This is a genomic window from Collimonas sp. GW821-FHT02H07 (assembly GCF_059421505.1).
Genome location: NZ_JBWKVC010000012.1, coordinates 57672 through 171905, shown reverse-complemented (window position 1 = coordinate 171905; position 114234 = coordinate 57672). Strand labels below are relative to the sequence as shown.

Here is a 114234-nt window from a genome sequence, read left to right as displayed (position 1 = left end):
GTACAGTACCCCAGGTGCAAAGCCGGCTTCCATCGCCCCGACCAAAAATCGCAGCCCGTAGAACTGCCACTCGGTACTGACAAATATCATCGCTGCGGTGGCCAGGCCCCAAGAAATCATGATGCGGGCAATCCAGCGACGCGCACCGACTTTGTAAAGAAACATATTGCTCGGCACTTCGAACAACACATAGCCGACGACGAACAAGCTGGCGCCGAGACCGTACGCAGTATCGCTCAAACCCAGGTCACCCTGAAGCTGAAATTTGGCGAAACTGATATTGATGCGGTCAAAGAAGGCGAACAGATAGCAAATCATGATCAACGGCATGACATGCCAAGCCACTTTCTTGCAGATGCTTAGTTCGGTCGGCACGGTCTCGATCATCTGATTCATGGCTGGTTGGATCGTTTTCATTTTGTCTCCTTGTCATCTTTCAAAAATTCAAACTCACTGCGCAACAGCCGGTCCGGTATAACGGGCACTACGTTTGCCGGCCTTGATGATCTGACCTGGTACGTCGTGACCAACCAGTGCGGGCAGATCCCTGGCGATACCCAACAGCAGGTCAAGATCGATACCGGTGGCTAGTCCGCAACTGTCAAGCATGTGAGCGAGGTCTTCAGTACAAACATTACCGCTTGCTCCTGGTGCAAAAGGACAGCCTCCGAGCCCACCCAATGCGGCGTCGAAGCGGTTGGCACCTGCACCCAATGCCGCAAGGATGTTGGCTAGACCCATGCCGCGGGTATTATGAAAATGCAGCGTCAGTGGCATGTCAGGAAAGGTGCGCCGGAAAAGATCGGTGATTTCTCCTACCTGACGTGGATCTGCCATGCCGGTGGTGTCGGCTAGCGTCATACTATGCATACCCATATCCTGATAAGCGTGTCCGATCGCCAGAATTTTCTGTATCGACTGCTCTCCTTCGAAAGGGCAGCCGAATGCCGTTGCAAGCGTGCCATTGACTTTCATGTGGGTTCCGCGCAGCAGCTCCATTACCGCGGCAAAACGTTCCAACGACTGCATCGGCGTCATCCGCATATTGGCCAGGTTATGCGTTTCACTAACCGAAAGCACCAGGTTGATTTCGTCCAACTCGCATTCTAGTGCGCGCTCACACCCGCGTTCATTAGGCACCAATGCGACATAAACCACGTTAGGTACCCGTTTGATGCCTAGTGCAACCTCTTTGGCGTCGCGCAGGTTGGGTATGGCCTTCGGCGATACAAAGGAGGTAATCTCTATCTTGGCCAGACCGGTAGCAGAGAGACGATCTATCAGCCGGATCTTGTCATCGGTTAGAATGAAAGAAGGTTCAATCTGAAAACCGTCGCGCACGGCGACTTCCTGCAGATAAACACGTTTGGGAAAAGTACTGAACAACATGGCGGCTCCGATAGGCAATGGATGGAATCAGATATCAGATAACAGCGGCGGCGCGCAGTCCGGCAATCTGCTCAGCCGTAATGCCGAGCGACTGTAGAATCTCATCGGTATGTTCGCCAAGCGCCGGCCCTAGTGTCTGCGTTGCACCAGGCGTTGCACTCAGTTTCGGCACAATGCCGGGCAAATCCACTTCACTACCGTCGGGCAGCGTGTGTCTTTCGAGCATGCCGCGCGCCTGGTACTGGGGATCGTCAAATATATCCGCTGCCGTGTAGACTTTCCCGGAGGGGACCGCAGCTAATGCCAGTGTTGCCAGCACCGCTTCCAAATCATGGCGACCGGTCCAGGCGCTGATTGCGTCGTCAAGCATCGCGTTATGCTCGACTCGGCCGTCATTGCGTGCGAGACGATCGTCTTCGGCCAGATCGGGACGGTCGATAGCATTCATGAGCCGCTTGAAAATCGCATCGCCGTTGCCAGCGATAATCACATAATTCCCATCGCGGCAGAGGTAGGTGCTCGACGGCGAAATGCCGGGCAGGCTGGCGCCGGTCCGCTCACGAATATGTTTGAACATCGAATATTCCGGCACCAGGCTTTCCATGACGGCGAACACCGACTCGTAGAGCGCGACGTCGATATACTGTCCCTTGCCGCCATTGACGTTCAAATGGTGCATCGCCATCATCGCGCCAATGACACCATACAACGAAGCAAGCGTATCGCCGATGCTAACTCCCGAACGTACCGGCGGACGATCTGGATAGCCCGACACATAACGCAAACCGCCCATCGATTCGGCAATCGCGGCAAAACCGGGGCGTTCACTATATGGACCAGTCTGGCCATAACCGGAGATACGTACCATAATCAGGCCGGGATTGATCTGCGATAAAACATCCCAGCCCAAGCCCCATTTTTCTAGTGTGCCGGGGCGGAAATTCTCGACTACGATGTGTGCGTCCTTGATCAGGTCGCGCACAATTTGCTGACCACGCTCCGATTTCAGATTGATCGTAATCGACTTCTTGTTGCGGCTTTGCGTATACCACCAGAGCGAGGTGCCTTCATGCAGTTTTCGCCATTTGCGCAAAGGATCGCCGTCGCCGGGCGCCTCGACTTTGATCACTTCAGCGCCAAACTGTGCAAATAGGCCGCAGGCATATGGCCCCGCGATAAGAGTGCCGAGTTCGATTACTTTGATCCCCTTGAGCGGCGGGTTGTCAGTTTGATTGGAAATCACGATAAAGCTCCTATTAATCACGCCGGAGCGGCGACGAAGCGCCGATGCTCGAGCGGAAACAGAGTTGGGGAAATGTAGTGCTTACTTACGATCTTGGCCGGCGTGTCGCGACCGAGGCGTAAAGCAATCTGGCGATGAGGGTAGTCATATTTGTCTCCAAACGAGGCGTTTTGCCTTCTATGAGCTCATACTAGTAAACTCCTCACCTACCGCAAAACAGTATTTCGCGAGGCTACCATCGCGAAATGCGATGGCATAATGAAGATCGCCCAGCCGGCTTCTACCCTATCCTCCTTATTTTTTTGGGAGCCCCTGCCATGAATCTCGATCCAGTTACGTTGAAACTGTTTATTGCAGTAATGGAAGAAGGAACGATCGCAGATGCCGCTGCACGTGAACACCTGGCAGCATCGGCGGTAAGTAAGCGGCTGAGCGAACTTGAGAGTGCGCTGAATACCGAACTTTTCATACGCAGCAACAAAGGTGTAGAAGCAACCGCCGCAGCTTTCGCATTGCTTAATCTCGCGCGCGAAGTGCTAAACAATCTCGACGATATCGTTGCCCAAATGAGCGAATATTCAGCTGGAATACGTGGTTACGTGAGGGTATTTGCCAACATTTCGGCAATCACGCAGTTTCTGCCCGGCGAGATCAAATCCTTCATGGTTGACAATCCTCTTGTACAAGTCCATCTTCAGGAACGAATTAGTTCGGTGATAGCCAAAGCGGTGGCTGAAAATGCTGCAGATATCGGCATTCTCAATGCAGGAAATTACGGTGAAAACCTGACGCTCTTACCGTATCACGAAGATGAACTGGTTGTAGTCGTACCGCAAGGACACGCACTTGCGCGAAAAAAGGCGGTGACGCTCGTGGACGCACTGGATTTCGACTTCGTCGGCGCGCATCCTGGCAGCGCGATCAACAACCTGCTGACAAAGGCTGCCAGCGAAGTCAGCAAACCCTTGAAGCTACGCATTCAAGTGACCGGATTTGATGCGCTTTGCCTGATGGTCGCGGCCGGAATGGGAATCGGCGTCATGCCGCGCGGAAGTGCACAACTATATCTGCGGGGGTTAGGAATCAAATCGATTTCACTAGCCGAACCGTGGGCGAAGCGGCAGCTAGTCATCTGCGTGCGATCGTACAGCGCCCTGCCTATCGCATCACAGCTTTTGGTTGATCATTTGCGTAAACTCTCAAGCTGACCTGGCATGCAACGGACCAGCGTATACGGTCTTGCTCATTACGCAACGCGTAGAAATTTTCGTCGATGCCGGTCGACGCGCAGAGAACTGGAATCTTAGTCATCATCGTTAAGGGCTGCTTTCAATCGGCGCGGACCGGTATGTGCTTGCAAAATTCGCTCCATATACTCGCGCGGGGTGCAGCCAAGCTCGCGCTTGAACACTGCATACATATACTGGATCGATGTGAAGCCGCAACGAACCGCGATATTTGCTAGATTGCCCGGTTCGCGTGTCAGAATCGTCTTGGCGACGTCAAGTTTAAAGTGCAGGATTTCGTCGTGTACGCTGTTTCCAAGCTCGTGGCGGAAATGCGATTCGAGCGAGGAGCGAGATATGCCGACATAATCGGCAACCTGTTCGGTTTTTATGCCCTGGCACGCGTACTGCCGGATGAAATGCCTCGCTTGCATCACATGAGGATGATGAAACATTTCATGCTGGCTGGATGCGAGCACATTGATACCAACCGGCGGCACCAGGATGCGAGTACCCGACAGGCGCGCGCCATTCAGGATCTGATGCAGAAGATGGGCTGCGGTGCGCCCCATTTCCTCTGATCCCTGTATCACAGAACTTAAGGGGATTCGCATCAGCAGACGGGCCAGCGGATCATTGTCGATACCGATCAGCGCGACTTGCTCCGGCACTGCAATACCGGCGGTCATGCAGGCCTGCAGCAATTGTCGAGCGTGCGCATCACAGGGTGTAATCGTGCTTTTGGTGCGGATTGATACGCTGCACCAGAAGCACGATTACCCCAGGAGGCAGGGATCGAGGCGTTCTGACGCCTGAGGTCCGTCCGGATCGCCGAAATTGAGGCCGCGGCCTGAAAAATGAGCCGGGAAACAGTCGCGCTCACGCATTGCCACATACAGTTCTAACCTTTAGCGCGCTGGCAACGGCGAAATCGTCGGTTATTCGAGGTGCCCTACAGCCAAGCATTGTTATTTTAATCATGCATTAATAGATTCCTCATGTTTTCTTCATGTATTTCCTTAATAAAAAGGTATTGTTGTCTATCTTGATATTTATTTTGGTTCCTTGATGAAAAATTCTTTTCTAGCCATTCTCGTTACTGCTTATTTTCTCAGTAGTTGTACCGTCCTCACGCCCTGCTTGACAAAATGGAACGGTTGTCCGGGAATTAATGTGCACCCTTAGGCAAAGTTGTGATTTTCTTGCATGATCTCGCGCCGCTCCTGAGGTCCGAGCCTCCGTTTTTGCACGTTCGAGGCGGTTTGGCTAACGGCGTAAAATGTGTCGATGTTCTGCACTAGTCGTTATAGTCCTGGACGCATAGAATGCGCGACTCAAGAAGCTGGTGACTGAGCGAGATTTTGAATCGAAATTCTAATGCGATGCTAATATAGTGCACATGCAGGTTCGCCTGGTCGGTCTGTCACGTGGTGGCGCAGGTAGACGAGTTGACATCGGGCTTGTGCATTCCTAAATGCAGTCAGCCTAACCTGATTTGGTTTGAAGATGCCGAGCAGGAACGCGCCGGTGATGGCTGCGACGCGCACGCTATCGGACCAGTACTGCCGCTCCGGATTGTGTCGCGTCCGGGCGACGTTAGGGCATTCCAGTCCGGACACCGGCAACTGACACAACCATTCCGAAAATGTCGTGCATGCGACACTGCGCCTTTATCGGCCCCACCTGCGCTTGCCCCGTAACTGCACAGTGATCTATCAGAACATCGTCGAACGGTTCGGCTTCACCGGTTACTATAATAGTGCCAATTCCCCATCGGTCGCCGGATGAAGTGTGAGTCATAATGTTGTGAGCTGCAGAAATTCCCCCGGGCGAGAAGGCTCAGGTCAACTGTGGTGACGGTACCCTGACGTAATTGCTCAGAAGTGACCACTGCTGGCAACGACGGTTCATTATGCGCCATCGCTACTCAATATGCAGCTTCCGGCGCACGGTCTGCAACTCATTGATGAAGACCTGGGCGTAGCTGTGCGAGCAAGTCGTCCATTATTTCAGCGGAATCACGGCCTGCCGGGGTGCAGCACAGCACAGCTCAGATATGGACAGTTCCTGCCCACAGACTTTGCAGGAGAACGTGCGCGTCCACAAATCCGTCCAGATCTTGACTAAAGGTCTATCGACTGCGACTCTAGCCGAGATCGCCCCCGCTCCAGACCGCATCCGATCTGGAACAACTTTATCCGTTGAGCGTGGCCGGTGAAGACTACACCGATCTGCTCACGGGCGCGCAGGTGAACGGCGCCTGTCCGTCATCCACACAACGCCTGACACCTTCATTGTGTAGGCGAAGGATCTTCCCTTCTTCCTTTACACATTCTGGCCGATCCGGCAGGATGCACTCGATTGGCCCATGCGTTTGATGGCCCGACGTTGCCAGCAAGGCGGCCTGATAAGCGTATTTCACTTGTCGACGACGATTGGTGCATAAATCTCAAACTGCAGCACGGCGGGTGCATCGGCCCGCCTCCTCGAATTCATCATCGCCGAGGTCGAATGACAAAAAGCCCTAATCGTCAACAGCCTGGGGACGAGCAAGAGCCACACCACCAATGCAATTGCCTACTTGCCCCCTATGCAGGAGCGTTAGTGCGTAACCTGGATGTCCTGTCCGGCATTCATTCAAAGGCGATGCCGAGCAGGCAATAACGATGCGCCTTGATCAGTAATCCCACCATTTTTAGAGTGCGCTAAAAGTAGAGGTTAAGCGGCTAAGGCCAGCTTCTGTTTTGGCGTGATGCCGCCAAGAGCCATGTTTGGCCGGTCGTGATTGTAGGTCCATAGCCAGCGTGTTGCAAATTCTTGAATTTCATCAAGCGTTTCAAACAGATGATGGGCCAACCAATCGTAGCGAACCGTCCGGTTGTAGCGTTCGACGTAGGCATTTTGCTGCGGCTGGCCAGGCTGGATGAACTCGATCCGAATGCCGCGCTTTGCAGCCCAGGCCAGCGTCACGGCACTGATATATTCAGGCCCGTTGTCGCACCGGATCACGTTTGGTTTGTCCCGCCATTCAATGATCCTATCCAAGGAACGGATGACCCGTTCCGACGGTAGCGAGAAATCGACGTCAATCCCAAGCCCTTCACGGTTGTAGTCGTCGATCACGTTGAACAGACGAATGCTGCGACCATCGGCAAGCTGATCATGCATGAAGTCCATCGACCAGGTTTCGTTGATCTGCGCGGGCACAGCCAGCGGCAGCGGCTTCTCCCGCACTAGGCGGTGACGCGGTTTTATCCGCAGGTTCAGTTCAAGTGCGCGATATATTCTGTAGACGCGTTTGTGGTTCCATTTGAAGCCCTTCACGTTGCGTAAATACAGGAAGCACAGGCCGAAACCCCAGTTGCGCTGATTGTTCGTCAGTCGCACCAGCCAGTCGGCAACGACGCCATTTTCCGCATCGAGCTTGGCGCGATAGCGATAGCAGGTTTGGCTGATGCCAAATGCCTGGCACGCCAATTCAATGGTGGCTGAACGCTGGGCTACAGCCCACTGCGCCATCTCTCGCCGTTGAGATGGCGCTACCATTTTTTTGTGAGAGCCTCGGCGACGATCTCGGCCTTGAGCCGTTCTTCGGCATACATCTTCTTCAGGCGCCGGTTTTCGTCTTCCAGTTCTTTCATGCGGGCCATCAGCGACGCATCCATACCACCGAACTTTGAACGCCATTTGTAAAACGTGGCATTGCTGATGCCGTGTTCACGGCACAGCTCCGGGACGGGTGAGCCACCCTCGGCTTGCTTGAGGATGGCGATGATTTGGCTGTCGGTAAAACGGGAAGTCTTCATGCAGAACTTTCAAAAATCTCAGTTTAGAAAATTCTACTTTTAAACGCGATCATTTGGTGGGGGGATTACCGATCGACGCCGACCAGTCGGTAATGGATGACCAGTCAGTCGCACTCCGCGTCGATGGCAACACGATGGCAGCGACTATTCTGGACCAGTTGGTGTGTTGCGTATGCATCCTCGATTTCGTCGGGAAGAACTATCGACTCAAGGAAGCTGCGTCACGCCTAGCATGATTGACGCTGCCGGACGCAATAGAGGATTAACCAGCCCATTGGCGAAAATATGTCCTACAATCCTGACTGTCCAGTCTGTTGGAATTTAACCTAGTTGGGGGCGATTCGCATCTTGCTGACAGGCAGCAAAAATTCCATCTTAGTTCATTTTTTCTTTAAACGCCTAAGTGTCTATATATTTCTGATTTATGAGTGATTTCAGGTTTTTCCGATCAGTTACTCCTCCTTTTAAGCGAAATACTGTGCATTTCCCTGCGTTACGTGGTGTGTGTATGTATCTTGGCTGCTTGCTGGTGAGCCTGGCGCATGCCAGCGCCGTATCCGTAGCCACCGCGGCCGTTTCGGACGGCGTTAAAAGTGCAACCGAAAGTCCTACGCCCCGGCCGCACATCGGCCTTGTCCTGTCCGGCGGTGGCGCTCGCGGCTACGCTCACCTGGGGGTGCTGCAAGCGTTGGAGAAAATGCATATCCCGATTGACTACGTCGCCGCCACTAGCATGGGTGCAGTGGTGGGCGGGCTGTATGCGAGCGGTCTGTCGGTCGATGAACTGAATCGCATCTTGTCGAGTACCAATCTTAGCGATATCGCCTTCGACCGCAACGAGCGGGCCGACTTACCACAATTGCAGCGCGAAGACGACTATCAATATCCGATCGGCCTGTCAGCAGGCTACGGCGACGGCAAGCTGAAACTGCCGAAGGGCCTGGTGCAAGGGAATAATCTGCTGACGCTGTTGCAGAACTGGACCCCGCAACTGCCGGCCAATATTTCCTTTGATAAGCTGCCAACGCCGTTCCGCGCAGTGGCGACCGATCTCGGCAGCGGTCAGGAAGTGATTCTGAGCCAGGGTTCCTTGCCGCGCGCAATCCGCGCCAGCATGGCAGTGCCCGGCTTGTTCGCGCCGCTCAAGCTGGATGGCCGGGTTCTTGTGGATGGCGGCCTGGTGCGCAATTTGCCGGTGGACCAGGCGCGTGCGATGGGCGCGGACATCATCATTGCAGTCAATATCGCTGCCGATCTGCAAGATCCAGCCACGCTTGAATCGCCCACCTCGGTGGCGAAGCAGATGGTGACCATCCTGATGCGCCAGAACGTCAAGCGGCAAATCGATTCGCTCAAGAAGGACGACATATTGATCGAGCCGGACATGGGCGATCTGGGTTTCGCCGATTTTTCGCGCGGTAAAGATGGCGTCAAGGCCGGCTATGACGCCACCGAACAGCAGCGTGCCAAACTATTGGCGCTGGCATTGCCTCCGCAGCAGTGGGGAGCCTACCTCGCCGCGCGCGGCAGCGGGCCGGTGCTGGCTCAGAACACGCGCATCGACGCCATAGAAATCAACAGCAATGGGCGGGTGCCGGCAGCGGTGGTGCGGCGTTCGCTGAATATCAAGGAAGGCGATTTGTACAACCCGATCGCACTCAACAAGGATATGGCGAGCTTGTCGACCAATGGCGATTTCAAAAGTGTCAGGCAGGAACTGATCACCGAAAATGGCCACAATGTGCTCAAGGTCGACGCCGATGAAAAATCCTGGGGGCCGAATTTTCTGTTGTTCGGCCTCGGTGTTTCCAATAGTTTCAACGGCCGCGGTGATTTCAACCTGCAAGTGGGGCATCGCCTACCCTGGATTACCGACAACGGCTTGGAGTGGCGCAACGACGTTGTGCTGGGCAGCAAGCAAGCAAGCTTGCATACCGAATTGCGGCAACCTATCTGGAACACCGTAGGACCATATGTAGCGCCTTATGCCGAGTACGGGCGCCGGCATATCGACCTGTATTCTGACGAGGGGGCGCTAACTTCCGGCACCGTACCGCAGACTGCCTATCGGATAGACACCACCAAGGTAGGGATTGATCTCGGCATGCCACTCGGTCGGGTCGGGGAGTTGCGCGCAGGTGCCTACTACCAGTGGCTGCTGGCAAAACCTACTTACAATTTGCCAATGAATTTAACCGCTTTTGCACCGGAACAGGTCTTCGACAGCTTCCGAGTCAAACAGCCGGTATTGCGTACGCAACTCACCGTGGACCAGCTTGACGATTCATTGTTTCCACGCAAGGGTTATTATCTATCTGCAGTCAGCAATGTGGCTTTGGGCGGCGCTGATAATAGTTACAGCGACGCTCAGGGCAAGGTATTGTGGGCCATCAGTCGCGGGAGCAATACGCTCAACCTTGCGCTGGAAGCGGCGGGTACTTACGGCAATGAGGAGAATGGGGTGAACGGCAACGGCGGTTTGGGATTCACGTTGGGAGGGTTTCAGCATTTGTCGGCCTACGCTCCCGACCAGTTTTCCGGCAACTACTTGCTGTATGGCCGTCTGACCTATTTGCGGGATTTGCCGGACATGAGCTTGCCAGGCCTGCGTAGCACGGTATTTGGCAGCAGTCTGGAAGTTGGTGATGTCTGGCAGATGCGCGAGAGCTTTGGCAGAGGTGCCTACAAGAAGAGCGCGAGCGTGTTTTTGGGCGGGAATAGTGTCATTGGTCCTCTCTACTTTGGCCTGGCTGTTGCGCCGCGCGGAGTCTGGAACCTCTACCTGCAACTGGGGCGAGTCTTTTAAGGCGTTGGTGCATCGTAAGCGTCGTCTCACCCTTTCGATTACCCACAATTTTCTTGTTTACTTTCGAAAGTTCTGTTAACTTTTCCGCATGAGGAAGTTGATCGCAATCAGATGACAAGAAGGGGGACGCCAAGCGATTCCCTACCTCGTCATCCGATGTCCTCGGAAGACGAGCCGACGTGGATGGACAAAGAGAATGCCGCCTGCAATTTCCGAGACGAGCGGCTCAAGAAACGCTTTCGGCTGTTGCTTAAACGGTTCTGGACTAGCATGGGTCAGAGCATTCCATTTGCCTGTCAGGGCGCGCACCAACGACCCGCCGCCTGGGAACACGGTCATGTGGAGAGGCATGCGCCGGTTGGCAGATATGCAGCTTGGCTTCAATCTCGCATCAGAAAGATATGGGTAATCGAAAGCCTTTCTGAGCCGTCTTGACAGCATGACTTGTGGCGGTGTCAACGGCAACTTAGAACTGACCCACTCAATCGCTGGGCAGCAACTTAGAGTTGACCCACCCCGACATTTTCTTCAGGGGTATTTCTGGATTTAATAATTTCTGCTTTGCGTTTGTCTTTTAATCGGTAGCTTTCTCCTTTGATGGATATTAAATGGCGCTCGGCATTTCGCTAACTGAACAGGGAAAAAATCCTACGGATCGAATTTGGACGATGAACTGCGGAAGATTGCCGAAGGCGCGGTGAGGGGGCTAATATGCGATCGAGGTTAATGGGACCGGACATTCTGCTAGTCTCGAATACGGCGTAGCCGATGAACAGACTCCGCTGCAGCGTCAGCATGAGCAACTAGGCCAGCAACAGACGGCACACCAGACCAGTGCCGTATCATTTTCGCACGCTGCATGCCGGTGCCTGCTGATCTATCACGAAGCCAACTCCGCGCACGGTGCGGATATAGCCGTCCCCGATCTTGCGGCGTAAATTGGCCATATGCACGTCCAGGGTATTACTTGCATTGCCCTGCCCGCCGGGCAACGCCAGATCTTCCAAGGTGTGGCGCGTCACTACGCGGTCGGCGCGTATCAATAAAGTGCTGAGCAAGGAGTATTCGGTTGCGGTTAGTGCCGCCGGCCGGCCCTGCACGCTGACACGGCGGGTTGGCACATGCAGCGACAGGCCGCGCAATTCCAGGGTTCCGTCGTCGAAACCGTAGCTACGCCGGGCCAAGGCACGCACGCGCGACACCAGTTCGGTCAGCACGAAAGGTTTGACCAGGTAATCGTCGGCGCCACTGTCAAGGCAAAGCAGGCGATCGTTGAGTGCATCGCGGGCACTCAGGATAATAATTGGCAAGCTGCTTTTTTCGCGGCGCAAGCGCGTCAGCAGGTCCAGGCCATCGCCGTCCGGCAAACCGAGATCCAGCAGTGCCAAATCGCAGTTGTCGGACTCCAGTGCATGCAGCGCATTCCCCAGCTGGCGCACCCATACCACATCCATGCCTTGATCGGACAGTGCAATTCGTGCACCGTTGCCCAGGTCCAGGTCGTCTTCAACAAGCAATATTTTCATAACCTCGTATTTACCCATCCAACAGCTGAAGACGTACTCCACCGAGCACCATTTCCGTCATCAAACCTCAATGATTGGCTCATGCATTCCTGATTACGAGACACTGTTGATATAGCTTTTTTTGCGTGAATAAATTCATCGTCAAATAGATGATGATTCCGCCACTCGACGACGACCCGGGTGGATGTAGCTGACCATTTCTCAGACATCCATCACGGGTATTCAACATCAAAGGTGACTGAATCTCCCGCTGGCTGGACATTATTAATTTTTATCCCTAATAATGAAGCGCTCTCACCAGCGCCCAGGGTTTCATTAGTCAATAAATCAAAATTAGGATTTTTTGTTTTCCTCAAAGCTATATCTCTCGCATTAGTCAGATCAGGTGGATTCGGCGGAATAAAAGTGACACTTTGACCGGGGCCTTTCATCTTCATTAATTCAAAAACCAATGCTTGCCGTTTGGGATAATCCGTGCGAAAAATCTCATAGTCTTTGCCATCTATATCTTTGGAGTTGTAATAGGAAATCCATAATTCAATTTTGTTTTTACTATTCGGCAACTCAATAGCCACAGCCTGGTAGCCGGGGATTGACGGTGCAAAGCTGGAAGTCAGCCTGACCGTTTGTTTTTTGGGGTTGCTTCCTGAGGGAGCCTTAAGGCGGGTAACATCGCCCTGTTCTTCAGAAATGAAACCCGCACCGAACCGTGTGCCGGCCGTCCAACCATAAGTATAGCGATCAGGATCCCCAGAACCGACGGCGTCAAATGGATGGTTCCAGCGCCGAAACCCCGTGTTATCCGTCGTGTCATACGTCAACACCGGTAGATTGCCTGAGACATCAAATGCCTTTACGTATCCACTTCCGCCAGTATGATCTGTAGTTGTTCGAAACCCAAAGGTATGAGCCAGCTCGTGAAATATAATGGAGGCGCAAATTTGCTTAGTAATATATTGTGGAGTAATTACTCCATTGGCTGTGGCATCTTGTACATAAATTGGTTGAAAATAGTCTTTATGGATGGCCGGCAAATACAAAGGGTTGCAATTAAGATATCCTTTTTCATACCAGATATTGCGTGCCGGATGGTTGCTAGGTAGCTGAGAATATGCCAAATTCGTTGCGTCTGGCTCATCGAGGGTATATCGACGAGGGACAGGATCGGGGGTAGTCATATATATGACACCCGGCGTAACTTCTTGTCCGCTAGTCGTCACCGAATAAGCACCATTAAACTTTACATTGGTGGCAACAGTTGTCATCGCTAACGGGCGTGGGGGATCAGCCATATTTATTCCACTTTCACTACAGTCAGCCAACACAACAATCCTATCGGTGACGGCGTTGAAATTGAGATCCTTGAGGGATTTGCTCAGCTGATAATCAAACGGTGCTGCATTAAGACGAGCCGTACCAAAACATTTTTGGGCGTCGGCTTTTTCCTTGCCGTCAGCCCCATCTGGAATGGCGTATGGCCGCCACTCCTCAACATATTTGATTTTAATTTTCGTCCTACCCCTGCTGATTTGATTAAACACTCCTTGAGCAAAATCCTGGGTAAAGTAATGGTTTGCCCATTCGGCTACAGTCGTAGTCGGTTTCTTGGCAGCTTGATGGTAGGCGCCCAATATAACAATACCTAGCTCATCTGTTTGCGGCACTGGCGGGCCAAAATCTAGTTCGTCTGCAGACCGGGAAGAAGTGAAATAATTGGCGATAGGTGCTAATTGTGGCTTGGAAATCTGAACACTTGCGCTCGTTTTAGCGCGACTTGAAGGGGGCGTCTGAACTGAAGATGATTGACCGTCGCCGCACCCTTGAAGTATGAAACCAAATGAAATAGATATACATGCTAGAAATGCTATTGCCTTACATTTCTTATAAATGCGTTTATTCATAGAAACCTGCCTCAGGTTAATTAGTGAGATATTGTTGTATGCCATGAATTATTGAATTGTCCGAGCTCAAAACGACGTCAATCCAACTCCCAATAAAATTCTTTTTCGGTGTATCCAACGATGCCTTGGAGAAGCGCTGATCTCTTGAATATTTTGATCTCAACGCTGACTTGCAAATCAGAAATGTAATCGCCAACCGAAATCTTGCGATTCATGCGGGCCATTCGTATTCAGCACGCTGACCAGTTCACCTCCGCTGTCAAATGAATTTATCGGGCCTATCTGCTCTGTATGTGCAACGAGATGAAGAAAGTGACGGTCTGTTACAAATTATTTTTTTATGCTGCGATTACGGTGACGGAATTTTCCGGCCGGCAGGACGTACCTGCGTCGATCAGAACTCGAGGGTATTGGTCAACAGCAACGTACGGGTTGGTTCGACGCCCACCGTCGATGTGGCAAAGTCGCTGTAGAGGGTCGATTGAACAGGTTTTGATGCCAAGTGTCGTTGTCCAGTATCGTGATTTATAGTAGACGCTGGCATCGGTGCGCGTCTGGCCCGCTATACGCCCGGGCACATCGGTGTCCGGGCGCGCCATATACTCGCTGCGCATCGTGAGGCCAAGACCTGCCCCCCCCCAGCCGTACCAGGCTTCCGACTGTGGATCGTAGGTGGTCCACAGGTTGGCGCGGTGTCGCGGAAATTGCGAAATTTGGGGATCCTGGCCTGGGGCTTGGCGCAGGGGTAATCATTGCCGGGTAGCATTTCGCCCACCACCAACACGCCTCACGATATGATGTGCATGCCACCCGGTTTCCCGAATGATACGCTGCTCGCACATCGGACATGCTGCGCTCTGATCCAACCACAGGCGAATGAGCGTCTGCCGCGTTTCGCAATGTTTTCCATACGGCCTATCATCCTTCGTCTTTGTGCCTGCGTCGGCTTTGAAGACCCAGTGACGTGAACCGACAGTATGGCTAAATTTGCTCATCCCCCAAAAATGTAAAATTAGCCCCGCCACCTTACATAATTCTGGTTTTTTTATACGTTTCGGCGGCTATCTTCAACACGGTTTTCCATGTATTTTTACATTTTTGGGGGACGTTCAATTTTTGGCATAGTCCGATAGAGAGTTGGCCGAGATTCATGCAAATTTGTCAAAAAATGATGTAACCATACGAATTAAAAAGAATACCCCCCGCCACTGCCGACATTTGATGTTCAGAGCCACGTTCAAGACTATCAATAATATCCGTGGCGAAGTGCTGCAGGCGCAATATCCCCCGTTGACTAGAGGCAGGAAGCTCGTTTGGATCGTCTTGGTTGAGGCGCTCACGCGCTTCATTTTCGCTTAATTCATCATCATGGGTGAAGGCTACTGACATTGATGATTTCTGTAAGCGTCTTCCCAGTCTTCCAATTACCCATATCTTTCCGAAGCGAGGTTGAAGCCCATCTGCATATCGGCGAGACGGCGCATGCCTCGCCACATCACAATGTTTCCGGGTGGCGGATCATTCACCCGCGCGAGATACCCGCCGAGCTGTGCGATTTTTTGAAGATACAGAGAAAGAGGCAGCGCTTCACGACATCTCTTGCTGTCTTTTACGAGGCGGTTAAGTAGTTCGATTTCCGTCGGTGTCAGGGCCAATTCCGGTGGCGAATCGGGACTTGAGCGATTAATCATCGTCAACCAGAAGATACGCCAGCCGATGATGCAGAAGACCGCAACAAGATTTGCTAACCGGTCTGCCGTTCGCAACCTTGATTCCTCTGCTTTGCATCCTGATTTCAGGATTTTATGGAAGGTTTCGATCTTCCAGCGCATCGCATAGGTGGACATGGATAAACCGGTTGGTCAATGCCTCATTGATGTCCGACAACCCACAGCGTTCCAATCCTCCCCAATGGGCGAAGTGTGCGATCGCCTTCAGATACGCTCGAACAGTGTTATCAGCATAGCGCTGCGTGCGCAAATGATGAACGTAAGGGGCAACAAGCGGGCTCAGTAGGCCATCGACTAGCCAATCGCGGCGAGCGAGGCTCGCCACCAAAAAATCCTCGGATTCTTCGGACATGGTGTACTCTTGAAGGGTTGTAGAACCTACAGGAAACCACGATTTTTATGTCAAGTTCAGACCAGTGGTGAATGCCGCCGACACCAGCTCCTTGAAGGCAAACATCCGGAATCGAAACGGCAAGGTGTACATAATTCCGAACCGAGGATAATTTCGCTTAGGTAAAATTTCACCTAATAGAAATAATCGTCTTTTCGCGGCGGCGCGCGAGTTGGCTCGCGTACTGCGCACCGCCTATCTGCTGCGTTGGGTCTCTCGTAAAGCAATGCGGCAGGAAGTGACTGCCACAACCAATAAGATCGGGTCCTACCACGCATTCACCAAGTGGCTCAATTTCGGGGGCGACGTCATCGGCGAGAACGATCCGAACGAACAGCAGAAGCAGCTGCGGGGCGCGGGTAACCAGTCGCTGCAGATCTTCTTCATTCTCGACCATGGTGTACGATCCTTCTGACCGCGACGTCTAAGCGCGCGTCGACAAAGATCGTCCACGTGGTGTCAAAAGGATGTCAGCGGCCTGATATTGGTGGGCACGGAGTGGTAGCTGAAAATACCCTTGCACGACCTGTCGCAACCATTTCCCTTGCTCCGCAATCGAGGGGTGCCCTCCTTTATTATTATGTAAGGTAGCGGGGCTAATTTTATATTTTTGGGGGATGGGCAAATTTAGCCAAGCTCAAAATTCTCTGGTCGCCCCCATCAAGCGCAGTTGTTTCGGAACGTGCCTAAGCGCACCAATTTGCACGAAAAAACGATTACCCCGCCTCACGGCCTGTACTTCTTCAATCGCCGACCATGGTTCAACTAGCCGCCTGAGCCCTTATCAAACTGCATCTCCTTCTTGCGGGATTAAGCCGACCAAAGGTTCCAACTGGCTGGCAAAACCCGCAAATGCCCTGGACCAGTCGTTGAATTCAGAAACCAGCTCGTCGGCGACCTCCCAAATACTCGTTTCATCGTTTGGCGCAACCAGTCGTGCACCATTGATTACGGTGTGCGCCATTGCGTGCAAGCGTAGTAGATCGTCGCGTGCGCCGTCTATCCCACCTAATCGCGCGCGAATGGCGTCCAGCTGTTCGATCATGCGCAGCAATCCGGCCGTGTCATAGCTATCTTCCAGCGCATGCAAAATTTTGGCATTGACTGTGCCGTATGGCGTGGTGACCGTTTTATCGCCTTGGGTGTTCATGCGTTTTCTCCTTCATTTCCTTTTCGACGCGATTCAGTCGCAGCTTTGCGAAATAAGGTATCGCGGATCCATTGTTCCGGTGTGCGTTTGAGGTTGAGGTGGTAGTCGCCAAATCGCTTGACCCCACTGGTAATGTAAGGGCTCAAGAACGTCAAGTCGGAAATGTCGATTTCATGCCCCTCGGCGACCAATGTTTGAACGACGCGCATCATGTCCACCGTATTCTGTAAAATCACGGCAGCCGCTACGAGGTCGTTGTAGCGCAGCCGCTTTTGTTGTTCGTCCGGATCGTTCTGTGCGATCACGTCGCCCCCAAAGGAGAGCCATTTTGCGAAGCCGTTATAGGACTCCATTTTATTGGTCTCCCCGGTCACTTCTTGTCGCAACTTGATATCCGATATCCATTTGAGTAGGAAGATGGTGCGTACCGCACCACCCAACTCACGTACCGCCGCAAACAGGCGGCTGCGTCCAGTGTGCGCGCTTAATTTCTTCAGCAAGAGTGGTGACGCAATGCGGCCAGCCTGGATGGAGAGCGCAATGCGCATCATGTTTTGCCATTCCGATTCGATCAGCCCCCAATCGGTCGTCTCGGTAAACAAACGATCAATGTGCTTATAGCGTGTCTTCTTATCTGCACGCTGCAAATCCAGGTCTTTCCAGTTGCGGATACGCGGCATCAGATTGATCCCGAGTAAATAAGTAAAAGCAAAGACAGCAGCAGATTGTCCTTGCGTATCCGAGTAGACGGTATCCGCCTCTACCGATAATTTCGCCTTCAGCAAGCCCTCAATTACATAGATCGCCTCCCAGACGCCGGGAGCGATGAAATGGCGAAATACCGCAATATAATTGTTGGCCACATGCCGATAAGCGACCGCGCCCATTTTGCGATACCGAAAATGGAAGCCGGCCAAGAGATTTTCTTCGTAAAAATCATATTGCGTGCCGTCGGCTGCTACCGACTTGCCGTCACCCCAGAGTTTGGGCAAATCCAGGCGCAGGTGTAGTTCATTCAGATCGCGGATGGCCGCATCCAGATTTTCGACCGTCATATGCCGACGGTTCACGAAGGACAGCATGTGCGGCGTGACATCGCCTGCCAGGTGCCTGGCAGCCTGATTCGGCCCCAGATTGCATCCCAGAGCGAAAATAGTTAGCAGGTATCGCTCTGCCGCGCGTTTGAGTTTGGGATCGCTGCCGGAAATCGGTCCAAAATGCCGCGTAAATCGTACCCAGTGCTCCAGATTGGCTAACACATCAAGCAAATTGCGGGTCGGCAGCCGGTTCATGATGGTACTCTGCAATGCGAGCGCCGATGCGGGGATTTCCTTGGCAGTGACCCGCTTCAGCACCGGTTCGCCGGTAGGTCCAATAACGACATCGCCATGGTGATCCGGGAATTCACGATCAACTTCTTCGGCTTTGTCAGCGAGTTTCTTCTTGAGTACAGCGACGAAATCCTTGGCATTGTCGGGGAGCCCAATTTTTTCGCAATAAGCGGGCAGCATCTTTTGGCATTCCTCCCAACACAGCAAATGCTGCCGGTGATCTGCAAACGTCTCCGATCCAGCGACGCAAACATCGCCAGAGCGCAATTCACTGGCTAGATGCGAAAATACGCTCAGTTCCAGATAGCGGCGGTTGGTAGGTTCACCTTCTTCATGAGGACGTTTGACCAATTTATGCCAACGGTCGGTTGCAAATGAAAGATCGACGACATTCTCCACCCAGTCGGTGCGGCGAGTTTCGTTTTCCAGCACTACGTTGAGCGCGTCTAGCAGTGCCCGGTTCTGCGTAGCCGCCTCAAAGACAAGCACGCGCGCAATCCGGAAAATGATGGCGCGATGACTTGTAAACGGCTTCCAAAGTAACGGTAGATGATTCTTTCCGCTCCATACCCGAATAGCCTCGCATTCCTCTCTCAGACGGTCCAGATTGCCGCCGGGCGCCAGGAGTTTACGAATTTCCAGGCCAGTTTTCTGGTCGCCGAGATCATCCACCAGGATATCAAGGACGCTATCCAATTTCTCGACAAGGCGCTCAGATAGCGCTCGCTGACGCAACTGAATGCTAGCTAACTCCTCTCTGGCACGCTTGTGAATGACAGCCATGCGGCGGATGAACATCTCGGTCAAATCGTCGCGTGCTCGCACACGCATGTTGCGGATCAGAGCGAGAATCAAGGTGTGCCGCTTCTCTACGTTCAGGCCTTTTAACTCCGCGGCGTCCAGCGCCATCGCCTGGCTGGCGAAATGCCGGAGCTTCGACAACGGGATGCCTTCCAGAGGTTTGTCAACTTCAATTAGGGATTCCAGCCAAGTGAGATGGTCCAGCAGGTTTTCCAGATGTTTTTTAGACGTGCGCTTGGCACTACGTTTGATTTGATTGAATTGCGTCTGTCGTTGTGCGAGTTCGGTGGCCAGCAAGTTTTCTAAAAAATCATGCTGTTCGCTAGTCAGTCGTTTGGCGACACGTTTGAATAGTTGGTCTTGAACAGTTGTGTGAACCTGTTCGGCGATCTTGTCCAACGTACTAAAAGCAGGTAGTTCGTAGTGACAGCCAATTAGCTCTTCTACGGTCGCATTGATAATATCAGTCCGCATATCCACCACTTGAGCCGCCTTCCGGGCGACACGAATGGCCAGTTTTCTGGCATCCGGCCCATCGAACGGGGAGACGCCAAGATATTTGCGTATGGCGGCATGGTGCCGGTATAACGTGGTCGCGCTCTTGTAGACGACAGTATTAGCGACAGGAAATCCGCGCACAGCTGCAATATGCGAAACAATTTCTGGAGGAATATCGGCGACCGGTGGAAAGTAGTGAAGTTGTTCGAAACATTTAAGCAGTACCAGCACACTGAGTTGTGTATCCTGACCGCGGGCCAGGCTACCAACCCATTCAATTTCTTCCGGAGATGGCGTGTAATAGGCCTGAATATCCCGGCTTGGAAGGAGGTTGGGAAAACGAGGATACGCGGTACGTTCGATCGATGCCATTCAACCTCCAAGTGGGAGAAATGGGAAATATTATCGCAGCGATCAAGAAAAAGAAACGGTGCCTGGCGGGGGATGCAAACGCTCACAGCACTACAGTCATGCACGAGCGGGGGGAATGACTGCTTATGTAAAATTAAAACAGATTTCCTCTCACATATAACTAAAAGTGTTATGGGTCATTTTTACCCTTATCTCGGCATGACCCCTTGAACATCGTGATCTTGTCAGCGCCAACCTTCTGCGCTGTCTTCTGGGCCATGCGCGGCCTGGCGCCGACCCGTCTGCGGCTGGCCGGCGCCGGCGCCGGCTTGCTGGCGGGAGCGCAGGCGGTGCTGGTCTACACCTTGTACTGCATCGAAATGGCGCCGCCGTTCTGGGGCGTGTGGTATGCGCTCGGCATGCTGATCCCGACGCTGGCGGGAGCCCTGCTCGGCCCGCGCTGGCTGCGCTGGTGAACGCCGCCGCGGCAGTTTCTCTTGTCACAAAGGAAGAAAGCGGCGACGATGAGCTACTCTCCATTCTTGCCGGTCGACGCAACGGGCGGCAACACAAGCTGCCCTCCTCTGAATTAAGGTTCGTTTTAATCAAGATGCCATGAAGCGAATAAGCGAAACAGAAGCCATGCAGCCGATAGAAGAGCGCCTGAAAATGCTGCTGCTCGCGGGACTGGACGGCGATGCAGCGGCATACCGCAGCTTCCTGGGCGAACTGAGCACGCGCTTGCGCGCTTTCCTGAGAAAGCGTCTGTATCATCTGCAGGACGATGTGGAAGACGTGGTGCAGGAAACCTTGCTGGCGGTGCATAACGGCCGCCACACCTTCCGCGCCGACCAGCCCCTGACAGCCTGGGTCTACGCGATTGCACGCTACAAGCTGAGCGATTTCCTGCGCGCGCGGTCACGCCACGAGGCTTTGAATGAGCCGCTCGACGATTACCTGGAGATTTTTACCGCCAGCGATGAACAGCCCGCAGCCGCCAAGCGCGATATCGGCAAATTGCTCGAATTATTGCCGGACCGTCAACGCCTGCCGATCGTGCACGTCAAACTGGAAGGCTTGTCAGTGGCGGAAACGGCGCAGCTCACCGGTCTGTCAGAGTCTGCAGTTAAAATAGGCGTGCACCGCGGCTTGAAGGCTTTGGCGGCGAAAATTAGAGGTTTGGCATGAAAACAGACGACTTTGTTTCCTTATTGGCGGCCGGCGTAACGCCGGTGGACCGTCACGCATCTGCCAAAAGCTTCGGCCGCGCACTGCTGCTGGGCGGCCTGGGCTCAGTCATCCTGACCGTGCTGCTTTACGGAGTGCGGCCGGATATCCACGCCATGCTCGGCACTCCGCTGTTCTGGCTCAAACTGGCGTTCCCGCTTCTGTTGGGCGCTGCCGCCCTGCTTCTGGCTTCACGCCTGGCGCGTCCCGGCCAGGGCGCGGGCAATGCCTGGCCAGCCTTGGCATTGCCGCTGCTGCTGGTATGGAGCGCCTCCGGATTGATCCTTTGGTCGGCGCCGCCGGAGCTGCGCGCTTCCTTGCTCATGGGCGCGACCTGGCGCAGTTGCCCGTTCAATATTGCGCTGCTGTCGGCGCCCTCGCTGATTGCCGTATTCTGGGCCATGCGCAGACTGGCGCCGACACGCTTGCGCTTGGCTGGTGCGGCCGCCGGTCTCCTGTCCGGTGCAATCGCCACCGTCGCTTACTGCCTGCACTGTCCGGAAATGGGCGTGCCGTTCTGGGGTGCCTGGTATGTGCTGGGCATGCTGATTCCGACCCTGGCCGGAGCACTTTGCGGGCCGCGTTTTCTGCGCTGGTAGCAGCACCGCAATCGGAATGATTCCGGTTGCAGGCTGCATGCGATTTGCAGCCTGACGCGTTAATTTGAGCTTTCCCCTTCCCCGATTGCCGCCTGACTACAGAATCAGACAGCTATTCCATTTTCATTCCTGCCAACTATACTGGTGTACTGAACGCACCGATCAATCTGACCAACATTGAGGGAAAGACCATGAGCCAGCAATTAAGCGAAGAAGGACTAGAACTGCTGTTTTTTAAAGCCCGCACTCATAATGCATGGCTGGATAAACCAGTAAGCGACGATATTCTGCGTCGTCTTTACGATGTAATGAAATGGGGGCCGACTAGCGCCAATTGTTCGCCGGCGCGGATTTTGTTCTTGCGGACAGCGGAAGCCAAGGAACGGCTGCGGCCTGCGCTGGCGCCTGGAAATGTGGATAAGACCATGGCGGCGCCGGTCACGGCCATCATTGGTTACGACGGAAAATTCTATGAGCAGTTGCCCAAACTGTTCCCGCATGCCGACGCACGCGCCTGGTTTGCTGATACGCCGGAGCTCGCTGGCGTCACGGCGAGGCGCAACAGTTCCCTGCAGGGAGCGTATTTCATGCTGGCGGCGCGCGCCCTCGGATTGGATTGCGGACCGATGTCAGGATTCGACCAGGTGAAAGTAGATCACGAGTTTTTCCCGGATGCGGCATCGTCGAACTTCGGGTATGAGTATTTCCCGGACAGTCACATTAAAACCAATTTTCTGTGCAATCTGGGTTACGGCGACCCGGACAAGCTGTTCCCGCGCAGCCCTCGCCTCGATTTCGACGAGGCATGCAAACTGCTTTGATTGGCATGCCGTAGTGTGCGCTCCAGGCCGATGTCCGCCCCCTGCTCTTCAACATGCGGGGGACGTGACAACGGCTTGGTCAGCAGCATAAAACGGAGGCCTTGCAAGGCCTGGCGTTTGTTCAGCTTGGGCGTTGCCTCCTGCTTGCACTGCAACGTGCATCAGTGGACATCATCAACCTCTCCGGATTTCAGCCATTTCAACACCTCTTCCGGCACTCCTTTCCCATCGCTCACTTTCCGAGCGAAGGCAGCTACAAGATTTCTCTCGTCGACCTGCAATTCGGAAACAGGAACCGCTTTCATCGATTGCGCGAGTGCTGTCTGCAGCTCGTCATATTGCTCCACGCTGATTTTGGGCGCTAAAAATGCAAGCGCCTGGTCTCCGATCTTGTAACTAAGCGCCTTTTCTCCGAGTTCAATCGAACTCAGGTAAGCAGAGCTCACGGATAAGGATGCGGCCATATCTTTCAGAGCAAGGCCTAGCTCCAATCGAATCTTTCTTACGCATAATCCATATGGCGTTAATTTCATTTTTTTCCTGATTCAATCGTTAAATAACTTAGATCCATTGAGCAAGCTGAATGGTGTGCCGGGCAATGTGCGGAAGTCCGGCTGTTTTTTGCTCATCGAATTCTTCTTGTCGTCCCTGAAATTCAAATGAGAAATTTCAACAAGACCCGTCTCACGTAATTAAGCCCACAAAGCAGAAATTTTATTCTACTGCATCTAAATACCGTTGTATGGCTGTCAAAAAGCACAGGGAGATACGTTTCGCAAGGCGGATCAGCCGATTGCATCTCGATTAATCAAGCCTCGCAAAAATTCGCCGCTTGCCGAACCGCATATCCATCGAAGCTGACGCCGGATTCGGTAATGATACCCAGGAATAGATGCTCGATCGTCACGGAATAGACAGATCTGTATATTTTACCAGATATAGTTTTTGTTGAATTACGATCAAATGCTCGCCTGGACAAGAACGAGTTTAACCATGCGGGCGCTTGAAGACACTTCGTCCCTCTGCATCGATCACTGCTTCGCCGTCTTCCTTGGTAAACGCCGCCTTTTGCGGCAACGGCAGGATATCCAGCACAAGCTCGGACGGGCGGCACAGGCGCGTGCCCTTGGGCGTGACGACAAATGGCCGGTTGATCAGGATTGGATGGGCCAGCATGGCGTCCAGCAATTGCGCATCGCTCAGGTCCGGGGCATCCAGGCCAAGTTCTGCGTATGGACTTCCCTTTTGCCGGATTGCGTCGCGCACCGAAAGCCCTGCGTCGGCAATCAGCCTGATCAGCGTAGCCCGCGATGGCGGCTGCTTCAGGTATTCGATGACTTCGGGCTCGATCCCGGTGTTGCGTATGAGCGCCAGCGTATTGCGGGAAGTGCCGCATTCCGGGTTGTGATAAATCGTGATGTTCATGGCTGCACCTTCCATAAAACCTGCGGGACGACCGGCATCGTCGCACATGGATCAGCGCCCCTCATACCAGCCCTGGGTGCGGTTCACGATCCCGACAATCAGCAGCATGACCGGCACCTCGATCAATACCCCGACCACGGTTGCCAGTGCGGCGCCGGATTTGAAGCCGAACAGGCTGATCGCCGCGGCCACCGCCAGCTCGAAGAAATTGGATGCGCCGATCAGCGCAGAGGGGCAAGCGACGGAATGCTTTTCTCCGACGATCTTATTCAGCCAATAGGCCAGCGCGGAATTGAAAAAGACTTGTATCAGGATGGGAACCGCCAGCATTGCGATCACCAGCGGCTGTTCGATGATGGCATTGCCCTGGAAGGCGAACAGCAGGACCAAAGTCAGCAATAGCGCGGAGATCGACCACGGCTGGATGCGCTCCAACAGCTTGTCAAAACTGGCTTGTCCGCGCCGCAGCAAGGATTTGCGCCAGGCCTGGGCGATGATCACGGGAACGACAATATATAAAACCGCCGAAGTCAGCAGCGTCGCCCACGGCACGGCAATGCTGGATACGCCCAGCAGGAGCGCAACCAGCGGCGCGAAGGCAAACACCATGATCACATCGTTCATGGCGACCTGCGACAGCGTGAAGTACGGATCGCCGCCGGTAAGCCGGCTCCACACAAACACCATCGCCGTGCAGGGAGCCGCGGCCAGCAGGATCAGTCCGGCCACGTAAGAGTCCAGCTGCCCGGCGGGCAGATACGGCGCGAACCAATGGCGGATGAACAGCCAGGCCAGCAGCGCCATCGAGAATGGCTTGACCGCCCAATTGATGAAGAGCGTTACGCCGATGCCGCGGATATGTCCCCTGACCTGGTTCCATGCGGAGAAATCGATCTTGAGCAGCATCGGAATGATCATCACCCAGATCAGGGCGCCGACCGGCAAGTTGACCTTGGCGATTTCCAGCGACCCTATTGCCTGGGCGCCGGCGGGAAGCAGCTGCCCAAGCAGGATGCCGGCGACGATGCAAAGGGCCACCCAGACAGTCAGGTAGCGCTCGAAGAAATTCATGGGCACGCCCGGGGCGCGCCTACCGGCGGCTTCACATGGAACGGACATAGGGCATCCCAGATGAAAGTTCGTCGGCGCCGATATCGACGTGGACATGCAGGCACATCATGACGAGGCGCCTTCGACCGGGATGCAGGCAGGGCTGCAGACTGGCGCGCAAGGGTTGCCGCCGCAGCAATTTTCAGTGAGGAATGCCAGCAAGGCATTCATGGTGGTGAAATTGGCAGCGTAAATCACGAACCGCCCTTCATTGCGCGACGCCACCATATCGGCATGCGACAGCTCTTTCATGTGGAACGACACAGAGGATGGCGAGATGCCGGTGATTTCCCCGATTTTTCCGGCAGGCAGACCGCCAGGCCCGGCCTGCACCAGCGCGCGGAAGATCGCTAGGCGGGAATCCTGGGCAAGCGCCGCAAGGGCCGCAACGACTGATTTTGTTTTCATATTTCAATAATAATTGAAATATTTAATAAATCAAGCGGTTTCATCCCCTGGATTTTCCCCGCAAGCTGCAGGAATAGCCTGTCTCCCCCGCAGCCCACGATTGATGCGCCGGATCACCCACGGCCGACGTCCAGCGAGCGGGCAACCCGGAAACCCAGATCGTCGATGGCAAAGGTCGGATGGCTACGGCGGCGGTTGGCGGCCAGGCAGCCTCTTTCAAGATCGGACCAGCCGCCGCCACGAAACACGCGATACGAACCATAGACCTCGGGATCGTATTGATCCGCGCACCATTCCCAAACGTTGCCTAGCGTGTCGTAAAGTCCCCAGTCATTGGGCCGCTTCTGCCCGACTTCGTGCGTACGCTCCGCGGAGTTTTCTCGATACCAGGCGATATCGTCGAGTTCGCCGTACCTCGGGCCGTTTGTTCCGGCGCGGCATGCGTATTCCCACTCGGCTTCGGTCGGCAGGCGATAACCGTCGCTTCCGGCAACAGCAGAGGCTCCCGTTTCTTCATCATGGATTTGGTAGCTGTCGGCAAGGCCCGCCGCCCTTGACAGCAAGTTGCAGAAGCGGACGGCGTCAATCCAGGAAACATTCTCTACCGGACTGCGGGCGCCGGCATATGAGGATGGCCGCAGCCCGGTTATCTCTGCGTATTGCGCCTGGGTGACGGGATAGCGGCCGATTGCATAGGGCGCCAGTTCAACCAGCCATTTGCGGCCGGTTCTGTCATCCCGCATTGCAATGGTCCCCGCGGGGATGCGCACTGTTTGCAGATCGCTTGTTTCTGACGTTTCCGATAAGTGTTCGATTTTCTTCATCATGGCGGCATGCGCGAGGTTTACTGTTTAATGAGGCAGGTCATCCAATGCTGATGAAAGGGACGTCGCCGACCGCGGCCTGGCATCCCGCGCTGCTCGCCGCCAGGACCGCGCGCAACATTTTATAGCGGATAGATCGCCAGCGGCCGCAATTAACCAGCTGCCGGCTGCGCGGCGCGTATCGCCGCCAAGGATAGCCGTTGCTGCCCCTGGCCGTCGAAGTTTTCCGGCGCCAGCCATTTTTCAAAGGCGGCGCGCAGCGCAGGCCATTCGCGGTCGATGATGGCGAACCAGGCGGTATCGCGGCTGCGTCCTTTGTAGACCACAGCCTGGCGGAATATGCCCTCGAACTGGAAACCGAGCCGCGCGGCCGCCTGGCGCGAAGGCGCGTTCAGGCTGTCGCACTTCCATTCGTAGCGGCGGTAGCCCAGCTCATCGAACACGTGCTTCATCAGCAGGTACTGGGCTTCGCTGGAAACCGGGGTGCGCTTCAAGAGCGGCGAGAACGTGACAAACCCGACTTCGATGACGCCGTTGGCCGGGTCGATCCGCATCAGCGCCAGGGTGCCGACCGCCTTCCCGCTCTTGCGCTCGATGACGACGTAGTGCAAGGGATCGGTGCTGGCGGCGGCGCGCTCGGCATACTCGAGGTAGCTGGCGGCATCGGCGAACGGGCCGGTCGACAGATAGGTCCAGTCGCGCTCATCCGCCGCCTGGCTGTAGGCCTCGTACAGCTCTGCCGCATGGCGCTGCGGATCCAGCGCTTCGAGGTGGCAGTAGCGCCCTTCTATCGGCTGGCGCGGCGGCCGCGCGCGCGGAGTCCAGCCGGGCACGGCTGCGCCTATCGGTTGCTGGTACGGATTCAAGATGCTGGTCATATGCGGTTCCTTGGCTGATCATGCCTGGCGTGTGCCGGGCATGTGCTAAAGTACGCGTTTCGTGGCTCTAACAAAAGTGCCACATCAGGCATATTTCATGGTGCCACGCAATTTCACTCAAACCCTTTCGCCTTTTCCATGACGACCTCTCCAGTTCTCTTGCCGCAAGTCTTGCTCGAAGCTCCGCTGGACAAAGACGTCGATGCAGCACCCATGCAACGGCAGTTATACCGCCGCATCAAGGACGCCATCCTGGACGGCGGCCTGGTGGCTGGAAGCCGCCTGCCGGGTTCGCGCGCCTTGGCCGAGGGGCTGTCGATTTCACGCAACACCGTAACCGCCGCTTACGATCTGCTTGCCGCCGAAGGCTATGTGCAACCCGACCGCCAAGGCACCCGGGTCGCAGCCTTGTCCCGGCCGCCGCGTTCGCTTTCTCCGCGCAAAGTACATGGCGCGCCGCCTGCGCCCCTCATCCCCGAGCGCCTGACGCGCATCCAGCCGAGCGCGCCGCGCAACGATGCTTGCGCCATCTTACGCCCGGGCACACCGGCCTTGTCACATTTTCCGCTGGCTGCCTGGCGCCGCGCGCTTGACCACGCGATCCAGCGCGGCGGCTCAGCAGCCCTGAGCTATGGCGATCCCTTGGGCGAGCCGGCCCTGCGCACCGCCATCGCCCGCCACCTGGGCATGGCGCGCGGCGTGCGTTGCGAGCCGGCCCAGGTGATCATCACCGAGGGTGCGCAGGAAGCGCTGTTGCTGTGCGTGCGCCTGTTGAGCAATCCGGGCGATACCGGCTGGATCGAGGATCCTGGCTATCGCGGCGCCAAGGCCGCCATGCATGCGGGCGACCTGCGCATAGTCCCCATGCGGGTCGATGCGGAAGGCCTGGCCGCAACGGCGGAGGACTGGATATCGCGGCCGCCGCGCCTGATCTACGCCACGCCATCGCATCAATATCCGGCCGGCGCCGTGCTGACCGTGGCGCGCCGCCTGGACCTGATCGCGCAAGCACGCCGCCGCCACGCCTGGATCATCGAAGACGACTACGACAGCGAATTCCGCCATGCCGGCGAATCCATCGGCGCCATGCAGGGGCTGGTGGAGCAAGCGCCGGTGCTGTACGTCGGCACTTTCAGCAAGACCATGTTCCCGTCCTTGCGGCTGGGCTTCCTGGTGCTGCCGGCCGAGCTGCTGGCCGGATTGCAGACGCCGCTGGAAGAAATGCTGCGCGGCGGCCACCGTTACGAACAGCTGGCGCTGGCGGAATTCATCGAAAGCGGCCAGTTCAGCCGCCACCTGGGACGCATGCGGCGCCTCTATCGCGACCGCCAGCAGGCGCTGCGGGAGGCCGTGGGCCGGCACCTGCGCGTGCCGCACGCCATCGAAGGCGGCTATTGCGGCCTGCATCTCACGGTACGATTGCCGGCATGTTATCCCGATCGCAAGATCGTGGAGGCGGCCCGGCGCTACGGCATCGCGCCCTCGCCGCTATCGGGTTTTGCCTTGCAACCCATGCCCGAGGATAACGGTCTGGTGCTGGGATACGGCAATACGGCGGCGGAACTGTTCGAGCCCTTGGTCAAGCGCTTGTCGCTGCTGATCCGCGCGGCAGAAATTTCCTAGCCGGCTACAGCGCCGCTTGCAGATGCGACCGTGCCGGCACTATTGGTCCAGCTCATGATGCTTCAGGTACTCCATGTCTTGCAACGGCGAGGCGCCGAACAGCCTGCGATATTCCCGGCTGAACTGCGACGGGCTTTCATAGCCCACCTTGAAAGCGACGGTGGCGGCTTCGATGTTGCCGCCCAGGAGCAGCTTGCGCGCTTCCAGCAAGCGCACCTGCTTTTGATATTGCAGGGGACTCATCACGGTGATGGCCTTGAAACGGTGATGCAGATTGGACACGCTCATGCTGACCGCCTTGGCCAGTTGCTCGATGTGCATCGGTTCGGCGTAGTTGGTCTTGATCCAATGGATTGCCTGGTTGACGCCTTTTTCCTGATGGTGGGCCAGCACCGTCTGCCCCAGCAGGCCGCCATCCCTGGCGCTGATGAGGCGATACAGGATTTCTTGCTTGACCAGCGGCGCCAGGACGGCCAGGTCGCGGGGTTTCTTCAGCAGCCTTGCCAGCCGCAGGAAGGCATCCTGCAACTCGGCATCCGCGGCTTCCACATAAGCGGCGGCTCGCGGCTGGGCATTTTTGGGAACCGCAAGCTTGTGTTCAATGATCTGCGCTGCAATTTCCTGGGCATCCAACGCAATCCTTACCCCCAGATAGGGCTCGGCAAGCGAGGCCTCCGAGACCTGGCCGGAAACCGGCATATCGATGGCGGAAAGCACATAGCTGCCGCGCCCGTAGTGCCAGATCTCGCTGCCGATGAGGACCTTTTTCTTCCCTTGCAGCACCAGGCACATGGAGGGCTCCAGCATGCCCCTGGTGAGTTCGGTCGGACGGGTGAAGCGGATGAACGAGAGATACGGCAGCACGGTGCGCACATCCCGCTGGGTCTCGGGAATACCTTCGAAATGGCTGAGCGCTTCGTCCCGCAGGAGATCCAGCGGGCCGAACGGGAATCCCGGGTTGCCGCCGCTATTGTGCATTGTCATTGCTGATTTCACCGTGTCCCATGACGGCTTTGGGTTCCAGATAGGCCTCCAGTCCATAGCGGCCAAACTCGCGGCCGATGCCGGACTGCTTGAAGCCGCCGAACGGCGCGCGCGGTTCATCGTACATGCCGTTGATGAACACCCGGCCGGCGACGATCTGGGCAGCCACCCGGTTCGCCCGTTCGAGGTCGGACGAACTGACGAACGCATGCAAGCCATAAATCGTATCGTTTGCCATCTCGATGGCTTCGGCCTCGGTTTTATAGCTCAGGATCACCAGCACCGGTCCGAAAATTTCTTCTTTCGCAATCCGCATATCCATGATGACGTTGGCGAACACGGTAGGCCGCACAAAATAACCGTGCTCGAGACCGGCCGGATGGCCGGCGCCGCCGGTCAGCAGTTGCGCGCCCTCTTCTACCCCCAAGTGGATGTAGCGCTGCACCCGATCATACTGCGTTTGCGTCACCATTGGCCCGATCGCCGTGGCGCTATCGCGCGGATCGCCTACCTGCAAAGCCTGCATCGCTTCTTTCACCAGACGCTTGACTTCATCGAGACGGCTTTCCGGCACGATCAGGCGCGTCCCGGCCATGCAAGCCTGGCCGCTATTGACCGTCGCCGCTGCCACTGCGAGCGGAATGGCTTTTTCAAGATCGGCATCGTCCAGGATCAGGTTCGGAGATTTGCCGCCGAGCTCCAGCGTGACTCGCTTCATGGTGTCCACCGCGCCGCGGGCGATGGTTTTCCCGACTACCGTGGATCCTGTGAATGAAATCTTTGCAATGTCGGGATGACGGGTCATCTCTGCGCCTACCGTCGCCCCGCGCCCGGTCACGATATTGATGACACCAGGCGGCAATTCGGCCGCATGCAGGCACTCGGTCAGCAGCTGGGTCTGGAGAGCGCTCAGCTCGCTGGGCTTGATGACTGCAGTGCTGCCGGCAGCAACCGCCATCGCCAGTTTGCTGCAGATGAAGCTGTAGTTGGCGTTCCAGGGCGTGATCAGGCCGACCACGCCCAAGGGTTCCAGCACGACTTTCGAGATGCCGACATGCTGGACGAACTCGAAAGTCTTCAGCAGCTCTCTAGCCTGGAGAAAGCTGTCGGCCGCGCGCTGCGTGCTCGCCTTGCTGATCCGCAGCGGACCGCCGTATTCTTCAATCATGACGTCCAGGAGTTCATCCGAGCGCGCCGCCACGGCGTCGTGCAGGCGCTGCAGATACGCCATGCGCTGCTCTTTGCTGGTGCGCGAAAAGCGCTGGTAGGCGGCTTTTGCCGCAGCGATCGCTGCTTGCGCATCCTGCTCGTCCGCCAGCGTAACCCGGGCGATGGCCGCCCGGGTCGACGGATTGACGAGTTCAAGCACTTCCTTGCCGTGAGGTTTAATGAAGCTGCCGTTGATGTAAATGTGGTCTACCGTTTTCATGAATCTCTCCTGATGAGTGAAAGCTTGACTTCATCTTAGGCGGGAGGCCGGAAAACGGGGTAGATCAATGCTGTTGAAGGATTGCCTGATCCTGCCGAAATTGAAAAATCTCCTGGCTCTAGAATTGCTATCAAAAAGACAATATATGTCCAGGCCCTGGGCGACCATTCTTGCGTCGCAATACACATTACGCTAAATAACGCTAATTCAGCAAAGCTGGAATCCACAGCGAAAACCCGGGCACGAAGGTCACCAGCAGCAAGGTAAGCAACAGCGCCAGGTAAAACGGCCAGATGGTGCGCATGATCTGCCCCATGCGGATGCCGCCGATAGTGCAGCCGATGATCTGCGCCGCGCCGATAGGCGGGGCGTTCAATCCCAGCGAACAGTTAATCAGCAACATCATGCCGAACTGCACCGGCCCCATGCCGAAATGCTGGCAGATGGGCAGGAAAATCGGCGTGCAGATCAGGATGTGCGCAGCCATGTCGAGGAACGTCCCGAACAGCAGCAAGGCCAGGTTGATCAGCAGGAAAATCACGATCGGATTGCTGCTCACCGCCATCAGCGCCTCGCCGACCGTGTCGGCCACGCTGTACAGGCTGATCAGGTAGCCGAAGGCGGAGGAAATGCTGATCAGCATCAGGATCACGCCGGTGGTCTTGACCGACTTGACTGCCGCTTTCAAAAAATCTTCCCAGCTCAGGCTGCGGTACACCAGGGTGGTCAGCAGCAGCGCATAAAACACGGCGATGGCGGCGGATTCCGTGGCCGTGAAGATGCCCGAAGTGATGCCGGCGATGATGATCACCACCACCATCAGCCCCGGCACCGCGCGCAAGACGCTGTGCAAGGCCACCCGCCAGCCGAGGAAGATGCCGGCGGGATAGCCGCGATGCACCGCCACCAGGTAGGCGACGGCGAGGTTGGCCAGGGTCAGGATGGCGGCCGGCAGCAGTCCGGCCAGGATCAGGGTGGTGATGGAAACCCCGCCGCCGGCCACCAGGGCATAGATGATGATGTTGTGCGAAGTCGGCATCAGCACCCCCACCAGCGAGGAATGGGTGGTGACGTTGACCGCATAGTCGGTATCGTAGTTCTCCCGCTTCATCATCGGAATCATGACCGCTCCCATGGCCGAGATATCCGCCACCGGCGAGCCGGAAACCCCGCCGAACAAGGTGCAGGCCAGCACATTGGTCATGCCCAGGCCGCCGCGGATATGGCCGACCACGCCGCGCGCGCACTGGATGATGCGGTCGGCGATGCCGCCGTACAGCATCAGTTCGCCGGCAAAGATGAAGAAAGGAATGGTGAGGAAGGAAAACACGCTCATGCCGGCGATCATGCGCTGGAAAATCACGGCGATCGGCAAGCCTTCATAGAAGATGGCGGCAATCGCCGACAGTCCGATGGAAAACGAGATGGGTACGCCCAGCAGCAGCAATGCCAGGAAACTGACGGACAGCAGGGTCAATGCCATGATGGGAGTACCTTTGTATGTTGCAGCAAGGCGATGATGTGTTCAACCGAAAACAGGACGATCAGGCAGCCGGACAGCATCAGCGGCCAGTAGGTCAAGCCTTGGGAAAGCCCGAGGTTGGGAATCATGTAGTCCATGATCTGGCGGCCCAGGATCCAGCCGTTCCAGATCATCAGCAGCGCGAACACGATGACCAGCAGATGGATGCCTATCTTCAGCACCACCCTCGCCTTCGGCGGCAAGGCGCCGGTCAGCAGTTCGACGCCCATGTGGCGGTCGTCGCGCACGCAGACGGCGACGCCGATATTGGTCACGTACAGCACCATCAGCAGAGCGAAAGCCTCGGTCCACGAAGGGCTGCTGTTGAGGACGTAGCGCCCGAAGATCTGGCCGAACACGGCCAGCGCGATCAGGATCAGGCCGGCTACCGCCAGCCTCATGCACATCAGCGAAAGCCAGGCGTTGCAGCGGGTAAGAAAGGTAAAAGGCGGCAGCAAGGCGGTCGCCACCTTGCCGTCAATGGCATCCGCCGGGATATTGGCGTTGGTCATAAGCGGTTCCTGGATGGTTTGGAGGGCGCGCTTATTGCGTATCCTGCATGCGCTTGAGCAAGTCTTTCATGTTCGGCGTGGTGACGAATTTGGCATACACCGGCGCCATGCTGGCCTGGAATTCAGCCTTGTTGGCGGCGGCGATATGCACCCCGGCCTTTTCAGCAATGGCGCGCGAGGAAATTTCCTGCGCGTCCCACAGCTTGCGCATGTAAGGCACGGACGCCTTGGCGCTTTGCCGTATCATTTTCTGGTCGTCGGGCGACAGCTTGTCGAAGATCACTTTCGACACCAGCAGTATTTCCGGCGTCATGTCATGCTCGTCCAGCAGCACGTATGGGGCAATTTCGAAGTGATGGGCGGTCTGGTAAGTCGGCCAGTTGTTTTCGGCGCCGTCGACGATGCCGCTCTTGATGCCGGTGTAGACCTCGGAAGTCGCCATCGGCGTCGCATTGGCGTGCAGGGCCTGCAGCATGGCCACCGACAATTCCGACTGCGGCACGCGGATCTTCATGCCTTTCATATCAGCCAGGTTCCTGACCAGCTTCTTGGTATAGAAAAAGCGCGCGCCGGAGTCGTAGAACGCCAGGCCGACCAGGCCGTGGGCCTCGCAGGAACGCAGGATTTCATCGCCGATCGGGCCGTCCAGCACATGCCGCATATGTTCTTTGCTGCGGAACACGAACGGCAAGGACGGCAGCATCGTTTCCGGACAGATGGCGTTGAGCACGCTGGCATGGGTACGGGTAAATTCAATCGCCCCCAGCTTGACCTGCTCGACGGTGTCCGGCTCGCTGCCCAATTGGCTGTTCGGATACACCTTGATGCTGTATTTGCCCTGGCTGCGCTGCTTCATCAGGTCGGACATGTAATTGACGGCGGCAACGGTCGGATAATCGGCCGGCTGGACATCGGCGTCGCGAAACTCCCTGGCATGGCCCGGCACGGCGCTCAGCGCCAGCGACGCCACACAGGCGGCGCACAGCGCGGAAATAGCTTGCTTCATTGGTTTGTCTCCTGATTTTTATGTATTCACAACCGCTAGCTGATTCATGGCAAAGACGATTTAGTGATACGTTATCGTACAACGTTAATTTCAACGATGCAATCACTTAAATAGTGGCATCGCCGATTGCATAAATTCCCATCAGGACAAAGTCAGAGATACTTGACAGGAAATGTCCAAAGGCCAAAGTCGCAATTCTACTTGTATGACGTCGCATAACATTGATGCTATTTATTTTGCATCGCGGAAAGACCTGGCATCCATCATTTCGCCATGAGCCGGTGTTCTTTCGTCACTGGCCATACGCCCGAACGGCTGCTGAGATGGCAAACAATCTTCAAGTGAAATATTAAAAGTAAAATATCATCATCGGAATATAAATGAATTAAATCATATAGTTATATATCATATTTAATAAATCACATTAATATCACCGGCAGCCCACTGCTGCCCTGCCCGGGGCTCGGCCAGACAGGACAACCACCCGCCTGCAGCCTGGGCGCACCGCCCCGGCAACGACTTGTCATCGATTCGAATCGCCGGATCGATGCAAGTCATTGCACTGTAATAATCCCCCGTTAATATTTTTCAATTCTTTTTGAATTTTGAATTGAGTGGAAGGCAACACGCAGAAACTCATCCGTCATCAAACGTGGTGCTTGCGGCGCCCGCTCATCAGGTGCTCAACTGAACCAGGAGAGTCGCAATGGCGTCTGTCACAGAGCAATCGAAGCTGCTGTCCGTTACCGCGCACGTCGGGGATTGCAAGACCCTGCTGGCATTCGATCTTTTCGATGCGCAAAGCGCCGTCAAGCTGGCGGGTTTCACCATCCAGTGCCAGCCCGAAGGCCTGCCGCCCTATTATCTGTACAACACCCTGCAGTTCGAGACCCCCGCCAGCCATGCCCAGGATCCGAAGGAACCGCCGAATTCAAGCGTGAACGCGCCGGTGCACAAGTTCCGCTGGCTGCATGTGCCGGGCTCCAATCATCAGGGCACGGATCCGTTCTTCGGCGAGTACACCTATACCGTTACCCCGCGCTATTTTGACGACAAGCAGTCGCTGACCGCTCTCGACCCCGCGCAGGGAGTCGCGCTCAAGGTCTATGTGGGGCCGTTTGCAAAGAACAAGTTCAAGCTCGGCTTTACGCGCGGCTACACGCAGTCGCAGGCGTTTACCCACCATTTCGGCGTCAACGCCCTGATCCGCCCGAAGAGCGATGAACTGCTGTTCGATACCGCGCAGGTGTCCGGCAGCGATCCCTCCGGCGCGCAGTACACCTTTGCCGATGAATACGCCTGGCTGGGACTGACGGCGCGCGCGCAGATTTTTGCGCTGCTCAACGAGGTGCTGCAGGATCCGTCGCAATATCTCGATGTGTTTGCCTACGACCTCAACGAACCGGACATCTGCAAGATCCTGCTCGAGCTGGCCAGGCAAGGCCGCGTGCGCATCATCCTGGACAATGCGGCGCTTCATCACTCGGCGGCAAAGCCAGCGCCCGAGGACGAATTCGAGACGCAGTTCCGGGCGCTCGCCAAAAGCCCCGCCGACATCCTGCGCGGCCATTTCAAGCGCTATGCCCATGACAAGGTGTTCGTCAGCTTCAACAAGGACAGCGCACTGAAGGTGCTGACCGGCTCGACCAATTTTTCGGTCACCGGCCTGTACGTCAATTCCAACCATGTGCTGGTGTTCGACGACCCCGTCGTCGCCGCCGAATACGGGCAGTTGTTCGAAACGGTATGGCAAGGCGGCGTCAAGCTCGCGCCCTACCTGCAATCGCCGCTTTCTTCGGCCACCTTCTCGGTGCCCCAGGGCGCATCGCCCGAGGCCGACATCACTTTCGCCCCGCATACGGCCGAGTTCGTCACCAAGAATCTCGGCGATATCGCCACCCGCATCCAGCAGGAAGGGTCGAAATCGGCAAAACAGGCCAGCGTGCTGTTCGCCGTCATGGAAATCGACAACGGCACCAGCCCGGTCTACACCGCCTTGAAGAACCTGCACGCCGATGAACATATCTTCAGCTACGGCATTTCGGACAGCAGCAGCGGCATCGCGCTGTATGCGCCGGGCAAGAAGACCGGCGTGCTGGTGACCGGCAAGCCGGGAAAGACGATTCTGCCGCCGCCGTTCGACCAGGTCCGCAGCATCGGCGGCATCGGCCACCAGATCCATCACAAGTTCGTGGTATGCGACTTCAACGGCAGCGATCCTGTGGTTTACTGCGGCTCGTCCAACCTCGCCCTGGGCGGCGAGCAGGCCAATGGCGACAACCTGCTGGCGATCTACGATGGCGACGTCGCCACGGCGTTCGCGATAGAAGCGGTGGGATTGGTCGACCATTTCCAGTTCCTGGACCGGATGGCTAGCGTAGCGCCGCCGGCAGCGGCTAAAATGCCTGTATCCAAGCAACAGGCTGCGGTTGCCGCAGGCTGGTTCTTGTCTACCACGGATAACTGGGCCCAGCCCTATTTCAATCCTGACGATTTTCACTACACCGACCGTTTGCTGTTTGCCTGAGCAAACCGCGGGAGCGGCGGCTGTAGCGGCGTGGCCAGGATACATAACCCTTTCAAGGAGTCCGCATGCCGCTCGTCACAATCACTGTCCGCAAACCGAAATCCGCTGAATTCAAGGCCGGCATTCTCGATGCAGTACACGCCGCGCTGGTTGCAAGCGGCGTGCCGGCGACCGATAAATTCCAGCGCGTCCTGGAACTCGACGCCGAGGACTTCCGCTACGATCCCGGCTATCCGGACCTGACATCGGCGCGTGGCGATAATTTCGTCCTGATCGAAATCCTCTGGTCGGTCGGCCGCAGCGTCAAGATCAAGCGCAAGCTGCTGGAAGAGCTCATGGCCACCCTGTCCGGCCAGGGCTTGGACACCGAAGCAGTGATGGTGTGTTTCAAGGAAACCACCTGGGAAAACTGGTCGTTTGGCGGCGGCCGCCTGATTCACGTGTAACTGGCTGCCCCCGGCAGGTCCGGCAGACCCGCGGGCAGGCAGCTCGCCGGAATGCCCGGCGCTTAGTCTGCCTGCTCAGCGCACGTGGTCAACTGCCGCTAGCTTGCGCGGGTTTGACATAGTGCCGGTTTTTCACCCACAGGAAACGCGAAAACTGGTCGATCCGGCCAGTCGCCTTGCCGACGGTGAAGTCCGCGGCAACCATGTTCTGATACTGCTGCGGCAAAAACTCGGCCAGGAACAGGTAGCCGCTTCTGACGGTGGTGGTCGGGGCGCTGTTGCCGGCGCCGTCGCTGCCATTGATTCTTCCCGCATAATCCTGCGGCCCGCGCGTCACCACATCCACAAAGGTATTGGCGAACCTGGTCATCTCCGCGCTGGTGATTGCGTAGCGGCCAGTGACATAGGCGCGGTAGAAACCGGCGATGTCGAGACTGCCGTGGTTGTTGTCTTCGCCGCTTTTGTCGGGCAAGGTATAGCCCCAGTCATAGACATCGCTGCCCTTCTTGCTCTTGTACGAAGTCACGCCTGTCGCAAAAAAGGAGGCAATGCTGGCGCTGACAATGGCATTGTATCTGGCGGCGCGGGATGGGTCGTCGCCGAGGATCTCGTGGCAGGCGGCCAGGTTCTGCAAGGCGTAGTTGAACATCATCTGCTGGTTCCATGGCACCGGCAGGCCCGACTTGTACGGCGATGCGCTGGAAAAATAATACAGATTATTGTGGCTCAGGTTGAGCAGGGATTTGAAAATGTGGCGGTCCAGGCTGTAGTCTGCTTCCGTCACATATTTTTTTGCCCGGCTGTAGTAGTCGGCGCCGTAGTTTTTCGGATCGCCGCTGCCGACCTTCAGGTGCCAGATCGACGGCGTGGCCAGGATCAGCCTGGCGCAATAGCCGAGATGCCCGACCGGGTCGCCCTGCTCGCCACCGGTGCCGATCGGCGCCGTTGTCACATCGTTGGGCCAGACCGGATCTATCCTGCCGGTCCAGATCTTATGCTGGCCGACCGGCGCCGGCGCCAGATCGTTGCGCTCGGACAGCACGCTGTCGCAAAACACCAGCATCTTGTCGAGGATGGCGCGGTCGCCGTTGATTTCGTAGACCAGTCCCATTGCCTTGGTCTGTTCCCCGCTGGCGCCCTGGGCCCATTGGTTGCCGATGTTGTCCGTCGCCGGAACCAGAGCCTGGATATACGCTTTGAAGGAATTGATCTCCTTGCCGGTGACCGGGCCGCTGAAGCTGTCGACCACCATGCCGGCGCTGGCGGCGGGATTTGCCGTATTACCAGCTACAGGAAAAATCGCGGCGCACGCAAGCAGGCCGGACAGTATATTTTTCAGCATCGATTGTTTTCTCCGATAGTCAGCCCGGATCAGCACGACGCCGGCCAAGGGGCGGTCGTCGCAACCGGACTGGATTCAAGTGGGGTCGGCCGCATTCGGACGGACTCAACAATATTTCCACAATGAAATATTATAGCAATATAAATATTGCTTTATGGAATTTTTGAAGGACTTGATGACAGGAGCCCCTTGCCCCTTGCCCCTTGCCCCTTAGCGCCTGCGGGCGAGCGAGCCCATCAATTCGTCGTGCCGCTCCTTATCGCTCTTATGCAGATAGATCGCGGTGGTAGAAATATTGGCGTGGCCCGCCGTATCCTGCAGCGCCTTCAGCGAGACGTCGTTGTTGGCGTGCATGGTCAGCATGGTGTGCCGCAGCCAGTGCGCGGATGCCTGGCGCAAGGACGAGGCGCTATCCGGTTCGCCGGCCGCTTCGGCCAGGACTGCTGCGGCGGAAAACAAGGACTTCATGGCATTGGCAGCGGCCTCGCCGGTGATCGAGGCCGGCGCCGGTCCACGGCTGGACAACACCAGCGGCGTGGCATCGTCGCGCGCCGCATGGGCCGGCAGTCCGAACGCCATGCGATATTCACGAAACGCCGCCAGCATGTCCGGCGCCACCGGCAGTCTGCGCGGCTTTGCGCCTTTGCCGACGACATCCAGCCACCAGCGCCCTTCTCCCTCGGTATACATCGCGCCCATTCTTGCCCCGGTCAGCTCGGATAGCCTGGCGCCGGTGGTGATATAGGCAAGCAGCAAAAAGCGGTCGCGCGCCCTGGCTTTTATCCTGGCGGGGGATGTTGCGGGCAGTTCATCCATCGCGGCGTATATATAGGCTACGGCCTGCATGCTCAGGTAGCGCGTCACTCTCGCATCGCGCGCCGTCTTGACGTTCTTGACCAGGGCGCCAGCGTTGCGCCGTAGATACCCAGCGTTCTTGGCGAATTCCAGCAAGGCTTTCACCACGCGGAAAGCCTGCCGCATGCTGGGCTCGGAAAGCGGCCCGGAAAACGGCCGCCAGCGCGCATCCTCGCGCGGCCACTTGGTGGCCGAGATCCAGGCCTCCTCCGGTTGCGGGTCTTTCAGGAAAGCCTTGTAGGCGATCAAGTCTTCGATATGCAGCTGGTACAGCATTTTGCCGTGATGCTGGCACCACAGCAGAAAGCGCCCCAGGTCCTTCTTCGTGCTCTTGATCGAATTTTCGGAGAGTTCGCTGCTGTAAAGGAAGGCGCGCGCCAATTCGGAGTCCGAACGCGCCGCCACCAGCGGCTCGGCCTCGCCGCCGCCGGCAAACAGGTCCAGGGTCAGCGCCGGGGCTTTGACGGTCCTGTCCGGCCGCTCCAGGTTTATTACTTCGAAGTGATCCATAAGCCGTTAGCTATTAATTGCTAGCTGTTAGTTGCTAGCTGTTAGTTGCTAGCTGTTAGTTGCTAGCTGTTGCAGCACTCAATAAAGGATGAAAGCGGAATTTTCCGGAGGGATTGGGCAGAATATCACGATATTTCATTTAGTCGAGATTATTAACGTAATCTCGACTAAATATGAATATGCGTAATTTTAATTACTTTTAAATTACGTAATTATTATTACTTTTCTGCGATTTTTTAGTAAAATCCCGGCATCAAGATCCCTTTCAAGGAAAAATCATGTCCGAACGCCAGAATCTCAGCTGGACCGCCTGCGATACGCTCGCCGCCCAAGGCAAAAAGCCCTCCATCGGCCTGGTGCGCGAGTGGACGATTGCCACCACCGGCGCCAAGAAAGGATCCGACGGCGATGTGCAAAAGGATATCAACGAGTGGTATGCCGACCTGCTCAAGCTGAAACGGGACAAGGGCGTCGCCGGACTGCCCGACGCCGTAGCCGCCCTCACCCGCGAGCTATGGCGTTACGCCGTGGAGTCAGCCAACGATACGCTCGCCGCCGAACGCACCGTACTTGCCTGTGAAAAGGCGGAAGCGGAAAAGCTGATCGACCTGGCGCAAGAAGACACCTTGGCCGCGATCGACATCGCCAATGAACTGAAGGGAAAACTGACCATCGCCAATGCCGATCTGCTCGGCCGCGACCAGCAGATCAAGCGCCTGGAGCAGGCATTGGCGGAACAGCGCGCCACGCTGCAGGCAAAAGACGAACGCATCGCCGGCCTGGCCGCCGAACTGAGCCGCAAGGCCGAGGAGCATGCGGGCGGACAGGCCGAACTGGATGGGCTGCGCAAGCACAGCTTGCTGGAAATCGACAGGGCGCGCGCCGAATCCAGGCAATGGAAAGCCGAGTTCACGCGCATCGAGACCGAAAGCAAATCCGCCGCACACGCCTATCGCGAAAAGATATCGACGCTCGACAGCGAATTGTCGGGCGCAAAGGGCCGCCTGGGCGCTGTCGAGGAATCGCTGGCGGCGGCGAACAAGCGCGCGGAAATCGTGGAGACCGAGTTGTCTGCCGCAAAACTGCTAAATGGCGACGCCAGGCCGCGCCTCGGCGGCAGCAAGAAACCTGGCGCAGGCAGGCTTATCCGGCGACGCTGATTTTAAAAATGCGGCCCGGCTCCCGATCTTAAAAGACTCACTGCGTCAGCAAATCTTGAATGCCCCATCTGAGGGCGCCGGCTCTCCAGCATCCTCGACGGTCACATTACGCACCAGAGCGGCGGGCGGACCTCGCCTTGCCCAAAGGATGATGGCCTCAAGCGCCGCCGCTTCGCCATGAACGCAGGCTTCCACTGAGCCGTCCCGGCGATTGCGTACCCAGCCGGAAAGGCCTAGAGCAACCGCCTGGCCGGCAAAGGAAGCGCGATAACCGACACCCTGCACTCGCCCTTCTATCATCAGCCGCTTAGCCATCGCCAGTCTCGCTTTGTCGAATTGAAGTAAATGCCAATTTTGACACGCCTCGTCTTTTTCAGTCGGCGTGCAGCCCGCCCATCCCAAGCCCGGCACGCCGCGCGCGATCCCCTCCTGGATGCGACCCTTGACATCCATAACCATTTGGTTATGATTGATCGTGTGAAGCAGCACTTCACAGAAATCAAAACGAAGTTCGCATAAGCAAGGAATCGCAATGCACGCAGAACCGACGGCTGTTCTAAAAATCTTGTCCGATCCAACCCGGCGTGCAATTTTCGAGCGCTTGAGCAGAGACGGCGAAATGACGGTGCATGCCTTGACCGATCCGTCCGGGGTATCGCAACCCGCCATTTCGAAGCACCTCGGCGCGCTCAAGCTGGCCGGCCTGGTGCGCGGCCGGCGCGACGGACGCGAGACGTATTACAGCGCCGAGCCGAAAGCGCTGGCGCCGCTGATTGACTGGATAGATTTTTATTCAACCTTCTGGAACAGCCGATTTGACCACTTGGAAACCCTACTGAAAAGGATGGACCAATGATGCAGACCAACGACACCAAAACGCTGATTGTAGAACGGGAAATGCCGCATTCTCTCGACAAAGTCTGGCGCGCGCTCACGCAGAGTCCTCTCATCGAAGAATGGCTGATGCAGAACGATTTCAAGCCCGTCGTGGGCCACCGTTTCGATCTTCGTGCCGACTGGGGCGTGGTCGAGTGCCTGGTTCTTGCGATCGAGCCGAACAAAGCGTTGTCTTACACATGGGAAGCCCTGGGTCTCAAGAGCGTCGTCTCCTGGACTCTCACCCCGACGGGCACGGGAACCCGCCTGCGCATGGAGCAATCGGGCTTCCGGCCGGATCAGCAGCAGGCCTACGCGGGCGCCAAGTACGGCTGGCAGAAATTCTTCGCAAGTCTCGAAGGAGTGGCAGGAGGCCTTTCGTGAGCCGCGCCCTCGCCTCGCGCTACCAGCCCGTGCTGGTCGCACTGCACTGGCTGCTCGCGCTGATGATCATCGGCCTCCTATGCCTCGGCTTCTTCGTCCTTGCGGATATGCCGAATACCAATCCGAAGAAACTCGACATCCTCGTGTGGCACATGACGGGCGGCATATCCGTGCTCGCATTGATGATCCTGCGCGTCGTCATCCGCATAAGGAGCGCCCGTCCGGCAACGGCGACGACCGGTTCGCCCCTGCTGGACCGGCTGTCCTCCATTGCGCACTACAGCTTGTATTTGATCGTGTTCATGATAATCGCCAGTGGCTGGGCCACCGGGTGGTTCATTCGGAGCGTGTTCCAGCGTCCTGGCGAACTTCTACCCAGCAATTTCGCCATATTCCCCACGTTCCAGATCCATGCGGCTCTTGCAACCTTGCTGGCGATTCTGATCGCAACCCATATCGCGGCCGCGCTCTTCCATCAGTTCGTGTTGAAAGACAGTCTTTTCCGCCGCATGTGGTTCGGGCGACGCACAGTCGTTCCGTCAGAAAAATAGAAAGAAATGCTCACCATCTTGCAACCGAATATATTTGCAATTTTTAGGACAAGAACATGAAAAAAACAGACGCGAGCCAAGATCAGCCTGCATCGGAACTCATCTCCAAAAGAATCGCCGAACTAGGGGACTGGCGCGGGAAAACCCTCGGCAGAATGCGCCAGCTCATCAAGGAAGTGGATCCTGACGTCGTCGAGGAGTGGAAGTGGATGGGCACCCCGGTGTGGGCGCGCGACGGTATCATTTGCACCGGCGAATCCTACAAGGATAAAGTCAAACTTACCTTCATCAAGGGCGCCTCGCTGAAGGATCCGGCTCCCCTCTTTAACTCGAGCCTTGACGGAAATGCACGTCGCGCGATCGACATTTTCGAAGGAGAAGAGGTCGACGAGTCCGCCTTCAAGGCGCTCGTCCGCCAGGCGATTGCGCTCAACAGTTCCAGCAAGTCGAAACCTTCGAAGAAAGCGAAGCCTTAGGAAATTCCGCTATTTAACAAAACAGGTCCGGTATCGGGATCGCAGAGGTATGTTCCGCTGAAGGATACCCCCGGCTGGACCTGCGCAGGCCTACACACTTCAGGAGAATTCATGTTTGACCACGTCAAATTCGGAGTCAGCGACTATGCAGCGAGCAAATCCTTCTTCTTCAAGGCGCGCTCGAACCGCTCGGCGTAGCTGTTGCCGCAGAGGGGCCGCCGGCGTACGGTGTCGAACTTAGCCCAAAGGGTAAGGCTTCATTATGCCTGTACCAAACCGAAGAGAGGCCGGCGCATCTCCACTTGGCGTTCACGGCCGATAATCACCGGCAAGTCGAAGCTTTCTATCGCACGGCTCTGGAGGCGGGCGGCAAAGACAACGGCGCACCTGGCCTGCGCCCGCACTACCACGCGAACTACTATGCAGCTTTTGTCATTGGTCCGAGTAGAGTCTTCGCTGGCACACATAAAGCAATCGCAGCGTCAGTCCTGGCGCTCCTCTGTCGAATCAACCCGCCCCGGATAAAAAGCCAGGTAATTCTTGATCCCCTTGACTGCCGCATAGGGAGCCTCGTAAGACCACACGGCATTGACCGAGCGCTCGCCGCCGGATGGGATGCTGTAGTAAACGCAGTCGCCCTTGTAAGGACAGTAGGTAGCGTGCTCCGTCCGTTCCAGCAGCGCCATGTCGACATCCTCGCGCGGAATGTACTGGACGGCGGGATAAGCCGCCTCTTGCAGCCTCAAGGCCTTGTGCGTATCGGCAATGACGCGGCCGCCGACGGTGACGACGACGCGCGCCGCGTTGGGCGTAATCGTGATGGGATGATCGGGACCAGGAATTTTGACAGCCTTGGACATCATGACTTTTCCTTTTGCGTTACGGATTCGAAACCTTGCGCCGTCGCCGGCTCATCAACCTCGCTGGCTGCCTGCGTGATTGAGAGAATACTAGGAATCCAATAAACGCGCCGGCGCGGCAAAGCAGGCTCATCGCCTCTGGCAATACGGCTTGACGGCGGAGCGGGCTGAGGCCCCTGCGCCTTCCACCCAGGCGACAGGCTGCATTGTTTGCGCAGATGGGGCAAGGCGGCAAGCTGACCGACCGCTTCGGAGTGCAATGGATGTTCAACTGCACGGACCGGACAGCGCGCTGACCGGTCCGCCGCTCAATACCGGGCAGCCTCAGGCAGTGACGGTAAACACCACCGGCCCTGCCAGTTGCTCGGCATAGCCGTCGTTGGCGAGGAACCAGGCCTTGTAGGATCCGGCCGCCAGTCCCTGGGTCTTCAGCGTCGCCTGGCCGCCAAGCGCCGCCGCGTATTCATACACGCTATAAGTCTTGTAGCCGGCCTGGTCGGGAACGGTGCTGGAAACAGGGAACACGCCGATCCAGTTGCGCGGATTCTGCTTCTGCAGCGCGGTGTTGTAGTTGAATGCGATCGTGCTGCCCTGGCGTACGACTGGCGTCGGCGTCGACAAGGTCGAAGGCGCGATGACGCCGATCTGCGGATCCGTCCAGCTGCGGGCGGCGCTCTCGACGTGGCCGGCGATGCGGCGCAGGAAGCCGGCATCGGAGTCTGCCGTCACGCTGAAGTCATACCAGCCTTTGGCCGCGGCCAGCGGCACCATCAGGCGCAGAGACCTGCCGGCCTCGACCCGATACGGCGCCACAAAGCCGCGCGACGGCCCGGCATTGGCGCTCACCGTGAAGGTGCAAGCCTTGGCGCCCGCCTCGTTGGACAAGATCAGGACGATGGCGTGGCGCTCATAGTCGTCGCGCACCAGGATTTCCGGCCTTGCCGCGGCGGCGCTGCCGGCAGCCGCAAAGCTGCCTTTTATTTCCCTGAAAAAGCCGTTCGGGCCATGCACCCGCAATTCATATTGATCTGTGCTCCAGTTGCCGAGCTTGACGTCGCGCAGCGCTTTCCCTGCTTCCACCGCGTAATGCCACGGTCCGTCCTGGCGCAGATTCGAATAGGCGATGAAAGCGGCGCCGGCCTTGCCGGTATTGCCCAGGCTTAGCGTCAGTTCACGATGGCCGGACTGGGCGGCGGCACGGGCGTCGACATGGAACTGGTACGGCAAGCGGCAAGCCGGGCGCGGTTCGCGGTTCGACTCTTGCAGCGGAAAAGTCTGCTGCGCCGGCGGCGTGGCGCTGACCGGCGAATCGACCTTCTGGTAAGGCGGCGCCGGCGTGATCTGCGGCCAGGCTTTGTTGGGCGTCTTGAAGTCGAAGGCGGACGTGAGGTCGCCGCACACCGCGCGGCGCCATGGCGAGATATTCTTGCAAGTGACCTTGTCGCGATCCAGCCCCTTGCCTGTCGACAGCCATTCCTCCAGGAAGCGCAGCACCGAAGTATGGTCGAACAACTGGGAACAGACCCGGCCGCCGCGGCTCCACGGCGAAATCACCAGCATCGGCACGCGCGGCCCCAGGCCCTTCGGCTGCTGCTGGTAAACCTCGCCGATGCTCGGGTCGGCCAGGGTGGTCATGCCCTTGTCGGCGCTCAGCGGCGGCACATTGGACGGCATGTGATCGAAGAAACCGTCGTTTTCATCATAGTTGATCAGGAACACGGTTTTCGACCAGACCTCCGGATTGCTGGCCAGCGCACCCAGCAGCCTGGATGCGATGTCTTCGCCGGCATTGGGCGAAGCTTCCGGATGTTCGCAATATTCGTAAGGCGCAAAAATCCATGAAACCTGCGGCAAGGCGGTCTTGCCGTCGACGCCGTCGATATCGCGCTTGAACGCCTTGATCAGCAGATCGCCCTTGGTGCCGGCGGTATTGCCCTGGTTGGAGCCGTCTGCCAGCGCCCTGCCGTTGATATATAAAGACGAGCTGGTGCTGAGGCGGCTGCCGTCGCTGTTGACGCGGAAGTTCCTGAAGTAGGCCAGGTAGTTGTCGCCGTAGTTGTCGAACTCCTGGTAAGCCTTCCAGCTGACGCCATTGGCTTGCAATACTTCCGCGTAAGTCTTCCAGTTCGGCGCGGCGGCGGTGGTAGCGGCGCTGATGTCGTCGTTGTTGAGGTCGCCGTTATAGATAGGGTTGGCGTTATACAGGTTGCCGTCGTTCAGGCCGGTGATATTCTCGCCGGCAGTGCCGGACAGGGCATAGAAGCGGTTGGGATCGGTCGGGCCGAAAATCGAGCAGTGATAAGCGTCGCAGATGGTGAATGCGTCCGCCACCGCGTAGTAGAACGGCAGGTCGCCGCGGTCGAAATAGCCCATGGTGTAGGCCGTCTTCTTGGGCACCCAGGCATCCCAGTTCTTCCAGCTATCCTCTGAGCCTTTCCAGCTGTGGTTCAGGCCGACGCGCGTGGCATTGGTGCCCTTCGCATCGAAATGATAAGGCAGCACATAGGCGCCGCCGTTCGGCTGGTACCACACCGACTGCCCGCTGGGCAGCGAGATGGCGCGCGGATCGCCGAAGCCGCGCACGCCGGCCAGCTTGCCGAAGTAATGATCGAAAGAGCGGTTTTCCTGCATGAAAATCACGACGTGCTCGACGTCTGCAATGGTGCCGGTCTTGCAGTTGGCGGGGACGGCCAGCGCTTGCCGGATGGTGTCGGGAAAGACGCCTGCGGCTGCCGCGGCGGCGGCCGTTTTTGCCGTCAAGGCCAGGAAATCACGCCTGCTCTTTTGTGTCATGTGCTTATCTCCGGAAAATACATGGTGATGGTTGAATGCGACCGACAGGCTATAGCGCTTATATGACGCCCTCATGACGCTGCGGCATGCCGCGACGCTGGCGCACGACATGCTTGCCAACGTAGCATTCAGGCGGAGGGAAAACTTGTGACGAGGCGACAGGGATCAGCCGCATTGCGTCTGCGGCGCGCACTTTGCGGATCTGGCGGGGATTCTTATGCGGCGGCGGGATTGAGCAAACTCAGCCGGTAAGCATACGGCGCCTGCCCGCTCCAGCGCCGGAATGCGCGGGTAAACGCGCTCTGCTCGGAATAGCCCAGCAACTGGGCGATTTCAGCCAGCTGCAGGCGCGGGTCGGCCAGATAGTCTTCGGCCAGGCGCTGGCGGATACTCTCGCGCAGCTCCCTGAAGTTGATGCCGGCGGCGGCCAGCCGGCGATGCAAGGTGCGCGCCGAAACGTGCAGCTCGTTGGCGACCAGCTCCAGCTCCGGCTGGCCTTCGCGCACCAGGCGGGCGATGCAGCGCCGCACCGCCTGTTCGAAATCGTCGCTGGGCGGCAATTGCGCCAGCAAGTCATCGGCCTGTCGTTCCAGCACATTCAGCAGGACCGTATCGGGCTGCCGCAGCGGCAATGCCAGCAGCGCTTGCGGAAAGCGGATCGAGGTTTCCGGCTGGTCGAACAATACCGGACAGCCGAACCAGGCGAGATATGGCTGGATGTCGGCCGGCGCCGGATTGACGAAGCGGATTTCGGTGGCCACGATGCGGCGGCCGGTGGCGTTGTGGGTCAGTTGCAGCAGCGCCGTGATGGCGCACTCGTCCACCAGCGGTCCGGGACGGCCCTGGTCGACGCCCCATTCCAGCAGCAGGTCGCTGCCCTCCACGCTGCTGCGCATGGGATTGACGTCGTACAGCAGGCGCTGGTATTGCAAGGTGCGGGCCAGCGCCGCGCCGAGGTTGGGGCAAGCCAGCAGCACATAGCCCATCACGCCGAAATGCGCCGGCGTAATAGTTTGGCCCAGATGCAGGCCGAGCAAGGGATCATGCAAGTGTTCGGCGGCGCGTTGCAGCAAGGCGCGCCAAGCCGCCACCGGGTAACGCAGCGAGCCGCGGTCGGCCGCTTCCGGCGCGGCGACGCCCAGCAAGGCGGCCGCAGCCACACCCCGCTTTTCAAGATACTCATACAGCAGCCGCACATAGGTGCTGGGGACCACGCCCCGCGGCGGCTGTTCGGCTATGGTTTGGTGCATGGCGAGAATTGTCAAATAATTGTCTGTCGCGGTCAAGCCTTTCAGCCAGCCCCGGCGCTAAAATCCAGCGCATCGACTACGCGCATGGAGCAGCACATCATGATGGATCTGATTGCCTGGATGGAGAGCACTTTCGGTTCTCATATTGAGTGGAAACAGGTGGTGCTGATCGGCATGACGCCCTTGTTCCTGGTCGGCTTTGCCATCGAATGGCAGGTCATGCGCAAGCGCGGCGCGCGCCAGCAGTTCTATTGGAAAGACATCCTCACCAACCTCACCCTCGGCAGCAGCTACCAGCTGTTTGAGCTGGCGGTGCACGTGCTATTCGTCGGCGCCGCCATATTCTGGTTCTGGCATCACCGTTTCTTTACGATCCCGATCAACGGCTGGACCCTGCTGCCGATCTTCCTCAGCGTCGAATTCTGCTACTACTGGTTTCATCGCAGCAGCCACCGCGTGCGCTGGTTCTGGACCGCCCACGTGGTGCACCACAGCGGCGAGCACATGAACATGACGACCGCCATGCGGCAGTCGATGCTCTACCCGATCACCGGCTGGTGGCTGTTTTTCATGCCGCTGGTGCTGCTGGGCGTGCATCCGGCGGTGGTGTTCATCCTGTACGCCTGCGACCTGGTGTACCAGTTCTTCATCCACACCGAAAGCGTCGGCAAGCTGCACCCGGTGCTGGAGTACCTGTTCGACACTCCCAGCAACCACCGCGCCCATCACGGCCGCAACGACTGCTATATCGACAGGAATTACGGCGGCGTGCTGATCGTTTTCGACCGCCTGTTCGGCACCTATGTGGAAGAGCAGGAAGCCGTGGATTACGGCATCAAGCGCCAGGTCTACAGCCACAATGCGCTGACCCTCAATTTCCACGAATTCATCGCGATGTGGCGCGACGTCGCACAGCCGGGCAGCCCGGCGCAGCGCCTGAAGCACCTGTGGGCGCCGCCAGAATATGAGCGCGCGCCCTTGCCTTGAACTTGAACTTGAACCTGAACCGCGCCTATCTCTGCATCTGGATGTAACGCTTGACGTCGTCGAAAGTCACCTTGCCGCGCTTGGCGGTATCGATCTTGCTGAAGTTGTTGCTGACAAAACCGAGGCCGGCTTTCTGCGCCTGCTCCTTGGTCAAGACGCCCTTCTTGTCGACATCGGCGGCGTCGAAATCCGCTTTCAGGCCCTGATCCACCTGCTGCTGCAGATCGGCGCCTTTGCTGATCGGCGTTGGCGCCGGCAACGGCGCTCCCGGCGGCAGCAACGGTCCTTCCGTGCCTGCCTGGGCGATGCTCATGGCGCTGCTAAGGCCGGCGGCGCACAGCACCGCGCCGATTGAATGCCAAGAATTTTTCATGCTCGCTTCCTTTTCATCTGCATATTGCATCCGCATATTTCATCATAGGCGCTTTTAACGCAGCGTCATGGCTTTCAGGCTGGCAGCAGCCGGCGTGGTGTTGTCCGGCCACGGATCCGGCAGGTCGGCAAAGCCCATGGCGCCGGAAATCGGCGTTCCTTTGTAAAAACTTGCCAGATCGGCCTTGATCAACGGCCGCGAATCGTTGTCCAGGTAAGTCATATGGCCGCCGTTGTAGTGGGTCAGCTGGATGTTGGGCGGGTTTTGCTGCAGGCTGGGCAGGGTTTTCAGGCGTCCCAGGTCCTTTTCGGTGGCAAAGAAAGGCGTCACGAAATCATGATAGCCGTTGATCGAAAATATCTTGATTTTCGGGTTGAGCGCAATCTCCTGGGCCAGGTCGGGGATGGTATCCGGATAAGCCTTGCCGCCGTGGCTGAAATCCCAGGTCCAGCCTGGCGGCCGTCCTGAGGAATAGCTGGTGTTGGGCGCGCTGTACTTCAGGTAGTTGGGCAGCACCTGCTGGCTCTGGATATTGAAGAAACTGCTCACCAGCGAACTGGACGGATCGCCGCCCTGCGCCATGGCGCTGCCGTTGGCGGCGGCGACGCGGCCGTCATAGGATCCGATCAGGAAGCCGGGCTTGAGCTGGTCGCCGTAGCTGTTGCTGTTGGTGGCGACAGCCGTGCCGAAATACAGCTTGAGCGCTTCATTGCCCAGGCCGGACAGGCTGGCCAGGGTTGCAAACGATTGCGCCTGGCTGGCGCTGGGCGGGTCGCCATAGGTGTAATTGGCATCGTCGGTGAAGGAGGCATACTGTTGCAGCACGACGCCGCGCATGGTCGCCATGTAGCCAGGCGTGCTGGCCGGCGCCGGCGCCACCTTGTTGTAGTACGCCGCCACTGCGCCGAAAGTCGGCAAGGATGCGGCGTACTGGTCGCCGTTGCGGCCCATGTCGTTGTAATCAAGGATCGAAGAATTGAGGACGATCCCGCTCAGATGCACGCCAGCGCTTTCCAGCAGATGCGACAGCACAGCCGTGCGCGGCGTGCCGTACGACTCGCCATACAGATAGATAGGCGACGCCGAACGCTGGTTGGCCGTGATATAGCGCTGGATAAAGTCGCGCATCACGCCGGCATCCTGGTCCACGCCCCAGAACGTGGCATTGGTGTTGGGCGCGATCGCTTCGGAATAGCCGGTGCCGGGCGGATCGATGAATACCAGGTCGGTGGTGTCGATCAGGCTTTCCTGGTTGTCGACCAGCGGAAAATTCGGATAGCCGGTCCCTAGCGGATCGGCGGTATCGACGCGGGTCGGAGCGAACGAGCCCAGCCGCAGATAGATCGCCGGGCTGCCCGGTCCGCCGTTATAGAAAAATGTCACAGGCCGGGTCTTGGGGTCCTGGCCGTCCGCCGTGTAGGCGACATAGAAAAACGAGGCCTCCGGGTTGCCCTTGGCGTCGCTGGCAGTCAGATGCCCGGTGGTGGTCGTATAGGCAATATTGCTGCCTCCCAGCGCAAGGGTATGGTGCGCAATGGCGGCATTTTCACTGGCGCTGGGCAAGGAATCTGTCGGATTGACTGAATAGGCGACCGGATCGGTATATGGCTGATCCACGGCCGCATTGGCGGCGGCATTGCCGCCGCCGGAATCACTGCCGCCGCCGCAGCCGGCCAGCAGCGCTGCCATGCATGCACTGAGGACTGTCAGTTTCAATCGCCGATGAAGACTACCCATGAATTTCTCCCAGATATTTCCGTCGTGAATATTGCGCCGTATGGCCTGCCTGCGCGGGGTATTGTATAGCGCTTACAGGATATGCCCGCCGAAACCGGAAAAAGGGCCATCGCGGTGTCAGGCGATCTCGCTCAAAATCGCTTTGACGCGGTCCAGCGCCGGCGCGATATCCAGGGTTTCAATCGCGCCATAGCCGAAGAACAGGCCCTGCAGCGGCGGCTGCGCATGATAAAAGACGTCGATCGGATACAGGCCGACGTCGACCCGCCGCGCCAGCTTGAGCAGCAAGGGAAGATCGATTTCGCGCTTGGTCAGCGCAGTCATGTGGAAGCCGGCGGTGGCGGCGATCGGCTGCAGCCAGGGCGCCAGGTCGCCGGCAAAGCGCGCCAGCATCTGCTCGCGGCGGCTGCCGTAGATTGCATGGCAGCGCCGGATATGCTTTTGCAGATGGCCGTCGTCGATGAATTTGGCCAGCGCCCATTGCATCATGGTGGGCGCATGCCAGTCCGACAGGTGCTTGGCGATGGCCACCGCCTCGCGGATGGCGGGCGGCGCAATCAGGTAGCCGATGCGCAGCTCCGGCTGCATGACCTTGGAAAACGTGCCGACAAAGGCGACCAGCCCTTCCGTATCCATGCTTTGCAGGGAATCGGTGGGCCGCCCTTGGTAGCGGAATTCGCTGTCGTAGTCGTCTTCGATGATGATCGCGCCCAATTCGCCGGCGCGCTTCAGCAGCGCCTTGCGGCGCGCCAGGCTCATCGGCATGCCAAGCGGGAACTGGTGCGCGGGCGTGACATAGATCAGGCGCGTCTGCTCAGGGATCTGGTCCACCATCATGCCTTCGGCATCCACCGGAATGCAGGCAATATGGGCGCCCTGGCTGGTGAACGCGATGCGCGCCGACGGATAACCCGGATCCTCGACGGCCACGGTGCAGCCCGGCTCCAGCAGGACGCGGGCGATCAGGTCGATGGCCTGCTGCGCGCCATTGGTGACCAGCACGTCCGCCGGCACGCAGCGCACGCCGCGCGCAAACGAGGTATGGCGGGCGATGGCCTCGCGCAATACCGGCAAGCCTTCCGGATAGGAGTAGAAGCCGCGGTCGGCCTGGCTCTTGCGCAAGCCGTGCAGCACACACTGGCGCCATTCACTGATCGGGAAATGGCTTTTGGTGCCGCCGCCACCGACAAAATCATAGCCTGAGCGGCGGTCCGGTCCGGGCGCCGGCAAGGGAATCGAGCGCCCCAGCCAGGTTTTCAGGGTAGCGCCGCCGGTCAGGTCCTTGCCGGCAAACTGGCGCGGACGCGCCTGCGTTGCCGCGTTGACAAAAGTGCCGCTGCCGACCTTCCCCACCAGAAGCTGCTCGACGGTCAGACGGGCGTAGGCTTCCGACACGGTCTTGCGCGACACCCGCAGCTGCTGCGCCAGCAGGCGCGACGGCGGCACCTGTTCGCCGGCCGCCAGGCGTCCGCACTGGATCGCTTCCCTGATCTGCCGATAGACCTGCCCCGCCAGGTCCTTATCGCCGTCAATGACGACATGCAACTCCATAAGCGCTCCACATACGATAGGTAAAACAGGCAAGAGCCTGCTGTGCTTGATGCAACCCAGCGTTTTAGCATGTCCGTGCAGCCAGTGCAAACGCGCCCAGTGGCCTCCTGTTTTTTAGCGGAATTGGTTATCCGCGGATGTCTTTGGCTCCCCTATCATGCAGTCTCTTACCAACGAAGCAAATACAGGAGAATATCTTGGAAGCACGTATCGATTTCTACACCGCCTCGCCGGAAGTGATGAAAGCCATGATTGCGCTGGAAGGCGCCGTCAACAAGCTGGGCCTCGAACCATCGCTGCTGGAGCTGGTCAAGCTGCGCGCATCGCAGCTCAACGGCTGCGCCTTTTGCATCGACATGCACACCGCCGATGCCCGCAAGGCCGGCGAAACCGAGCGCCGTCTGTACGCCGTCACCGCCTGGCGCGAAGCACCCTTTTTCAGCGACCGCGAACGCGCCGCCCTGGCCTGGACCGAAGCCGTGACGCTGATCGCCCAGACCCATGCGCCGGACGCCGACTACGCGCTGCTGCGCGCCCAGTTCAACGACGCCGAAATGGTCAACCTGACCCTGGCCATCAACACCATCAACAGCTGGAACCGGCTGGCGGTCGGCTTCCGCAAGATGCCGGCAGCGTAACTATCCGGCTGGCGTCCCGCGCCGGGGGTGCGGCGGATGAAGCTGCCGCAACACCCGCAATCCGCTGAACCCTGCTCGCAGCCGCTCTCGTCAAAAAAGAGACTAGAGAAGACTCCCGGTCTCTGTTACTGTTTCGCAGCAATGACAGTTTACACACGACCATCGCCTGAAAATATCCATGAGCACAGACACAGCACGCGCCAGGGCCCTTGAACTGGCGGATTACCTGGCCCCTCTCGGGGAGATTACGGTATCGCGCTTTTTCGGCGGCGCCGGGCTAAGCATCAACCAGTTGCAGTTCGGATTCGTCATCAAGGGCGCGCTCTACCTGCGGGTAGACGACAAGAGCCGCCCGGCCTTCGAAGCGCTGGGTTGCGAACCGTTTCGCTACGCGACCAAGGCCAAGACGGTGACGGTCGCTAGCTACTACCAGGTGCCGGCCGCGATGGAAGATGATCCGGAGGCCCTGCTGGACTGGGTAAGCCGCCTGCGTCGCGGCACCCTGGCCTGAGCGCCAGCTGATCAAGATCTTTTCACTTGGTCTCTGGAAATGCCCGGCCAAGGCTGAAACGCAGCTTGCCGCCGACCATGCGCACGCGCAGCTGGCGATACTTCATCAGGTAATGGATCCCGACCCACGCTGCCGCAAAGCCGGAAGCGGCGCCGACGCCCATTGCCCAGCGCGGACCGAAGGTATCGGCGACCCAGCCGACCACCGGCGCGCCAAGCGGCGTGCCGCCCAAGGCCAGCGCCAGCAGGATCGCCATCACCCGGCCGCGCATGGCGGGCTCGGTCGAGAGCTGCACCATGCTGTTCGCGGTGGTGGTGAATGTCTGGGCAGCGACGCCGATCAGCACCAGCGCAATCGCGAACAACCCATAGCCCGGCATCAGCGCCGCCAGCACCAGGCCGCCGCCGAAGACGCCGGCGCCGGTCAGCAGCCAGGTCATGCGCGGCCTCTCGCGGCGCGCGGCCAGCAACGCGCCGGTCACCGATCCGAGCGCCATGATCGACGACAGGAAGCCGTACTGGTGCGCGCCGGCGTGGAACACGCTGACCGACATGGTTGAAATGAAGATGGGGAAATTCAAGCCGAAGGTGCCGATCAGGAAAAACATCAGCAGGATGGCTTTCAGGTCGGGCCGGCCCCAGATATAACGGAAGCCCGCCGCCAGGCTGCCGCGCGCAGGGGCGGCGCGGGCGCGCAGATGCAGCTCGTCGAGCCGCAGCAGGCTGAGCGAGGCCAGCACCGCGGCGAACGAAGCGGCATTGAGCAGGAATACCCAGCCGGCGCCGATCACCGCGATGAGGACGCCGGCGATGGCGGGTCCGATCATGCGGGCGGCATTAAAAGAGGTCGAATTCAACGCCACCGCATTCGACAGCTCGTGCTCCTCCACCAGTTCCGAAACAAAAGTCTGGCGCGCCGGCGCATCGAACGCGGTGACGCAGCCAAGCAGCAAGGCGAACAGATAGACCTGCCACAGCTGGACCACGCCGGCCACGGTAAGAATCCCCAGTCCCAGCGCCAGCGCACCCATCGCCGCCTGCGTGACGATCAGCAGCTTGCGGCGGTCGAAGTGATCGGCGGCATAGCCGGTCAGCGGCAGCAGCAGCGCCTGCGGCCCGAACTGCAGCGCCATCACTATGCCGACGGCAGTCGCGTTATTGTGGGTCAGCTGGGTCAGGACGATCCAGTCCTGGGCGGTGCGCTGCATCCAGGTGCCGACATTCGAAACCAGCGCGCCGCCGGCCCATAGCCGGTAATTGAAATTGTTCAGCGAGCGGAATGTACCTGTCAGCACAATGTGCTCCCGTCTGCCATCTGGATGGCCGGCAGGCTCATGGGAGGCGGCTATCCAGCAGAGCGATGATCTCCCGGCTGCTGCCGGTTTCGCCTAGCCGCGGGAAGATCCGGGTAACGCTGTTGTCGTGCGCCTCGGCGCTGGTGTCGGTCATGGCGTCCAGCGCCAGCGTGACATTGAAACCGAGCTCGTGCGCCTGACGCGCGGTCGACTCGACGCCGATGCTGGTGGAGACGCCGGCCAGCACCAACTGGGTGACGCCCAGCTTTTTCAGGTGCGCATCGAGCCCGGTGCCGGTAAATGCGCCCCAGGTGCGCTTGCTGACCAGATGGTCTTGCGGCTGCTGCTGCAGTTCCGGCACCAGGTCGGCCCATCCGGCCGGCAGCGCATCGAGCTTGCGCGCCTGTTCGGCCCGCCCCGGCGCGCCGCCGGTGACGTTGACCAGCACCACCGGCAAGCCATGCCGGCGGAAGGCTTCAGCCAGCGCTGCAGCGTGCAGCACCACTTGGCTGGCCGGGTGTACGGTCGGATAAGCGACGATGCCTTTTTGCAGATCGATGACGACTAGTGCGGTGTTCGGATCCAGCGTGCTGACAGTCATGGGATGCTTTCTATTAATCAGGTTGGGCGCAACATGGCGCAGGATGGCACAAGATGGTTCAGGCGTCGGCCAGGCGTTTCAGCAATTCGACGCTGGCCGCCAGCTGGTCCAGCTCGTCTGCCGCGAACTTGGTCCGGATCGCGCGCAACAGCCAGTCTTCTCTTGCCGCCCGGCTGGCGCGTATCATTTCCCGGCAGGCGTCCGTCAGCGACAATATGGTTTGCCTGCCATCGGCTGGATCCGCCGCACCGGCCACCAGCCCGGCGGCCTCCAGCACCGCGACGGTGGCGCCCATCGATTGCGGCCGCACGCCTTCCGCCTTGGCCAGGCCTGTGACTGTCGCCGGGCCGTCGCGCTCCAGCCGGATCAGCACCGACTTTTGCGAGCCGGTGAAATCCCCCGCATGGGCCTGTTCGCGCAGCCGCCGGCTGAGGCGGCCGAGCACTACCCGCAGCTCTCCTGCCATGGCGGATGCGTGGGCGATATCGGGATCGTTTTGTTCACTCATGTTCCATAGTCTAGTACATATGAAGACAAACTACAAAGTTTTCCTTCATATAGTGTTTCAGGCCTTTCCGCTTGCCGCCTGATCGCCTACATTGATTCATGTCTCTGCAATTGCAGCTGTAGCTATAATTGCAACTTCACCCAACTCACCTAAAGGAACAGTCAACATGTCAGCTAACCAGGCAAAATTCGTGTGGTATGACGTCATGACCAGCGACACCAAGGCCGCCGAGGCTTTCTACAGCAGCGTGGTCGGCTGGAAGATGCAGGACGCCGGCATGGGCGGCCCTGCCTACACCATCCTGTCGGCGGGCGACATCATGGTCGGCGGCCTGATGGCGATTCCGGAAGAGGCGCGCGCCATGGGCGCCAAGCCTTGCTGGATGGGTTATATCGCAGTCAGCGACGTCGATGACTACGCTGCGCGGGTAACGGCCGCAGGCGGTTCGATCCGGCGCGCGCCGGCCGACATTCCCGGCGTTGGCCGCTTTGCCGTGGCGGCCGATCCGCATGGCGCCGGTTTCATCCTGTTCAAGGGCAATAGCGAGGCCCAGCCGGTGCCGCCAGCTGCCGGCACGCCCGGCCATTTCGGCTGGCATGAACTGCATGCCGGCGATCTCGACAGCGCCTTTGCCTTCTATGCCGGCCTGTTCGGCTGGACCAAGGCCGAAGCCATCGACATGGGGCCGATGGGCGTCTACCAGACTTTCGCCACCGGCGGCGCGCCGCTCGGCGGCATGATGACCAAGACTGCCGACATGCCGGTGCCTTGCTGGCTGTACTACATCAATGTAGAAGCCATCGACGCTGCGGTTGAGCGCGTCAACGCTGGCGGCGGCAAGATCATCATGGGGCCGCACCAGGTCCCGGGCGGCAGCTGGATACTGCAGGGATTTGACCCGCAAGGCGCGATGTTCTGCCTGGTGGCGCCAAAACGCTAAAAGCTGGCCCCGGGCCAGGCAGCCGGCGGCGCGCAACACATATGGATATGAGAATCCATTATTTGCGGCGGCCAGGCTTAAGCGGGTGTAATGCTGTTTTTGCCTGGCGCCGCCTGCGAAAACCATGCACCCGCTCCGTTACCAAAGCCATCTTATGTCTATTGCCATCGATACAGCCATTCCTCCGGGCCTGCCTTCCCAGGCGTTCCAGATCACGCCGCTCGGCGGCCCGCTGGGCGCGGAAATCACCGGCCTCGACCTCAACCTGCCGCTGACCGGGCTGGATCTGGCGCGCATACGCATGGCCCTGGTCAGGCATGGCCTGCTGGTGTTCCGCGAGCAGCGCATCACGCCCGAGCAGCACGTGGCGTTCAGCCGCTGCTTCGGTCCGCTGCAAATCCATGTGCTGAACCGCTTCCACCTGCCCGGCCATCCTGAAATCCTGATCGTTTCCAATGTCGTCGAAAACGGCAAGCCGATCGGCCTGGTCGATGCCGGCGCCGACTGGCATTCCGACCTGTCGTACATGCCCAGGCCCAGCCTGGGTTCGCTGCTGCATGCGCAAGAATTGCCGGCGGAACAGGGCGACACCTTGTTCGCCAACATGTTCAAGGCCTACGACACCCTGCCGGCCGACGTCAGGCAAACGCTGGAAGGCCGGCGCGCGGTGCATTCCTATGTGTACCGCTACCGGCGCCTGCAGAAGCTGTCGCCGTGGCGCGCCGACCTGACGCAAAAGCAGATCGACGAGGTGCCGGAGGTCGAACATCCGGTGATCCGCGTGCATCCGGAAAGCGGCCGCAAGGCGCTCTTCGTCAGCGAAGGATTCACCTCGCACATCGTCGGCCTGCCGCCGGATGAAAGCGCGGCGCTGCTGCGTTTCCTGCATGAACACACGATACGCGCCGAAAACGTCTATCGCCATCAATGGCATGCCCATGACATGGTGTTCTGGGATAACCGCAGCACCGTGCACTATGCCGCCATCACGCCGCCGCATCTGCGGCGCACCCTGTACCGGACTACGGTTGAAGGCGACGTCCCGGTCTGAGGTCTGCGCCGGGGCAAAGCCGACAGCCAAGCTGGATTACAATACAAAGCCAAGCCCCCTCCCCAGCATTCATCGATGAAGTCAGGCCAAGCCAGCATGCCCCCATCCCCCAATCCCGCCAGGCTGCGCAACTTTATCCGCTCTTTGGCCGAACTACTTGACAGCAAACCTGCCGAAAACCGCATCCTGCAAGAAGGCGGCGTCCTCCTGCAGCAACTGATCGCAAGCGACGACTGGCTGCCGGATGCCTGCGCCCAGGCGCTGCCGGAACGCTACCAGCAGTACTTGCTGCACGTCGATTCGGCCGAACGCTTTTCGGTCGTCAGCTTCGTCTGGGGGCCAGGACAGGCAACGCCCATCCATGACCATACGGTATGGGGCCTGGTCGGCATGTTGCGCGGCGCCGAATACTCGCAGGCATACAAGGCCGGAGACGATGGCTGCCTGCGGCCGGACGGCGCTGCGGTCAAGCTGCTGCCGGGCATGGTCGAGGCGGTATCGCCTAGCGTCGGCGACATCCACAAGGTCTGCAATGCTTGCCCGGACCAGGCGTCGGTCAGCATCCACGTGTACGGCGCCAACATCGGGGCGGTCAGACGCTCGGTGTACGCGGAAGACGGCAGCAGCAAGCCATTCATTTCCGGCTATTCCAACTCCCAGCTGCCGAATATCTGGGACCTTTCCAGCGAACTGAAGAATACATGACAGCCGATATTGCCAGCCATCCCGCAACAGCCGTCCCCACCCTCTCGTTCCAGCAAGTTCTTGCCGCACTGCTGGCGCGGCAAGAACTTGCCTTGCTGGACGTGCGCGAAGAAGCGCCGTTCGCCGAAGCGCACCCCCTGTTCGCCGCCAACCTGCCGCTGGGCCGCATCGAGCTGGAAGCCTATGCCCGCATTCCGCGCCGCGACACCACTATCGTTGTCTATGACGATGGCGAAGGGCTGGCTTTGGCTGCGGCGCGGCGCCTGCTGCAGCTAGGCTATAGCGCGGTGCATCTGCTGGAGGGCGGCTTGCAAGGCTGGCGCGCCGCCGGCGGCGAGATTTTCCGCGACGTCAATTCCGCCAGCAAGGCTTTCGGCGAACTGGTCGAATCGCAGCGTCATACGCCGTCTCTATCGGCGCCGGAAGTCAAGGCCTTGCTGGATACCGGGGCGGATGTGGTAGTGCTGGATGCACGCCGCTACGACGAATACCACACCATGAGCATCCCCGGCGGCGTCAGCGTTCCCGGCGCGGAACTGGTGCTGCACGCACGGGCGCTGGCCCCGCGCCCGGAAACCAGGATCATCGTCAATTGCGCCGGCCGTACGCGCAGCATCATCGGCAGCCAGTCGCTGATCAACGCTGGCATGCCGAATCCGGTCAGCGCCCTGCGCAACGGCACGATCGGCTGGACCTTGGCTGGCTAACAGCTGGAACACGGAAAAACGCAGAGATTCTCGGACCATGCCGATCCGCTGAGCGCGGCCGGACATCAAGAACAGGCACAGGCTGCCAGCCGGAACGTTGCGGACCGCGCCAGAGTCGGCCGCGCCAGCCTGGCGCTGCTGCAAGGCTGGCAACAGGAAAACGGTCGCACCACTTACCGCCTGGATGTGCGTACGCCGGAGGAATATATTGCCGGCCATCTGCCCGGCTTCAGCTGTGCGCCGGGCGGCCAGCTGGTGCAGGAAACCGACCATGTTGCGCCGGTGCGCGGCGCCCGCATCGTGCTGGCGGACGACGACGGCGTGCGCGCCAACATGACGGCTTCGTGGCTGGCGCAGATGGGATGGGATGTCCATGTGCTGGACGGATTGCAGAAAGCCGATTTCAGCGAGGCCGGCCAGCCGCAGCCGACGCTGCCGCCCTTACCTCCATCCGCATCGGTATCTGCCGCAGAGCTTGCGCAATGGCTGGACGATTGCGGCAATCAGGCAACCGTGCTGCTCGACTTCAGCAGCAGCGCCAGTTACGTCAGGCAGCACATTCCCGGCGCCCGCTTCGCCCTGCGCTCGCAACTGGCAGCGGTATTGCAGCAAACGCCAGACGCCGCGCGCTATGTCCTCGCCAGCGGCGACAGCCTGTTGGCGAGTTATACCGCCGGCGATCTGCAGCAGCTGACGGAGCGCCCTGTATTTGTGCTGGCCGGCGGCACGGCCGCATGGATCGCCGCCGGGCTGCCCGCGCAGTCGGGCGAGACCGCGCTAGCCTCGCCCCGCATCGACCGTTATCGCCGCCCTTACGAAGGCACCGATAATCTGGCCGCCGCCATGCAAGCCTACCTGGACTGGGAATACGGCCTGGTAGCGCAGCTGGCGGCAGACGGCACGCACGGTTTCTTCGTGATTTGATCAGCCTTGATCAGCCGCGGAAATAGCGCGCTGGCGTAAACGGCATGGCAGCCACTTCCACCGGCACCGCCTTGCCGCGCACCAGTGCATGCAGCTGGGTGCCTACTTTGGCGAATGCCGTCTCGACATAGCCCATCGCTACCGGCTTATCCAGCGTCGGCCCGAAACCGCCGCTGGTGACCTTGCCGATCACCTTGCCGTCGGCATCGACCAGTTCCGCGCCTTCGCGCACCGGCATGCGTTCCAGCGGCAGCAGCCCTACCCGCTTGCGGCTGACGCCTTGTTCCAGGTGCTGCTCGATCTGCGCAGCGCCAGGATAAGCGCCGGCACGGGCGCCGCCGGGACGCCGCACCTTGGACAGCGCCCAGGTCAGGCTGGCCTCGACCGGCGTGGTGGAGACATCCATATCGTGTCCATACAAGCACAGGCCGGCTTCCAGCCGCAGCGAATCGCGGGCGCCGAGGCCGATAGGCGCAACTTCTTCCTGCGCCAGCAGCAGCCGCGCCAGCGCTTCCGCCTGGGCGTTCGGCACGGAGATTTCAAAACCGTCTTCGCCGGTGTAGCCGGAACGGCTGATGAAGCATTCGGCGCCGGCCAGCGTGACTTTGCCGGTCTGCATGAAGACCATCTGCGCGGTTTCCGGCGCCAGGCGCGCCAGCACCGCAGCGGCCGCCGGCCCCTGCAAGGCCAGCAGGGAGCGGTCGCTCAGTTCTTCGATCTGGCAACGGCCGGCAAGGTGCTGGCGCAGGTGCGCGGTATCCTGCTGCTTGCAGGCGGCGTTCACCACCAGGAACAAGTGGTCGCCGCCATTGCTGACCATCAGGTCGTCCAAAATGCCGCCTTGCGGATTGGTGAACACGGCGTAGCGCTGGCGGTTGGCCGGCAGGTCGATGATGTCGACCGGCACCAGCGATTCCAGCGCAGCCGCGGCGTCCGGGCCGCTCAGGCGCAGCTGGCCCATGTGCGAAACGTCGAACAGGCCGGCCTGGGCGCGGGCATGCTTATGTTCCTTGAGGATGCCGCTCGGGTATTGCAGCGGCATGTCGTAGCCGGCGAACGGCACCATCTTGGCGCCGAGTTCGATATGCAGGTCGTAAAGTGCGGTGCGCGCTGAAGCGGTAGCGCTACTGGTATCAGACATGAGAGTTCGTCCTTTTCATTTTCACATGCGCGTGTTGCGCAGAAGATAGCGTGAGAGCGGGCAGTCCAGTGCAAACGGCCAGCGGACCCGCGTGGGCGGTTCCGCTGGCATGACTGCGCTGTCCTGCTGCGCTCCTTACTCGTAGTCCGACATCGGCGGACAGGAGCAGACCAGGTTGCGGTCGCCGTAGACGTTATCGATACGTCCCACCGGCGGCCAGTACTTGTCCTTGCGCAGCGACTTCAGCGGATACACCGCCTGTTCGCGCGAATAGGCCCGCGACCACTCGTCAGTCAGGTCCTGCGCGGTATGCGGCGCATGGCGCAAGGCTGTCTGTTCGGCCTGGATATCGCCGTTCTCGACCGCCCGGATCTCTTCCCGGATGGCGATCATGGCGTCGCAGAAGCGGTCCAGCTCTTCCTTGGATTCGCTTTCGGTCGGCTCGATCATCAGCGTGCCGGCCACCGGGAACGACATGGTCGGGGCATGGAAGCCGTAGTCGATCAGGCGCTTGGCGACATCTTCCACCGTGATGCCGGTCTTGTCCTTCAGCGGCCGCAGGTCGATGATGCCTTCATGCGCCACCAGGCCGTTGCTGCCGGTGTACAGGATCGGGTAATGCGGCGCCAGGCGGTGCACGATGTAGTTAGCGTTGAGGATGGCGATCTCGCTGGCCTGCTGCAGCCCCTTGGCGCCCATCAAGGTGATGTAAGCCCAGGTGATCGGCAAGATGCTGGCGCTGCCCCAAGGCGCGGCGGAGACCGGCGCGATGCCGTTTTCCAGCATGCGATGGCCTGGCAGGAAAGGCGCCAGGTGGCTCTTGACGCCGATCGGACCGACGCCCGGACCGCCACCGCCATGCGGGATGCAGAAAGTCTTGTGCAGGTTCAGGTGCGAAACGTCGCCGCCGAACTTGCCCGGTGCGCACAGGCCCACCATGGCGTTCATGTTGGCGCCGTCGATGTACACCTGGCCGCCGTGGGCATGGACGATGTCGCAGATCTCGCCGATCGCTTCCTCGAACACGCCATGGGTCGACGGATAGGTAATCATCAGCGCCGCCAGGTCGCCGGCGTGCTCGTCAGCCTTGGCGCGCAGGTCGCCGACGTTGACGTTGCCCTGCTCGTCGCATTGCACCACTACCACTTGCATGCCGGCCATGTGGGCGGTGGCAGGATTGGTGCCGTGGGCCGAGCTCGGGATCAGGCAGATGTTGCGCTGGCCTTCGCCGCGGCTTTGATGGTAGGCGCGGATCGCCAGCAGGCCGGCGTACTCGCCTTGCGAACCGGCATTCGGCTGCAGCGACACGGCATCGTAGCCGGTGCAGACGCACAGCATCTGCTCCAGGTCGGTCACCAGCTGCTGGTAGCCCTGGGCCTGGTTGAGCGGCGCAAACGGATGCAGCGAGCCGAACTCGGGCCAGGTTACCGGGATCATTTCAGTGGTGGCGTTGAGCTTCATGGTGCAGGAGCCGAGCGGAATCATGCTGCGGTCCAGCGCCAGGTCCTTGTCCGCCAGTGCGCGCAGATAGCGCAGCATCTGGGTTTCGGAGTGATGGCTGTTGAATACCGGATGCGTCAGATAGGCGCTGCTGCGCGCCAGCGACACCGGGATGCGCTCTGCCGCTTCTGCTTCCAGCTGGTCGAACGCCGGCAGCGCCTTGCCGACGGCAAAGATGCCCCACAGCGCCTCGACATCGGCGCGCGTGCTGGTTTCGTCCAGCGCGATGCCGATGCTGCCGTCGTCGATCGGCCGCAGGTTGATCATCTGGCTGCGGGCTGCCGCATGGATGTCCTGGGTGTGGCCGCCGGTATGCACGGTCACGGTATCGAAGAAACTGGCGGTCGGCACGGCATGATGCAGCTGGCGCAGGCCTTCTGCCAGGATCGCGGTCAGGCGGTGCACGCGCTGGGCGATCGTCTTCAGGCCTTGCGGGCCGTGATATACCGCATACATGCTGGCGATATTGGCCAGCAGTACTTGCGCGGTGCAGACATTGCTGGTGGCTTTTTCGCGGCGGATATGCTGTTCGCGGGTTTGCATCGCCAGGCGGTAAGCGGGTTCGCCGCGGCTGTCGATGGAAACGCCCACCAGCCGTCCGGGCATCACGCGCTTGTGCGCATCGAGGGTGGCGAAATACGCTGCGTGCGGGCCGCCGTAACCGAGCGGCACGCCGAAGCGCTGGGCGCTGCCGATGACGACGTCGGCGCCGAATTCGCCCGGCGGCGTCAGCAGGGTCAGCGCCAGCAGGTCGGCCGCGACCACCACCAGCGCTTGCTTGCCATGCGCCATGCGCACGGTGTCGGCATAGTCGTGGATCTCGCCGCTCAGGGTCGGGTATTGCAGCAGGACGCCGAAGCAGTCGAGCCGCTCCAGATCCTTGCGGTGATCGCCGACCACCACCTCGACGCCGATCGGCGCGGCGCGGGTGCGCAGCACGTCGATGGTTTGCGGGTAGCAGTCTTGCGAAACGAAGAAGATCTTGCTCTTGTTCTTGGACAGGCGCTGGCAGAAGGTCATCGCCTCGGCCGCCGCGGTCGCCTCGTCCAGCAGGGACGCATTGGCGATTTCCATGCCGGTGAGGTCGGTAATCATGGTCTGGAAGTTCAGCAACGCCTCCAGCCGCCCCTGCGATATCTCAGGCTGATACGGCGTGTAAGCGGTATACCAGGCCGGGTTTTCCAGCAGGTTGCGCAGGATGACGGTCGGCGTATGGCAGTTGTAATAACCCATGCCGATATGCGACTTGAACATCTGGTTCTTGCTCGCGATCTGGCGCAGTGCCGCCAGTGTTTCGGCTTCGCTGCGAGGGGAGCCAAGAGCAAGCGGCTGCTTTTCCAGGATGGTGTCTGGTACGACTTTATGTATCAATGCCTCGATAGAATCGAAACCGAGCGCCGTCAGCATGGCCTTTTGCTGGGTGTGATCCGGGCCGATGTGGCGTTCAATGAAATCGGCGTGTTGCGCCAGATCTTCAAGAGCAGGCCGTGATTGTGTCATGGATGCTTTTCCTTCTTGTGTGTCTTGTGTGAACAGTAAAATTACGCGCTGCCTTTGCCGCTGCTTAAGCCTGGCCCTTGATCATGGCAGCATAAGCCGCTTCATCCATCAGACTGTTCAACTCGGCTGCATCGTTCACTGTCATCTTGAAGAACCAGCCCGCGCCCATCGGATCTTCATTGATCTTGCCCGGCTCATCGGCCAGCGTTTCATTGATCTCGGTGACGGTGCCTGCGACCGGCATCATGATTTCACTGGCTGCCTTGACCGATTCGATCACTGCCGCTTCGTCGCCCTTGGCGAGTGCGGCGCCGACTTCAGGCAATTGCACAAACACCAGGTCGCCCAGATGGTCTTGCGCGTAAGCCGTAATGCCGACCGTCACCACATCATCGGCCTCAACGCGCAGCCATTCATGCTCAACCGTATATTTCACCTGACTCATGCTATCTCCTGTTAACGACAAAAATTATTAAAATCTACACAAACCGGCAGCCGCTCGGCGCCGGAAAATTCGGGTAGAAACCGCCTCTGCGGCCCGCTATTCGACCATAACTTCGGCCACTGCAACAGCGTATTTTCCCACGCCTCCGGTTGCTTTTTACAAGCTGATGATTTTAATCAGGATTTTGACTTTTCCATGACCCTCCATGGCTTTCAATCTTTCATTTTCCGCAAGAAAGCAAACGCTCAATCACGCTTTTTGCAGATCGAAATGCGATCTTTGATTCAAGCTTCTTTCTCATGCTTGGCGAGCAGCTGCGTCGCGTTAACTTACAAAAAAATCACCTTAATCTTGTTTACATTGAGAAACATTTGCCCTATGATCGATTCAAACGGAGTATACAGACCTGTCTGTTTTTACCGATGCATTCAATTTTTTGCGTTCCGGCCGAAGCAATTCGCGTGTGGCGTTATCTGATTTGCAGGAGATCGGACGGAAATTGGTCGAACTGGAATCAATGGTCGACGCTAGATAGTGGAAATCTAAGGGCCTGTATTTTATCAATCTGGAATTGGATCATCGGAACATGCAAACCTTGGCTCAGGAAGTTGATGTAAATCCGGCGCTTTCTTTTTCACTGAATTCGCTGCTGCTGGTCACTGCTCAACCCGTCCTTCATCGCTTAGCGTCCTACGGCGCGCTGCCGCGGCAGATGATCCAGATCATCTCGCGCGCTTCGGTGCGGCTGCAGGATTCGGATATGCTGATTTCGCAGACGCCGCACAGCTACGAGCGCAGCGAAGAAATCCGCCAGCCTTCAGTGGCCCTGGGGCATCAGGAACATGCGATGGCCGAAAGCATGCTGGAGCTGATCCGCCAGGAAGGCCTGGCGCCGCACTACAAATCCTTCATGCAGACCTTTGCCCGCATCCTGTTTTCGCTGTTCCTGACGCCCGGCCAGTACGACCGTGCCTGCGCCTGCCTCGACAGCGGCAACAACCTGCACTTCCTGATGAGCGATGGCGGCGAGCCGACATTGAGCAGCTGGCGCACCGTGGCGCAACCGGAAGGCGACGGCTTCAAGCTGCATATCGACAAGGTATGGGGCATGCATGCCAACCTGGACGGCATGGCAATTGTGGTAGCCCGTACGCTCGGCGCCTACTTCCCCTCCGCCTACCTGGTCTGGCCGGAGCAATACGCAACCCTCAAGCGCACTGCCTGCGGCGCCCCATTTCTGGATGACGTGGTCCAGCTGGGCAACGTCAAGGGTACGGTCCAGGTGGCGCAAGGCGACCGTCTGCAAGCCCGCGGCTCCGCGGTGCTTAACAAATATCTGACCACGGTTCGTCCGCTCCTGGTGCGCGCACTGATGGCGCATGTCGAATGGCTGGCCACCCAGGGCCGCGTCGAGCTGACCGTTGAAGAACGTAGCGCACTGGGCTTCATTGCCGCCGCCGCGCGCGCCGAGACCCAGTCCGGCCGCTATGACAACGAAGACGTGCACCGCGCGCTGGCGCTGAAATTTGCTTCCAATGAATTGCTGCTGCACCTGGTCAGCCGCGGCGCAGTCAGGGGATTTTCCGATCAGCGCGATCTTTTGGCATTCACGAAAATGGAAGGGAGCTCATACCGTTGCTACCACGAATTGCGCGCAAGCATGCGCGTTAGCAAGGCCGGTCTGCTGCCAGGATTTGCCGGTGCAGCTGCGCGATGAAAATCCGCCGGGTTTGTTGCGCACCTGAGGCTGTTAACGCGCAAGGCCGTCAACCAGAAGCTGGATTGACGGCCGCCTTGCCTGTTGCAGATCCTGGCTTCGCCGGTCAGGCCTTGCCTGCCGCCGATGCGTGCGTTTGCAGCATGCCAAGCAATGCATCGTAATAATCCTGGCAAGTATTCAGGCGCAACATGGCGCCTTGCAGGATTTCTCCGCGCGCTTCTGGGTATTTTGCGTCAAGCGGCACGATCACGTTTTCCAGCCAGCCCTGCGCATGAACGACGTCGATACTGATATGTTCCTTGTAGTAATCGACTTCGCCGCCCTTGCCCAGGCCGATACGGTGGCAGCCATGCACCAGCTTTTCATACTGGCGCGGATCCAGCAGCTCGGTGATCGCCATGATGCCGATCGCCTTGAAGTAATGCTTGCGCTGCAGACAGGTCAGCATGAACAGATTGTGCCCTGCCAGGCCTTGCCAGCCGAGCGACGAGGCATGGTTGTCTTCGGCATTGTCAGCGCCGACCATGTCCAGCAGCTGGCGGAACAGATTGACGTGGCTTCGAGCGGAGTTGCCGTTGCCCGATTCATCCCACAGATTCTGCACCAGTTCCTTGCGGGTGATCTCGTCCGAGCCGACCAGTATCAATGCGATCAAGTCGAAGAAACGGATATTCAGCGCCGCGTCGCTGCGGAAAAATTCGATGAACTGGCCGTGGGTGGCGGTGGTTTCCAGGTAGTCGAACAAAGGATGGTTGGAGACGCTATGCTCGCTCCAGAGAAGGCGCAAGGCATCGGTGAGCGGCATGTCGGCGCTGATGCGCGCCAGCGGCGAGGTATCGCCGGACGCCAGCCAGGCTCTTTCGATTTCATTGCGCATCTGCTGCAGGTAATGATTGGATTGATTGGCCGCGGCGAAACTGGTCGCCGACGCCACATGCATATCCAGCAGGATGAAAAGTGTCCGGTGCACCAGGCACAGCGCTTCGTTATCATCTGTCGCCAGGGCCTTGGCCAGCGTGGAGCGCACCTTGTTCATCAACAGCTCAAACAGCTCGCGGTCGCTGTCGAAACGGCTTTCCAGCTCTGGATCGGCGACCAGCATGGACACGATGGCATCAAGGGGAAGCTCGGAATACGGCTCTCGCAGGCTTTCGTAGACGTCCGGATGAAGATCCACTGCATGAAACACTTCTGTGACTTGCGAATTCGCTACGGTCGAATAACTCATGTAACTTCCTCAAAATAGTGTTTAAACCGTGACTGCCATTGCCACCCTTTATTTTTATGCAAGCGGCTGAATTGCCCTCTGCAAATTTTTTATAATATCCTAAATTTAAACAGACAGGTCTGTCATAATATTGAAATATTAGTCCCCCGGCGCGAGTGCCGATGATAGCTGTGCAACACCGTTTTACAACGCTTTCCAGCCAGTTTTCACTGCCGATCGCCAACTTGCATCAGCGACAACAAATATTGAGATAATATACCGTGCTGTACACTGCTCCGATTGCAGCAGACCGTGTCCGGCAGTCGCTTCGCCATGTTTGCGCTACCGGCCTATTGCATGTTCAACCACGTAACTTACACCTAATCAATGACGCGTATGAAAGAAAAACGACAGATACTTATTGATACGGCAACGCGGCTCTTTTCCCAAGACGGTTACCATGCAGTAGGCATAGACCGCATCCTGGCGGAAGCAGGCGTCGCCAAGATGACACTGTACAAATACTTTCCATCGAAAAAAGAGCTGGTGGTGGAAGTGCTGGAAGAACGCATGGCGATGTGCGCAAACTCGCTCTCCCTGTTTCTCGAAAAATTCGAGACGCCGATAGACAAGCTGCATGGCGTCTTCATGTGGCACGACAAGTGGTTCCGCGAGGTGAATTTCACCGGCTGCATGTTTGCAGCGGCAGCGGCGGAATTCCACGGCACCGATAATGCCATCCTGCGTACGGCCGCCAGCCAGAAGAAAGGCCTGACCGACCTTGTGAAGAATATACTGGAACCCTTGGTGGGAAAAAGCGTCGCCACCAAACTGGCGCGCCAAGTGGTCATGCTGCTCGACGGCGCCACCCTCGCCGCCCACGTCGCCGGCCGCAAGAATGCCGCCAACGACGCCTGGAGCGTCGCCCAGGAAATTGTGCTGCTGGAACATTCCAAGCTGCAGACTGCCTAGCCGCATCTCTTTATAGAGAGCCGATCCGGAATCCTCCGGCCGGCTCTCTGCCCAACTCCCTCAATTACACGAGCTTGTCATCGCCGCAGAAAGCTATTTGGCGTTTCCGACGATTTTGATGCTGCCCTTGAAGTGCACAAACTTGCCGTCGGGATAGGATACGTTGGTATGCACCGTGCCATGCTCGAAATCCTCCACGTGCACCACGTTCAGCTTGGAGTCCGGTTCATGCCAGTACACCATATAGACTTGCGGACGGATCTTGACCGCCGTGTATTGCACGGTCTCGGTAATGCCTTTGAAGATCCCCGAACGGCAGTAGATTGACAAGGTATTAAGATCCTTGAAATTCAGGTCGATGATGGCGTCGCCAAACACCACTTCCACCGCCTTGCCCGCCGCCGGAAAATCCGCCGCGCTAGGTCCGACGGCGCTGTCATTCACGACGGCTGGCGCCGTCGCTTGAGCAGCCTCCTGGGCCGATGCCTGCACTACCAGCCCCAGTTGCAATGCAGAAAAAAGTGCAATATTTACAATTGATTTCAACAACATTTAATCCCCCGGTTTGATTGTTATGAAATATCAGGTCAAATGAGACCGAGGGAAGTATATCCAGAAATACTATTGCGATCGGGCAAAATGTCAGCGTGGTGAAGCGATGCACCTGATGAGCGTGATCATGGTGTACACCATTACCCTGCATCTGCTGGATGCGCCGGGGCGCGTGCACAGGTTCCTGCGCAAGCACGCCGAAGCACTCCTAAAAAGGAACTGGCGACCTACCTGAGCATTGCCGCGGAAACCTTGAGCCGCTTGAAGCATCAGGGAAAAATCTAGGCGTCGCCGCCACGTTTCCTGTGCTGTCGCGCTGTCAACTCTGACAGCTGTTTTTACCTTCCCCACCGTCCTAGATTGGTACGAGTGCTGCCGTCTTGCACATCTCTTGCATCCCATCCGGGTGTCTGAGCCGGGCAGCGCGTTTCCGCGCAACTTGTCGATCACGATCTAAGGGGAAATCAAAGATGCATGCTAAACCAATCGTCCAGGCCCTCTTGTTCAGCGCCGCCGTGCTGGCCATGAGCGCCCCGCTGCACGCGCAATCAAGCGCTGCGCGAACCCCGCCGCAACTCCAGCAAACCGAAGGCAGCGATGCCGCCGCTGCCGCCGCCCGCGGTTTCGCCGAGTTTGTGCAAAACCAGGTGCAGGCCCACGCCGGTACGCTGCCCGCAGGCTTTCCGCTCGATGTGGCTGACGTCCAGGACCTGAAGGATGCCCGCATCGCTTACGGTTTCCCTGTATATACGGTCGATCCGAAGGATATTGTGGCGGGCCGCAGCGATTTCAGCGCCATGGCGAAACCGACCGGCGTCTGGCGTTTCCTGGTCAGCCGCGATAACCGTCCGATCGGACTGGCGACCGTGGAAAAACTCAACGGCGCATGGCAAACCATTGCTTATGGCGCCGCCGGCTTGTCCAAGGACGTCGACGCCCTGATGCAATTCCACGGCAATGCCGACCATTCCAACCTGCGGTTTATCCGCGTCTTCCAGGCCCAGTCCGATTTTCTGGAAGTCGCTTCGGCCAACGGCGCCGCGCCCCGCTTCGCGCCGCTGCAATCGGCGCGCGAATCGCTGTTGCTGCAGCAGCGCGCAAAGAAAACCGGCAGCGCCGCCGATAACGCCGCCAACGGCCTGATGGATGCCAGCCAGTTCGCTGAATCCTTGCGTGCCGCCGTCAAGGCGAATATCGCCAATTTCCGCTGATCGTCAACCTACTCCAGGAGTGAACGTGAACAAGACATTACGCCGCATGATTGCGGGCGCCGGCCTTGTGCTGATGGCGCCATTGGCATTAGCCGCTTCGAAAACCTTGAATGTGCCGCTGGTCACACAGGAGCATAGCGAATGGTGCTGGGCGGGTTCCAGCAAGGCGGTATTGAATTTCTACCAGAAGACGCCGAGCCAGTGCGGGATAGTCAACTGGGCGTTCGGCATCAATTACGCTTGCGGCAACAGCCGCTTCAACTGGAACAGCCAGGCCAACCAGCCCAACGGCATGTATGGCAACGGCAGCGTGCAAGACATCCTGGGCAATTGGGGCGTGCCGAATACCGCCGTCAACAACTATCTGTCCTGGGCTCACGTGGTCAGCGACATCAACGCCAACCGTCCGTTTGTGGTGCGCTACGGCTGGACCAACGGCGGCGGCCATATCATGGTCGGGCACGGATATGAAACCGTCAACGGCGTCAATTACCTGTACATCATGAATCCCTGGCCCGGTGAAGGCATGACTTATGGCAGTTACGATTCAACCGTATCGGACTACGACCACCAATGGACCCATACGCAGCGCATGAACATCAGCGGCTAGGATGGCGGCGCTGCCGCGAGCTTGACTGCAGGCGGCGGCGTCCCGATCGGAAAAAATCAGCTGCTACAAGCTGCACAGCTGAGAATGCGTTCAGGCCGTCAGTTCCTTATTCTTTCTGGGACGGCCGCCCAGCCTGCCGTTTTCCCGCGCGGCCTTGCTTTTCGCTTCACTGGATGCCTTGCCGCCGATCTTGCCGATCTCGGACGCCATCCAGCGTTTCGAACCCAGGAAACCTTCCAGCAATGCCGGCAGATATAAATCCGCATCCAGATGGGGGAAATGGATGCCCAGGCCCGAGGGCGAGATTTCCGCATCGGCCAGTTCGGCAGGATGCGCATGCTCCAGTCCCTGCGCCTGCTTGGGAGAGAATGCCAGCTCCAGGTAATTACCACCAACAACAAGCAATATCAGGCATCAAAACGGCCGTGGCGTCCGGCGCCAAGCGTGAACCTGGACGCGCCGTCTTCGCCCTCGCCGAACACAATCGGCACGCCATGCGCGCCTTCGCGTCTGAGCGCCTCGGCCAACGGCAAATCCCATTGCTCATAAGCGGAACTGCGATCGGTCAGCATGCATTGCTGGGGGAAGCCGGCAATCTGGCGCGCCAGGTCCTGCGCCACCAGCAAGGCGCCGCCGGGCGGCGTGCTGCGGTTGATCAAGCCCATTGCCAACGCTTCGGCGGCGGCAACCGGGCGTCCTGTAAGAATCAGGTCAAGCGCCCTACCCATGCCGATCAGGCGCGGCAGCCTGACCGTGCCGCCGTCGATCAAGGGCACGCCCCAGCGCCGGCAAAACACGCCGAACACGGCATCTTCGTCGGCCACCCGCAGATCTGCCAGCAACGCCAGCTCCAGTCCGCCGGCAACGGCGCAGCCATTGACCGCGGCCACCAGCGGCTTGGACAGCGCCATGCGGGTCGGCCCCATCGGGCCGCTGCCGCCGCCTTCGGCGTCGAGTTCATTGCGCAAGGCAGGATCGCCGATGGCGGTGAGGTCGGCGCCGGCGCAGAAGTTGCCGCCGGCGCCGGTCAGCACCGCCACCCGTAGCGAGGCGTCGCTTTCGAATCGTTTGAACGCCAGATGCAGCTCATCGGCCATCAGGCGGTCGACCGCATTGCGTTTGTGCGGCCGGTTCATCGTGATGGTGCAGATGCTGCCGTCGGTCTCGAACAAAATGGAGGGCATGGCGCCGCCTTTCTATTTGCCAGTCGGCACTGGGGCGCGCAAGAACCGGCACAGCAAGATCAGCTGCGCGGCCCCCACGCCTCCCAGGCGCTTCAGTTAGTCGCGGCGTCGATCGCCCGCATTTCCCGCGCCGCCACCGACAGCATGGCGAGATCCACATTGCCGCCCATCTGGAAATCGGTCAGCAGGCGGCGATAGCGCTCCAGCGGCGTCCGGCTGGCGGTCTGCCAGACGTCGATCATTTCCTGCGACTTGTCCAGCGCCGGCGACAGCTGGATCACCTTGGCTGTCAAGGCGCGCTGCAGGCCGGTCAGGTCGCTCTGCAAGGCGGTCCGCGCCAGCGTCTGCCAATGCGAATCCACCGGCAAGGCGCCGACCCGCTCGCGCATCCAGCCGACATTCAGATTCAGGTCGAGCGCAAAATACACCGCCGCCACCAGCTCCAGGCTGCGGCCGGTGGAGGCCGCCACTTCGGCGATATCCAGCACCGCGCCGATCAGCTCGGCGCTGGCGACCCGCCGCGCCAGCTGCTCTGAAACGCCGGCCTGGATCAGCGCATCGCGCTTGACCTTGAGCGCTTCGGCGTCGCTCGCGGCCAGCAATGACACCAGTTGCGGCCCGAGCTGGTCGGCAGCCTGGCGGAAACGCGCCACCGTGGCTTCGATCGAGGCTTCCTGCGCATGGCGATGCAGGAACCAGAAACTGGCGTGCTCGATCAGGCCGCCGACATCGACGAACATCTGCGCCTGCAGGGCATCCGGCACCTGGTTGTCGAGGGCGTCGATGTCTTGCCAGATTTCCTCGAAGCCGAAGACTTCGCGCGCTATCACGGTGGCGCGGACGACGTCGGCCGGACTGGCACCGCTCTCGTCGGCCAGCTGATAGACGAAAGTAGCGCCGACCCGGTTGGTCAAGGTGTTGACCAGATAGGTGGCGATGATTTCGCGCGCCAGCGGATGGCGCCGCATGGCGTCCGGATAGCGCTCGCGCAGCGGCTGCGGGAAGTAAGCCGGCAGCGATGCGGCGATGAAGGGATCGGCCAGCAGGTCCGACGCCAGCAATTCCTCGTACAGCCACATCTTGTTGTAAGCCATCAGCACCGCGCGCTCCGGCGCCGCCAAGCCTTGCTTGGCGGTCTTGCGCTCGGCGCACTCTTCTTCCGACGGCAGGAACTCAACCGCGCGGTCCAGCCGGCCGGCCCGCTCCAGGCTGCGGATCAAGCGCGCTTCCGGCTCCAGCAGGCTGGCGGCGCGGCGTCCCGCCACCGACAGCGACTGCGTCTGGTAGTAGTTATCGGTCAGCACCTGCAGGCCGACTTCCTCCGTCATTTCCGCCAGCAGCTTGTTGCGCTGTTTCTCGGTCATTTCGCCTTCGCTGACGATCAGGCCGAGCATGATCTTGATATTGACTTCATGGTCGGAGCAGTCGACGCCGGCTGAATTGTCGATCGCATCGGTGCAGATGCGGCCGCCCTTTTGCGCGAATTCGATGCGGCCGAACTGGGTGGCGCCGAGATTGCCGCCTTCCGCCACCACCTTGCAGTTGAGTTCGGCGCCGTTGACGCGGATTGCGTCGTTGGCGCGGTCGCCGACCTGGGCATGGGTTTCGCGGGTGGCCTTGATATAGGTGCCGATGCCACCGTTATAGAGCAGGTCGACCGGCGCCAGCAGGATCGCCCGTATCAGTTCGGCCGGCGCCAGCTCGCTGGCGGCAACGCCCAGCATGGCTTGCACCTGCGGCGTCAGGGGGATGGTCTTGAGGCTGCGCGCATAGACCCCGCCGCCGCTGGAAATCAGGTCGCTGTTGTAGTCCGCCCAGCTGGAGCGCGGCAACGCGAACAAGCGCTCGCGCTCGGCAAAGCTGGCGGCCGGATCGGGCGCCGGATCGAGGAAAATGTGGCGATGGTCGAAGCCGGCCAGCAGCTTGATATGGCGCGACAGCAGCATGCCGTTGCCGAACACGTCGCCCGACATGTCGCCGATGCCGACCACCGTGAAATCCTGCTCCTGGGTATTGAGGCCGGTTTCGCGGAAATGGCGCTTGACCGCTTCCCAGGCGCCGCGGGCGGTAATCCCCATCTTCTTGTGGTCATAGCCGACCGAGCCGCCGGAAGCAAAGGCGTCGCCCAGCCAGAAACCGTATTCTGCCGACACCGCGTTGGCGTAGTCGGAAAAACTGGCGGTGCCTTTATCGGCCGCCACCACCAGGTAAGGATCGTCCGCATCGTAGCGCACCACGTCGGCCGGCGGCACGACCTTGCCGTCGACCAGGTTGTCGGTCAGGTCCAGCAGGCCGCGCAGGAAATTCTGGTAGCAGGCCACGCCCTCGCGCAGGTAGGCATCGCGCTCGCTGGCCGGCGGCGCGCTTTTCAGCACGAAGCCCCCCTTGGAGCCGACCGGCACGATCACCGCATTCTTGACCATCTGCGCTTTCACCAGTCCCAGCACCTCGGTACGGAAGTCTTCTCGCCGGTCCGACCAGCGCAAGCCGCCGCGCGCCACCTTGCCGCCACGCAGGTGGACGCCCTCGAAACGCGGCGAATACACCCAGATTTCAAACATCGGCTTGGGCGCCGGCAATCCCGGCACCTTGGATGGATCGAACTTGAACGACAGATACGGCTTGGGCTGGCCGTCGGCGCCGCGCTGGAAATAATTGCAGCGCAAAGTGGCGCTGATGACGCCGAGAAACTGGCGCAGGATGCGGTCTTCGTCCAGGTTCGGCACCTGGTCCATCGCCTCTTCGGTCTGCTCCAGCAAGGCCTTGGTCTTGGCTTCTGCGCCGGCATCCTTGGCGCGCGCCGGATCGAAGCGCGCCAGGAACAGTTCCACCAGCTTGCGCGCAATGGCCGGGTTGGCAGTCAGGGCCTGCTCGATGTAGGCGTTGCTGAAGGTCGAGCCCACTTGCCGCAGATAGCGCGCATAAGCGCGCAGAATCGTCACTTCGCGCCAGGTCAGGCGGGCGCGCAGGACCAGGCGGTTGAGATCGTCGTTGTCCGCTTCGCCGCTCCAGACGCGGGCGAAGGCATCTTCGAACACGCCCTTGATGCGGTCGATCTCGACCTCGCTGTCGTCCGCGGTCTGCATGCCGAAATCGTGGATCCAGGCCGGCTCGCCGTCTTGCAGTTCGATGCGGTAAGGCCGCTCCTCGTTCACTTTCACGCCCATGTGCTCCAGCATGGGCAGGCTTTGCGATAAGGCCATCGGCTTGCCGGCGCGGTAGATCTTCAGCCGCAGCGAAGCCGGCGTGGCTTCGACCGGGCGATACAAGCTCATCGCCAGACCGGCGTTCTTTTGCGCATCTTCCAGCAAGGCGATATCGTGCACGGCGGCGCGCGCGGCGTAATCCTCGCGGAAGCCGGCCGGGAACGAACCGGCATAGCGCCGCAGCAGCCGCGTGCCCTGCTCTTCGCCGCGCTGCTCCAGCAAGGCTTCCGCCATGTCGTCCTGCCAGCGCCGGGTGGCCTGGACGATGCGCGCTTCGAGCTGCTCGACGTCGATCTCGCTGACGGTGCCAGGTTCGGTGCGGACGGTGAACTGGATGCGCGCCAGCATCGATTCCGACAGCAAGGGCGTAAATTCGATGCCGGTGCCCTTGAAGGCTTCCAGCAGCAAGACCTGGATCCGTTCGCGCAGCTCGGTGTTGAAGCGGTCGCGCGGCACGAACACCAGGCAGGAAACGTAGCGGCCGAAGGCGTCGCGGCGCACGAACAGGCGCGTGCGTTGACGCTCTTCCAGGCGCAGGATGCCGCTGGCGGTATCGAACAGTTCATCTTCGTCGATCTGGAACAGCTCGTCGCGCGGAAATTGTTCCAGGATGGTGGCCAGGGTCTTGGACAAATGGCCTTTCGGGACGAAGCCGGCGCGCTCCAGCACCTTGGCTACCTTGCGCCGCACCAGCGGAATTTCATTGGTCGGCACCATATACGCCGTGGAGGTGTACAGGCCGACGATGCGGCGCTCGCCGATCACCTTGCCGGCACTGTCGTAGCGCTTGACGCCGACATAATCGAGATAGCCGGCGCGATGCACGGTGGCGCGCGAATTGGCCTTGGTAATGAAAATCGGCGACTGCGCGTCGATGATGCCCTGCGCGCTGATCGGCAGCTTGGTCATGTCGGCGCTGTCCGAGGTGCGCAGGGAATCGCGCAAGATGCCCAGGCCGGAACCGGGCACGCCTTGCAGATAATTTTCGCCGGCGTTGACGATCAGTTCGTAATCGCGATAGCCGAGGAAGGTGAAATGGTCGTTCACCATCCATTCCAGGAAGGCGCGCGCTTCGGCGACCTCTCCTTTCAATGCAGTGTCCGCGCCATCCTGCTTTTTCAGGTCGTCGATGGCGCCGCTGGCCGCAGCCATCATCTGCCGCCAGTCTTCCACCGCGGCACGCACGTCGCCCAGCACCTTGCGCACGCCGGCCTGGATTTCCTCCATCCGCGCGGCTTCGGTGCAGCGGTCGATTTCGATATGGATATGGGATTCCAGCCTGGCTTTTTCTCCATCCGCGCCAGCCGCTTCGCTGGCGCGCTGGATTTTTTCAACCTGGCCGCCGGCATCGCGCCACACGCGGAACACCGGATGAATCACGGCATGCAAGGTCAGGCCGAGGCGGTTGATTTCGGTGCTGACCGAATCCACCAGGAATGGCATGTCGTCATTGACGATCTCGATCACGCTATGGCCGGATTGCCAGCCATGCTCGTCGATGCGCGGATTGTAGATGCGCACGCGCGGCGTACCCGAGGTGAAATGACGGCCGAATTGCCAGTGCGCCATCGCGGCGCCATACAGATCGGCGCTGTCGCGGCTCAGAATCTGCTCTTCCCCCACCTGTGAGTAATATTCGGCCAGGAACGGTTGCATGGTTGCAAACACATCCGGCGGCAAACGATCACGCGCAAATTCGACCATCTCTGCCAGCTTCTGCTGTTTTCCTGCTATTGCGGCGTTATGCATGATTTTCCTTCGAATAGCTAAATGGTTAACTTTTTCCGAACTCTACCCTGTCTGCTCTGTTTAGATTCTACCTATCGCGCGCGCAAAACCACAGGCTTTTTAAAAAAACAACCTGACGCCAGGCTCCTGTCATTCTGCGGTAAAACGTTTGTGATAACTTGCCCGCCTTGAAGAAACCAAAACACCGCCAGGCACCAGCCGGACGATGCATCATCCGCAACGAGGAAAAGCCATGTCGCAACGATTTCATAATCCGGTCGCAATTCATTTCGGCAACGGCTGCCTGCAAGAGCTGCCGCAGCTGCTTGGCGCCGGCAAGGTGGTCCTGGCGACTTTTCCGGAAGCGCGGGCGCTCGGCCTGGTGAGCCGGATGGAACAACTGCTGGGCGACCGTCTCTCGTATGTCATCGACGATATCCAGCCGAATCCCGACGTCGCCGCCTTGCGCGCCATGTATGAACAATTCTGGCGGCAGGAGCAAGCCTGCGACACCTTGGTCGCACTGGGCGGCGGCAGCGTCATCGATACCGCCAAGGCCCTGCTGGTGGGCACCGCCAGCGGCAGTTTCACGGAATTGCTGGCATTGCTGGCCGACGGCAAGCCGTTCACGCCGCCGCGGACGAAAAACCTGATCGCTATCCCGACCACGGCCGGCACCGGCAGCGAGGTCACGCCCTGGGCAACCATCTGGGATGCCGCCGGCAAGAAGAAATATTCGCTGCACCTGGATTGCACCTGGCCAGCAGCGGCGCTGGTCGACCCCGCACTGATGCTGAGCCTGCCGCGCCAGGTGACGATTTCCACCGGCCTGGACGCGCTGTCGCATGCGCTGGAATCGATCTGGAACGTCAACGCCAATCCTATCTCGGACACTTACGCAACCTCCGCAATCCAGGACATCCTGGCTTGCCTGCCGGCGCTGGCCGACGACCTGGGCAACCCGGCGCTGCGCTCGGCGATGGCGCTGGCGGCCCTGAAAGCCGGACTGGCGTTTTCCAATACCAAGACTGCGCTTGCGCACTCGATCTCCTACGAAATGACGCTGCGCCACGGACTGCCGCACGGCATCGCCTGCTCCTTCACGCTGCCTCTGGTGCTGCGCATGGCCTGGGGCGTGCAGCCGGAACGCGACGCCACGCTGCAGCGCGTGTTCGGCGCCGGCCGCGAAGAGGCGGAACAACGCCTGCGCGATTTCCTGCATCTGCTAGGCGTCAAGACCGATTTTTCCGATTATGGCGTTTCTCTCCAGGACGCCCGGCAGATGGTAAGTCAGGCGATGCAGGGCGCGCGCGGGAAAAATTTTATCGGTAAGGATAAGACATTCTCGCTTACCTGAGCGCCCTCGCTGAGGCATCAAGACCTTCCCCGTGGAGGAAGCCACCCGGCAGCTGCCCAGCTCGCCGAGTTTTTCCCGCACGCTGGAGATGAAAGCTTGAATCAACACGGCATAAAATAGCAGGTGCGGTGCATGCCGGCCGGATTCTTATTTTGTGGCGCTGCTGGTCGCCTCCTTCGCGAAACCTGTCCCGGCCCGGAAGCTGATCGAAGGCACGGCGCTCTGGCTTTCCGGCCACCGTCAGCATCGAACAACCGACTCTTCGCTATCCGCAAGAAAGCGCCGTACTTCTTGCATCGTCAGTTCGATTTCAATTTGCAGCTTTGAAAAACTGTCGCTCCCGCACGGCAATTTTTGCCGGTTGAACTCTGCGTCGATCTGATCCAGCATCCGTACCGCTGCCTGCGCTCCGGCGATCAGCAAAGAACCTTTTAGGGCGTGGCATTCGTAGGTCGCCGCAACCACATTCTGCGCCCGCACGGCGGCCTCCAGCCTGCCGAACTGCTCGCCGGCGACCAGCAGAAACAGCGCGCACAATTCGGCACAGACGGCCTTGTCTTGATAGGCATGCCTCAAAAATGTCTGGGGACTGAAGTGATCGCAGGTCTGGAGTTGCATGTCCGGATGTATCGGCCTTGTCATGTCGTCTGCGGGAACATCGTCAATACGATCCATCGGAATTCACCATGCCTGCCTTGGGGAGCGGCAGCGTAAAAGCGAATATGGCGCCGCAGTCATGACCTAGCTATTTTTTTCAGTACGCGTGCAACACTAAAAACGGCCACTGAAATGCATTTTCATAAGAAATGAAGCTTGCGCTTCCAAACGATGGCGTCACTGCGCTGGCATGCTCTGCCCTCGGAGGTCGCCGCCCGGCGGCTGATCAGGTTCAGGATCCGCTATTAAATGCTATGCTTGAGACAATGAGATTTCCGCAGTGCAATATTAATGCAGCAGCCCGTCTTTTTGTACTGTCAGATGTGCCAGTCGCCAGCCGCGATTCGCGCCGCCGACGAAGAGGCTTGCAATTCGAATACGAACGCGCTACTTTCTCACTAAAGCACGGCTGGAAATATTGATGCACCCGCAGGCTTGTCTGAAAGGACCGCAGATGAAAAGCGTCGCACAAATTCTTAAGACCAAGCAAAACCAGGCCGTCTACACCATCTCGCCGTCAGCCAAGGTATTCGACGCCATAAAAATGATGTCCGATCAAAGCGTCGGCGCATTGCTGGTGACGGAAGGAGACGTCATTGTCGGCATCGTCACGGAGCGCGACTATGCCCGGAAAATGATACTCAAGGGCCGTTCGTCGACAGAGACCTCCGTGCGCGACATCATGACCTCCTCCGTCATGTACGTGCGTCCGGAAGACACCAATGAGCAGTGCATGGCGCTGATGACCGAGAATCGCCTGCGCCACCTGCCTATTCTGGACAACGGCAAGCTGATCGGCATCATTTCCATCGGCGACCTGGTGAAAGATATCATTTCCGAGCAGCAGTTCATCATCCAGCAACTCGAACACTACATCATGGGCCGCCCGCCGGCTTGATCAAATCAGGTATATATTAGAGAGTGGAAGTACACGGCGGTACCTCGTCTCGAAACGGCATTTTTCGACATGGTGGCCTCAGATGAAAAACTGGGTAGTCCTGCCTTTCTGCATCATGCTCGCAGCCTGCGTCTCCGCGCCGCCGGCGCCGCGTGCTGATAATCTGTTCAACGATCAATTGTTCGCGCCCGCCTCGCAACGCATCAGCGCCGATGACGTATTTGCGCTCAGCCCATCCATGCAGCAATACCTGCACAGCGAGGAAATCGCCTACCAGATGCATCTCAAAGGCATGCAACAAGGCTTGTTCGATGCCTTGTACAACAAAAAACAGCTGAAACTGGACTACAACTCCGAGCACACCCGCAATGCCGCGCAAACCTTTGCAGCGCGTTCCGGAAACTGCCTGTCGCTGGTGATCATGACCGCCGCTTTCGCCAAGCAGCTGGGGCTGCCGATCGAGTACCAGACGGTATTGATCGATCAATCCTGGACCCGCAACGACGATATCTATTTTGCCAGCGGACACGTCAACATCACACTCGGTAAAAAACTGAGCGACGTCCGCACCCGGTTCGACCAGGCCAGCCTGCTGACCATCGATTTCCTGCCGCCGGAAGAGATCAGTGGGCAAAGTCGCCTGGCTATCGGCGAAAACACAGTCGTCGCCATGTACATGAATAACCAGGCCGCGGAAGCACTGGCGCTGCATCAGCAGGACGACGCCTATTGGTGGGTGCGCGAAGCCATCAGGCAAGATCCCCGATTCCTGGCTTCGTACAATACGCTGGGCGTAATCTACCGGCGTCATGGCAATCCGCAGCAGGCCGAACGTGCGTTCACGCAGGTGCTTGAGAGCGAGCCCGACAACACCGTCGTCATCTTCAATCTGATCGACGTTCTCAACGAACTTGGCCAGACGGCGCGTGCCCAAGCATTGGGCGCCAGACTCGCGCAATTACAGCCGGTCGCGCCGTTCCAGGCATTCAACCTGGGCATGGCGGCAATGCGGGCGGGAGATTACAAGACTGCCAAGCTGCAATTCACCAAAGAAATTGCGCGCGATCCTTACTATCACGAATTCCAGTACTGGCTCGGCATCGCCTGCCTGCGGCTGGGAGAAATCGATCAGGCAGTACAGCACCTGAGCGTCGCCTTGGAGAGCAGCACTACCCGCAGCGATCATGACCTGTACGCCGCCAAGCTTGACCGCGTGAAATCTTACCGCGCGCCGCTGCTGGTGCACTGACCGGCGCGGCGCTGGCTGGATCAGCACCATTTTCCATAAAATTTGCGCAGGCAACGCCGCCATAAATCCTGGCCGGAATTTCGCGCATCAGCACATCAATCGCATGCTTGTGTGCGGTAAGCCGCTTGCGTTTTACGAAGACGTTCTTCGCTAGTGACGTATTGTTGTTCCATGTAAATATACGCGTGGAAATCGCGCAACAATAAAGTTAAATGATGTCAAATATTCGCTTTAATTGTACAGAACGATTTAAGATCAAATCGTCTCCATACGAAAGAGGTGCCGACATGGAATGGCTGAACAGATTGGCGACGAAATATATCCTGACGCCAGAAAAGCTGGCTGAAAACGAACTGCGCGATACCCGCCTGGCCTTATATCAAGCGGAGCGACAGTTGCTCGAAGCAGAAATGCGGGTGGATTACTATCGCAACGTCTTGTCTTTCCTCGAGGCCATCGCCGCCGACGGCGTCGAAAAAGTGGCCGACACGCAAAGACAAAAACCATCTATCCAGCTGCAGGGACCGCAAAGGCTTACCCCGGAGCTCAGCTCTTACCGCGGAGCGGCCTGAAGCCAGTTAAAAGATAGATTGCAGCGCTGCCGATGATTGCGCACAGCCACTTATTTTCGCTCGCGGCTGGCGTGAACATCGCGCCGCTGGTCTAGCGCCGTCAATACCTGGTGCGGATCGGTAGGCTGTTGCATTGCTTCGGCTTCCGGGTCGTGGCGGTCTCTTACCATCGGCAGGTCGCGCCGCAATTCTTCGATCAGGTTGATCAACTTGGTGGTCTTTTGTTCGGTCAGCAAATTCACCTGCAGTTCCAGATGCTGGCGCTGTTCTTCGAATCTGGCCAGACGGTTTTGCTTGATCAGGACCACCGTCGTAATCAGCAGAGCGCACAAGCTGACGATGCCCTGCAGCCAGAAAAAAGGCGGCGGATCGAAGTGGCGCCAGCCGGCGGCCCGCCCGACCAGGCTGAGCAATATCCACAGTGCGACAAACAGCAATATCACGCTTAAAAAATAAGGCCGTCCGACGAAACTGCTGACGTATTCAAGCAAACGTTGCGAATGGCTGAGCTTTTGCTCTTCCTGCTGATAAAACGCCAGAATGCTTTCGATATTCTGGCCGATCTGAGCAGCCGGCTCGGCCTGGTCCTGGTTATCCATGGCAAACTCCCTTGTTCCAAGGCAGGCGGCCCGTTCCATGCACCGCCTCTTACCTTATACCCTACTCGCCTGGCGCTATCCTTGCAATTTCACAGGCAAACCGCACTTGCTTCGTTAGCGCCATCTGATCTCCGCAGACTCTCGTCGACTTATTAACTGTTCCCTGACAATCTCCTGCGCGGCTTGGCGGAAAATCTCTGCCTTTACATACTCCCCAACTCATGGCTCATAGCGCATAGCTATGGTTGCCAAGCCATGGCCCGTGCGGGATGGATTCGCCATGAAAATTTTGTTGTGTCGAGCGACAGTCGGTGTGCTCTGCCTGTTCCTGCTTTATATCTGCGGCCTGCTGAGCGATAACGAATTCGGCAAGCTCAGCGCCTGGCTGCTCACTCTTACCCTAAGCGTGCCGGGCCTGCTTTCCATCTTCCCAAGGACGCGAATATTCAGCTCCAGAGTGATGATCGCCACATGGCTGGTATTTTTTATCGATATCGCTATCCGCGGCTTTCTGCGCCTATATTTCGGCGTACGTCCGAATCCCTCGGAAATCTTCAATACCATTGCCCACTCGAACGTAACTGAGGCGCGCGAACTTGTCGTCAGCAGCTGGCATTTGTGGGGCCAGGTCCTGCTGCTGTTCTTGACGGTGACAATATGCGCCGTGGCTGCGGAACGCTGCCTGCGTCGGCAGCCGCAATCCGCCGGCGCGGCGCTGAAGCTGACCAGTCCGGCCATGCTGGCCGTGCTGGCCGCCTTGCATTTCAACCCGGCCATGCGGCAGGAGCAGCCGCTGCTGTTCTGGCCTCTGCAGTACAAGGATTACCGGGTACAGGCGGCAGAGACCGATACTTACGCAGATTTGATGCGGGAGATTGCGCCGGTGTCCGAATGGCAGGTCTCTTATGCCGGGGAAGGCAAGAACACCGTGGTGCTGGTCCTTGGCGAAAGCGTCAATCGCAACAATATGTCCTTATACGGCTATCCGCGCCAGACCACGCCCATGCTCGACGCCGAACAAGAGCAACTGCTGGTGTTCCGCAATGTCATTTCTGCCGATCCGCTGACCATTCCCTCGCTGACAAAAATGCTGACCCCGGCCAATCTCAGCCGGCCGGACGACTGGCGCTACAAACCGAATGTGCTGGCGATCGCCAAACAGGCGGGCTACAAGACGTTCTGGCTGTCCAATCAGATCAGCGGCGACGGCTGGGTCGGCCTGACCGCAATGCAGGCGGACCATTCGGTGTTCATCAACCGTGCCTCGGGCTGGGGTGAAAGTAATCTGGATGGCAATCTGCTCCAGCCTTTGGAACGGGCCCTGAGCGATCCAGCCGATAAAAAATTCATCATCGTGCATTTGTGGGGCTCGCACTTTTCCTATAACCATCGCTATCCCAGGGAGTACGCGATCTTCGGCGATGATCAGGTTAGCGCTGAAATGGCCGCCAAGGGCCGCCCCAAGTGGGTGACTACCAAGCGCAATGAATACGACAATTCGATCCGCTATGGCGACTACGTATTGCACAGCTTCATGGAAAAAATCAAGGATCACGGGGCCGACGCGCCCACTACCATGCTGTATGTATCGGATCATGGCCAGGAAGTGGGACATTACCGCGACCATGCGAGCCATTCCGGCATCGACAAAAGCGGTTATGAAATCCCGCTGATCGCCTGGTTCAGCCAGAACCAGAATTTCCCGGCAGGGCTACCCATGCTTAATCGTGCCTATCAGACAGATTACCTGGACACTACCCTGTACGGCTTGCTGAAAATATCCACAGCCTACTATCAGGAACAGCGGGATCTCTTTAGCAATAAATTCCTGCCTGTTGCAAGAACCATGTGGGGCAAGGAATATAGCAATTAAGTGCCTGGCAATACGGTCCGGCCAGGCACAATCTCCCGCTTACTTCGGCGCGGCGGCTGCCGGAGCCGGAGCCGAAGCTGGCGCCTGCGGCACGAATTTCGTGATGACGTAGCCGACCGGGACCCATTTATCGCCGGCCTGCACCAGCGACACCTTCTCTACCGTCGGCGCATTGGCGAAACGCGAGACAAAAGCGATATTCAGGTACTCGCCAGGCGGCAGGTCGGCCGGATTGGTGGCATGGGCGATCTGTTCCCAGCGGCGGCTGGTGAGCGCCCCCAGTTCCGTCTTTACCGTGGCCAGGTATTTCTGCCAGTCTTCCTTGCTGGTGCTTTTTTGCATGGTGGGGCCGCTCAAGGACCACATGCGGTCGGCCTGATTGCTGTCGGCCAGCGCCACCCATTGTGAAGCCGTGGCAACCGCGCTGTCGATCGATGCGGTTGACTGGGCCAGTGCCGGATTGGCGGCCAGCAGGCCAGCCACGGCAAATCCGGCGGCGCCGGAGATTTTTTTTAGCGATAGCAATGCAGTCATTTTTATCTTTCCAATAGTCAAAATACAGATCCGGAAACGGGCATGCGTCCTTATCATAAACGAAATTATTCCATATTCCATCTCGCCAAGCGCAGTTGCAGACGGGGTGATCCGCGCCTGGCCTCGCCAGGGCGTGTTCCTGCGGACGGAAAAACGGCCCAAACAGGGCCGTTTTCGACGCCTGCTTGCGGCGATTATTCGGCGGTAATCACCACTTCCACCCGGCGGTTAGGCTGCAGGCAAGCCAGCAAGGCAGGCCGCGGCTTGACGCCGACACACGCCACCAGCTGATCCTGCAGGCCGCGCCCTTCCACGCCGATCGGCGCCGTCACGCCATGGTCCTGCAGATAGCGCTTCACGGTATTGGCGCGCGCCAGGCTCAAGCGCTGGTTGTAGGCAGCGCTGCCCAGGCGGTCGGTATAGCCGGTGACCTTGATGGCGGCAACGGTTACCTTGCGTGTCGCCAGTTTCTGCGCCAGATCGTCCAGCTCGGCGCGGCCTTTTGGCAGCAGGTCCTTGCTGTCCGATTTATCGAACTGGAACAAGGCATCTGCCGACAGCGTGATTTTTTCCGGCTGCACAGGCGCCGGCGCCGGCTTGACCGGTGCGCCGCAATTTGCCGCCGATGTTTCCGCGCCGCCGGCCAGATCCTCCGCAATCTGGACATAAGGCTTGGCATGGCGCCAGCCGGCGTCATGGATTTCATTGCCGGCGTGGGCCAGTTCCACCTCGCCGCATGCGGTCTGCTGGGCCGCGCAGGAGAATCCGGCAGACTGCTTCAGCGCATCGTACCTGGCCCACAGATCGGGCCGCAATTTTTCCGCATGATTGACCAGCGGCGTCGCCCAGCCGGCATCCTGCCCGGCCTCGAGAGCGCCGATGATGCGCTGGCTTTCGCTCAGGGCGGCTTGCGGAAAGCCGCCGCGATCGTTGCGGCTGTATTCGTGGAAGGAAACATCCAGCCAGCACTGCGCCTTGGACAGCTGATAGTCCGCCACTCTGCGGCCGCCGTCGTTGAGCGCCTTGATGCGTTGCTGCGTCTCGCGATACACGCCGTAGTCGCGATCGATGACGCCATCGCTGATGCGCTCCTGCTGGGGCGCCAAGGCGCCTGGCGCGGGCGGATTCGCCGGCATCCGGGCGCACGCGGCCAGCGTCAGCGCGATCATGGCAGCGGCGGAACAGTTTGGAATGAGCGGCAACTTCATGGTGTTCCTTTCTGTATTGAGCTCATGTTTAAGCGCAGGTTCAAGCTCGTATCGGGATCCGCAAACCGGGCATCATTTGTCGCGCGCCAGCGTCGGATTGACGGCGGCGTTCTTGCTGCCGAACAGGTCTTCGTCAAATTTGAAGCGCACCCGCAGGTAAATGCCGCGGTTGGTGTAGTCCGATCCGGTCAGGTCGCTGGCGCTGAAACCGCGCCAGTTGAAGCCGGCCGACAGCCACAGGTTGTCCTGCAGCTGGTAGCCTGCCTCGAAGCCCTGCGCATATTGCTTGCTGCTGCCTTGCGGGCTATACAGCACCGAGCTCAGGGCGCTGATGTCCCAGCGCTTGGAAATGTCATAGGTGACGCGCCCGCTCAGCAGATAGGCTTGGTAAGTGTTGCTGGCGCCATCGAAATAGTCGCGTCGCCACTCCGCCGCGGCGCGGCCATCCAGCCACCATGGACGGCTTGGATGATAATCCGCATGCATCGAAATGATGTGCTTGTCGAAGCCCTGGCTGGCGTTCTCGTCGCTGCCGCCAATGCCGCCCAGGCTGTCGCTGGTGCTTGGCGGGACGTACTGGTTGAGGCCGCTCTTGTCGCGCTGCAGCCAGTATTCGTAGCGCGCCAGCACGTTCAGGCGATTGGTGTCGGTATCGCGGAAGGCGATGCCGGTCTGCAGGCGGTTTTCCCACAGGTTGCCGGTGTGGCCGCGATTGTCGGTGTAGAGGAAATAATTGCGGCCCAGGAAAGTCCAGTCGCGGCTGATCTTGCGCGCCGCCGTCAGGGTCGACAGATAGGTGTCGTTGCCGGCCAGGAAAGAGGTGGTCGGCGCCGCTTGCGCATCGGCGCGATTGATCACTGCGTAGCTCAGGTCCTGGGTGCGCCGCCATTCCAGCCTACCGCCCAGCAGCCACAGCTCGCTGGGCCGCCATTCGACGCCGCCGGTCAAGGCATACGCGCTCTGGGTCTGGCCGCGCATGGCGTTCAGGTATTCAGCCGACGTGGTGACCTTGAGCGTGTCGCTGATGTCCCAGGCATTGCGCAGGCCGTTGGCCCATTGCAGCTGGTTGCCGTCGATCGCATCGCGCATGCGGTATTCGGAAAACACGCTCTGGTTTTTCATGTATTCGTTATCGATGCCGAACACGAAGGCGTTGCTGTTATAGACGCCGTCCGTGGCCTGCGGCGAGGACAGTCCGGTCAGCCATTCGTATTTTGCATACAGCCGGCCCGATTCGGAAAAATGATAGGCAGTGCCGAGCGCGGCGCGATGATAGTTGTTGCCGCCGATGCCGTTTTCGTATTCGCCGGTGAGATCGACCTTCTCCGTCATCTTGTAAGTGCTGCGCAGGCGCAGGCCGGTGCTCTGGTAGCTGACCCCGGCCAGGCCGAAATTGCCGCCGTTGAGGCCGTAGCCGGTCTGCGGATTGAGCACGCCGTAACCCGAACCGAAAGTCGATTGCGGGCTCACCAGCAAGCCGCTACCGAAGCCGAGCGGCGTATTGACGTAGCTGCCGGCGTCTTCGCGCGTATGGGTCAGGCCGAGATCGACATCCAGCTTGGGCGTCACGGCATAGCTGACGCCGGCGGCGCCGGCATCGCGCTGGGCCCCAGCCACCCGGTCCTTGCTATGGGTGCCTTCGACATAGGCGCTCCAGCGTTCGTCGATTTTCTTGGTGACCTTGAGCGCGCCCTCTTCCCGTCCTTGCGCCAGCGACGCCGCGGGGTTGTTGAAATACGGGTCGCTGCGGCCAAAGTAGGCACGCGCCTGCAGGTCATCGGTCTGATGCAAGGCTTCGACCCGCCAGGCATTGCCGGTCACGTCTTGCAGCAGGCCGCCGGCGGCGGCACCGGACTGGCCCGCGGCCGCCTGCAGGCTGAAGGGATTGCCCAGCAGGCTGGAACCGACATCGCTGCCGAGCACGCTTTTGCTGCGCGCATATTCGGCCACGATCGCGGTGTTTTCACCAAGCTTGACGGTGGCATTCCCGCTCATCAGGGTATACGGCGTATAGGGATTCTTGTCTTTGACGTAGCTGCCGCCGACTTCCAGCATCTTGCCCAGCTTGAACTGGCCATCCAGGCCGTACACCCAAAAAGTCTCGCCGCCGGCATCGACTTCATACGTGATGCGCAGAGAATTCGGATTGCCGTTGGCGTCCACCGAGGGCACCGGCTGGTTCAGCAGGATGCGTCCGGAGAATGGTTCGAAGGTATAGTCGGCATAGCGCTGCAAAGGCTGGACCGTCAGGATCACGGCCGGCTGGTAGCGGTCGCGGGTGACGATCTCGACCTTTTCCGAGCCCGCCACGGCGTTTGCCTTGGCCACCGAGAACGGTCCGGAGGTACCCTGCGCCGCGAACTCCTGCACCAGCTGCACCAGCGTGTCCTTGGTGACAAAGGCGTTGGCCAGGATGCCGTCCTTATCGTAATGGCCGCGGGCGCCGTTGATGCTGCGGCTGTAATTGCCGAGGTCGCGCTTGCGCAGGTTGGCGACGCTGCCGCCGCCGGTTTGCTGGCTGAAGCCGTCGCCGGTATTGAAATCGCCGTACAGCAGATACGATTTATCTTTATCTATCCGCACATACAGCTTGGATACCGACTGTGCATCGAAGCCTTTGATTGAAGCGTCGCCATACACCGGATAATAAGCATCCGGCCGGATATCCCTGAACAGCCTGGCGCTGGTGTCCTTGTCGGAATCGTAGGCCATGGTCAGCAGCGCATCGCCCTTGATTTTCCCTTTCAGAAAAAAGGCCGTGCGCAAGGCGCCGTAGCGCTTGCCGTCGCCGCTGCTGCGGGCCCAGCTGTTTATCTCCTGCTCGAAACCGTCGCCGCGCTGGGCGCCGGAAAGCTGCAGCGGCGACTTGCTGTCGAAATGAATGATGCCTTCGATCAGGCCGACCCCGAGCATTTCGCGCAATTCCGGCACGAAGCTGATCACCCCTTGCGCCTGGGCGCGGCCGGCGCTGATGCGCACCGTGACGTCCTGCGGCTGATACGGCGCCAGCAGCAGCACTTCGGCCTTGCCGTCCGTTACCTTGACCTGGGTGCCGGGCGTGATGCGGTCACGGTCGGTGCGGCCCGGGCCGAACTCGTCGGTGCTGGCGCCGGGCAGCTGGATGCGGCCGCCGGATGCTTCCACGGTAATGGTGGTCTCGCCCGCGATCGGCTGCCCTTTGTAATCCAGCACGCTGATGCTCAGGTGCGCAGGCGTCTGACCGTCGGCGGGCAAGCTGTCCTGGTCGACCTCGACCCGGATCAGGCCGACCTTGCGGTTGGCGCCGTAGTTTGCACCTTCGATCTGGTCCGGGTAGATCTGCGGGCCGCTGGTCAGGTTGCTATTGCCGCCATTTAAGGACGGCAGGTTCAGCCCGTTCTGGTAGAACTTGCTGTCCGTATTGAACTGGCTGGCAGGCGGACCGAAATCCTTGCGCGCGCCATCCGCATCCTGGGCCCAGACCGGCAACGCATTCATCAGCGTCAAGGCCAGCACGCTTACCCGGGTATGGCGGATGCGCCGGGCTGCCCGGCGCTGGCCGGCAATGAGCTGCTTATTGCTCATGATGGCCTCCCTGGCTGCTCTCTTGCTGCTGCGGCTGTTGCTGCATCTCCAGCTGCTGCAACGGCGTGTCGCGTTCGCTGCGGGTATCCGGCACCGGCGGCGGATCGCCAATGCCGCCGGCGCGCGGCTTGACGATGTGCTGGTCGGCGCTGTCCGTGCCTTGTTGCGGGTAGTCCGGGGCCTTGCCTTCGAACTTGAGCACGGCGCCGCGTTTTTTCTCGGTCTGCGGGGCATCGATCTCACCCTGGCTGCGGCGCGCCTTGACTTGTTCCATGACCGGATTGGAGCAGGAACCTTCGATAAAGTCGGCACGCTGCAATTCACCGTTCTTCAAGTCCAGGAACAAGCTGTTGGCGTCGCCGGCATTGCGGTTGCTGCTGACCACCAGCCGGCTGCCGCGCGGCAAGGTAGTCTGGTCCACTTTCAGTACATGGGTGCGCGGCGACAGGCCGCAGAAACTGTATTTGCCTTCGACGTCGCTGACCAGGAAAGTGCCGTCCTCCACATACAGGCGCACGCCGGGGATGCCGAGCTCTTCCTTGTCCTTGATCTGGTTGCCGTTGCAGTCGACAAAGATCATGCCGACCACGCAGGCATCATTGGTGAAGACGCCGCCGGTGACGCGGACCTTGAACCTGGATTCGTTGGCGCAGTTGACCTTGCTGTTGCCCGGACAGGTCGCGGTAGCGCGGCTGACGCCGTCGCCGTTCATGGCGCCCACGCCCAGCCGCACACGGGTGGTGACAGTCACGCTGGCGTGGGGATTGATGATATCCACCACCGCGGTCAGCGCCGGACCGGGGCCGCCTTCCTGCTTGACCAGGGTGGCGCCGGTGACATGGGTACTGTTGTCGACGGCACGGAAGCCATTCGGCAAGTCCAGCACGATATTCGGCTTGGGCACGGCGGCATCGCCGGTATTGGTGACATTGGTGGTGTAGGTCACCAGGTCGCCCAGTTCGGCTTCTTTCTTGTTGGCAGTCTCGACCACCACCAGCACCGTCGCGCTGACGATGCTGGTGGCGTCGCTGCTGCAATGATCGCCGTCGTTGCACGATGTGCCCGGCGTCAAAGGCACGAACGGATCGCCGCCGCCGGAGACGCTGGCGTAATTGGTCAGCGTACCGTTCGCGGTGGCTGCCACATTCACACCGTAAGTCAAGCTGACGCTGGCGCCGACCGCCAGCGGCGCGGACGGCGTGAAGTCGAATGCCACGCTTTGACCGCTGCTGGTGACGTTGCTGACGCTGCCGCCGGTGCTGGCCACTGATGCGGGAAGCAGGCTCATGCCGTCCGGCAGCAGGTCCTGCACATGGATGGCGCCGCTGCTGGGGCCGCCCTTCAGGTTGCTGATGGTGATGGTGTAGCTGCCGCTGGCGCCGGCGGAAAAACTGCCGAGGTGGCTCTTGACCAGTTTCAAGGATGATGCCGGCGCTGCAATCGCGGCGACGTCGCTGCTGCAGCGGCTGGCGTCGCTGCAAGCGGCTCCCGGTGTCTGCGGCGCAGTCGGATCGCCGCCGCCGCTGACGCTGGCATAGTTGGTCAGGCTGCCGCCGGCGCTGGCGGCGACGCTGACCCCGTAGTTCACGGAGACCGAGCCTTTGGCTGGAATCGGCGTGGCCGGGTTCAGGTCGAAGCTCACATTCTGGCCGCTGCTGGCGATGTTGCTGACGGTGCCAGCGCTGCTGACGATGGAATTGGGCAGCAGGCTGAAGCCGGCCGGCAGCAAGTCGCTCAGGTGGATCGCGCCGCTGGTGGCGACATCGCCGCTGTTGCTGACGGTGAGCGTGTAAACGCCGCTGGCGCCGGCCACGATATTGCCGCTGTGGCTCTTGACCAACTTGAGCGCCGGTGCGTCGGTAATCACCGTGGTGTCGCTGCTGCAATGCATGCTGTCGCTGCAACCCGCTCCCGGTGGCAGGCGGCCGTTGAAATTATCGCCGCCGTTCATGCTGACGTAGTTGGTGAGCGAACCGACAGCGCCGGCCGCCACGTTCACGCCATAGCTCAGGCTGATGCTGCCGGCGGATGGAATCGGCACGGACGGCGTGAAATCGAAAGTCAGCAGCTGGCCGCTCAGCGCGATATTGCTGACAGCGCCGTTGCTGCTGCTGATCGAATTAGCCTGCAAGCTGATGCCGGCCGGCAGCAGGTCGCTGATATGAATCACGCCGGCGCTGGGCGCCAGGCCGTCGTTGCTGATGGCCAGGCTGTAGCTGCCGCTGCCGCCGACGGTGAAATTGCCGCTATGGGTCTTGGTGATCTTCAAGCTGGGCGCGGCGATCGGATTGACCACCGGATTGCAGACGTTGGGATCGAGCAGCTCGGCCGGAGTTTCCTTGAGCGGATCCACCGGCAATCTGCAATTGGCGTTGGGCGGGTTGAAGTTGCATGCGACGGTGTTGGACGGGCTGCAGCTGGACGTGGTCGGCGTGGTGGCGACATTCACCAGGCTTTCCGTGGCCGGATTGTTGACCTTGACGTTCAGTATCAGCGTGATGAACTCCGAACGCTTCAGGATGCGGGCCGACGTGGTCAGGTCCCAGATCACCTTGTTGCCGCTCAAGACGCCCGGCACATCGCTGCCTGTCGTCGAAACAAATGTGGCGCCGGCAGGCAGCGCATCGGTGACTTGCTTGACGTCGGTCGCCAGCACCAGCGGCAGGTAGCCTGGATTGGACAGCTTGATGCTATACGTCAGGTTGTCGCCGGCAGCCACCGCCTGCCCTTGCAGGGAGGCCGTGCTGCCGGTTTTCGCGACGTCCTTGTTGAGCGCCGAAATCGGCGTGATGCCCAGCACCGTGAGGGTGGCGCTGGCCGGCTGGGCATTGCTCACCCCTTGCGTGGTCTGGACCGCATTGGCGGGAATCGTATTGATCTGGTTGCCCCTGGCCGTGCCGATCACGTCGACCGTCACCACGCAGCTGTTGCCGAAGGAAACCGTGGCGTTGCTGATGCTGATGGTTTGCGCGCCGGCGGCAGCCGTCACCGTCGGCGAACCGCAGTTCAGCTTGGTGATGTTCGGCGCGAATGCCACCACCACGCCGGCCGGCAAGGCGTCGCTCAGGCTCAGGCCGGTGAAGTTGCCCGCGCTGCTGGCGTTGGGGTTGATGATCTGCAGAGTAAGGGTCGACAGCTCGCCGACGCCGGTGCCCTGGATATTGTTGTCAATCTTGCCGTTGCCGTTTTCCTGGAACACCACGATCGGGTTGAATCCCTTCGATACCTGCGGCGGCTGCACATTGGCCTTGAAAGTCAGGTTCGCGTCGACCGGGCGCACATTGGTGGCGCTGGCGTCCGGATTGCCGCCGGCATCGGTGGCTGTCACGGCATTGGCCGGAATGGTGTTGGTAGCAGTGGCGCCGGCCACCGCCAGCGGACTGGAAGTATCGGCCACCACATCGAAGGTGATCGTGCATTGCGGCGCCGTGCTCGAATTGTTGAAGCCGACCAGCTGCGTCGCCTTGAACGTGAGAGTCTTGCCGCTGACCAGGAAACTTGGCGTGCCGCCGGGATTGTTGGCGCACGATACCGCGGCATTGAGGGGCGTACCGAACATCAGCCCGCCCGGCAAGGTGTCGACCGCCTGCACATTGAAACGCGTGGTTGCCGCCGGATTCTGGATCGTGATGCTGGCCTTGGTGACGCCGTTCAGCGGCAGCGAGGTCGGATTGAAGGACTTGGCCGGGAACAGCGGCGGCGAACCGACCACCAGCGCATTGGCGGTAGAGGTCTGGCTGCCGGCCGTGCATGGCCCGGCGCCGGTACAGGCGACCACTGTATTGCTCTGCGGCGTGCCGAGCGCCGGCGGCACAAAGTTATTGTCGGCTTTCAGGCGCACTTTGATGACGCAGTTGCTGGCCCCGCCCTGCGCGATCAAGCCATTGTTGAGCGTCATGGTCTGCGTACCCGCAACAGCGGTCACCGTGCCGCCGCAGGAATTGCTCTGCAGCGCGAAAACGCGCAGGTTCGGGGCGGTTGCCGACCAGTCGTCGGCAAAGAACAAAGGCTTCAGGTCAGTGTCGACACCACCGCTGGGGACGATTTTATTGAGCTGTATCGTCATGTCGATCAAGCCGCCGGTCACCGTGCCTGGCGGGTGCCCTGGCGGCAAAGGCGATGCCTGCGTCAGCGCCGCTTCAGGCACCAGCTGCAGATAGTTTTTGGCGACGCTGATCAGGGTCGGCACCTGGCCGGCGCCGGGGTTTTGCAGGATGACGGTGGCGCTGGCGGCGTTATGCACCACCGGCACGCCGTTCGCGACCATCGAATTGGCCGGAATGGTGTTGGTAAACGGCTGGCCGTTGGCGGCAGCCGGAACGATCACTTTGGCAGTGACCGTGCAGCTTTGGCCGGCGGCCAGCGTGGCGTTCGCCAGGCGCACCGTATTGGCCGCGGGCGAACTCACCGCGCCGCCGCTGCAAGTGGTGGAGAATCCCGGCGCGGTTGCATACACGGTCATATTCCCCGGCAGCACATCGCTCACGCCGAGGCCGGTCCAGGCGGCGCCGGTGTCGTTGAACAGCGTCCATGTCATGGAAAATGCCTGGCCGACAAAGGCATTGACCAGCGAAAAGGATTTGGTCAGGCGGTCAGTCGGCAGCGGCGACACCGCCAGCGTGCCGGTGGTGGCGCCGGTATTTGCCAGCGGCGGCGTGACCTGGCCGTTAAGCGAGGTCAGGTCGCCGGCCCTGATGGTGTTCGACAAGTTGACGGTGCCGGCAGCAGTAGAATTGCCGACCACTTGCATGGTCACGGTACAGGTGCCGCTGGCCGGAATGGTGGCGCCGCTCAGCGAGAACTGGCTGGCGCCGGGCGCCGCGTTCAACGTCCCGTTGCAGGTGGTGCTGGCGCCGGCGTTGGCGACGGTCATGCCGGCCGGGAAGATGTCGTTCAGATTGGTATTGGTCAGCGGCAGGATATTCGTATTGTTCAGCGTGATCGTCATCTGCGAGGTCTGGCCGGAGACGATATTGTTAGGCACGAAGGTCTTGGCGCTCACTTGCGGCTGCGCCGTGTCGCGCCGGATGACGGTAAGCGACGCGCTGGCGGCTTGCGGAATGATCTCGCCATCGGCCAGGGGACCGCCGGCCGGGATCGTGTTGGTATAGATGGCGGCAGTAGTCGACACCACGTCAACCTGGAAAGTGCAGATATCGCCGAACTGGGCCGAGCCGCCGCTCACGGTCACCAGCGTCGCGCCAGGCGTGGCTGCAAGCGTGGCGCCGCAGGCATTGACGATATTCGGATTGGCCGCCACCGTCACGCCGCTGGGCAGGTTGTCGGTAAGGTTGAAATTGGTGAGCGTCTTGCCGGGGGTCTGATTGGCAATAACGATGTTCAGGTGGCTGATGTTAAATGGCGCGCGGTCTTGTATCTGTACCGGGTTGAACGACTTGTTGACGCCGGTGACCTGGCCAAATGCCGCCGTACCCCATAAAACACTGCTGACCGAGATCAGAATCGAAATGAACAAAGAACCACATCTGCTTTGCAGTGCAATCATCGTTGTCCTCAGTGTATTTAAATTGAGTCCGTACGCAGCGACTCTTCTTATATATACATAAACTTTCCCGTAAGTAATGTTATTTAATTTACCGACTAGGTGCAACAATAATTAACATTCATTGTGGCAAAAATGTGAAAGCGCTATGCAGGTGGCCGCCTTATTTTCCAAAAGGTAGCTGGTGCGCTCAACGAACTGCAGTTGCCTGGCCGATAAATCTCGGGAACCGCTGCCAGAGTTGCTGCGTTATCATTGAACCATGTACCCAACTTCATCCCGTTACCTGAAACCTGAGCAATGGGCTGTGGCCGCCATGCGCACCGTGAGCAGCTGGTGGTCCATGCTGCACCTGGCCGGCATCGCGCTGGTCATGGGGTTTTCGCCATCCACCTACCACCGCGCCAACCGCAGCACCACCTACCGATACATCTACACCAGCACCTGGCAAATCCTGCCCTGGTTCACCCTGCTGTCGACTTTGCTGAGCCTGGTGCTGATCCGCATCGTGATCATCACCGCCCTCAGCTACGGCCTGTCGCGCTATGCGCTGGAAATGGTGGTGCGGGTGCTGGTGCTGGAACTGATTCCGCTGTCTGCAGCCCTGTTCGTGGCGCTGCGCGCCGGGCTGGCCTTCAATACCGCGGGCTCGCCGCTGAGCGCCGCGATGGCCGCGCAAAACTCGGCGCAGTTCGACATCGCGCAACTGCAGCTGGATCTGGTCCCTCGCGTGATCGCCAGCGCCTTCTCTGTAGCGACCCTGGCCACGATCAGCGGCGTGATCGTGCTGCTGCTGGCCTATGTGAACGTCTATGGCCTCACTCCCTGGGGCTTGCTTGACTACACCCGCACCGTCGGCCGCGTCTTCGACCCGGTGGTCACCATCGGCTTTGCGCTGAAAACCCTGCTGTTCGGGCTGGCGGTGGCCGTGATCCCGGTGGCGGCCATCCTCGAAGGCGCGCGCCGGAATATCAATCTCTCTTCCACTTTGCAGCCAGGCGCAACGCGCTTGCTGTTCGTGCTGGTCCTGATCGAGGTCGGGGCGCTGGCAGTGAAATACATCTGATCGGAAACCATGACACCTGCCCCTGAATCTCCTGCTCCTGCTTCCTCTCCGCCGCCGCCCGCCCACGTCGAGTTCAAGGCGCTGCTGCTGCTGATCCTGATGGGCGTCCTGGTCGCCGGCTTTGTCTTGTATGTGATGTATGCGCGCGGCGTCTTCGAAAGCACCCAGCGGCTGGTGCTGATTTCGGATGACTCCGAGGGCGTGCTGGTAGGCATGGACCTGACCTTCTCCGGCTTTCCGATCGGCCGCGTGCAGCGCATCGACCTGGGCAAGGACGGCAAGGCCCGCATCCTGATCGACGTCCCGCGCAAGGACGCCAACTGGCTGCGCACTTCCAGCGTGTTCACGCTGGAGCGCGGCCTGGTCGGCGACACCCGCATCCGCGCCTTCACCGGCGTGCTGGACGATCCGCTGCTGCCGCCGGACTCGGAACGCAACGTGCTGCGCGGCGACACCGCCGCGGAAATTCCGCGGCTGGTGGCGACTGCCCGCGAATTGCTGGAAAACCTGCAAACCATCACTGCCGCCGATTCCAGCCTGAGCACCAGCCTGGCCAACGTGCAAGCCGTGACCGGGCGCCTGAACGGCCAGTACGGCGTGCTGGGCGGCGCACTGGGCGGCGATGAAAACGCCAAGAAAATCATCTCCACCCTGGATCGCGTCAACGCCCTGCTGACCAAGGCTGACCAGCGCGTGTTCGGCCAGCCCGGCGGCAAGCCTGGCGTGATGGACGACGCGCAAGCGGCGATTATCCAGCTCAACGGCGTCTTGAGCGACGCCCGCAACAGCCTGAAGAAAGTCGACGCTGTGCTGGCGGAAGCGCAGGCAGTCGGCAGCAATGCCCGCATCGCCAGCAATGACCTGGGCGCTCTGCGCGCCGAAGTGGACGCCAGCTTGCGCAAAGTGACGCAGCTGGTGGATGAAATCAACCGCAAATGGCCCTTCGCCCGCGATACGGAACTCAAACTGCCATGAAAAAAACATCCCCTTGCCGGTCCGCCCTGCTCGGCCTGCTCACCGTGGCGCTGGCCGCCTGCAGCAGCAAGCCGCCGCAACCTGACTGGCAAGGCAATGCCTACAGTTCCCTGCAGGGCTTTTCTTCTGCCTACCTGAGCGGCGACACACGCGTTGCCGAGGTCGAATTTGCACGCGCCCGCGATGCGGTCGCCAGCACCGGCCGTCCGGACCTGGTGGCGCGCGCCGAGCTGATGCGCTGCGCCGCGCGCGTGGCCAGCCTCGAATTCGACAACTGCGCCGGCTTCCAGCCGCTGGCGGCAGATGCCGATGCGGCAGAGCGCAGCTATGCTGCTTATCTGAACGGGCAATGGCAGGGATTGGATAGCGGCTTGCTGCCGGCCCAGCACCGGGGCGTTGTCAGCAGCGGCCGGCTGGGCGACATCCAGGATCCGCTGGCGCGGCTGGTGGCCGCCGGCGCGCTGTTGAAAAGCGGGCGCTTGACGCCGGCCGATATCGCGACGGCAACCGAGACCGCCTCCGCCCAAGGCTGGCGCCGGCCCCTGCTGGCCTGGCTAGGCATACAGTCGCAACGCGCCAAGGCCGCCGGCGACGCCGATGCACAGGCGCGGCTGCAACGGCGCATGGATCTGGTGGCCAAGCCGCTGCCCAAGCCAAACAATTAATCAGCTAGGTTTGCGGCATGGGCCAAGCCTGCACGAACCCATGCCGCCGATCCACCGCAAGCTCAGGGCGGCGGCGTCAGCGCGGCGCAATTCGAGGTGATCGGCTGGCCGGCAAACAGTTTCTGCACGAAGGGCTTGGAGTCCACCAGTGAAGCCAGCACCGTGCCATCATGGTCCTGCCCGGCATAGTAATGCTGCTCGACGGTGCTGCCGGCGGCGCAGGCATCCTTGGCGAACAGGTATTGAACTACCGTCGGGATATCCGTATCCAGGGTGCCGGTGCCGACGAACATCGGGCCGGCGAACTTGACCGTCGGATAGTTGGAGTATTGCAGCACCTGGGTCGCCCAGGCGGTGACGTCAGCGCTGAATACATCCGAGGTGACCAGCTTGTTCTGGTTGATGTAATCCACGATCGGCCCCAGGCACTGAGTCGCCACCACGGAATAGAACGCCTTGCCCTTGGCGGTCAAATGATCCGACAGCAGGAAATTCGGGATCACCCTTTCCGCCGTGCTGTAACCAAGCCACGCGTAGGATTCGAGCGTCCCCAGCACCGCGGTGAAGCCAGTGGTCGGCACCTGCGCCGTGAGCGCATTCAAGTAGGCCAGCACGCTTTGCAGCTGATAAGGCACACCGGTGGCGACCGTCCCCAGCAATTTCAGTTCCGGCGCATAGGTCGGCGCGTAGCCGGCCGTGGCGATGGCCCCCTGGGCGCCCTGCGACTGGCCGACAATCACCACCGAACTGGAGAGTTGCGGGAAATTCTTGATCGCGGCGCGGACGCCATCCAGCACGCTGTAGGCTTCCGCCCGCGAGTGCAGGTACGGATGCAGGCCAGGCGTACCCAGCCCCTGATAGTCGGACGACACCACGGCATAGCCTTGCGCCAGCCAGGCATCCAGATAGTCGACATCGCGCGGGTCTCGCGTGGTCCAGGACGGCGCGCAAATGTCGGCCACGCCGACGGTGCCGTGCGCCCAGGCTATCACCGGCCAGCCGCCGGCCGGCGGCGTTCCCTTCGGTAGCTGCAGATCGCCGGAAACATAGTTGGCGGTCTTGCCGTCGTCGCCGTCGGTGGAACTGTAGAGAATGCGGATGCCTTGTGCAGCGTTGGGCAGCACCAGTGCGGCAGGCATTGCTTCCTGCTGCAGCAATACGCCAGGCGTCGTCGGGATTGTTCCATCCCATCGGTAAAAGGCAGAGACGCCGCCGTCGGCGGTGAACATTTTCGATTGCGGCGCCAGTCCGTCGCCGCTGCCGCCGCCGCAGGCGGCAAGCAGGAAGCACAGCAAGATCGCAGCTAGGAATTTCGATGACTGATTGAGCCTGGTAACGCGCATGGGTGTCTCCTCATTGATTTATTTTTTCATCTGATCTGAGTCCAAAACGGCCGCAACCATTATGCATCACTATCTGCGAAACCAGTTATGGATACCTCAACGCCGCGCCTCTTGCTGCAACCAATCGCAGAAATGCCTTATCAGCGGCGATTCTGCCTGCTGCCGCGCCACGATCCACCAGTAGCTCCGGGTGCGGATCACCGGTTCGGCCAGCGGCGTCACCAGGCGGCCGCTGGCCAGCTCGTCGGCAATCAGCGGCAACGGCCCGAGCGCTACCCCGAGACCGTCGATGGCGGCCTGCAAAGCCAGGTAGAAGTGGTCGAAGGATTGTTTTTTCCTGCACAGGGCCGGCGCCACGTCGGCGGCTGTCGGCCAGTTCTGCCAGGCGTCCGGCCGCGTATCCGAATGCAATAGCGTATGCGCGGCGAGATCGCTGGCGACCTGGATCGGCGTCCGCGCCAGCAATGCCGGGCTGCACACCGGCAGTTCGCTCTCTTCCAGGAATTCTCCGTATTCGCAGTTCGGCCAGTGGCCGGGACCGCGCCGGATCGCGACGTCGAAACGCTCTCCCGCCTCGCCCAGCGGCTGCTGCGAGGTGGAGGTAGACAACTTCAGCTCCACGCCGGGATACAGGCGCTGGAAGCCGCTCAGGCGCGGCAGCAGCCAGCGCATCGCAAACGTCGACAAGGCATTGATGTGCAGCACGCGCACCGTGCCGGACTCGCGCAGCAGCCTGGTCGCGGCGGCGATATTATCGAAGGCCGCTTGCACCGTGAGCAGGTAGCGGCGGCCGTCGTCCGTCAGCTGCACGCGCTTGCCGATGCGATGGAATACCGGCATGCCCAGCCACGCTTCCAGCGCTGCCACCTGGCGGCTGACCGCGCCGTGCGTCACATGCAGCTCTTCGGCGGCGGCCGAGAGATTTTCAAAGCGGGCGGCGGCTTCAAACGCGCGCAAGGCTTGCAAGGGAGGAAGTTTTCTAGTCATGCTTGTGATTATAAATCACAAGTTGACGGCAAAAAAGTCGATTTGTAGAAGCCTCGATTGTCTGTAACATGCGTCTGTCGAATCCATATTTACCGGCACTTCAGGTATAAACGGCGATTCCATCCGAGATCGGACAGGATCGGCCCTGACAACCAAGCTTGTGATAAATCCTGGGAAAAAAACATGAAAATCGCCAATGATATCTGGGATGCAAAGCAATATATGCTCTTCGGCAATGAGCGCCTGCGCCCTGCACTCGATTTGCTGGCCTACGTGCCCGAACAAGAACCCCTGCAGGTAGTCGACCTTGGCTGCGGCACCGGCAATGTCTCGGCGCTGTTGAAAGCGCGCTGGCCGGCGGCTGACGTGCTGGGCGTCGACAGCTCCGCCAACATGCTGGAGGCCGCTGCAGCAGCGGTGCCGGAGTGCCGTTTCCTGCGCGCCGACCTCGGCCAGTGGCAGGCCGACAGCCTGGACGTGATCTATTCCAACGCTGCCCTGCAATGGCTGCCCGACCACCCTACCCTGATGCCGCGCCTGCTGTCATTCCTGCGGCCCGGCGGCTGGCTGGCCGTGCAGGTGCCGGCCATGCAGGACGCGCCGCTGCGCCAGGTACAGGCGGAACTGGCCGGCTCGCCGGCGTTTGCGCCCTACATGGGCAAGTTGAAGCCGCAGCCGGGCATCCTCAGCGCGGAAAGCTACTACGACCTGCTGCGCCCGCACAGCGCCACGCTGGATATCTGGGAAACCACTTATCTGCACACCCTGAGCGGCGAAGATGCGGTCGCCAACTGGGCTGCCGGCACCAGCTTGCGGCCCTATCTGGACGCCTTGCCCGAAGAACAGCGCGAGAACTTCCGCGCAGCCTATGCGGCGGCGATGCGCACAGCCTATCCGCAACGTGAAAACGGCATCACGCTGCTGCCCTTCAAGCGCCTGTTTATCGTCGCCCACGTATAACCTCCCCTGACACAGATAATGACTACAGAAACAATCCTCAGCGACGACGGCGCCCTCAGCGCAACGCCCACCACGCGCGAATTATTCATCGGCTTTCTCTCGCTCGGCCTGATCGGCTTCGGCGGCGTGCTGCCGCTGGCGCGGCGCATGATTGTGGAGCAACGGCGCTGGCTGGATGCCGGACAATTCACTGAAATGCTCGGTCTCTGCCAGTTCCTCCCCGGCGGCAACATCATCAACCTGGCGGTAGCGATCGGCATGCAGTTCCGCGGCCTGGCCGGCGCCCTGGCCTCGCTGCTGGGCCTGATCGCCGCGCCTTCGGCGATCGTGATCGGGCTCGGCGTGGTCTACCAGCATTTCCAGCACGACGCTCAGATCCTGCATCTGTTTGCCGGCCTGGCGGCAGCCGCTTCCGGCCTGCTGATCTCGATGGCCCTGAAGATGCTGCGGCCGCTGCTGAAGAAACCGGTGCCGCTGCTGATCGCCGGCCTGTTTTTCCTTGCCATTGCGCTGCTGCGCCTGCCCTTGCTGCCGACCATGCTGGCGCTGGCGCCGCTGAGCGTGCTGCTGACCTGGAAGCTGCCGTCATGAGCGCCACCTTGATTTCCCTCGCAGCGATCTTCAGCCAGCTGTCGCTGCTGGCGTTCGGCGGCGGCAACACCATCCTGCCGGAAATGCAAAGACAGGTGGTCGATATCCACCACTGGATGTCGGCCCAGGACTTCAGCGCCATGTTCGCCCTGGCGCAGGCGGCGCCGGGGCCGAACATGATGGTGGTGACGCTGGTGGGCTGGCATGTCGCCGGCTGGCCCGGGGTACTGGTGACGACGCTGGCCAAGTTCGGCCCCTCGTCGATCCTGACCGCCATCGTGCTGCATCTGTGGCAGCGGTTCAAGGACAAGCCCTGGCGCGCCATCGTCCAGGCCGGGCTGGTGCCGATGACAGTCGGCCTGGTGGCGGCCAGCGCCGCGCTGATCACCGAAGCCTCGGCCCACACCTGGGGCCTGGCCGCGATCGCCGGCGGCTGCGCGCTGATCACTTTCAAGAGCAAGATCCATCCGCTGTGGGTGCTGGCGGCGGGCGCCTTGCTGGGCCTGAGCGGCATCGGGCAGTATTGAGCGCATGTCTCCATGCATGGTCTCAAGGTATAGTTGCGCCATCACTGCCAACTAAATCTCGAACCCATATGCACATCTCCGGCATCCATCACGTCGCCATCATCGCCTCGGACTACCAGCGCTCCAAGCGGTTTTACACCGAGCTGCTGGGCCTGGCGATCGTCGCCGAAACCTACCGCGCCGAGCGCGACTCCTATAAGCTCGACCTGCGCACGCCGGACGGCGTCCAGCTTGAGTTGTTTTCCTTCCCGGCGCCGCCGCCGCGTCCCAGCCGGCCGGAAGCCTGCGGCTTGCGCCACCTGGCGTTCCGCGTGCCGGATGTCGACGCCGCCGCGCAGGAACTGCGCGACCAGGCAATCGCCGTGGAAGCCATCCGCATCGACGAGTTCACCGGCAAGCGCTTTACATTTTTCGCCGACCCGGACGGCTTGCCGCTTGAGCTGTACGAGCAGTAGTTATTTAACAAGTAGCGCTGCGGCGCTGGCCCTATGCCGGCCCAGCTGTTAGACTTGCCTCCCTTTTAAGCAGGCGACCTCATGAAAACCTCTTCTTTCTCCAATCTGCCATTGGCGCCGGCGCTGCTCAGCAACCTCGATAGCCTGGGCTACCACGAGATGACCACGATCCAGGCGCAGAGCCTGCCGGTGATCCTGGAGCGGCGCGACCTGATCGCCCAGGCCAAGACCGGCAGCGGCAAGACCGCCGCCTTCGGCATCGGCATCCTGCACAAGCTCAATCCCAGCTATTTTGCGATCCAGGCGCTGGTGCTGTGCCCGACGCGCGAACTGGCCGACCAGGTGGCGAAAGAACTGCGCCGGCTGGCGCGCTTCGCCGACAACGTCAAGATCCTGACCCTGTGCGGCGGTACGCCGATGGGGCCGCAGATCGGCTCGCTGGAGCATGGCGCGCATATCATCGTCGGCACCCCGGGCCGCATCCGCGACCATATCGGCCGCGGCAGCATCAATCTCGGCACGGTGCAGACGCTGGTGCTGGACGAAGCCGACCGCATGGTCGACATGGGCTTCTACGAAGAAATCGCCGGCATCGTCAGCGCCTGTCCGGCACGCCGCCAGACCCTGCTGTTTTCCGCCACCTATCCGGACGATATCCGCAAGGCCAGCGCTGAATTCCTGCGCGACCCGGCGCAAGTCAAGGTCGAGGCGCAGCATGACGAAGGCCGCATCGAGCAGCGCTTCTACGAAGTGACCTACGAAGGCCGCAACGCCGCCGTGGCGCAGCTGCTGAATCACTACAAGCCGGTCTCGACCATCGCCTTTTGCAACACCAAGATCCATTGCCGCGAGCTGGCCGAGGAGCTGCGCGCCCAGGGTTTCAGCGCGCTGGCGCTGTATGGCGAGCTGGAGCAGCGCGAGCGCGACGAGATCCTGGTGCGCTTTGCCAACCAGAGCTGCTCGGTGCTGGTGGCGACCGACGTCGCCGCCCGCGGCCTGGATATCCAGACCCTCGGTGCGGTCATCAACGTCGACGTTTCCAAGGACACCGAAGTCCACATCCATCGCATCGGCCGTACCGGCCGCGGCCAAGATCGCGGACTAGCACTGAGCTTGTGCGCGCCGAATGAAAAGAAATGGGTCAAGCTGATCGAGGACTACCAGCGGGGACCGGTCAGCTGGTTCGACCTGGCGGAACTGGAACCGGCCTATGGCGAGCCGCTCACCGCGCCGATGCTGACCTTGTGCATCATGGGCGGCAAGAAGGACAAGCTGCGTCCCGGCGATCTGCTGGGCGCCCTGACCGGCGACGTCGGCCTGAGCAAGGAACAGGTCGGCAAGATCAGCGTCTTTGAATTCGTCACCTATGTCGCGCTGGACCGCCGCATCGCCAAACAAGCGTTCGGCAAGCTCAGCAACGGCAATATCAAAGGCAAGACTTTCAAGATGCGTTTCATCTGATTTCAGGCGCCTGCGACAGCGGCGATCCGGCCCATTCAGGGCTGATATGAACATATCAACAATGTTATTCGAATGTGCACTCGATTATTTGTCTATGTCCGTGATAGTGAAAGTATGTTAAATTTCTAAATGGAAACTTTTTTGCGAACGCGGAAATCCGAGGCCCGTGTATCGCAACTGACGCCAAAAAAGGCATCCGAATGCTAGCTGAAGTGATGTCGCTGCGCCGTTTGCCAGCCTGCAATCGATATAAGCGTTAAACCTTATCCGATCAGGACTGCTGCCGGCGTTGCGGCATGAGAAAAGACTTTCCTTCCATGAAAAACACACATTTTTTACGGGAGTGCAGGTATGGTTGATTGGCAAGAACAACAAATGCAGTCACTGCTGAGCGCGAAATCGGCGCCCATTCTATTTAATTCACTATCAGAAATCGTCAAGCGACTGGGTTTCGATTACTGCGCTTACGATATGCGTCTGCCGTGGCCAGTGGCCCAGCCCAAGGTGATTAGTTTGAATAACTATTCTCCGGACTGGCAACAGCGCTACACACAGGAGCACTATGAAAGGATCGACCCCACTGTCAGCCATGGCAGGAATTCCTCCTTGCCGATGATCTGGTCCGACCAGAACGTCGCCAGCAACCGGATGTTCTGGGAAGATGCCCGCTCGCATGGCTTGCACGCCGGCTGGGCGCAATCCCGCCATGACGCCAAAGGGATATGCGGCTTGCTCAACCTGTCGCGCTCGAACGACCATGTATCGCAGAAGGAATTGCGAGAAATTTCTCACCAGCTGTCCTGGCTGGTGGATGTTGCGCATGAGGGGCTGTCATTGCTGCTGATCGAGAAGCACATGCCGGAAGCCGCCAGCCAGTTGACCGCGCGCGAAATCGAGGTGCTGCGCTGGACGGCGGATGGCAAGACTTCGGGCGAGGTCAGCGAGATCATGAGCATTTCCGACCGCACGGTAAATTTTCATATCTCGAACACTTTAAAAAAGCTTAACGCCACCAACAAGACCGCGGCAGCGATCAAGGCTGCCATGCTCGGCATCTTGTAGCCGCCTGCAGGGCAAGCGCGTCTCCAACCAATCCGGCCTCGGCCGGATTTTTTTCGTCTGTCTGCTGCGTAAGCAGCTTGCCCATCGCTCCATGCTGGCAAGGCACGCCTTGCGCCATATTGCCTATCCGCACAACTGTAAACCTTTACAGTTACGCCGAGCCCCTCCGACATCTCAAAATTAGCAAATACATACTCTCAAGAAGGACATCAGCGATGAAAGTCATTTCCGGGGCCGCCGATGAGCTGTCAAATGAATTATTTGCCAAAGTATGCCGTTACCGCCACAAGGTTTTCGTCGAAACCCTGGGCTGGGAGCTGGATACCGAGGAAGGCGTCGAACTGGACCAGTTCGATCATGCTGGCACAATCTACGTGGTGGCGCAGGACGAAGACGGCGAAGTGATCGGCTGCGGCCGCCTGCTGCCGACGTGCCAGCCATATCTGCTGAGCGAAGTGTTCCCGCAGTTGCTGAAAGGCGCCGCGCCGCCGTGCCACCCTGAGATCTGGGAGTTGTCGCGCTTCGCAGCCATGGATTTCAACAAGAAGAGCGACACCGCGCTGGACCAGGTATCGTCATCAATCGCCGTCAAGCTGCTGCAGGCTTCAATTGCCTGCGCTGCCCGCCTCGGCGCCAAGCGCCTGGTGACAGTCTCGCCAATTGGCATGGAACGCTGGCTGCGGCGCGGCGGCTTTATTGCGCAACGGCTGGCGCCGCCGATGAAGGTGGATGGCCAGACTCTGTTCGCCTGCCTGATCGAAGTGCAGAAAAACACGCCCATCCTGGTCGGCGAGCGGCCGTTTTTCAATGGCCAGGCTATCATCCGCAAGCCGGAGCAGCCGCGCTGGCCAACCGCGCATGGTGCACAGTCGGCCTTGTCGAAGGCCCGGCCGGGAACGGTCCACGGCAATTGACAGGTCGTTGAAGCATCCTTTATTGTGAGCGGCGTCAGCGCCTCACAATAAAGGGAAACAGCGATGAGTATCTGGGGTAAAGCCAACTTGCTGCGGGCGCGCGACGGCCACGAGGCCAAGGTGCTGTCGGTCGAACTGTTCTTCGACCTGGTCTATGTCTTTGCCGTCACCCAGCTGTCCCATCACCTGCTGGAAAACCTGACGCCGCTGGGAGCCTTGCAAACGCTGGTGCTGTGGTTCGCGGTCTGGCTGGTCTGGCAATATACCTGCTGGGTGACCAACTGGTTCGATCCCGACACCCTGCCGATCCGCCTGATGCTGTTCGCCGTCATGCTGGCCGGCCTGGTGATGTCGGCGGTATTGCCGGATGCATTTGGCGAACGCGGGATGATCTTTGCGGCGTGCTACGCCGCCATGCAGATCGGCCGCACGCTGTTCGTGGTGCTGCACCTGGGGAGCGACCACGCCCTCAGCAAGAATTTCCAGCGCATGCTTGGCTGGCTGTGCATCTCGGGCGCGCTGTGGATCGCCGGCGGCTGGTCCAGCGCCGAATACCGGCTGCTGTTCTGGACGGCGGCGGTGGCCTGCGAATACTTCTCGCCGATGATCGGCCTGTGGCTGCCCGGCATGGGCCGCTCCCAAACGCAAGAGTGGACCATCGAAGGCGGCCACCTGGCCGAGCGCTGCCAGCTGTTCGTGATCGTGGCGCTGGGGGAATCGATCCTGGTGACCGGCGCCACCATCGGCCACATGGCCGGCTGGGAGACGCCGACCCTGATCGCCTTCCTGGTCGCTTTCCTGGGCAGCCTGGCGATGTGGTGGCTCTACTTCGACACCAGCAGCCAGGCCGGCACCGAAGCCATCGTCACGTCCAGCGATCCGGGGCGCATCGGCGCTTATTTTCACTACACCCACGTGATCATCGTCGCCGGCGTGATCATTGCCGCGGTCGGCAACGAACTGGCGATCGCGCATCCGGCCGGCCATATCGACACCAAATCGCTGGCAGTGCTGATCGGCGGCCCCATGACTTACCTGCTCGGCAACGGCATCTACAAGACCGTGGTGTACCGCCGCTTTCCGTTCTCCCACACGATCGGGCTGGCATTGCTGGCGATCCTGATCCCGTTCGCCTACCTCACCGACCAGCTGATGATTGCCGGCCTGACCACCGCGATACTGATCGTGGCGGCGATACAAGAAGCCGTTTCACGCCGCAGCGGCGTCAGGCGGCACGCAGCCGGGCACGCCGAATAAGACGATTGCCCAGTCGGCCCTAGGCTGCGCTGATCCCGGCCTGGCCGGCGCTGCGCAAGCGGGCGGCGTCGCGCGCGGGCGGTGCGCCGAACATGCGGTTGTACTCGCGGCTGAACTGCGAGGGACTTTCGTAGCCGACCAGATGGCCCGCAGTGGCGGCGTCGCCGACCTCGGTGAACAACAGCCGGCGCGCCTCCTGCAGCCGCAGCTGCTTCTGGAATTGCAGCGGCGTCATGGCGGTCACCGCCTTGAAATGCTGATGCAGCGAGGAAGAACTCATATTGGCTTCGCGCGCCAGGCTTTCAATGCGCAGCGGCAGCCGGTAGTCGCGCTTGATCAGTTCGATGGCCTTGACCACGTGCTGGGCCTGGCTGTCGGACATGGCGATCTGCTGCAGCATGCTGCCCTGTTCTTCCTGCAGCAAGCGATACAGGATTTCGCGCATCGCCAGCGGCGCCAGCACCGGGATATCCTGCGGCGCAGCCAGCAATCGCATCAGGCGCAACACCGCATCCAGCAAGCTGGTCGTGGCTTTGCTGACAAACATGCCGCGCGCCGGCGCATCGCCCTTCTTTGCCCGCAGTTCGGTGGCCATCATCAGGTCGCCGATTTCTTTCGGGTCAAGATCCAGCCGCAGGCACAGATACGGCAGTTCCGGCGAGGCTTGCGTGACCTGCCCCGTGACCGGCAAATCGACCGACACCACCAGGTAGCTCGCGGAGTTATAGACATACACTTCATCGGCCAGTATCGCCCGCTTCTGGCCCTGGGCGATGATGCACAAGGCCGGCTTGTGCAAGGCGTGCACCGGCACCGACGGCTGCGACATGCGCACCACGTTGAGCGGCGCGATCGCCGTCTGGTGCACGCCGTCGGTGGCGGCGTATTGCGCAATCAGGCGCGCCAGCTCGATCTGCTGCAGCGACACCGCGCGTTCTGCCGAGATTGCTTCCGGATTTGTCATTTTCTGTCTCATTTCCTGCCATTTGCAGGGTTAGGGCCTGTTAACATTTGATTTGGGAGTGCGAACGCGCGGCAGGCGTTACAGGCCTAGCCCGAGTCTACTATTTTTCGATCTGCGGCGCCGCTGCCCCCCCTTACATTTGGAGGATCGTGCAAGAAGTTGCGGGGATCCGGCTATCAGCGCCCGGCCGCCGCGCCCTACAGTGCAGGCATGCCCGGCGCCTCCCGCCCCGGGATCACAAGGAGAAATACAGGTCTGGAACAGGGAAACCGCAGGCGGCCTGCGCCTATGCCCGCCCCTCCCACGGCACGTATTTGCGCTGCAGCCAGCGCAGGGCATATTCAAAGGCTGAAGCGATCAAGGCAATCACCAGGATGCCCATGATGACGACGTCGGTCACCAGGAACTGCGCCGCCGATTGGATCATGAAGCCGAGGCCGCGGGTGGCGGCGATCAGCTCTGCCGCCACCAGGGTCGACCAGCCCACGCCCAGGCCGATGCGGATGCCGGTCAGGATATCGGGCAAGGCCGACGGCAGGATCACGAAGCGCACCAGCTGCCAGCGCGTGGCGCCGAGCGTCTGCGCCGCCCGCAAGCGGTTCTGCTCGACCCGGCGCACGCCGTGCAAGGTGGCGATCGCCAGCGGCGCAAAGATCGCCAGGTAGATCAGCAGCACTTTCGACAGCTCGCCGATGCCGAACCAGATCACGATCAGCGGCAGGTAAGCGAGCGGCGGAATCGGCCGGTAGAACTCTATCAAGGGATCGAACACCGCCCTGGCGCGCCGGCTCAGTCCGATCAGGATGCCGACCGGAACCGCACTGACAATCGCCAGCAGCAGCGCCGCAAACACGCGGGTGACGCTGGTTGCAGCATGCTGCCACAAGGTGGCATCGACAAAGCCTTGGAGCGCCACCGCCTTGAATTTTTGCAGCACCGCCAGCGGCGACGGCAAGAACAGCGGCGGCACCAGCGCCAGCGCGCTCGCCAGCCACCACAGGCCAAGCAAACCCAGCACGGTCAGCAGCGTGATGCTGCCATCGGAAATGACAAACCCGTTGCTGGGCCTGTCTGCGGCTGGAGGGTGGCTGTCTCGCCAGGCGGCCGGATACGGCGCCAGCATCTGCGCCACCGGATCATGCGGCAGCTCAAGCGGCGCCAGGGTAACGGATAACTCGCTCATGACTATGCCTCCTCCAGTACGCCATCCGCTTGCGGATGCAAAAGCTGCTCCAGGATTTCCTCGCGCAAGCTGACAAAGCGCGGATCGGACTTGATGCTGCGGGCTGCTTCGCCGGCAGCAAAACGCTCACCGAAATGCAACCGGCGCACGCTCTCGACCCGTCCCGGCCGCGCCCGCAGCAGCACCAGGTCGGTCGCCAGGAACAGGGCTTCCTCGACGCTATGGGTAATCATGAAAATGCCTTTGCCGGTGGTTTTCCATACCTGCAGCAAATGCTCTTGCATCTGTTCCCGGGTCAGGGCGTCCAGCGCCCCCAGCGGCTCATCCAGCAGCAGGAAGCGCGGATCGACCGCCAGGGCGCGCGCCAGGCTGACGCGCTGACGCATGCCGCCCGAGAGTTCCCAGATGGCGGCATCGGCATAATCCTGCAAACCGGTGAGCGCCAGGTATTCGCGCGCCTTGGCCTGGCGTTGCTGCGGCGACTGCCCGGCCAGGCGCAGGCCGAAGGCGACGTTTTCCTGCACGCTCTGCCATGGCAGCAAGGTGTCGCTCTGGAACACCACGCCGCGTTCGGCGCCTGGGCCGCTGACCGGCTGGCCGTCGATGCTGACGCTGCCCGCAGTCGGCGGCAGAAAACCGGCGATCAGGTTGAGTAGAGTGGTCTTGCCGCAGCCGGAGGCGCCGATCACCACGGTAAAGCGGCCATCGTGCACATCCAGCGAAAGGTCGCGCAAGACCGGCTGCGGCGCCGAGGGGTAGCTCACGCCGGCTGCTTGCAAACGGATCATGTCAGCTCCCTATTGCGCCGCGGCCTGCCTGGCGAATGCCGGATTCACGTACGGCTGGTAGTCAGACAGCACGCGCTCGACCTTTTTCTGCTCTTGCAGGAAACCGGATGTGGCCGCCAGCGCCTGCACGGTGGGACCGCTGAGCAGCTGCTGCTGTTCGCTCAGTGTCGGAAAACCGCTGCCGGCCAGCAGTTCCGCGATATCGGTCTGCTTGGCGGCCGTCAGGCGGGCAATTTTCTCGAACTGCGCTGAACCGGCTTTCCATTCCGCGCCGTGGGCGCGATAGTCGGCGTAGGCCTGGCCGGTGACTTTCACGAAAGCGGTAACGAAATCAGGATGCTTCTGCGCGAAATCCTTGCGCACGATCCAGGCGTCGAAGGTCGGTGCGCCCCACTTGGCGACTTCGGCCGAGTTGGTCAGCACTTTGCCGCTTTCCTTGACCTTGCCGAGCGCCGGATCCCAGACATAGGCTGCATCGATATCGCCCCGCTGCCATGCCGCTGTGATTTCCTGCGGCCGCAAGTTCAGGATTTGCACCTTGGAAGCCGGAATGCCCCAATGCTTGAGCGCGGCCAGCAGGCTGTAATGCGTGGTCGAGACGAAAGGCACGGCGATCTTTTTGCCGATCAAGTCTTGCGCACTGGCGATGCCGCTGCCATTGCGCACCACCAGGGCCTCCGCCTGGCCGATCTGCGCTGCGACCAGGATGGTTTCTATCGGCAGTTCGCGCGTCGCCGCGGCTGCCAAGGGGCTGCTGCCGACATAGCCAACCTGGATATCGCCGGATGCCACAGCGGTTATCACATCCGCGCCGCTGTCGAATTTTTTCCAGTTGATTTTCCAGCCGCTGGCTTTTTCATAGGCGCCGTCGGCCTGTGCAATTTTGGCGGGCTCTACCACCGTTTGATAGGCGATGTTGACTTCCTGGCCTGCCCCCGATGCCGAACCGGCAGCGGCGACAATGACGGTAGCTGCGGCCAGAACCGGCAAGCGTTTCAGAATTTTGGTAAGCATGCTTTTCCTCGATGATTGAATGATCGGGCGCTTACAGTACTGTCAGGACAGCCAGGACTGTTACCGCTCTGTTATCCACGTTAATCGATTCAAGCGATTTGCAAAACGAAGGTTTTCGGAGATGCTTAGTTGCTTTCTGCGGGGCAGCATCATGTCGGCCGGCTAGCGATACCACACAAAAATAGCGCATGTTTTCCGCCCGCGGCGGCCAATAAATAGATATTTAACTATCCTTTTTATAGATAAAGATATTAATCTATCCTTTTCAAAGGGGAGATACTATACTATCCTTAACTAATCAATAGATAGTTTATTATCCACCATGAAAACCTTGAGCGAGCTTTCTTCCATCCTCCGCCATGCCAAGGACAGGCTGGCGCTGCCTGTCATCGCCATGAGCCGCGACAGCGGACTGACCGCCGTCACGATACGCGGCGTGCTTGCGGGCAAGAGCGATCCCCGCCTCAGCACCTTGATGACGATTGCCGACCAGTTAGGGCTGGAACTGATGCTGCTGCCGAAAACCATGGCATCTTCGATTGCCGCGCAAGCTCCCGCTGAAGACGAGGTGCAAAGCCTGGTCGCTGCGGCGCTGGCGCGGCCAGGGAGCCGTCCATGAACCTGAGCGCGCTGGATATTTTCATTGGCGAGCGCCAGGCCGGCATCCTGTTCCAGTACGGCGAGATGCTGCGCTTCCAGGTCGATCCTGCCTATGCGCAAGACCCGCAGCGCCCTCCGCTGTCGCTCTCGATGCGCGCCGCCACGCCGCAACAGGACATGGCGCTGCTGCTCAATCCGCTGGCGGCAATCTTCAACTCGCCAGGCAAGATGCGGCTGCCGGCCTTCTTCCAGAACCTGTTGCCGGAAGGCGTGCTGCGCAAGCAGATCGCCATGGAGCGCCAGTGCGCGGAGGACGATCACTTCGAGCTGCTGGCCGCCTGCGGGCGCGACTTGCCGGGCGCGGTGCGCGCCATTCCGACCAGGCTGACGCGGGCCATGATGACGCGCCTGGTCACACAGGACAAGGAAGCGATCGAAGAAAGCGTGATGGCAGCGCCGCTGGTCGACGGCGTCTCGATTTCCGGCATGCAGCCGAAACTGGCCCTGATCCTGGAAGGCGGCCGCTATGTCAGCCGCACCCGCCACAAAGACGCCCACATCATCGGCAAACTGCCGACCGCCCAATACGATCACTTGCCGGAAGTCGAACACCTGTCGCTGCAACTGGCGCGCGCCGCCGGCGTGACAGTATGCGAGGCCAGCCTGCAGCCGCTGGCAGCGATCATGGCTGAACACCCCTATGCAGCGGAACAAAGCCAACAGTTCCTCGCGGTGCAGCGCTTCGACCGCGACCAGCCGGGGCGGCTGCACGTAGAGGATTTTTGCCAGATCCTCGGGGTCGATCCGGACAAGAAATATACCGGCGCCACCTATGCCGACATGGCGCTGGTGATGCAGGCCGTGCCCGACCTGGGTATAGCGGCCTGCCATGAGCTGCTGCGGCGCATTACGGTCAATGAACTGATCGGCAACTATGACGCGCACCTGAAAAATTTCGGCATCCGCTACCTGGCCGACGGCAGCATCGAATTCTCGCCCGCTTACGATGTCGTGGCGTATAGCGTGTACCTGAACGGCAGCGGCCATGCGCTCAAGTTTGCCGAGGGCCAGGCCAAGCGCTCCTTCCTGTCGCCGCAAACCCTGCGCGCCTTCGCCAACCGCAGCGGCATGCTGGAGCCGCCGTTGCGCCAGGTGATTGCCGATGTCTGCAAAAAGGCCATGCAAGCCTGGCCCGGCCTGATCGCCGCCAGCCAGCTGCTGCCGCATCAAAAGCAGCGCCTGAACGACTATTTCATGGGCCGCGACATTATCGCCAGCCTGCGCAAGCGACAGGCAAGGCTGGCGGCCAAAGCACAATGAAGGGCAGTTTTTTTTGCCGCCCTGCCCGGAAATAATTG

97 protein-coding genes and 8 pseudogenes (1 of these 105 cut by a window edge) are annotated in these 114234 nt (G+C 59.7%); 48 read left to right on the top strand and 57 right to left on the bottom strand.

The window, feature by feature from the left end; translation table 11 throughout:
- The 3 genes in view from AC07V8_RS18805 to AC07V8_RS18795 are tightly spaced (at most 34 nt apart) and all read right to left on the bottom strand, a layout consistent with a single transcriptional unit that may run on beyond the window.
- Positions 1-417, bottom strand: partial view of an MFS transporter gene (locus tag AC07V8_RS18805; protein WP_494680857.1) — the 5' portion only. The gene continues 918 nt to the left of window position 1, outside the view; the window shows 417 of its 1335 coding nt (coding positions 1-417); it begins with the start codon at positions 415-417; its stop codon lies off the left edge, out of view.
- Positions 418-450: 33 nt separating this feature from the next.
- Positions 451-1389 carry a hydroxymethylglutaryl-CoA lyase gene (locus tag AC07V8_RS18800; protein WP_494680856.1) on the bottom strand — a complete coding sequence of 313 codons (939 nt, stop codon included), beginning with the start codon at positions 1387-1389 and terminating at the stop codon, positions 451-453.
- A 34-nt stretch (positions 1390-1423) separates the two neighbouring features.
- Positions 1424-2632, bottom strand: a complete 1209-nt coding sequence (locus AC07V8_RS18795) for a CaiB/BaiF CoA transferase family protein (protein WP_494680855.1) — start codon at positions 2630-2632, stop codon at positions 1424-1426.
- A gap of 317 nt (positions 2633-2949) precedes the next feature.
- On the opposite strand from AC07V8_RS18795, the gene AC07V8_RS18790 reads away from it, so the two are divergent.
- On the top strand, positions 2950-3840 hold the full coding sequence (locus AC07V8_RS18790) for a LysR family transcriptional regulator (protein ID WP_494680854.1): 891 nt from the start codon (positions 2950-2952) through the stop codon (positions 3838-3840).
- 95 nt (positions 3841-3935) lie between these two features.
- Here the strand turns inward: AC07V8_RS18790 and AC07V8_RS18785 are convergent.
- Both AC07V8_RS18785 and AC07V8_RS18780 read right to left on the bottom strand, forming a co-directional pair.
- Positions 3936-4586, bottom strand: a pseudogene (locus AC07V8_RS18785) (helix-turn-helix transcriptional regulator); the annotation flags it as partial.
- Between the two features lie 1990 nt (positions 4587-6576).
- Positions 6577-7664, bottom strand: a protein-coding gene (locus AC07V8_RS18780; RefSeq protein WP_494721482.1) for an IS3 family transposase whose coding sequence is annotated in 2 segments (ribosomal slippage) — positions 6577-7412 and positions 7412-7664 — 1089 coding nt in all. Because the reading frame shifts where the segments join, the coding sequence is not laid out codon by codon here.
- Positions 7665-7792: 128 nt separating this feature from the next.
- Between AC07V8_RS18780 and AC07V8_RS18775 the strand changes: the two are divergent.
- The 3 genes and pseudogenes from AC07V8_RS18775 to AC07V8_RS18765 all read left to right on the top strand — a co-directional run.
- Positions 7793-7900 (top strand): annotated as a pseudogene (locus AC07V8_RS18775) (ATP-binding protein); the annotation flags it as partial.
- A gap of 272 nt (positions 7901-8172) precedes the next feature.
- Positions 8173-10470: a patatin-like phospholipase family protein gene (locus AC07V8_RS18770; protein WP_494679843.1), complete on the top strand. Its 2298-nt coding sequence runs from the start codon at positions 8173-8175 to the stop codon at positions 10468-10470.
- Between the two features lie 111 nt (positions 10471-10581).
- Positions 10582-10905, top strand: coding sequence for an IS4/Tn5 family transposase DNA-binding protein (locus AC07V8_RS18765; protein ID WP_494679842.1), 324 nt, complete (start codon positions 10582-10584; stop codon positions 10903-10905).
- A 407-nt stretch (positions 10906-11312) separates the two neighbouring features.
- Here the strand turns inward: AC07V8_RS18765 and AC07V8_RS18760 are convergent, their stop codons facing one another.
- From AC07V8_RS18760 to AC07V8_RS18730, 7 genes are all read right to left on the bottom strand, one after another.
- Positions 11313-11996, bottom strand: a complete 684-nt coding sequence (locus tag AC07V8_RS18760) for a response regulator (RefSeq protein ID WP_494679841.1) — start codon at positions 11994-11996, stop codon at positions 11313-11315.
- A 212-nt stretch (positions 11997-12208) separates the two neighbouring features.
- Positions 12209-13897 (bottom strand): hypothetical protein, encoded by a 1689-nt coding sequence (locus AC07V8_RS18755; RefSeq protein WP_494679840.1) that lies wholly within the window; start codon positions 13895-13897, stop codon positions 12209-12211.
- A 77-nt stretch (positions 13898-13974) separates the two neighbouring features.
- A complete protein-coding gene (locus AC07V8_RS18750) occupies positions 13975-14112 on the bottom strand; it encodes a hypothetical protein (RefSeq protein WP_494679839.1) in 138 nt (45 codons plus the stop codon).
- 123 nt (positions 14113-14235) lie between these two features.
- Entirely contained in the window at positions 14236-14580 is a 345-nt protein-coding gene (locus tag AC07V8_RS18745; RefSeq protein WP_494679845.1) for a hypothetical protein, read from the bottom strand.
- Between the two features lie 478 nt (positions 14581-15058).
- Positions 15059-15286 carry a hypothetical protein gene (locus AC07V8_RS18740; RefSeq protein ID WP_494679838.1) on the bottom strand — a complete coding sequence of 76 codons (228 nt, stop codon included), beginning with the start codon at positions 15284-15286 and terminating at the stop codon, positions 15059-15061.
- Between the two features lie 35 nt (positions 15287-15321).
- Positions 15322-15744: a hypothetical protein gene (locus AC07V8_RS18735; protein WP_494679837.1), complete on the bottom strand. Its 423-nt coding sequence runs from the start codon at positions 15742-15744 to the stop codon at positions 15322-15324.
- Positions 15701-15979 (bottom strand): hypothetical protein, encoded by a 279-nt coding sequence (locus tag AC07V8_RS18730; RefSeq protein WP_494679836.1) that lies wholly within the window; start codon positions 15977-15979, stop codon positions 15701-15703. The genes AC07V8_RS18735 and AC07V8_RS18730 overlap by 44 nt, the downstream gene beginning before the upstream one ends.
- 169 nt (positions 15980-16148) lie before the next feature.
- On the opposite strand from AC07V8_RS18730, the pseudogene AC07V8_RS18725 reads away from it, so the two are divergent.
- A pseudogene (locus tag AC07V8_RS18725) lies at positions 16149-16370 on the top strand (Tn3 family transposase); the annotation flags it as partial.
- A gap of 432 nt (positions 16371-16802) precedes the next feature.
- Here AC07V8_RS18725 and tnpC read toward each other — a convergent pair.
- Both tnpC and AC07V8_RS18715 read right to left on the bottom strand, forming a co-directional pair.
- Entirely contained in the window at positions 16803-17168 is a 366-nt protein-coding gene (gene tnpC, locus AC07V8_RS18720; protein WP_494679835.1) for a Tn3 family transposase post-transcriptional regulator TnpC, read from the bottom strand.
- Positions 17165-20170 carry a Tn3 family transposase gene (locus tag AC07V8_RS18715; RefSeq protein ID WP_494679834.1) on the bottom strand — a complete coding sequence of 1002 codons (3006 nt, stop codon included), beginning with the start codon at positions 20168-20170 and terminating at the stop codon, positions 17165-17167. Before AC07V8_RS18715 ends, tnpC begins: the two co-directional genes overlap by 4 nt.
- Positions 20171-20373: 203 nt before the next feature.
- Between AC07V8_RS18715 and AC07V8_RS18710 the strand changes: the two are divergent.
- From AC07V8_RS18710 to AC07V8_RS18695, 4 genes and pseudogenes are all read left to right on the top strand, one after another.
- Positions 20374-20625 (top strand): annotated as a pseudogene (locus tag AC07V8_RS18710) (NrsF family protein); the annotation flags it as partial.
- Positions 20626-20764: 139 nt separating this feature from the next.
- Positions 20765-21337, top strand: a complete 573-nt coding sequence (locus AC07V8_RS18705) for a sigma-70 family RNA polymerase sigma factor (protein WP_494679833.1) — start codon at positions 20765-20767, stop codon at positions 21335-21337.
- On the top strand, positions 21334-21975 hold the full coding sequence (locus AC07V8_RS18700) for a DUF1109 domain-containing protein (RefSeq protein WP_494679832.1): 642 nt from the start codon (positions 21334-21336) through the stop codon (positions 21973-21975). The genes AC07V8_RS18705 and AC07V8_RS18700 overlap by 4 nt, the downstream gene beginning before the upstream one ends.
- A gap of 191 nt (positions 21976-22166) precedes the next feature.
- Positions 22167-22796 carry a malonic semialdehyde reductase gene (locus AC07V8_RS18695; RefSeq protein ID WP_494679831.1) on the top strand — a complete coding sequence of 210 codons (630 nt, stop codon included), beginning with the start codon at positions 22167-22169 and terminating at the stop codon, positions 22794-22796.
- Between the two features lie 161 nt (positions 22797-22957).
- Here AC07V8_RS18695 and AC07V8_RS18690 read toward each other — a convergent pair whose 3' ends face one another.
- From AC07V8_RS18690 to AC07V8_RS18665, 6 genes and pseudogenes are all read right to left on the bottom strand, one after another.
- Positions 22958-23329 (bottom strand): helix-turn-helix domain-containing protein, encoded by a 372-nt coding sequence (locus AC07V8_RS18690; protein ID WP_211441213.1) that lies wholly within the window; start codon positions 23327-23329, stop codon positions 22958-22960.
- 454 nt (positions 23330-23783) lie between these two features.
- Positions 23784-24221 carry an arsenate reductase (glutaredoxin) gene (gene arsC, locus AC07V8_RS18685; RefSeq protein ID WP_494679830.1) on the bottom strand — a complete coding sequence of 146 codons (438 nt, stop codon included), beginning with the start codon at positions 24219-24221 and terminating at the stop codon, positions 23784-23786.
- Positions 24222-24272: 51 nt separating this feature from the next.
- Positions 24273-25340: an ACR3 family arsenite efflux transporter gene (gene arsB / locus AC07V8_RS18680; protein ID WP_494679829.1), complete on the bottom strand. Its 1068-nt coding sequence runs from the start codon at positions 25338-25340 to the stop codon at positions 24273-24275.
- 57 nt (positions 25341-25397) lie between these two features.
- The gene (locus AC07V8_RS18675) at positions 25398-25739 is read right to left on the bottom strand and encodes an ArsR/SmtB family transcription factor (protein ID WP_494679828.1); all 342 of its coding nucleotides are present in this window, start codon (positions 25737-25739) and stop codon (positions 25398-25400) included.
- A gap of 113 nt (positions 25740-25852) precedes the next feature.
- Positions 25853-26566: a formylglycine-generating enzyme family protein gene (locus tag AC07V8_RS18670; RefSeq protein WP_494679827.1), complete on the bottom strand. Its 714-nt coding sequence runs from the start codon at positions 26564-26566 to the stop codon at positions 25853-25855.
- A gap of 155 nt (positions 26567-26721) precedes the next feature.
- Positions 26722-27441, bottom strand: a pseudogene (locus AC07V8_RS18665) (GNAT family N-acetyltransferase); the annotation flags it as partial.
- A 138-nt stretch (positions 27442-27579) separates the two neighbouring features.
- Here AC07V8_RS18665 and pdxR (AC07V8_RS18660) point away from each other — a divergent pair.
- A complete protein-coding gene (gene pdxR, locus AC07V8_RS18660; RefSeq protein WP_494679826.1) occupies positions 27580-29064 on the top strand; it encodes a MocR-like pyridoxine biosynthesis transcription factor PdxR in 1485 nt (494 codons plus the stop codon).
- A 39-nt stretch (positions 29065-29103) separates the two neighbouring features.
- Here pdxR (AC07V8_RS18660) and AC07V8_RS18655 read toward each other — a convergent pair whose 3' ends face one another.
- The 5 genes from AC07V8_RS18655 to AC07V8_RS18635 all read right to left on the bottom strand — a co-directional run bounded on the left by AC07V8_RS18655 (position 29104) and on the right by AC07V8_RS18635 (position 34517).
- Positions 29104-30048 carry an AraC family transcriptional regulator gene (locus AC07V8_RS18655; protein WP_494679825.1) on the bottom strand — a complete coding sequence of 315 codons (945 nt, stop codon included), beginning with the start codon at positions 30046-30048 and terminating at the stop codon, positions 29104-29106.
- Positions 30032-31477, bottom strand: a complete 1446-nt coding sequence (locus tag AC07V8_RS18650) for an aldehyde dehydrogenase family protein (protein ID WP_494679824.1) — start codon at positions 31475-31477, stop codon at positions 30032-30034. The genes AC07V8_RS18655 and AC07V8_RS18650 overlap by 17 nt, the downstream gene beginning before the upstream one ends.
- A gap of 202 nt (positions 31478-31679) precedes the next feature.
- On the bottom strand, positions 31680-32960 hold the full coding sequence (locus AC07V8_RS18645; RefSeq protein ID WP_494679823.1) for a TRAP transporter large permease: 1281 nt from the start codon (positions 32958-32960) through the stop codon (positions 31680-31682).
- The gene (locus AC07V8_RS18640; protein ID WP_494679822.1) at positions 32951-33511 is read right to left on the bottom strand and encodes a TRAP transporter small permease; all 561 of its coding nucleotides are present in this window, start codon (positions 33509-33511) and stop codon (positions 32951-32953) included. The genes AC07V8_RS18645 and AC07V8_RS18640 overlap by 10 nt, the downstream gene beginning before the upstream one ends.
- Before the next feature lie 31 nt (positions 33512-33542).
- Positions 33543-34517, bottom strand: coding sequence for a TRAP transporter substrate-binding protein (locus AC07V8_RS18635; protein WP_494679821.1), 975 nt, complete (start codon positions 34515-34517; stop codon positions 33543-33545).
- Between the two features lie 706 nt (positions 34518-35223).
- Between AC07V8_RS18635 and AC07V8_RS18630 the strand changes: the two genes are divergently transcribed.
- The gene (locus AC07V8_RS18630; RefSeq protein ID WP_494679820.1) at positions 35224-37044 is read left to right on the top strand and encodes a phospholipase D-like domain-containing protein; all 1821 of its coding nucleotides are present in this window, start codon (positions 35224-35226) and stop codon (positions 37042-37044) included.
- A 65-nt stretch (positions 37045-37109) separates the two neighbouring features.
- Positions 37110-37490, top strand: coding sequence for a tautomerase family protein (locus AC07V8_RS18625; RefSeq protein WP_494679819.1), 381 nt, complete (start codon positions 37110-37112; stop codon positions 37488-37490).
- 88 nt (positions 37491-37578) lie between these two features.
- On the opposite strand, the gene AC07V8_RS18620 is transcribed toward AC07V8_RS18625, so the two are convergent.
- Both AC07V8_RS18620 and AC07V8_RS18615 read right to left on the bottom strand, forming a co-directional pair.
- On the bottom strand, positions 37579-38832 hold the full coding sequence (locus tag AC07V8_RS18620) for a hypothetical protein (protein ID WP_494679818.1): 1254 nt from the start codon (positions 38830-38832) through the stop codon (positions 37579-37581).
- 210 nt (positions 38833-39042) lie between these two features.
- Complete coding sequence (locus AC07V8_RS18615; protein ID WP_494679817.1) at positions 39043-40197, bottom strand: tyrosine-type recombinase/integrase; 1155 nt, start codon at positions 40195-40197, stop codon at positions 39043-39045.
- Positions 40198-40475: 278 nt separating this feature from the next.
- On the opposite strand from AC07V8_RS18615, the gene AC07V8_RS18610 reads away from it, so the two are divergent.
- Positions 40476-41357, top strand: coding sequence for a DNA-binding protein (locus AC07V8_RS18610; protein ID WP_494679816.1), 882 nt, complete (start codon positions 40476-40478; stop codon positions 41355-41357).
- 45 nt (positions 41358-41402) lie between these two features.
- Here AC07V8_RS18610 and AC07V8_RS18605 read toward each other — a convergent pair whose 3' ends face one another.
- Positions 41403-42026, bottom strand: coding sequence for an acylphosphatase (locus AC07V8_RS18605; protein ID WP_494679815.1), 624 nt, complete (start codon positions 42024-42026; stop codon positions 41403-41405).
- Between AC07V8_RS18605 and AC07V8_RS18600 the strand changes: the two genes are divergently transcribed.
- The 5 genes and pseudogenes from AC07V8_RS18600 to AC07V8_RS18580 all read left to right on the top strand — a co-directional run.
- Positions 41923-42213, top strand: a complete 291-nt coding sequence (locus tag AC07V8_RS18600) for an ArsR/SmtB family transcription factor (protein ID WP_494679814.1) — start codon at positions 41923-41925, stop codon at positions 42211-42213. The genes AC07V8_RS18605 and AC07V8_RS18600 overlap by 104 nt on opposite strands.
- Complete coding sequence (locus AC07V8_RS18595) at positions 42210-42617, top strand: SRPBCC family protein (protein ID WP_494679813.1); 408 nt, start codon at positions 42210-42212, stop codon at positions 42615-42617. The genes AC07V8_RS18600 and AC07V8_RS18595 overlap by 4 nt, the downstream gene beginning before the upstream one ends.
- Complete coding sequence (locus AC07V8_RS18590) at positions 42614-43168, top strand: cytochrome b (protein ID WP_494679812.1); 555 nt, start codon at positions 42614-42616, stop codon at positions 43166-43168. Before AC07V8_RS18595 ends, AC07V8_RS18590 begins: the two co-directional genes overlap by 4 nt.
- 56 nt (positions 43169-43224) lie before the next feature.
- Positions 43225-43644, top strand: a complete 420-nt coding sequence (locus tag AC07V8_RS18585; protein WP_494679811.1) for a DUF1801 domain-containing protein — start codon at positions 43225-43227, stop codon at positions 43642-43644.
- 111 nt (positions 43645-43755) lie between these two features.
- Positions 43756-44087, top strand: a pseudogene (locus tag AC07V8_RS18580) (VOC family protein); the annotation flags it as partial.
- A 39-nt stretch (positions 44088-44126) separates the two neighbouring features.
- Here the strand turns inward: AC07V8_RS18580 and AC07V8_RS18575 are convergent.
- The 3 genes from AC07V8_RS18575 to AC07V8_RS18565 form a co-directional block, all read right to left on the bottom strand.
- Positions 44127-44507, bottom strand: a complete 381-nt coding sequence (locus AC07V8_RS18575; protein ID WP_494679810.1) for a DUF427 domain-containing protein — start codon at positions 44505-44507, stop codon at positions 44127-44129.
- 321 nt (positions 44508-44828) lie between these two features.
- Positions 44829-47297, bottom strand: coding sequence for a phosphocholine-specific phospholipase C (locus AC07V8_RS18570; RefSeq protein WP_494679809.1), 2469 nt, complete (start codon positions 47295-47297; stop codon positions 44829-44831).
- 215 nt (positions 47298-47512) lie between these two features.
- Positions 47513-48547: an AraC family transcriptional regulator gene (locus AC07V8_RS18565; protein ID WP_494679808.1), complete on the bottom strand. Its 1035-nt coding sequence runs from the start codon at positions 48545-48547 to the stop codon at positions 47513-47515.
- A 99-nt stretch (positions 48548-48646) separates the two neighbouring features.
- Here AC07V8_RS18565 and AC07V8_RS18560 point away from each other — a divergent pair, with 99 nt between their 5' ends.
- A complete protein-coding gene (locus AC07V8_RS18560; protein WP_494679807.1) occupies positions 48647-49534 on the top strand; it encodes a sterol desaturase family protein in 888 nt (295 codons plus the stop codon).
- Positions 49535-49559: 25 nt separating this feature from the next.
- Here AC07V8_RS18560 and AC07V8_RS18555 read toward each other — a convergent pair whose 3' ends face one another.
- The 3 genes from AC07V8_RS18555 to pdxR (AC07V8_RS18545) form a co-directional block, all read right to left on the bottom strand.
- Entirely contained in the window at positions 49560-49907 is a 348-nt protein-coding gene (locus AC07V8_RS18555) for an EF-hand domain-containing protein (protein WP_494679806.1), read from the bottom strand.
- A 54-nt stretch (positions 49908-49961) separates the two neighbouring features.
- A complete protein-coding gene (locus tag AC07V8_RS18550; protein WP_494679805.1) occupies positions 49962-51644 on the bottom strand; it encodes a S10 family serine carboxypeptidase-like protein in 1683 nt (560 codons plus the stop codon).
- A 117-nt stretch (positions 51645-51761) separates the two neighbouring features.
- Positions 51762-53195 (bottom strand): MocR-like pyridoxine biosynthesis transcription factor PdxR, encoded by a 1434-nt coding sequence (gene pdxR, locus AC07V8_RS18545; RefSeq protein ID WP_494679804.1) that lies wholly within the window; start codon positions 53193-53195, stop codon positions 51762-51764.
- Positions 53196-53434: 239 nt separating this feature from the next.
- On the opposite strand from pdxR (AC07V8_RS18545), the gene AC07V8_RS18540 reads away from it, so the two are divergent.
- Together AC07V8_RS18540 and AC07V8_RS18535 are read left to right on the top strand one after the other, a co-directional pair.
- On the top strand, positions 53435-53833 hold the full coding sequence (locus AC07V8_RS18540; RefSeq protein ID WP_369827870.1) for a carboxymuconolactone decarboxylase family protein: 399 nt from the start codon (positions 53435-53437) through the stop codon (positions 53831-53833).
- Positions 53834-54011: 178 nt separating this feature from the next.
- On the top strand, positions 54012-54344 hold the full coding sequence (locus tag AC07V8_RS18535) for a TfoX/Sxy family protein (RefSeq protein ID WP_494679803.1): 333 nt from the start codon (positions 54012-54014) through the stop codon (positions 54342-54344).
- Between the two features lie 22 nt (positions 54345-54366).
- Here the strand turns inward: AC07V8_RS18535 and AC07V8_RS18530 are convergent, their stop codons facing one another.
- From AC07V8_RS18530 to AC07V8_RS18520, 3 genes are read right to left on the bottom strand one after another with little or no spacing between them, the layout of a single operon-like run.
- Entirely contained in the window at positions 54367-55635 is a 1269-nt protein-coding gene (locus AC07V8_RS18530) for an MFS transporter (RefSeq protein ID WP_494679844.1), read from the bottom strand.
- Positions 55636-55675: 40 nt separating this feature from the next.
- On the bottom strand, positions 55676-56239 hold the full coding sequence (locus AC07V8_RS18525) for an isochorismatase family protein (protein WP_494679802.1): 564 nt from the start codon (positions 56237-56239) through the stop codon (positions 55676-55678).
- A 58-nt stretch (positions 56240-56297) separates the two neighbouring features.
- Positions 56298-56747, bottom strand: coding sequence for a MarR family winged helix-turn-helix transcriptional regulator (locus AC07V8_RS18520; protein WP_494679801.1), 450 nt, complete (start codon positions 56745-56747; stop codon positions 56298-56300).
- 166 nt (positions 56748-56913) lie between these two features.
- Here AC07V8_RS18520 and AC07V8_RS18515 point away from each other — a divergent pair, with 166 nt between their 5' ends.
- The 4 genes and pseudogenes from AC07V8_RS18515 (at position 56914) to AC07V8_RS18500 (ending at position 61074) form a co-directional block, all read left to right on the top strand.
- Entirely contained in the window at positions 56914-57687 is a 774-nt protein-coding gene (locus AC07V8_RS18515) for a VOC family protein (RefSeq protein WP_494679800.1), read from the top strand.
- A gap of 154 nt (positions 57688-57841) precedes the next feature.
- The gene (locus tag AC07V8_RS18510) at positions 57842-58738 is read left to right on the top strand and encodes a TauD/TfdA dioxygenase family protein (protein WP_494679799.1); all 897 of its coding nucleotides are present in this window, start codon (positions 57842-57844) and stop codon (positions 58736-58738) included.
- 96 nt (positions 58739-58834) lie between these two features.
- Entirely contained in the window at positions 58835-59443 is a 609-nt protein-coding gene (locus AC07V8_RS18505; RefSeq protein ID WP_494679798.1) for a cysteine dioxygenase family protein, read from the top strand.
- A pseudogene (locus AC07V8_RS18500) lies at positions 59440-61074 on the top strand (rhodanese homology domain-containing protein). Before AC07V8_RS18505 ends, AC07V8_RS18500 begins: the two are co-directional and overlap by 4 nt.
- A gap of 10 nt (positions 61075-61084) precedes the next feature.
- Here the strand turns inward: AC07V8_RS18500 and gcvT are convergent.
- From gcvT to gcvH, 3 genes are all read right to left on the bottom strand, one after another.
- Positions 61085-62215: a glycine cleavage system aminomethyltransferase GcvT gene (gcvT, locus tag AC07V8_RS18495; protein ID WP_494679797.1), complete on the bottom strand. Its 1131-nt coding sequence runs from the start codon at positions 62213-62215 to the stop codon at positions 61085-61087.
- A gap of 135 nt (positions 62216-62350) precedes the next feature.
- A complete protein-coding gene (gene gcvP / locus AC07V8_RS18490; RefSeq protein WP_494679796.1) occupies positions 62351-65215 on the bottom strand; it encodes an aminomethyl-transferring glycine dehydrogenase in 2865 nt (954 codons plus the stop codon).
- A 64-nt stretch (positions 65216-65279) separates the two neighbouring features.
- Positions 65280-65660 carry a glycine cleavage system protein GcvH gene (gene gcvH / locus AC07V8_RS18485; RefSeq protein WP_494679795.1) on the bottom strand — a complete coding sequence of 127 codons (381 nt, stop codon included), beginning with the start codon at positions 65658-65660 and terminating at the stop codon, positions 65280-65282.
- 586 nt (positions 65661-66246) lie between these two features.
- On the opposite strand from gcvH, the gene AC07V8_RS18480 reads away from it, so the two are divergent.
- Positions 66247-67377, top strand: coding sequence for a hypothetical protein (locus tag AC07V8_RS18480; RefSeq protein ID WP_494679794.1), 1131 nt, complete (start codon positions 66247-66249; stop codon positions 67375-67377).
- 106 nt (positions 67378-67483) lie between these two features.
- Here AC07V8_RS18480 and AC07V8_RS18475 read toward each other — a convergent pair whose 3' ends face one another.
- The gene (locus AC07V8_RS18475; protein WP_494679793.1) at positions 67484-68608 is read right to left on the bottom strand and encodes an iron-containing redox enzyme family protein; all 1125 of its coding nucleotides are present in this window, start codon (positions 68606-68608) and stop codon (positions 67484-67486) included.
- A 375-nt stretch (positions 68609-68983) separates the two neighbouring features.
- On the opposite strand from AC07V8_RS18475, the gene AC07V8_RS18470 reads away from it, so the two are divergent.
- Positions 68984-69559: a TetR/AcrR family transcriptional regulator gene (locus tag AC07V8_RS18470; protein WP_098497102.1), complete on the top strand. Its 576-nt coding sequence runs from the start codon at positions 68984-68986 to the stop codon at positions 69557-69559.
- A 93-nt stretch (positions 69560-69652) separates the two neighbouring features.
- Here the strand turns inward: AC07V8_RS18470 and AC07V8_RS18465 are convergent, their stop codons facing one another.
- A complete protein-coding gene (locus tag AC07V8_RS18465; RefSeq protein WP_494679792.1) occupies positions 69653-70105 on the bottom strand; it encodes a MoaF-related domain-containing protein in 453 nt (150 codons plus the stop codon).
- Positions 70106-70211: 106 nt separating this feature from the next.
- On the opposite strand from AC07V8_RS18465, the pseudogene AC07V8_RS18460 reads away from it, so the two are divergent.
- From AC07V8_RS18460 to AC07V8_RS18450, 3 genes and pseudogenes are all read left to right on the top strand, one after another.
- Positions 70212-70396 (top strand): annotated as a pseudogene (locus AC07V8_RS18460) (Crp/Fnr family transcriptional regulator); the annotation flags it as partial.
- A 185-nt stretch (positions 70397-70581) separates the two neighbouring features.
- Positions 70582-71322 carry a hypothetical protein gene (locus AC07V8_RS18455; RefSeq protein WP_494679791.1) on the top strand — a complete coding sequence of 247 codons (741 nt, stop codon included), beginning with the start codon at positions 70582-70584 and terminating at the stop codon, positions 71320-71322.
- Positions 71323-71347: 25 nt separating this feature from the next.
- A complete protein-coding gene (locus tag AC07V8_RS18450) occupies positions 71348-71932 on the top strand; it encodes a C39 family peptidase (protein ID WP_494679790.1) in 585 nt (194 codons plus the stop codon).
- Between the two features lie 90 nt (positions 71933-72022).
- Here the strand turns inward: AC07V8_RS18450 and AC07V8_RS18445 are convergent, their stop codons facing one another.
- The 3 genes from AC07V8_RS18445 to AC07V8_RS18435 all read right to left on the bottom strand — a co-directional run bounded on the left by AC07V8_RS18445 (position 72023) and on the right by AC07V8_RS18435 (position 78071).
- Entirely contained in the window at positions 72023-72337 is a 315-nt protein-coding gene (locus AC07V8_RS18445; protein WP_494679789.1) for a DUF2442 domain-containing protein, read from the bottom strand.
- Between the two features lie 2 nt (positions 72338-72339).
- Positions 72340-73116 carry a crotonase/enoyl-CoA hydratase family protein gene (locus tag AC07V8_RS18440; RefSeq protein ID WP_494679788.1) on the bottom strand — a complete coding sequence of 259 codons (777 nt, stop codon included), beginning with the start codon at positions 73114-73116 and terminating at the stop codon, positions 72340-72342.
- Between the two features lie 92 nt (positions 73117-73208).
- Complete coding sequence (locus tag AC07V8_RS18435; protein WP_494679787.1) at positions 73209-78071, bottom strand: NAD-glutamate dehydrogenase; 4863 nt, start codon at positions 78069-78071, stop codon at positions 73209-73211.
- Positions 78072-78303: 232 nt separating this feature from the next.
- Here AC07V8_RS18435 and psrA point away from each other — a divergent pair, with 232 nt between their 5' ends.
- Positions 78304-79407, top strand: a complete 1104-nt coding sequence (gene psrA, locus AC07V8_RS18430) for an iron-containing alcohol dehydrogenase PsrA (RefSeq protein ID WP_494679786.1) — start codon at positions 78304-78306, stop codon at positions 79405-79407.
- Positions 79408-79647: 240 nt separating this feature from the next.
- Here psrA and AC07V8_RS18425 read toward each other — a convergent pair whose 3' ends face one another.
- Positions 79648-80082: an Hpt domain-containing protein gene (locus AC07V8_RS18425; protein ID WP_494679785.1), complete on the bottom strand. Its 435-nt coding sequence runs from the start codon at positions 80080-80082 to the stop codon at positions 79648-79650.
- Between the two features lie 436 nt (positions 80083-80518).
- On the opposite strand from AC07V8_RS18425, the gene AC07V8_RS18420 reads away from it, so the two are divergent.
- The 3 genes from AC07V8_RS18420 (at position 80519) to AC07V8_RS18410 (ending at position 82783) form a co-directional block, all read left to right on the top strand.
- Positions 80519-80962: a CBS domain-containing protein gene (locus AC07V8_RS18420; protein WP_211474266.1), complete on the top strand. Its 444-nt coding sequence runs from the start codon at positions 80519-80521 to the stop codon at positions 80960-80962.
- A gap of 82 nt (positions 80963-81044) precedes the next feature.
- Positions 81045-82211 carry a tetratricopeptide repeat protein gene (locus tag AC07V8_RS18415; RefSeq protein ID WP_494679784.1) on the top strand — a complete coding sequence of 389 codons (1167 nt, stop codon included), beginning with the start codon at positions 81045-81047 and terminating at the stop codon, positions 82209-82211.
- A gap of 212 nt (positions 82212-82423) precedes the next feature.
- The gene (locus AC07V8_RS18410) at positions 82424-82783 is read left to right on the top strand and encodes a hypothetical protein (protein ID WP_494721481.1); all 360 of its coding nucleotides are present in this window, start codon (positions 82424-82426) and stop codon (positions 82781-82783) included.
- 50 nt (positions 82784-82833) lie between these two features.
- Here AC07V8_RS18410 and AC07V8_RS18405 read toward each other — a convergent pair whose 3' ends face one another.
- A complete protein-coding gene (locus AC07V8_RS18405; RefSeq protein ID WP_494679782.1) occupies positions 82834-83382 on the bottom strand; it encodes a DUF1003 domain-containing protein in 549 nt (182 codons plus the stop codon).
- A 280-nt stretch (positions 83383-83662) separates the two neighbouring features.
- On the opposite strand from AC07V8_RS18405, the gene AC07V8_RS18400 reads away from it, so the two are divergent.
- Positions 83663-85255, top strand: a complete 1593-nt coding sequence (locus AC07V8_RS18400) for a phosphoethanolamine transferase (protein WP_494679781.1) — start codon at positions 83663-83665, stop codon at positions 85253-85255.
- 39 nt (positions 85256-85294) lie between these two features.
- On the opposite strand, the gene AC07V8_RS18395 is transcribed toward AC07V8_RS18400, so the two are convergent.
- From AC07V8_RS18395 to AC07V8_RS18380, 4 genes are all read right to left on the bottom strand, one after another.
- Positions 85295-85789: a DUF4019 domain-containing protein gene (locus AC07V8_RS18395; RefSeq protein WP_494679780.1), complete on the bottom strand. Its 495-nt coding sequence runs from the start codon at positions 85787-85789 to the stop codon at positions 85295-85297.
- Positions 85790-85983: 194 nt separating this feature from the next.
- Complete coding sequence (locus tag AC07V8_RS18390) at positions 85984-86997, bottom strand: OmpA family protein (protein ID WP_494679779.1); 1014 nt, start codon at positions 86995-86997, stop codon at positions 85984-85986.
- A 72-nt stretch (positions 86998-87069) separates the two neighbouring features.
- Positions 87070-90561 carry a hypothetical protein gene (locus tag AC07V8_RS18385; protein ID WP_494679778.1) on the bottom strand — a complete coding sequence of 1164 codons (3492 nt, stop codon included), beginning with the start codon at positions 90559-90561 and terminating at the stop codon, positions 87070-87072.
- Positions 90551-96037 carry a DUF7933 domain-containing protein gene (locus AC07V8_RS18380; RefSeq protein WP_494679777.1) on the bottom strand — a complete coding sequence of 1829 codons (5487 nt, stop codon included), beginning with the start codon at positions 96035-96037 and terminating at the stop codon, positions 90551-90553. Before AC07V8_RS18380 ends, AC07V8_RS18385 begins: the two co-directional genes overlap by 11 nt.
- A gap of 289 nt (positions 96038-96326) precedes the next feature.
- Here AC07V8_RS18380 and AC07V8_RS18375 point away from each other — a divergent pair, with 289 nt between their 5' ends.
- The 3 genes from AC07V8_RS18375 to AC07V8_RS18365 are packed head-to-tail and all read left to right on the top strand — an operon-like array spanning position 96327 to position 98770.
- Positions 96327-97130, top strand: coding sequence for an MlaE family ABC transporter permease (locus AC07V8_RS18375; RefSeq protein WP_494679776.1), 804 nt, complete (start codon positions 96327-96329; stop codon positions 97128-97130).
- 9 nt (positions 97131-97139) lie between these two features.
- Entirely contained in the window at positions 97140-98105 is a 966-nt protein-coding gene (locus AC07V8_RS18370; protein ID WP_494679775.1) for an MlaD family protein, read from the top strand.
- On the top strand, positions 98102-98770 hold the full coding sequence (locus AC07V8_RS18365) for a hypothetical protein (RefSeq protein WP_494679774.1): 669 nt from the start codon (positions 98102-98104) through the stop codon (positions 98768-98770). Before AC07V8_RS18370 ends, AC07V8_RS18365 begins: the two co-directional genes overlap by 4 nt.
- A gap of 62 nt (positions 98771-98832) precedes the next feature.
- Here AC07V8_RS18365 and AC07V8_RS18360 read toward each other — a convergent pair whose 3' ends face one another.
- A complete protein-coding gene (locus tag AC07V8_RS18360) occupies positions 98833-100113 on the bottom strand; it encodes a lipase family protein (RefSeq protein WP_494679773.1) in 1281 nt (426 codons plus the stop codon).
- 96 nt (positions 100114-100209) lie between these two features.
- Positions 100210-101100, bottom strand: coding sequence for a transcriptional regulator GcvA (locus tag AC07V8_RS18355; RefSeq protein ID WP_494679772.1), 891 nt, complete (start codon positions 101098-101100; stop codon positions 100210-100212).
- A 183-nt stretch (positions 101101-101283) separates the two neighbouring features.
- On the opposite strand from AC07V8_RS18355, the gene AC07V8_RS18350 reads away from it, so the two are divergent.
- From AC07V8_RS18350 to AC07V8_RS18315, 8 genes are all read left to right on the top strand, one after another.
- Positions 101284-102060 (top strand): methyltransferase domain-containing protein, encoded by a 777-nt coding sequence (locus tag AC07V8_RS18350; RefSeq protein WP_494679771.1) that lies wholly within the window; start codon positions 101284-101286, stop codon positions 102058-102060.
- Between the two features lie 18 nt (positions 102061-102078).
- Positions 102079-102651 carry a chromate transporter gene (locus tag AC07V8_RS18345; RefSeq protein ID WP_494679770.1) on the top strand — a complete coding sequence of 191 codons (573 nt, stop codon included), beginning with the start codon at positions 102079-102081 and terminating at the stop codon, positions 102649-102651.
- Positions 102648-103178, top strand: a complete 531-nt coding sequence (locus AC07V8_RS18340; RefSeq protein ID WP_494679769.1) for a chromate transporter — start codon at positions 102648-102650, stop codon at positions 103176-103178. The genes AC07V8_RS18345 and AC07V8_RS18340 overlap by 4 nt, the downstream gene beginning before the upstream one ends.
- Positions 103179-103246: 68 nt before the next feature.
- Positions 103247-103633 (top strand): SMU1112c/YaeR family gloxylase I-like metalloprotein, encoded by a 387-nt coding sequence (gene gloA2, locus AC07V8_RS18335; RefSeq protein WP_494679768.1) that lies wholly within the window; start codon positions 103247-103249, stop codon positions 103631-103633.
- 81 nt (positions 103634-103714) lie between these two features.
- The gene (gene dbpA / locus AC07V8_RS18330) at positions 103715-105094 is read left to right on the top strand and encodes an ATP-dependent RNA helicase DbpA (protein WP_494679767.1); all 1380 of its coding nucleotides are present in this window, start codon (positions 103715-103717) and stop codon (positions 105092-105094) included.
- A 351-nt stretch (positions 105095-105445) separates the two neighbouring features.
- Complete coding sequence (locus tag AC07V8_RS18325) at positions 105446-106156, top strand: autoinducer binding domain-containing protein (RefSeq protein ID WP_494679766.1); 711 nt, start codon at positions 105446-105448, stop codon at positions 106154-106156.
- 215 nt (positions 106157-106371) lie between these two features.
- Positions 106372-107070: an acyl-homoserine-lactone synthase gene (locus tag AC07V8_RS18320; protein ID WP_494679765.1), complete on the top strand. Its 699-nt coding sequence runs from the start codon at positions 106372-106374 to the stop codon at positions 107068-107070.
- 63 nt (positions 107071-107133) lie between these two features.
- Positions 107134-108327, top strand: coding sequence for a low temperature requirement protein A (locus AC07V8_RS18315; protein WP_494679764.1), 1194 nt, complete (start codon positions 107134-107136; stop codon positions 108325-108327).
- 19 nt (positions 108328-108346) lie between these two features.
- On the opposite strand, the gene AC07V8_RS18310 is transcribed toward AC07V8_RS18315, so the two are convergent.
- The 4 genes from AC07V8_RS18310 to tauA form a co-directional block, all read right to left on the bottom strand.
- On the bottom strand, positions 108347-109291 hold the full coding sequence (locus tag AC07V8_RS18310) for an AraC family transcriptional regulator (protein WP_494679763.1): 945 nt from the start codon (positions 109289-109291) through the stop codon (positions 108347-108349).
- Positions 109292-109577: 286 nt separating this feature from the next.
- Complete coding sequence (gene tauC / locus AC07V8_RS18305) at positions 109578-110474, bottom strand: taurine ABC transporter permease TauC (RefSeq protein ID WP_494679762.1); 897 nt, start codon at positions 110472-110474, stop codon at positions 109578-109580.
- A 2-nt stretch (positions 110475-110476) separates the two neighbouring features.
- Positions 110477-111262 carry a taurine ABC transporter ATP-binding protein gene (locus AC07V8_RS18300; RefSeq protein ID WP_494679761.1) on the bottom strand — a complete coding sequence of 262 codons (786 nt, stop codon included), beginning with the start codon at positions 111260-111262 and terminating at the stop codon, positions 110477-110479.
- Between the two features lie 9 nt (positions 111263-111271).
- The gene (gene tauA, locus AC07V8_RS18295) at positions 111272-112276 is read right to left on the bottom strand and encodes a taurine ABC transporter substrate-binding protein (RefSeq protein WP_494679760.1); all 1005 of its coding nucleotides are present in this window, start codon (positions 112274-112276) and stop codon (positions 111272-111274) included.
- Between the two features lie 322 nt (positions 112277-112598).
- On the opposite strand from tauA, the gene AC07V8_RS18290 reads away from it, so the two are divergent.
- Together AC07V8_RS18290 and AC07V8_RS18285 are read left to right on the top strand one after the other, a co-directional pair.
- Positions 112599-112895, top strand: a complete 297-nt coding sequence (locus tag AC07V8_RS18290) for a helix-turn-helix domain-containing protein (protein WP_494679759.1) — start codon at positions 112599-112601, stop codon at positions 112893-112895.
- Positions 112892-114196 carry a type II toxin-antitoxin system HipA family toxin gene (locus AC07V8_RS18285; protein ID WP_494679758.1) on the top strand — a complete coding sequence of 435 codons (1305 nt, stop codon included), beginning with the start codon at positions 112892-112894 and terminating at the stop codon, positions 114194-114196. Before AC07V8_RS18290 ends, AC07V8_RS18285 begins: the two co-directional genes overlap by 4 nt.
- Positions 114197-114234 lie beyond the last annotated feature (38 nt).

What these genes read in the sequence shown, in the direction of transcription:
- AC07V8_RS18595 (WP_494679813.1), top strand. Translation starts at nt 42,210, where the DNA reads ATGATGCAGACCAACGACACCAAAACGCTGATTGTAGAACGGGAAATG.
- AC07V8_RS18340 (WP_494679769.1), top strand. Translation starts at nt 102,648, where the DNA reads ATGAGCGCCACCTTGATTTCCCTCGCAGCGATCTTCAGCCAGCTGTCG.
- AC07V8_RS18390 (WP_494679779.1), bottom strand. Translation starts at nt 86,997, where the DNA reads ATGAAGTTGCCGCTCATTCCAAACTGTTCCGCCGCTGCCATGATCGCG.
- AC07V8_RS18320 (WP_494679765.1), top strand. Translation starts at nt 106,372, where the DNA reads ATGAAAGTCATTTCCGGGGCCGCCGATGAGCTGTCAAATGAATTATTT.
- AC07V8_RS18750 (WP_494679839.1), bottom strand. Translation starts at nt 14,112, where the DNA reads ATGAATCGCAAGATTTCGGTTGGCGATTACATTTCTGATTTGCAAGTC.
- AC07V8_RS18635 (WP_494679821.1), bottom strand. Translation starts at nt 34,517, where the DNA reads ATGAAGCAAGCTATTTCCGCGCTGTGCGCCGCCTGTGTGGCGTCGCTG.
- AC07V8_RS18370 (WP_494679775.1), top strand. Translation starts at nt 97,140, where the DNA reads ATGACACCTGCCCCTGAATCTCCTGCTCCTGCTTCCTCTCCGCCGCCG.
- tnpC (WP_494679835.1), bottom strand. Translation starts at nt 17,168, where the DNA reads ATGAACACCCAAGGCGATAAAACGGTCACCACGCCATACGGCACAGTC.
- AC07V8_RS18375 (WP_494679776.1), top strand. Translation starts at nt 96,327, where the DNA reads ATGTACCCAACTTCATCCCGTTACCTGAAACCTGAGCAATGGGCTGTG.
- AC07V8_RS18455 (WP_494679791.1), top strand. Translation starts at nt 70,582, where the DNA reads ATGCATGCTAAACCAATCGTCCAGGCCCTCTTGTTCAGCGCCGCCGTG.
- AC07V8_RS18395 (WP_494679780.1), bottom strand. Translation starts at nt 85,789, where the DNA reads ATGACTGCATTGCTATCGCTAAAAAAAATCTCCGGCGCCGCCGGATTT.
- AC07V8_RS18640 (WP_494679822.1), bottom strand. Translation starts at nt 33,511, where the DNA reads ATGACCAACGCCAATATCCCGGCGGATGCCATTGACGGCAAGGTGGCG.
- AC07V8_RS18410 (WP_494721481.1), top strand. Translation starts at nt 82,424, where the DNA reads ATGATGTCAAATATTCGCTTTAATTGTACAGAACGATTTAAGATCAAA.
- AC07V8_RS18755 (WP_494679840.1), bottom strand. Translation starts at nt 13,897, where the DNA reads ATGAATAAACGCATTTATAAGAAATGTAAGGCAATAGCATTTCTAGCA.
- AC07V8_RS18355 (WP_494679772.1), bottom strand. Translation starts at nt 101,100, where the DNA reads ATGACTAGAAAACTTCCTCCCTTGCAAGCCTTGCGCGCGTTTGAAGCC.
- tauA (WP_494679760.1), bottom strand. Translation starts at nt 112,276, where the DNA reads ATGCTTACCAAAATTCTGAAACGCTTGCCGGTTCTGGCCGCAGCTACC.
- psrA (WP_494679786.1), top strand. Translation starts at nt 78,304, where the DNA reads ATGTCGCAACGATTTCATAATCCGGTCGCAATTCATTTCGGCAACGGC.
- AC07V8_RS18315 (WP_494679764.1), top strand. Translation starts at nt 107,134, where the DNA reads ATGAGTATCTGGGGTAAAGCCAACTTGCTGCGGGCGCGCGACGGCCAC.
- tauC (WP_494679762.1), bottom strand. Translation starts at nt 110,474, where the DNA reads ATGAGCGAGTTATCCGTTACCCTGGCGCCGCTTGAGCTGCCGCATGAT.
- AC07V8_RS18475 (WP_494679793.1), bottom strand. Translation starts at nt 68,608, where the DNA reads ATGAGTTATTCGACCGTAGCGAATTCGCAAGTCACAGAAGTGTTTCAT.
- AC07V8_RS18585 (WP_494679811.1), top strand. Translation starts at nt 43,225, where the DNA reads ATGAAAAAAACAGACGCGAGCCAAGATCAGCCTGCATCGGAACTCATC.
- AC07V8_RS18550 (WP_494679805.1), bottom strand. Translation starts at nt 51,644, where the DNA reads ATGGGTAGTCTTCATCGGCGATTGAAACTGACAGTCCTCAGTGCATGC.
- AC07V8_RS18615 (WP_494679817.1), bottom strand. Translation starts at nt 40,197, where the DNA reads ATGGATCACTTCGAAGTAATAAACCTGGAGCGGCCGGACAGGACCGTC.
- AC07V8_RS18405 (WP_494679782.1), bottom strand. Translation starts at nt 83,382, where the DNA reads ATGGATAACCAGGACCAGGCCGAGCCGGCTGCTCAGATCGGCCAGAAT.
- AC07V8_RS18705 (WP_494679833.1), top strand. Translation starts at nt 20,765, where the DNA reads ATGAAGCGAATAAGCGAAACAGAAGCCATGCAGCCGATAGAAGAGCGC.
- AC07V8_RS18470 (WP_098497102.1), top strand. Translation starts at nt 68,984, where the DNA reads ATGAAAGAAAAACGACAGATACTTATTGATACGGCAACGCGGCTCTTT.
- AC07V8_RS18535 (WP_494679803.1), top strand. Translation starts at nt 54,012, where the DNA reads ATGAGCACAGACACAGCACGCGCCAGGGCCCTTGAACTGGCGGATTAC.
- arsC (WP_494679830.1), bottom strand. Translation starts at nt 24,221, where the DNA reads ATGAACATCACGATTTATCACAACCCGGAATGCGGCACTTCCCGCAAT.
- AC07V8_RS18675 (WP_494679828.1), bottom strand. Translation starts at nt 25,739, where the DNA reads ATGAAAACAAAATCAGTCGTTGCGGCCCTTGCGGCGCTTGCCCAGGAT.
- AC07V8_RS18645 (WP_494679823.1), bottom strand. Translation starts at nt 32,960, where the DNA reads ATGGCATTGACCCTGCTGTCCGTCAGTTTCCTGGCATTGCTGCTGCTG.
- AC07V8_RS18540 (WP_369827870.1), top strand. Translation starts at nt 53,435, where the DNA reads ATGAAAGCCATGATTGCGCTGGAAGGCGCCGTCAACAAGCTGGGCCTC.
- AC07V8_RS18625 (WP_494679819.1), top strand. Translation starts at nt 37,110, where the DNA reads ATGCCGCTCGTCACAATCACTGTCCGCAAACCGAAATCCGCTGAATTC.
- AC07V8_RS18385 (WP_494679778.1), bottom strand. Translation starts at nt 90,561, where the DNA reads ATGAGCAATAAGCAGCTCATTGCCGGCCAGCGCCGGGCAGCCCGGCGC.
- AC07V8_RS18505 (WP_494679798.1), top strand. Translation starts at nt 58,835, where the DNA reads ATGCCCCCATCCCCCAATCCCGCCAGGCTGCGCAACTTTATCCGCTCT.
- gcvP (WP_494679796.1), bottom strand. Translation starts at nt 65,215, where the DNA reads ATGACACAATCACGGCCTGCTCTTGAAGATCTGGCGCAACACGCCGAT.
- AC07V8_RS18650 (WP_494679824.1), bottom strand. Translation starts at nt 31,477, where the DNA reads ATGAAAACGGTAGACCACATTTACATCAACGGCAGCTTCATTAAACCT.
- AC07V8_RS18695 (WP_494679831.1), top strand. Translation starts at nt 22,167, where the DNA reads ATGAGCCAGCAATTAAGCGAAGAAGGACTAGAACTGCTGTTTTTTAAA.
- AC07V8_RS18620 (WP_494679818.1), bottom strand. Translation starts at nt 38,832, where the DNA reads ATGCTGAAAAATATACTGTCCGGCCTGCTTGCGTGCGCCGCGATTTTT.
- arsB (WP_494679829.1), bottom strand. Translation starts at nt 25,340, where the DNA reads ATGTCCGTTCCATGTGAAGCCGCCGGTAGGCGCGCCCCGGGCGTGCCC.
- AC07V8_RS18290 (WP_494679759.1), top strand. Translation starts at nt 112,599, where the DNA reads ATGAAAACCTTGAGCGAGCTTTCTTCCATCCTCCGCCATGCCAAGGAC.
- AC07V8_RS18415 (WP_494679784.1), top strand. Translation starts at nt 81,045, where the DNA reads ATGAAAAACTGGGTAGTCCTGCCTTTCTGCATCATGCTCGCAGCCTGC.
- AC07V8_RS18800 (WP_494680856.1), bottom strand. Translation starts at nt 1,389, where the DNA reads ATGTTGTTCAGTACTTTTCCCAAACGTGTTTATCTGCAGGAAGTCGCC.
- AC07V8_RS18790 (WP_494680854.1), top strand. Translation starts at nt 2,950, where the DNA reads ATGAATCTCGATCCAGTTACGTTGAAACTGTTTATTGCAGTAATGGAA.
- AC07V8_RS18765 (WP_494679842.1), top strand. Translation starts at nt 10,582, where the DNA reads ATGACAAGAAGGGGGACGCCAAGCGATTCCCTACCTCGTCATCCGATG.
- AC07V8_RS18365 (WP_494679774.1), top strand. Translation starts at nt 98,102, where the DNA reads ATGAAAAAAACATCCCCTTGCCGGTCCGCCCTGCTCGGCCTGCTCACC.
- gcvH (WP_494679795.1), bottom strand. Translation starts at nt 65,660, where the DNA reads ATGAGTCAGGTGAAATATACGGTTGAGCATGAATGGCTGCGCGTTGAG.
- AC07V8_RS18605 (WP_494679815.1), bottom strand. Translation starts at nt 42,026, where the DNA reads ATGGCGGGTTGCGATACCCCGGACGGATCGGTCAAGGCATGCACCGTC.
- AC07V8_RS18570 (WP_494679809.1), bottom strand. Translation starts at nt 47,297, where the DNA reads ATGACACAAAAGAGCAGGCGTGATTTCCTGGCCTTGACGGCAAAAACG.
- AC07V8_RS18400 (WP_494679781.1), top strand. Translation starts at nt 83,663, where the DNA reads ATGAAAATTTTGTTGTGTCGAGCGACAGTCGGTGTGCTCTGCCTGTTC.
- dbpA (WP_494679767.1), top strand. Translation starts at nt 103,715, where the DNA reads ATGAAAACCTCTTCTTTCTCCAATCTGCCATTGGCGCCGGCGCTGCTC.
- AC07V8_RS18420 (WP_211474266.1), top strand. Translation starts at nt 80,519, where the DNA reads ATGAAAAGCGTCGCACAAATTCTTAAGACCAAGCAAAACCAGGCCGTC.
- AC07V8_RS18565 (WP_494679808.1), bottom strand. Translation starts at nt 48,547, where the DNA reads ATGCACCAAACCATAGCCGAACAGCCGCCGCGGGGCGTGGTCCCCAGC.
- AC07V8_RS18350 (WP_494679771.1), top strand. Translation starts at nt 101,284, where the DNA reads ATGAAAATCGCCAATGATATCTGGGATGCAAAGCAATATATGCTCTTC.
- AC07V8_RS18360 (WP_494679773.1), bottom strand. Translation starts at nt 100,113, where the DNA reads ATGCGCGTTACCAGGCTCAATCAGTCATCGAAATTCCTAGCTGCGATC.
- AC07V8_RS18670 (WP_494679827.1), bottom strand. Translation starts at nt 26,566, where the DNA reads ATGATGAAGAAAATCGAACACTTATCGGAAACGTCAGAAACAAGCGAT.
- AC07V8_RS18575 (WP_494679810.1), bottom strand. Translation starts at nt 44,507, where the DNA reads ATGATGTCCAAGGCTGTCAAAATTCCTGGTCCCGATCATCCCATCACG.
- pdxR (WP_494679804.1), bottom strand. Translation starts at nt 53,195, where the DNA reads ATGGAGTTGCATGTCGTCATTGACGGCGATAAGGACCTGGCGGGGCAG.
- AC07V8_RS18715 (WP_494679834.1), bottom strand. Translation starts at nt 20,170, where the DNA reads ATGGCATCGATCGAACGTACCGCGTATCCTCGTTTTCCCAACCTCCTT.
- AC07V8_RS18510 (WP_494679799.1), top strand. Translation starts at nt 57,842, where the DNA reads ATGTCTATTGCCATCGATACAGCCATTCCTCCGGGCCTGCCTTCCCAG.
- AC07V8_RS18345 (WP_494679770.1), top strand. Translation starts at nt 102,079, where the DNA reads ATGACTACAGAAACAATCCTCAGCGACGACGGCGCCCTCAGCGCAACG.
- AC07V8_RS18655 (WP_494679825.1), bottom strand. Translation starts at nt 30,048, where the DNA reads ATGACAATGCACAATAGCGGCGGCAACCCGGGATTCCCGTTCGGCCCG.
- AC07V8_RS18770 (WP_494679843.1), top strand. Translation starts at nt 8,173, where the DNA reads ATGTATCTTGGCTGCTTGCTGGTGAGCCTGGCGCATGCCAGCGCCGTA.
- gcvT (WP_494679797.1), bottom strand. Translation starts at nt 62,215, where the DNA reads ATGTCTGATACCAGTAGCGCTACCGCTTCAGCGCGCACCGCACTTTAC.
- AC07V8_RS18760 (WP_494679841.1), bottom strand. Translation starts at nt 11,996, where the DNA reads ATGAAAATATTGCTTGTTGAAGACGACCTGGACCTGGGCAACGGTGCA.
- AC07V8_RS18630 (WP_494679820.1), top strand. Translation starts at nt 35,224, where the DNA reads ATGGCGTCTGTCACAGAGCAATCGAAGCTGCTGTCCGTTACCGCGCAC.
- AC07V8_RS18520 (WP_494679801.1), bottom strand. Translation starts at nt 56,747, where the DNA reads ATGAGTGAACAAAACGATCCCGATATCGCCCACGCATCCGCCATGGCA.
- AC07V8_RS18300 (WP_494679761.1), bottom strand. Translation starts at nt 111,262, where the DNA reads ATGATCCGTTTGCAAGCAGCCGGCGTGAGCTACCCCTCGGCGCCGCAG.
- AC07V8_RS18440 (WP_494679788.1), bottom strand. Translation starts at nt 73,116, where the DNA reads ATGCCCTCCATTTTGTTCGAGACCGACGGCAGCATCTGCACCATCACG.
- AC07V8_RS18735 (WP_494679837.1), bottom strand. Translation starts at nt 15,744, where the DNA reads ATGTCCACCTATGCGATGCGCTGGAAGATCGAAACCTTCCATAAAATC.
- AC07V8_RS18700 (WP_494679832.1), top strand. Translation starts at nt 21,334, where the DNA reads ATGAAAACAGACGACTTTGTTTCCTTATTGGCGGCCGGCGTAACGCCG.
- AC07V8_RS18690 (WP_211441213.1), bottom strand. Translation starts at nt 23,329, where the DNA reads ATGAAATTAACGCCATATGGATTATGCGTAAGAAAGATTCGATTGGAG.
- AC07V8_RS18555 (WP_494679806.1), bottom strand. Translation starts at nt 49,907, where the DNA reads ATGAAAAATTCTTGGCATTCAATCGGCGCGGTGCTGTGCGCCGCCGGC.
- AC07V8_RS18425 (WP_494679785.1), bottom strand. Translation starts at nt 80,082, where the DNA reads ATGGATCGTATTGACGATGTTCCCGCAGACGACATGACAAGGCCGATA.
- AC07V8_RS18285 (WP_494679758.1), top strand. Translation starts at nt 112,892, where the DNA reads ATGAACCTGAGCGCGCTGGATATTTTCATTGGCGAGCGCCAGGCCGGC.
- AC07V8_RS18325 (WP_494679766.1), top strand. Translation starts at nt 105,446, where the DNA reads ATGGTTGATTGGCAAGAACAACAAATGCAGTCACTGCTGAGCGCGAAA.
- AC07V8_RS18310 (WP_494679763.1), bottom strand. Translation starts at nt 109,291, where the DNA reads ATGACAAATCCGGAAGCAATCTCGGCAGAACGCGCGGTGTCGCTGCAG.
- gloA2 (WP_494679768.1), top strand. Translation starts at nt 103,247, where the DNA reads ATGCACATCTCCGGCATCCATCACGTCGCCATCATCGCCTCGGACTAC.
- AC07V8_RS18740 (WP_494679838.1), bottom strand. Translation starts at nt 15,286, where the DNA reads ATGTCAGTAGCCTTCACCCATGATGATGAATTAAGCGAAAATGAAGCG.
- AC07V8_RS18730 (WP_494679836.1), bottom strand. Translation starts at nt 15,979, where the DNA reads ATGTCCGAAGAATCCGAGGATTTTTTGGTGGCGAGCCTCGCTCGCCGC.
- AC07V8_RS18435 (WP_494679787.1), bottom strand. Translation starts at nt 78,071, where the DNA reads ATGCATAACGCCGCAATAGCAGGAAAACAGCAGAAGCTGGCAGAGATG.
- AC07V8_RS18480 (WP_494679794.1), top strand. Translation starts at nt 66,247, where the DNA reads ATGCAAACCTTGGCTCAGGAAGTTGATGTAAATCCGGCGCTTTCTTTT.
- AC07V8_RS18525 (WP_494679802.1), bottom strand. Translation starts at nt 56,239, where the DNA reads ATGACTGTCAGCACGCTGGATCCGAACACCGCACTAGTCGTCATCGAT.
- pdxR (WP_494679826.1), top strand. Translation starts at nt 27,580, where the DNA reads ATGACGACCTCTCCAGTTCTCTTGCCGCAAGTCTTGCTCGAAGCTCCG.
- AC07V8_RS18560 (WP_494679807.1), top strand. Translation starts at nt 48,647, where the DNA reads ATGATGGATCTGATTGCCTGGATGGAGAGCACTTTCGGTTCTCATATT.
- AC07V8_RS18610 (WP_494679816.1), top strand. Translation starts at nt 40,476, where the DNA reads ATGTCCGAACGCCAGAATCTCAGCTGGACCGCCTGCGATACGCTCGCC.
- AC07V8_RS18515 (WP_494679800.1), top strand. Translation starts at nt 56,914, where the DNA reads ATGTCAGCTAACCAGGCAAAATTCGTGTGGTATGACGTCATGACCAGC.